Raw genomic sequence first — 106723 nt, 5'->3', positions numbered from 1 at the left:
GCGGGAGTACGGGGCAGTGGGAGACCCCACAGGCGCTTGCGCCGAGGAGGCTCCCAGGCACGCCCGCGGAAAGCGAAGTGCCTGGAGCGCAAATCAACAGACATATCGAATAGTCTATTTATTAATAGTATTATAACAAATTAACGCGGTGAATTATTAAAGAAAATAAACAAAATAAAGGCTGTCGAAACTTTCTCGACAGCCTGACTCGCCAGTGGCGAGTTTTTATTTGTGATCCGTTTTTTTTGAATATTGGTTTTTGCCGGCCTGGCGGTTTTTTTCCCGCATCATGTTTTTTTCGTGACGTAAGGCATTATTGTCTTGCGCTTTTTTATCATTATCAGAAGTGTGCGGCATTATTTCATACTCCTTTCCAATTGCTTTCACTCTAGTGTCTGTCAATTTGAAAAAGACTATGTAACCGTGTGATCAATCTTTCTTTACATATGTCCACAAATCTTCCTGATACACCTTTCCGTCTTTCATCAACTTTCCAAGAGCGCGTTTAAAGGCTGCTTTACTTAAACCAAATCGTTCCTGAATGTCCTCAGGCATGCTTTTGTCGCTGTACGGCATCGCCCCGTTTCGGCTAAGAAGATAGTCATAAATCCTTTCAGCATCAACATCCTGTGCCTCCTGCTTTCTGCCAAGCAAGGATACGTTGATGGTTCCATCTTCCTTAACATCGATAATCCGCCCTTCCACCTTCTCCCCAAGACGCGGCTCTTGGCTGCGCTGGGATTCATGGATAAACCCTTTAAAGCCTTCAATGGTATAAATCCAACTGCCAACCTTGGCTGTGCGGTAAATATGCCCCTGGACGTTTTTGTTGAATTCCTTTCGGGTTGCTTCAACCGAAATGGACTGGATAACCGGATCTGTTGCAAGTTTTGCATACAGCAGATTGCTGCGGTTAACCCTTAAAGTGATATAAAGCAAGTCATCCGGTTTTGGCCAAACGGACCGATGTGCCGGCAGGTCGTCTGCTCCAAGCAAAATATCCTTCGTCAGGCCAATATTTAAAAAGACGCCGATCTCCGGTTTTACATCCGTTACCTTGACCCAGGCATAGCGGTCAACAGACACTTCCGGGATGACCATGGAAGCGGCCGGGCGCCCTTCTGAATCGACAAAGATAAACACCTCTACCTGCTCGTTGTCTTCAAGCTCCCGATTTGCCTCATTTTTATGTAATAAAACATCTTCATTGCCGTCTGATAAAAAATAGCCGAACGGAGCCTTGCGGGCAACCGTTAAGATTGTACTTTGACCAATAAATTCTTTTATAGCCATTTTATTCTCTCCTTTTTGCACTTCGGAGCTGTTATTTTCGAAGTTGTAATGAACTGCTATATTTTACTATAATGGAGGCATGAATGGAAATCTTAGCAAACACCTGTACATATTATTTTTTAAAAATGGAGGGTAAATTATGTCAAAGGATAGTTCATTTGATATTGTGTCCAAAGTTGACTTTTCTGAAGTATCGAATGCCGTAACGCAAACAATGAAGGAAATTGGCACCCGCTACGATTTTAAAGGCAGCAAAAGTGAGGTTACGCTGGAAAAGGAAGAGCTTGTTTTAGTATCTGATGACGAGTACAAGATGGACCAGTTAAAAGACGTTCTGCTTAGCAAGCTGATTAAGCGCGGCGTGCCGGTGCGAAATCTTGATTACAGTAAAATTGAAAAAGCCTCAGGCGGTACTGTCCGCCAGCGGGCCAAGCTTGTTCAAGGCATCGATAAGGAAAATGCAAAAAAAATTAATACCATTATTAAAAACAGCGGTGTAAAGGTAAAGAGCCAGGTCCAGGATGACCAAATCCGTGTTACCGGCAAAAGCCGCGATGACCTGCAAAAAATCATCTCTTTGGTACGTGAAGCCGACCTGACTGTAGATGTGCAGTTTATCAACTATAGATAATGATTTGGCGGAAAGGATGATCCTTTCCGCCTTTTTATTGTTTATTAGTGTTACCCATTAACTACGGTCCCTCCATTGACATGAATCATTTGTCCACTCATGTAGGAGGAATCCTCAGAGGCCAGGAATACATAACTCGGTGCCAGCTCACAAGGCTGGCCTGCCCGCCCCATTTCCGTATCTGACCCAAAAGTTGCGACTTGGTCTGCTGGGAAAGTAGACGGAATGAGCGGAGTCCAGATCGGCCCGGGAGCGACACCGTTTACACGGATGCCTTGCGGTGCCAGAGAGAGAGCCAATGACCGGGTAAAAGTCACAATCGCTCCCTTGGTTGCGGAATAATCCACTAATTGTTCATTTCCTTTGTAGGCAGTGATGGAAGCCGTATTAATTATCGATGCGCCTTTCTCTAAAAATGGCAACGCCATTTTTGTCATATAGAAATAAGAGAAAATATTGGTCCGGAATGTTCTTTCCAGTTGGGCCGATGTTATATTCAGAATGCTTGGCTGTGGGTGTTGCTCGGCAGCATTGTTGACCAGAATATCGAGCCTGCCGAATTGCTCGATTGTTTTATTTACTACTTCTTTGCAAAATTCCTCCTCCCCCACATCGCCCGAAAACAGAAGACATCTACGGCCTTCCGCTTCAATCAAGTTCTTTGTTTCCTCTGCATCCCCATGTTCATCAAGGTACGCAATGGCCACATCTGCCCCTTCTTTGGCAAAATAAACCGCAACAGCCTTGCCAATTCCGCTGTCACCGCCTGTTATAATGGCTGATTTTCCGGCTAATTTTCCGGCTGCCCTATAGTTCGGGGCGACTGAATTTGGCCGTGGGTTCATTTCACTCTCAATTCCAGGTTGATGATTTTGGTGTTGCGGCGGGAATGTTTGCTTTTGCTGAGTTTGGGAACTGCTCATTCTTCTATACCTCCATTAATAAAATCATTTATTAGTGTTAGAAAAATGAGTCAAAATATAATGAAAAAAGCACCGGGTCCGATGCTTTACTGTTTATTCTACAATATTCCTTTTACTTCGCTTAATGATCAGAACCAAGAACACCAGAATCAATAAAACAGATATACCTACTGCTGAAATTAACGGCAGGTTTAGCCCTGTTTTTTCGGCGAGGACATAGATTTCCGAATTATCACGGTCAATGATGATATTATATTGGTCTTTATAAGGGCGGACCACGTCTCCGGTCAGTAAGCCGCGCAGCTCTTTCCCGTCCTCGAGCTGTTCGCTGGTTAGGGTAACCTTTTGTGATTCCCGGGTATTATTAATAGCAATAATCGAGGTTTCGCCTTGATAAATACGCTTATAAACAGCGATTCCCTCTTTGTCGTAGAGCATTTCCATTGTTCCTCTGGTTAAAGAAGGCAGTTTATTCCTTAATTCCCCAAGCTTCGTAATAAAATCCATCAGCTCTTTTTCAGCCCGGAAACTCATCAAGCTACGGTTATCAGGGGTTTCCCCGCCATTTAACGCAATTTCCGTTCCGTAATAAACAACTGGAACACCCGGTGTGGTGTAAAGATAGGTTAACGCTGTCTTCCAGCGCGAACCAGGAAACTGACGTTCATCCACAATATCCTTCGTGAATCTTGAAGTGAATTCATTATCGAAAAAAGTAGTAGTTGCCTGTCCATTTTCCTGATTTGTTTTAAGAGATTCGAATGAACGGCTCGTATTGGCAAAAACCGTCCTAAGATTTTCATTGTGAGCATAATCAAATAAACTGTCAATCCCTGCGGACTCGTATCGTTCTGCCTCTATTTCCTGATTTTCAGCAGGCACCCCAACAAGGAAAAAGTCGGCCTTCTCTTTTTTGACTGCTGCCGAAAACTCTTGCCAAAAGCTGACTGGAACATAATTAACTTGCGGAAGACTGTAGCCGTCGATATCTGTTTTATTGATCCACCATTTTGCAGCCTCAATTAAATAGTCCCGCACCTCTGGGTTGTCCTGATTAAGATCTGGCAGTCCGTCAACCCACGCATTTTCTAACTCCTGTTGACTCTTTTTATGAAACCAATCCTGCTTGCCGGGATCCTTCACCCACTCATGGCTTTCCGCAACATTGTTTGCGACAAAATCAATCAATACCTTCATGTCTCGCTTGTGGGCTTCTTTTACAAGCTGCTTAAATTTCTTCATTGTGCCAAAATGCTCATCCACTTTGTAGAAATCCTCTACCCAATAGCCGTGATAGCCCTTTGGCGCATTATCAAACACTGGCGTCAAACGAATGGCTGTGAAGCCCATATCATGTATGTAGTCCAGTTTGTCAATGATGCCCTGGAAGTCCCCGCCGTTATAGGCTAAAGGGTCATTGGCATTGACATCAACATCATTGCTGGTATCCCCGTTATTAAATCGGTCAACCACCATCGAATATATCGTTTCATCCTGCCAGTTTCGGTCCTTTTTTTCCGCCGCGTCGACAGGAGTAGACAAACATAAAAACACTGCTATCAATATTAGATTTATTTTTCTCATAGAAATGCCTCCTCACAAAAAAAGCGAGGTGGACTTCCTCGCCTATACTCATTTTAATCCAACCTTGTTTATTATTCCAACTTTAATCAATATTTTCCGCCTAAAGCATTATCTGCACATGCCTATTCTTTATAGGCGGATAACGGAACTTTTGTGTCAAACGGCAAGAAACCGAATATCCTTTTAGTAAGGAGAATATTATGTTTTTTCCACACTGGGGATGTTTTTGGCCGTAAGACCCTGCATTGCAATACATAGTTTTTTTAAAATAATGGAGTTATAAAAATCTATGAAGATGTCTAAAAAGAAAAATGAAAGCATCTGCCACGGAGGTTAACGATGAATCGACAGCAACGAATCCACCTATACGATATTCAAAAAAGAGCTTATACAGAAGGTTCTATAGAACATATAAACGATCAATGGATATTTTTTGATGAGGAAACGGAAGAGGCATCGATGCTGGAAGAATACCTACACCAGGAGATCGAAATCTTTCGGATGAACCGTTGGAAAAAAGGAGTTTTACAGGAGCCGGGGAAAATCCGTGTCGGCAACGAAGTCACCATGCTCAGGGACCAGGACCTCGTGAGAATCAGAAAGCATTTGATCTATTCGCTCGAGAGACTCCTTGACGGAATTAATGATGATGCCTTTATTCAGTTTGTCACAACGTTAAATTCATTAAATTTTTCAATCTATGATTGTATCTATTGCTATAACCATTTATCGTTCCTTTCCGATGAGAACCGGAAAGATGGTGTAAACTTTATGGTGTTTGACAATCAAGAACAGATTTGCAGCGTTCAGCATCACTTCTGCTACTTTGAAAAAATCAGCGACCGCTTTGAATTTACCTTAAATACCGGCAAACGTCTGATTATTGAAAAAATGATTAGCTAGTGTAAAAGGCTCGGGAACCTCCCCGAGCCTTTGCTATTTCCTTCAGGTCCCTATATATTTGGCATGCAGCGCTTTTGCTGCAACGATATCATTTGTTCCGTGAATTAAAACCCTCCCGTCCTTGAACACCGTCATGGATATCGCCTCTACAGGTGAAAAGCGGAGCAAATATTCATTCACTGCAACTCTCCCGCTTTTTCCCAAAGCTTCCGAAAGTTTAATTAAATCAAGTTCCTGCCCACTCTGAGGGGTAATTTGAACAGTATCCCGGCCACACAAAGTGGTATAAACAACCTGCCGTTCCGAGGAGCGGTCAAGAAAATCGAATTGGCCGTTAACACATGCCGGACATTGCGGATTTCTTCCTTGTGAGATATCCATCTGCATCGATGTGCCATCCCAAATATCGATTTGTTCCAGGTTTGGTGTTGATTCCCCTGTGCCCACCAATAGCTTAATTGTTTCCATCGCCTGAAAGGACCCGATTATATCCGTTAGTGGGGATAAAACACCGACAGTATCGCAGGTTTCGCCGGTACCTGCGGGGACATGCGGAAACAAGCAGCGATAACATGGCGTGTTTCCCGGCTTAAATACGGCAAACATTCCCCTAGAGCTTACGGCGGCCCCGTGAACCCACGGGATCCCATGTTTAACAGCGACATCATTTATTAAGAACCGGGTCATAAAATTATCGGTACCATCGACAATCACATTAAAACCTTTTAACAAATCTTCGGCATTTTCTAGATTTAAATCAGCAATGACGGCATCCACTTCAACTTCGGAATTAATTTTATTTAAGCGGTATCGTGCAGCAACAGCCTTCGGAAGATTTAGTCGGGCATCGTCTTCATCAAACAGAGTTTGCCGCTGCAAGTTCGATAATTCGACCAAGTCCCGGTCAATTAACCGGATATAGCCTACACCGGACCTGACAAGATGATTGGCAATGACAGTGCCAAGCGCCCCGGCACCAACAATGGCCACCCGGCTCTGAAGTAGCCTTCGTTGACCGTTTTCGCCAATTTTAGCAAATAAAATTTGCCTTGAATACCGATCTAAGCCACTCATACAATACCTCTTTTCCACAGCTGTCTCTTTTATTTACATTTTACCAAATTTAAATGACGAAAGTTTTAATTTTAAAAAAATTATAAAAATGGTATAATTAAAATTGGGTTTAAAGTAATTTAATGTCAAATCTCTTTACTTATAAAATTAAATGTGTAGGAGATTAGTTTAAAAATGAAAGAGGGGAAATGCTTTGAATCTTGGCGGCTTTAAAAACAAAGAAGTAGTAGTTGATTTAACATCGGGAACAATCGATTACAGGTCAATCAATGAAGAGGATGCAAAAAAGTACATCGGCGGCCGTGGCCTTGGGGTTAAGTATGTATTGGATAACGGCCCTGAAGTGGAACCGCTATCGCCTGAAAATCTATTATGCATTATGACCGGTCCAGTAACTGGTTCACGTTCTTCCATGAGCGGACGACTTTGTGTAGTCACAAAATCACCACTGACTGGAACGGTTTCGGATTCACATATGGGCGGATGGACTGCGGCCCGTCTTAAGTGGGCAGGGATTGATAATATCCTTGTAAAAGGAAAAAGCGATAAGCCTGTTTACTTGTACATTGAAAATGGCAACGCCGAGCTCCGTGACGCTTCAAACCTTTGGGGCACTAGCACAAGAGCATTCATTAAGGCTATGAAGGATGAACATGGTGAGCAGGATCTAAGCGTTATGACGATTGGCCAAGCCGGGGAAAACACTGTTCGCTTCGCCTCCTTCATCAACGAGCACGACCGTGCGGCAGGACGCGGTGGCACTGCTGCAGTTGCTGGTTACAAGAAATTAAAAGCCATTGTCATCAAGGCTGCGCAAAAAGGCAATATGCCTGTGGCAAAACTTGAAAACGAATATAAAGAAGCCAACAAAAAGGCAGTCAAAGCGATTCTTGACGGCGGCTTAACAGCGCCTAATAAAGGCGGCCTTTCCGTTTATGGAACTAACGTATTGACAAACTTAATCAATGAAGTTGGTGCCCTTCCAACCAAGAACTCCCAGCTTACCCATTGGGAGCATGCCGAAAAGCACAGCGGCGAATATGTAAATACACACTTGCGCATTGCCAATAACACGTGCCATGCCTGCCCGGTCGGCTGTAAGATCGAGGTGGAAGTGAAGGATGGCAAATACAAAACTCGAGTGGAAAGCATCGAGTTTGAATCGGCTTGGTCCCTTGGCTCAAACTGTTTGCTAAGTGATGCCGAAGCGATTTCCTACCTGATTGACCGCTGTAACGAATATGGCATTGATACAATCGAGCTTGGCCATGCATTCTCGGTAACAATGGAAGCGTACGAAAAAGGGCTTATTTCTGAAGAGTTAATCTGGGGCGATGCGGATTCAATGATTGAATTGACCAGAAAAATTGCCTATCGTGAGGGTTTTGGCGGCGTCCTTGCCGAAGGTCCTGCCCGGGCCACAGCCTCTTGGGGAGCGCCTGAATTGTCCATGTCTGTTAAAGGTCAATCAATTCCTGCTTACGACCCACGCGGTATCCAGGGGATCGGGCTTGGCTACGCGACGAGTAACCGCGGTGCCTGCCACCTTCGCGGCTATACTGTCGCAAGCGAAATTGCCGGCATCCCTGAACCGACTGACCGCTTGAAGCCTGAAGGAAAAGGTGAGTTATTAAAAGTATTCCAAGATATGCTTGCATTCTCCGATTCAATGAATATTTGCAAATTCTCTTCCTTCTCCGAAAACGCGGAGCATTATGCCGAGCAATATAGTGCCATGACGGGTATCCCGATGACTGCCGAAGATGTGATGAAGGCCGGGGAAAGAATTTACAATCTTGAACGCTATTACAATAACCTTGCCGGCTTTAACAAGCGCGAGGATGATTTCCTTCCGAAGCGCTTTACTGAGGAGCCCGCCTCCGGGAATAGTGCCGGATCTGTCAGCCGCATGGATATTATGCTGGAAGAATATTATCAAGTCCGCGGCTGGGAAGATGGGCTTGTACCTGAAGCCAAGCTTCGTGAGTTAGGGATTATTGACCCTGAATTTAAACAAACCGTTTAGTAATTATTAAGGCTCCTGCGGAATTTCCGCGGGAGCCTTATTTAGCTAATAGGAAAGTATAAATTCAACTACGCCTCTGTCTTCGTCCTAACGGACTCGCCAATCGGCGAGTTTCCATTTATCCGCCTATTCTGGTAGTTTTATAACGATAATGTTTGATTGTTTCATTAAGAAGCTTTTCACTGACAGCATAAAACCGTATCTTTATCGAATTTACCTTAAAGCTTTGGGTAAAAGCAATCTCTTTTTCTTCGAGGATTTCCCCTCTCCAACCTTCCGCTTCAAAAACATAGGGAAAAGAATCCCTTTTCTGTTTAGCGCCCAATTCTTCAAAATACATGCCAAGGTGTTCCATTTTGATGCCTCGAAACTCTAACTCTTTATGTATCATATTATCCACCGGCAACGGGCGGAAATAGCGCAAATTGGTCTGTATCGGCTATCTGCGTCTGCAAATCGTCAAGATGAATGATATTCTTGCCATTTACATACACATGAACAAAAGGAAGCAATTTTTTATCTGCTGTAAATAGTTCATCCTTTAAAGCAGGGAACATTTCAACCATTTTGTCCAAAACATCGATGACCCTGTCGCCATCAGGATGAACCTCGACGGTAACCCCGCCGCAAATTTCTCTGAGGTTAGCAAACACCTTAACAATCATTCTCTCCACTCCTCTCACTACTATTAATCTTAAAACCAAAAGCCAGAATTGTCAGCAAATTAATTCCAAAAAAAAGCCGCCAGGAGCACATCCCGACAGCCGTAGTTAAGTCATTAAGGATTCATGATTGACATTGGCAATTGAATAAAGCCCAAATATAAAACCAGTGCCCAGGCAATGACAAACTGAATCCAAAATACTGATGTTCTTCGTTTGCTGGCAACGCGGCCAAGAATCATTTCGAATAGTCCGATGATCCAAAGGCCAACGACGGCTTTAAGTATGTAGAGAACACTAATTTTGGCAAGTGAAAATATCAGCCCGACACCAGTTGCGATAATTAATAAATATAACACCCTTAAAATCATTTTAACAATTTTTGCGCCCTTTTCTTTCCCGCTGGATTGTAAAGCCATGGCAACAAAAAATAGAATTAGCGCCAAAACCCATGCTGTAACATGACCATGAATCATTTATTTGCCTCCTATAACATTATTCGAAACTATCATACCATAGGCTGTCAAAAAACACGAAAATTAGGAAGGCGAAAACAGTAGAAACTATATTATTCCAACAGAAAAGGTGCTAATATTTGGGCGAATGTATCACATTATATTCGCCCACTCATAAGATATTAGGAATCTAATTATAAAGGGTGTTGTTTATGCCGGCAATTGTTGGAGTTGCTCAGGTAATTACCTTGGGAAACAGCTCTGTGTTTCACATTGGGGATGTTTATAAAATTATGCCATTTGCCGCCGCTAAAACATTCTCCGGTGCGGGTTCCTTTAATACGGGCGAGCGGCTTGATGTCCACAACAGTTTAAGCACCACAAATACCTATGATCCAGACATGATTGATCAGGCAAATTCCTTTAATATGTAAGGAATGGTGGTTCCATGAATTTCTATATTCAGCAGAACATTCAAATAAATTTTATTAAAATTGGGGGTATTACCAACTCCTCTGTCCTACAGATTGGCAGTGCCGGCATCATTAAACCGGTTGCCTACTTATCAAATACTGGAGGCTTTACACAGCCCGCTCCAGCCGCAATCAAACCAGGCGAAGTCGCAGCCGAGCTTCCTTCTTCAGAAGCGCTTGCACCTGCTGTGCCGCTGCAAGCACCGGTCCAGTAAGCAAATGAATGGTCACTATAAACTTGCCATCTTGCAAAATATTTAGCAGGAAACATGCATATATTTAGGAAAGTATCTAATTTAGGAGATTGACTGGTGAGGTGATTGTTTATGTACCAGGATTTTTACCAATATCTTCAGTGGCTGCAAAGCTATATCCAATCACAAGAACAGAGAATTGCATCATTAGAAAAAATGGTTGGAAGCATGAAAAATGAATTGAAACAGTTACATGAAAAACAAGCCATTCATGTGGACCGAATTGAATATAAATTTGACCAATTGAAAGTCGAGACTTTGGAGGGAACATTGACCATCGGCTTAAATCCGAATGACATGGCAGGAATCGAGGATTTTGCCGTCCAAAATCAAACATTAAAAACCCCTTTATCTCCGAATGCCCAAATGAAAAGAACGATAAAAATCGAGGAAGCGATTTATCAATATTTAGAAACGGAGCTGCCGCAAATTCTCGAGGAAATTCAGGCAAGATTAGCTATTCCTACTAATGAATCCTACTTATCCTTCATAAAAGACGACATTATCAAACAACTTCCAAACCGGATTGATTTTCATTTAAAATCGTTTCAGCAACAAGCTCAGTCAATCGATCCCAATTCAGTTGATGAGCAAATCATAGAATTAATTAAACAGGAAATACGAAATGGAGTTTCGATATTTTTAAGTCATTTACCTGATCAAGTGAAGGGAATGAAAAAAGAATGATATTTGAAGTTTACAACCGAAATCTCTGTGTAAACAACATCAAAATTACTGGGGTAGCAAGCTCCTCGATGGTCATGATTGGCGATACCGAAACCATACAATTGGCCTCTGCTTTTGACACTCCTCCTGAATCATTAATCATCGGACCGTTTGTGCCGTTAGCACCGGATGTGACACCTGGATATGCTGGAGAGACTATCTAATGTAGACCGGATTGAAGTAATGGTTGCTTCATTTTCTTCCATTCTTCAGCTGGGCGATTCTTGTATCGTTGATAGTTTTTCAAGGGCAATTGCTGTCCAGCGGGAAGCAGAAATATTTTATGGCAATGAAGGGAACCCTCCCTCATTTCCTGTGACGACAAAGCCGATCCCGTTTCTGCCGATTGATGAGGCCCTTTCCTACCGGGTTTATAATAGCAATCCTATTATTAAGGTTCATAACTTGGAAGTGATTGGGTTTTCAAATGCTTCCATCCTGCATGTTGGCAACACAAAGAAGGTTTCCATGGAAGCCAGGGTAAAGCATATCCGACAGCTTTTGCCTTATGGGCACGAACAAGATATGAGTTGACGACATATATTGCTTATTAGTTTACTATAAAGGATGTTTTCGATGCCAGCTATAATCGGTCCCGTACAAATTGTCAACGTCACCGGAGGAATCGTTCATTTTGGTGATACACTGTATATTTCGCCGAAGACCGGTTCCAAAACCGCAGGAGGTGCCGGCGGTTTTAATACTGGCGGATTAGTGTTAACCTACAATGGTCTGAGCGGTACAAATGTGCTCGATACGAAGCTGCTAGACCAGCCGATTGTCGGGAATAATTAAAAAAATGACATACACCATTTAATTGGGTATGTCATTTTTTTTGCTAATCAAGCTTTAATATATGGGCACCGTCAAAGAAGAACAAATATCGCTCATGGACTTTCCGTTTCCAAATTTGTTCAATCGCTCTTGTATATAAATTGATTTGCAACTTATAGCGACTTTCAAGAATCGATTGTGCCTGCACGAATCCACCATTAAATCGATCGGTAATCCCATCAGATTTATAATCAATTAAGGTGAGGCCAATCTGATCCTCGAGGATACAATCTATAATCCCTTGGACGAATACAAATTCCTCCTCTTCTTTCCAATCAGGATAAATGTCATGAGCTGGCAAAGATAGCGTAAACGGTACCTCGCGATGGACCTTTTTTGCTTGGAAATAACGTGAACCCAACGGCGTTTCAAAAAATTGCGAAATAAGCTTGGCATCAATCACTTCGGCTTGCTCTGCCGTTAACAGCTCGTTCATAACCATCGTATCAACTTGTTGAGCAATTGCCATCTCACTAACGGGCTTTGACAAATCCAGGTGCTGCATCACCATATGCATTGCTGTCCCCCGTTCAGCTGGGGTTAACGACTTTTCCTGCATAAACTTTGGCCGCTTTACAATCGACTTTTTAAATCGATGGATCAATTCTGTACCGCTTTGTTCATCAGCGATTTCACGCTGACGTTTGATTTCCGAAACCGATTGTTTCGAGCGATGACTTGCTGCACTTTGATGGGCATATGTCCAAGAAAGTCGTGCTGATACTTCATCCGCAAAATCCGAAGCTGTCGGAACAGTTTGTCCTTTTTCAACCATCTCGATCCAGTGGTCCGGTTCCATTTCCAGGTCGTGGGTTTGGCTTTTTACCTCATCGGCGCTGATGACATAAATTTTCCAAGAAGCAGGATGGGCCGTGATTTCCTCATTCACTAAAGCGTTTGTCTCCGCTCCTTCTCTTAATACGCCCCCATCCTGATGGCGAACCAGCGCTGGACCAATCCAGTCAATATAGCCTGATGCCGATGCCCGCAGATAATCCTTGAGCAGCCAATCCTGATGGTTGGAAACATCCAACCATTGCTCGAATTTTTTCGTTGCATCTTTTAGGGTGGCTGTTAAATACAGCTTTTCCTTGGCCCGAGTCATTGCCACATACAAGACCCGCATTTCTTCTGCAAGCATTTCCATTTTTTTCTTCCGTTTAAACGCAAGCTGTGGCAGTGAAGGATACGATATCCGCTTCTCGGCATTCACATATTTAGCGGCGAACCCGAATTCCTTATCGAGCATAAACGGCTTCCTCAGGTCTGTCAAATTGAAATTTCGCGCCATCCCGGCCATGAAGACAACCGGAAATTCAAGTCCCTTACTGCTATGGATGGTCATGATTCGAACGACATCCTCCTGCTCGCCAAGTGCCCTTGCCGCACCAAGGTCGTCTCCTCGATCGATCATTCGCTCAATAAAACGCAAGAACCGGAACAACCCGCGGAAAGAGGTCTGCTCGTAAGTCCGTGCCCGATCGTATAGCGCTTTTAAGTTTGCCTGACGTTGCTTTCCGCCCGGCAAACCGCCGACGAAATCGTAAAAATGGGTATCGCGGTACAGCTGCCAGATTAATTCAGAAAGCGCCCCATTTCTTGCTAATGAACGCCAGTCTGTCACACTGTTATAAAACTGGCAAACCTTATCGTAAAATGCCTCCGTTATTTCCGCCTCTCTATGGCGACAAAAAGCGGAAACCGCCTCCCAGAAAGAACCACGTTTGTAATGCACACGGATTTTTGCCAACTCTTCTTCATTTAATCCGACAATGGGGGAGCGAAGCACAGCAGCCAGTGGGATGTCCTGGTACGGATTATCGATAACCCGGAGCAGCGACACCATAATCGCCACTTCTGTTGCCTCAAAATAACCCGTCGACAAGTTCGCATAGATGGGGATTCCTTGCTGCTTAAATTCCTCCATAATTTGCGGTGCCCAAGTCATTGATCGCAATAATATCACGATATCCCTGTACATGAGCGAACGAGTTGATTTTGTTTTGGCATTATAGACAGGGGCGCCTTTTTCGATTAGTTCCTTTATTTTTGCAGCAATGACCCTCGCCTCAAGTTGAGAGCTTTCAAGATCTACCGCATCTAATAAGAATGATGGTTCCTCCGTGTCAACTTCAACCGGTGCCTCCACCGTTTCTCTGTTTTGATCGATTAGGATCAGCTCAGCCGGAAATGGCTCGTCTTCCGGATATGGAGCACCGTTTCGCAGCTCAGCTGCTTCATCATATTCAATTTCACCTACCTTTACACCCATAATTTGTTTAAACAAATAGTTTGTCGCATCCAGAACTTCCTTTCGGCTCCGGAAATTCCTGGCCAAGTCGATTCTTAGTCCGCCAGTCCCACCATCCAAAGTAAACCGATTATATTTGGATAAAAATAAATTGGGCTCCGCTAACCGAAACCGATAAATCGATTGTTTAACATCGCCAACCATAAACATATTGCCGTTTGTCTCATCTTCCATTGCTACCAATTTTAAAATGGTTTCCTGAACCATGTTCGTATCCTGATATTCATCAACATACACCTCTTTAAAGTGGCGTCGGTAAGCGAGGGCCGCCTCTGATGGCTGAAACTCCTCCGATGTCGATTCAGTCAGAATGTCAAGGCAATAATGTTCCAGGTCAGCGTAATCAACTAGACCCTTTTCCCGTTTTGCTTTTTCAAACATCACGGAAAATTGTCTTACCAAATAAATCAGCGTCTCAATCATTGGCTGCATCTCGGCCATGTCACGTAAAAAGCTTTCCGGCCTGCGAGAAAAAAGCTCGTCTTTTAAGTCCTGGATTTTTTTCTTAGCCTTATCGCGAAGCTTTTGGGCTTTCTCTGTCAGTTCTTTATCATACTGGTCGCCTTTTACCTGTTTGGCCCTGGAAAATGACCAGGATTGCATTGCCTGATGCAGCGTTTGCCATGAGTCTTGGTTAGCTTGGATTAGTGTATCAATGACCAAAAGATCATCCAAAAAGTTTTCCGCCCTTGGCGCCGGTCCCCCAGGAAGTTTCGTGAGCTCCATTCCCTGTTTGATTAGTTCCTTTGCACCTTCAAGCTGTAACTGTATATCAAATAGGAGTGCCCGAATAAATGGCAACTGTTCAAGATGATCAATTCCTGCAACATCATACATGGAAACAATGGATTGCAAATAGTGCTCCGACGACGGATTTGATCGGGCAAAATCATAGATTGATTGAACAATTTCCATCAGCGCTGCATCACTTCGATCACTGGTAAACGAATCTACCAATCTGAAAAATTGTTCATTATCCGGTTTTCCATATTCCTCTTCAAATAGCTCATCCAAAACTTCATCTCTTATTAATTGGGCTTCTGTAGCATCGGCAATTCTAAAACTCGGGTCGACATCGATTAAGTAATAGTATTTCCGAATCACCTCCATACAAAAGGAGTGAAGTGTTGAAATCGAGGCCTTGTTTAACAAACTAAGCTGTTTTCTTAAATGGCGAGAGCCTGGATGATCATCAATCGCCTTTTCCAATGCCTCGCCAATTCGATGCCGCATTTCTGCCGCTGATGCGTTGGTAAAGGTAACCACTAATAATTCATCCACATTGATGGGGTCTTGTTCGGAAAGAATTTTTCTGATCATCCTCTCGACGAGGACAGCTGTTTTTCCCGACCCTGCCGCAGCAGCGACAAGAATGTCCTTATCCCGGGCCATAATGGCTTTCCATTGGTCCTCAGTCCAGGTTACATCCTCCGGTTTTGGCGGAATAACCACATTACTCATCCTCTCTCAGCTCCTTTCCGATTAACTCCAAAACGGTTTCCTTTGAATGCGGTGTGAGAATTCGGTAACGATTTTGTTCAATGGATTCATCAAATTGACAAACCGATTTAAAGGAACAAAATGTACAAGGTGTTTTATCTTTTAACTTATAGGGGGCAATATCAAGCTTCCCCTCGACAATTGCATTTCCGGTATTTTGGTAAATTTTTCGGACATAACTTTTAAGATTCTCAAACTCTTCGATACTAGCAACCTTTGATTTTTTCGATAACTGTCCATCCTTCTTGATTCCTGCGGCAATTATTTGTGAATCGCCGGATTCAAGCGATTGGTCCATTAAGCGAATGACGTTCTGGTCACTCAGCATTAATCCGTTCATTTTGAATTTTTTCATGATTTCTTTTTCAATTTCGTCCATTGTTAACATTTTCGTGGTATTGACAAAAGGATTATGAACATGAAAATAAAGAACCCCGGCCGGACTTGCTTTCATCTCGACCAATTCCTTTGAATGGGTCATTACAATATCAAGATACGTAAGCATTTGTAGAGCAAGGCCGTAATAAACCTCAGTTAAATTAACATCCTTTTCACTCGATTTATAATCAATGACCCGCAAAAACACATGATTGTCATCGGCTTTTGCTTGGTCAACTCTGTCAATCCTGCCGGCCAGTTCCATCCGTTTGCCATTTTTCAATGAAAATGTTAAGGGCGGCAGCGCGCCGTTTGGACCAAAACCAAGCTCCAGGCCAATGGGCGAAAAGCCACTCACCTTGGCATGGTCACTTAGAACCAAAGAGGCTCTAGTGATGATTTGCTCCAGCTTTCGTTTAATATAATGGTGCCGCTCCGAGCTTAGTAAAATCTCATTTTGCAGTTTCGGGGCTAACATTTTCACAGCTTCCTTCGACAGCTGTTCGCATTGTTGTCTCGAGAGTGCGGCCCAAGATAGTTTCTGTTCGTTAATCATGTCGGCAATTTGTTTCAATGCCGCATGGAACAGTTCTCCGATATCAGGAGCCTCCAGACGAAAGACTTGGCGTTCGCGAAGCTTAAGCCCATGCTGGGCAAAATGAGAAAAAGCACAGGAATTATACAGCTCCATTCGCGATACGCTGGCCTGAATCGAATCCCCGTACAATTCAGCCGCAGTATCTTCAGTAAGTCTGACGGTTCCATTACTGTAAAACAGACTGGAGAATACCTTCTGTGCCTGCTTCTTGTGCGTGCTGTTCATGTAAAAGTTATATACGTCCCACCACAACCCAGAAATAGGATAATTCCGTTTCTTTAGTTGCAGCTGGGCATTCAGATAGGCCAAGGTCGTCGTGATATTGGCCACGAAGCCAAGCTGCTCCGAATCCGTTGCCTGGCCTGGATCGGTATGAAACTCAAGCTGACTCATTTCCGGAAACATATCTTTCAATCTCTTAATATAGGAAGAGGGAATTAACGCTTTTCCTTCCTCATTGGCAAGCGGATAACTGACATAAAGCAAGTCTGACGGCGCCGTAAATGCTTTATAGGCCAAAAAGTTTTCATCAAGCAAGCGTGTCCGGCTGCTTGGCGCCACCTTTATACCAGAGGCAAGCAGCAGTTCTCTGTCCTCATCCTGGAGAATGCCTTCAACAGAGATTTTTGCAGGCAATACCCCTTCATTTACACCGAGCACGAACACAACCTTCATGCCATTTAACCGCGATTTCTCCAAATCGCCAATTAATACCTGGTCAAGTGCCGGCGGAATTAATGAAAAATGCAGCGATTCAAAGCCAGCCTCCAATATCGTAGCAAAAGATTTTATGTCAACAGGTTCATCACCTAAAATCTCAACAAACTGATCCAACAAATCAATGACGGCATTCCATACCTGCTCATGCTCACGAGCCTTTATGAGATTGCCCTTCTCTTCAGCAGCGAACTTCCAGTTTTCCAGCTTCGCGGGTACATCCAATTCCTCAAGGAATAAGTAAACTGCCTCGCAAAGCTTCCGGCCTGTGTCCGCTTTTTTCAGCCGGCGTGAAAGACGTAGAATAGGAGCGGAAATCATCAACTTTAACTCATTTAATTCCTGTTCCAGCGCCTTTTCAGCATCTGTCTGCCCATTTATGTCAGACTCAAGGCCCCGGAAGCGCCGATATATCCAACGATCCTTTTTCGTCCATTTGCTCCCATTTATCCCATAGGCCAGCACATAGTTTTCAAGTCGGTCCATCTTTTCCCGCATTTTGACGGAATTCTCCTGCAGCGGGTACATCAGATCGGTTTTAATCGCCCGAAATACCGGCTCATAGCGCCAAAAGGAGTTGATAACTTCGAGGGTTGAACGGATCAATTCAACCAGCGGATGATTGAGCATCGTCCGTTTTTGGTCAATAAAATACGGCAGCCCATAATCGGTGAAGACGGGTTCAACAATTTCATGATAATCCCCGCCGTTTCGGATTAATAACGCCATATCCCGATAGCGGTACCCTTTCGTGCGGGCAAGCTCACGAATTTCACGGGCAATTCCTTCCACCTCGGCCCGGCGATTCCCGGCCTGGCAAAGATGGATGGCTGTTTCTCCGGCAAACGGGATTGCCGGCCTGGCATCAAATTTTTCTTCCAAATGTTTTAGTGATGAGCTGTTCCATCTGTTTGGCTTGGCCATTATTACCGGTTGTTCAATTTCAACGCCTTCTGTTTTGGCTATTTCATGAATAGAAATAATCGCCTCTTTAGAAGCCCGAAACAAATCCAGCTCGTCCGGCTGAGCATCAAAATGAACATGATCGGTTGTCATCGCAATTGAGACCCTGCGGCATTGCTTCATCAATTCCAAAATAATTTGGTATTCTTGAGGTGAAAAGCTATAAAAGCCATCAATATAGATCTCAGCATCACGCAAATAAGTGGAACTTGCTATTTTTTCAGCAAGCAGGCGAAAATAATCTTCCGAATCGATGTACTTGCCGAAGATTTCCTCTTCAAACTTTTGATAAATGACTTCCAGGTCGGCTAATTTATCACGTAAGGCGATTGCTGCAGTCGAGTGATCGGATGCCATTTGCAGCGACCCCGCTGCTAAATCCTCTGGTCTTAAGCAATATCGCTTGAACTCCGTAATCATTTGCTCTAGTTGTGCAACAAAGCCCGTCTTATCAGAAGCCCGGTTGAAAAGCTTTAGCTGCTCTTTCTTTTCATCAATAATTTTGCGAATTAACATGCTCATGCCGACACTGCTTAAGTGCGAACGGCTAATACCGCCTGTCTCTTGCAGGATTCGCCATGCCAACCGGGAAAAACTGTACACCTGGGCACGAATCATCCCGTTTAGGTTAGGATTCGCTGCCAAGCGGTATTCTGACATGAAGGTCATCTGCTCTGGAACGATATATATAATCGGTGTCCCCTCCGGGTTTTCAATAAGCAAGTCCTCAATTTCTTTAAAAAATAATTCGGTTTTGCCGCCCCCTGAACGCCCGGTTACCATCCTTAATGACATATAGGACCCTCACTTTCCTCGAAGTCTGTATCAATCATTTTAACATATTACAGGCACAAACGTTTGGATTGTGCCGCAAAGGTTACAGCCATAAATGGTAAATCTAAGCTGACTCTATCAACAAAAAACACGACTTTTGCAAGTCATGTTTGATTTAAAAATGAATATCCATTTCGTCTAATGGCCAGTATCGAAAATCAACCTTGCCGACAACCTGATCGACGGAAATAAACCCAAAATGGCGGCTGTCCCAGCTCCCCAGCCGGTTATCGCCAAGGACGAATAATTTCCCCTCCGGGACGGTTTCTTCCCCAGTTAGCTCTTTTAAACTGAAATCTCCTGTCAGTTTGACACCGAGAGCCTTTTCTTTATAGACTTTTAAAAAGCCTTCTTGATACTTATGTCCATTCACAAAAAGCTGATCGTTACGGTATTCAATCTTGTCCCCCGGCAAGCCAATAATACGCTTAACAAAGTCTTCTTTTTCATTGGCATGGAAGACAATGACATCAAATCGGTTCAATTCACCGACATGGTAACCTAGCTTATTGACCACCAGTTTATTCCCATCCTGCAGTGTCGGCATCATGGATTCGCCTTCCACAACGTAATTGGAAAAGAAAAACGTCCGAATAAAAGCGAAAATAATGACGCCAATTACAAAGGCTTTAATCCATTCCAGCCCTTCTTTTCTCCATTCACTTTTCACCAAATCCCCTCCGTTTTTCGTACACATGACTTTTTTCTATTTCTCCATTATAGTCACTTGCTTCCCTCTTATTCAATCTTGCTTCGATTCTTTTTCCAACAAACCAAAGGACAAAGATAATGATTGCAACAATGATTGTCCGATAGGGTTGCGTAATCAATGACTGAATATCGTAACCAATAAAGCTCATTGTAAAAATCATCACCATTTTTCCGATTCCCACTGCCAGCATATATTGAGCCCTGCTTAATTTTGATAAGCCGGCCACAATATTTACGACTGCCGAGGGAGTAAACGGGAAGCAAAGTAATACAAACAGCGGTCCAAAGCCATGTCGCTCAACCCAGTCCATTAATCTCCGAACCTGGCGATGCCTCGGCAAAAAAGCCAACACTCGCTTTTGCCCGTATCTCCTGACGAGCGAAAAAACGAGGAGTGCTCCAATACACGCACCAACCCATGAGTATAAAAATCCCAGCCATAATCCGAAGGCATTTGCATTGGCCATAACAAAAACAAATAACGGGAGAAACGGCAAAAATGCTTCGAGTACTGTTAACAGGATTCCTGGCAAAGGACCCAGGGCTCGATATTCTTGAACAAGTTCCATTATGTTTTCGAGCGTAAACCATGCTCTAATCGATTCAAAATCCATCCGTTTTCTCCTTAATTAGTGCTTTAAGCTTTATTTTATCTGGAAGCAAGCAATTATTTTGTAATAAATTGGTGAAGAGCCTGTTTATTTTTTTCAATATTAATATCCAGGATATCCCCTTCACCTTTTACTTTCGTTTCTTTAAAGGCACCTTCCACCGGAATTCTCAATGTATCTACATTTCCTCTTTTATCAGAAAGGAAATCCTTGGCCATAAATAACATATCAGACTTATCCATATTCGTATTGATATATGGAGTCACAACCCCAATTAATTTTGGTATTTTCGTTATCGTTGTGAAACTGGCTAATTGATCGCCAATAGCCTTGACGGCTTTTTGTTGCCGTTCCACCCGGCCAAAATCCCCTACCCTATCGTGACGGAACCGGACATAGCTCAGCATTTGCTCACCATTTAGCCTTTGCAGCCCAGGCTGGAGCGGCACATCAACATATTCTTCCATCTTTTTTTCGACATCGATTTCAACCCCATTTGGAAAAGCCTCATCAATTAATTGTACAAACCCCTGAAAATCAACAATCGCATAGTATTGCAGGTTAATATCGAAATTCTGTTTTATCGTTTGTCTCATTAATTCGGGACCGCCGCGGGCAAACGCGGAATTGATTTTGTGTTTGCCCCGTCCGGGAATCGGCACATAACTGTCCCTCATAATCGAGGTCAACTTAAATGTCCCTTTGTCCTCGTTATAATGGGCAATGATGATGGTGTCGGCTCGGGATGACTTTTCATTCTCCCGTGCATCGCTGCCCAGCAGCAAAATGTTCGTGTCCCCGTATTGATCCTTTTGCCCCTCAAACTTATAAACAACGTTTGCTTGATTCTGCTCACCATTTAATTTTTCTAATGATTGGTTTACCCCTTTTTGATATTGAAAGTATGAGTACGCTACTCCCGCCCCGATTAACAATAACAATACGAGCAAAACCGTGGGCCATTTTCTCCTCTTCTTCCGAAGATGTCGATCAGATCTCATTTTTATCACCTTTTACTCTGTATTTTTTATCCCCTCTTTAATTGACTGAATAAGAAGCTTTTATGTTTCTTCTTTATTTCATTTTCTCCTATCGGATATCCTTCTATAAATAAAACTTTCTCATGAACACATAAATTATGGCAAATAAAAAAGCTCGCATCATGCGAACTTTGAAGAACGATTCAAAATTGATGTGGTATTGCCTTTTAAAATTATTTTTTGTAGAATAAAATAAGAACACAAGTTCGATTGAGGAGGTGTTAGAGGACTATGACGAGAATTCCGGAAAACGATCGTGACATTATGGAGAAAGCTATTTATCTGCCAATGGTCGTGACCGTTTTAAATCGTGATTTGGCCGTAGTGGAAAAAAGCCCTTTTAAATTAAAAAAGCCTTACTTGGAATTAATTGAGGAGACGTTGAAGGAAATCCAAGCGGAATTGTCTCAGGTAAAACAATATATGAAAAAGAACAAGCTTCAGGTTTTGGAAACAAAACGGGACGATGCCTTTACCATGTACATGTTTATTTATAAAGGGTATGAAGAACATCATAATTACTTTAATCCAAGGATTCGTAATAAGGTCCAAGAAATAATGGAGACCTATTTATTAAAAAAACACCTATCCCGTTAACCGTTAAACCTAAATCTCAGCTAGTTTATTCATATCCATGGGGACTTTCCGAGGCCGTTACCGGCTTTCGATCTTGAATGGGGTAAATCAATTTTTTATTGCCTTCAATTCTTTGCATAAGCTTTGTTTTTAATAATGCGGTGCGAAGCATTTGACCCTCGATTGTACTGAAGGGCACCTGAAAGATGCGAGATTGTTTATTACGGAAAATGACAAGCGTTTGATTTGGTCCAATGCGGCGGTAATTTTCAACATGTTCATGTGCAATCCAAATGCATTCATGGCGGGTCGGTGATGACGTGGGAAAAAAGTAAATGCGGTTTGCCGGCTCAATCGCAATCGGGATTTTTCGATTGTAGCCAATTAATTGACGGGTTCCTTTTTTTCGGCTCTCATAATCAACGCCAAAATAATTGCAGCTTTTCTTGATAAGCTCCAAAGGCGTAAATGGGGAGATATATTCATCTTCGAGTTCGAAAATCTGTGAATATATTTTGCTGCCATAATTCACAGGTTCCAAAAACATGGTGCATGAGTTAACCTCATATTCTTCGATTTGCAGCTTCAACCAAATCACTCCAATCCAAGATAATATCCAACCTATCTTATCATGTTTATCATGAATTTCCTCTACTTTTCTGAATTATTGCTAATTTATTCACAAATATAGATAAAAAATCTTTTAGAAAATTATAAATTGATTGATATTATCGAAAAATCCCCATATAATAGAAAAAAGCGTCGAGGTGATTTTCTTGAAAGAAAAATCCTATACGGAATTAATGAAAATTGCTGCCATGAAACGCAACCGCGTGAAGGAAAACTTCGTCCAGGACCTCTATATCGACATGCTCTTGTCAGAAATCCAGTTAACAGTTGAAAAGGAAAAACTGATGCGTAAAATCGACCTGGCCATTGATCGCCGTGATAAAAAGTCATTTCTTCATTTATCAAGCAAGCTCAAAGAAATCAATAAAAAGTTTGGAACATGAACACGTTAATTGAACCGTCTATGGCGGTTTATTTTTTTTGAAAAATCCAAGGACAGACAAAGCATTGCAACAAAAAGCTGAAGGCAATAAAACCTCCAGCTCCACTCTAGTCTGTTCTTTGCTTTATTTGAAATTCTTCAAGTCTAGAGATTCGGTCCAGCATCGACGGATGGGTATAACGGAAAATTTTAACGAACAGCGGCGGGTTTACCTGGCTCAACCCTGACCGAGCTAACTCCTGGAAGGAGCTGATGGCAGCATCGGGATTATTGGTCATTTCAATCGCATATGTGTCCGCCCGCATTTCCTGATACCGCGAAACAAGATTTGAAAATGGACTTGAGGCAAATAACAGCATGGAAATAATCATAAAAAACAGCGGAAGAGACTTAACGTCCCTAACATCAGTAATTTTCATTTCATTTCCCCAACGGACGACAGCCCAGTTCATCAGCCTGTAGGTTAGATATAAGCCAAGCAATGACAGTGCCAAATAACCGGCAATTCCCCAATATATATGCTTTTCTACATAGTGCGCCATTTCGTGTGCCATGATAAATAAAATCTGGTCATCTGTCAGCTTGTTCAAGGTAGTATCCCACAGAACAATCCGGGCGTTAGAGCCAATTCCAGTCACATAGGCATTCATCGCATTCGTCTCTTCCGCCATGTTTACTTCAAAAACATGTTCTGCCGGAATGTTCGCCTTATCGGCAAGAGCCAAAATTTTTGTTTCCAGTTCCTTATTTTTCAATGGATAAAAATCATTATATAGCGGGTCGATGATAACAGGCTGGAGGAACATCATAAACAACGTAAAAGGCACCGACAGCAGCCAGCCATACAGCCACCAGCGCTTTGGACTTTTCCTCATCAACAAGTATAAAACAGGAACAATGATTAACCACGTTCCATAATTAATCCAAAAATCGATTAACTCATCCTTCATCCAGGATGGAAATGTTTGAATCGAGATATGATACGTTTTTGATAGCTTATAACTGATATAACTCAGCGGAAATGTGACAATATAGGCACACAGCGATAACCAGAATAGATAAATAGGAGTGATCAGCACTTTATATTTGGCTGATTGTTCCGCCCAATTCTTAAATGCCTTGGAAAGACCGGTTAATAAAACAAGAAAATACAACAGCCATTCGAACGGTGTTGACAGGAAAAAAAGCAGGTTTCTAATTTTCGAATATTCTTGACTAAGCATCAATTCTCGTCCATTTAAAAAAGTAGACGGATCGGCCTTCGTACCCTCGTACTCAAATGGCAGCTTCGGGTCGGCGAAATGGAATAAATACCAATAGAAAAACAAGCCATATAAACAATAGGCCAATACAGCGTATACTCCCATTTTTCTCACCATGTTATGTGTCCCCCTTCTTGTACAACCTCTCTATACCTAGTTTAGTTTAAAACTTGGGAAATAGAACTGCTAACTGATTAATAGAAGCCAATACCGATAATGAAGAGTATTTTATTCCCTTTCGTCTGAAAATTTGCTAAAATTTACCTTTGAATAAAGCATCGCAACTGGGGGGATTGAGTTGGCGGATTTGGCATTAGGAAAGGAATCTTCGCCGTTCAGGAGAGGGGTCCAAGCGGGAATCAGTATCGGGATCGGATATTTTCCAATAGCTCTCACATTTGGTCTTCTTGCCAAAACTACAGGATTGACAATCTATGAAACGGTGTTAATGAGCATGATTGTGTTTGCCGGGGCATCCCAATACATATCATTAAGCCTTATTGCTTACGGAACGGGAATTATTGAAATTATCCTGACTACTTTCATTGTGAATATCAGACATTTTTTAATGAGTGCAACCTTGAACGAGAAGGCAGAAGAAGATCGGCTTCCGAACAAGTTGGCTTATTCTTTCATGATTACCGATGAGACGTTTTCGGTGGCAGCCACTCAGGAAGGCAAAATTAGCACAGGCTTTTTGTTCGGTTTAAATTTGGTTGCCTACTCAAGCTGGGTTGTTTTTTCAGGGGTAGGTCACTTGATTGGCGCAAGCCTGCCGCAGACTTTGCAGGAAAGTATGGGAGTGGCGCTGTATGCGATGTTCGTCGGGCTATTGGTGCCTTCTATGAAAAGGAGTATGAAGATCGTTTTTTTGGCGGCACTAGGTGCTGTGTTTAATACCATTTTTACGATGGGAGAGCTTATGGCACAGGGGTGGTCAATTGTGACAGCAACTTTACTTTCAGCAATCTTAGTCGAGGCAGTAGAAGTATTGAAAAACAGACATCGGGGTGTAAGTGATGAAGAGTGAGATTGTGTGGATGATTATCGGCATGGGCTTGGTTACCTATATCCCCCGAATGCTTCCATTTGTTTTGTTTAAAGGGAAGGAACTGCCGCCATTTATTCAAGGTGTGTTGAAAAATGTACCTTACGCGACACTTGGCGCATTAATTTTTCCAGCAATTATTTTCATCCAAAAAGATGATTTATTATATGGTGTTTTAGGGGCTGCTGTCGCTTTTATTGCGGCGTTTTTAGGGGCAAACGTGATTGTCGTTGTGCTTGGGTCAATTGCGGTTTTAACCTTGTATTCTTATTTGATGTGAGCAAGTCTGTGGGGATTTATGGTCACGCCAGGATTTCTGACGTGACCACAAATGACTATTTCCCCTTAAAAACCGGCTTTCTTTTTTCAGCAAATGCAGTAAGTGCCTCGACACGATCCTCTGTCGGCAGTGTGACTTCATAAGCTTTTCGTTCGATTTGCAGTCCCGTGGCCAAATCGGCATTCATCCCTTGCTTAACAGCAAACTTAGCCTGCTGCAGCGCCACCGGTCCATTGGAAAGCAGCACCGAACAAAAGGCAATGCTTTCGTCCAAAAGCTCGCTTCCCTCCACTACCCTTGTTAAAATGCCATAGCCAAACGCTTCTTCCGCCTTTAGCCGGCGTGCTGTCAAAATTAGCTCCAATGCCTTCGCCTGCCCAATTAACCGCGGCAGCCGCTGGGTCCCTCCTGCGCCAGGAATGATCGCAAGACTTGTTTCGGTCAACCCCATTAATGCCCCGGATGCGGCAATCCGAAAGTCACAAGCCAACGCCAGTTCCATCCCGCCGCCAAAGGCAAAACCATTGATGGCCGCAAGCGTGGGCTGCGGCAGCTGATCGATTGCGTTGAACACCTCATTAATTTTAAAAAGATTGCGCTTTACTTGTTCATCGGTTAAATTTTTCCGTTCCTTCAGGTCCGCCCCGACACTAAAAGCCTTCTCGCCTGCACCAGTAAATATGACAGTGCGAATTTCCGGGTTCACCCGAATTTGCTCCACCTTTTCCTCAAGTGCCTGCAACGTTTCATAATGAAAGGCATTCAAGGCCTCTCCTCGATTGATGGTCACAATCGCAATATGATTATTAATTTCAAGTAAAATTGACTCCATTTGTTCCACCCCTTTCATCTATAAATTCGAAAAAGGCAAGCGAAAAGCCTGCCTTTTTACACAAAAAATCCGATAAAATTAGTTGCCCACTGTTTGCGTCACTTGTTGCCTTAGGGCCCGCCTCAGAATTTTACCAGTTGTGTTCTTTGGCAATTCATCCAAGAAAACAATCGCAGAAGGCATTTTATATTTAGCAAGATGTTCTTTACAATAGCTAACCAAGTCTGCCTCCGTTAAGTCGGCCCGTTTGCTGACGACATAGGCATGAACCGCCTCACCCTGATTCGGGTCAGGAACGCCAAGGACAGCGACTTCTACCACATCAGGATGGTCATAGATGACTTCTTCAACCTCACGTGGATACACGTTATATCCACCAACAATGATTAAATCCTTTTTGCGGTCAACAATATAAAAATAGCCTTCCTCATCCATGCGCGCCATATCGCCAGTATACAGCCAGCCATTCTTAATGGCTGCTGCTGTTTCCTCCGGCATTTTATAATATCCCTTCATTACGTTTGGTCCTCGGACAATCAATTCACCAACCTGACCTACAGGCACCTCTTCCCCAAGCTCATCGACTACCTTATTTTCCACGTTAACAATCGAAGGTCCAATTGATCCTGCCTTGCGTGGGCGGTCGAGTGGATTAAAACACGTAACAGGAGATGCCTCCGATAAGCCGTACCCCTCCGAAATCAGAACATTAAACTTCTCTTCAAAATTCTTTAGCAACGCAACCGGCATTGAAGCTCCGCCAGAAACGCACAGACGCAATGTTTTTAAATCTTCAGGATTCCCCTCCGGAGATTGATACAAGAAATTGTACATCGTTGGCACACCGGCAAAAACAGTAGCTTGATAGTCTTTTGCAAGCTGGAAAATATCTTTGGGGCTAAATTTTGGTGCGATTAACAGTGTGGCCCCGTTTATAAGCGGCGCATTCAGGGCGACGGTTAAACAAAAGACATGAAACATTGGCAGAGTCGTTATTACCCGATCATTCCCGTTTATTTTTAAATAAGCGCCGACATCACTGGCGTTGCTATATAAATTCTTGTGGGTCAGCATTGCACCCTTCGGCTTTCCGGTTGTCCCTGAGGTGTAAAGAATGATGGCTGTGTCATCATCATTTAGCTTAGGCCCTTGAAAACTGATATCCCCTGAAGCGACCACATCTGTAAACGATTTCAATTTAGCGTACACAGTAAGGGACTCGACACCAGGCTGTGCCATGCCATTCTTTTCGGTTTCACAGATGACATAATGCTCGACTTTTGGCAGCATCATATGTACTTTCTCCGCCAGCGGTATCATTAAATCCAGTCCTACGACAACCTTTACATCCCCGTTTTTTAGGATGTAACCAATTTCATCTGCGGTATAAATGGGGTTAACCGGAATTACTGTTGCGCCCAACCGCAATGCCCCGTATAGGCTAATCACAAAATGCGGAGAATTCCCCAATAGTAGCCCAACATGGTCCCCTTGTTTTACCCCTAGTTTTTCAAGGCCAGATGCGAATTTGGTAATCGCCGCATCCAATTCGGCATATGTACTCGACTTGCCCATAAAGTAATAGGCAATCTTCCCTGCAGATGCCTTGGCTGTTTCGTGAAGCTGTGATGATAGATTCATATTCTCTTCTCCCCTTTAGATGAATGAATACTCATTCACAAACTTGTAACAATTTTCTAAATATATTATATTGGAAGAAAATTACCTATACAAGTATAATACTTAAAAATTTCTGAAAAAAAAAAAAAAAGGAAGATGTCGAATTGGACACTTCCCCCTTGAATGACATTAGTATATTAAGTTAATAAAGTCTTCCTTTGATACATTCCCAAAATAATAGGTTGTATCAATTTCTTCCAGAGCTGCTTCAATTTCTCCCTTTTCATAGCGAGTTCCCGTTAACTTGGCTTCAATGTCACTAACATCACCGACGCCAAAAAAGTCGCCGTAAATCTTACAATTTTCAATGATTCCTTTATTGACCTCAAGCCGGACATCAATGGAGCCAACCGGAAACCGGTGTGAATGCTGCAGGTTAAATTTCGGTGACCTTCCGTAATTCCACTCCCAATTCTGGTATCTTTCTTTTGACAGCTGGTGAATCCTTTCCCAATCTTCCTCGGTCAGGACATATTCAGGAACTTCCTCCATCCCGTCAAAAATAAATTTTAGCAGCAAGGAACGAAATTCTTCGATGCTGATGTTTTCCGTTAAAAACTCAGAAATATTGGCTACTCGGCTTCGAACCGATTTGATTCCCTTCGATTCGATCTTGTCCTTTTTCACCTTTAAAGCTGATGCGACATTTTCCATTTCAGAATTTAACAGCAGTGTTCCATGGCTGAACATTCTGCCCTTGGTGGAAAACTGAGCGTTCCCGGAGATTTTCCGTCCCTCCACTTCGATGTCATTGCGGCCGCTAAGCTCCGCATTTACCCCCAATTTTCTAAGTGCCTCAATAACCGGCTCGGTAAATTTGCGGAAATTATGAAAGCTCTCCCCATCATCCTTTGTGATGAAGCTAAAATTCAAATTGCCAAGATCATGGTAAACGGCTCCGCCTCCTGATAAACGGCGAACCACTTTAATCCCGTTGTTCTCGACATATTCGGTATTGATTTCCTCAATCGTATTCTGATTCTTGCCAATAATAATCGATGGTCCGTTTATGTAAAATAATAAATACGTCTCATTGATATCAAGATTCTTCAATGCGTATTCTTCAATTGCCAGGTTAATCCTTGGGTCGGTTATTCCTTTATTGTCGATAAATAACATAAAAGCCTGGGGCCTCCCTTAAATTGATATGGTTTGAAATTCCTCTGCAAGCTTTATTATACCAGTAAATTCTTGAGATGCTTCACTAACAAGGTCGGACAAATTACCGTAATGCGGCAAATGAGTCAGGATTAATTGGTTGACAGCAGCATTTTTTGCAAATCGTCCTGCATCGAAACTGTTCATATGCCCTGCTGATTTGCCATTTTGATTTCCGTAAAAATTGCATTCGCATAACAGGACATCAGCGCCTTTGCCAAAATCTATAAACTCGTCTTTAAAGGAACTGTCGCCTGTATAAACCAGCACTTTGCCGTCTGCCTCGAATCGCATCGCATAGCATGGAACTGGATGGTCTGTTTTAATAAATGACACCTTAAATGGTCCCACTTCGAGAACTTGATTCGGATCATAGCGAATCCCTTTGGTAATCTGTTTATACGTCAATTTGCCAAATTCATAGTCATCGAAGATATGACCGTATATTGGCAAATTGGGGCATTGCTTTCCCAGAAACCCCTGAATTAATCTCGCATGCTGTAAGACGCCAATATCGGCAATATGGTCTGGGTGATAGTGCGAGATAATGACAGCATCGAGCTCCTCTGGTTGGACTGCTTCTTGCATCTTGGACAGCACGCCGCTTCCGCAATCGATTAACAGCTTAAATCCATCGTGCTCCAACAAGTAACCAGAGCTTGCACCATTCTTTTTCGGGTAGCCACCCCATAAACCAATAATTGTTAATTTCATTTCCTGCACCTCCAAAAGTCTCTTTCTTTAATATACTCTAAATTCGACAATTACAAAAAACCAGCCGCTATTATAAACGGCCGGTTTTATAAACGTTAAAGTTTTAAATAATCCAAGACAGCCTTGACTGCAGCTTCCCCTTGGTCAATGCAGTCAGGTACCCCAACTCCTCCATATGAGGCACCAGCCAGAAATACACCAGGCAGTTCCCGGTTCATTGCTTCAAGTATTTCCGCCATGCGCTGCTTGTGTCCTACGGTATACTGCGGCATCGCGTTTTTCCAACGCGATACAATGGCAAATTCGGGAGTCATGGTGATATCCATCGTCTTATTTAAATCATCCAAGACAATTTTAATAATTTGGTCATCTGACAGGTCGACAATCGTTTCGTCTCCTGCCCGGCCTACATAACAGCGGAGCAACGCTTTTCCATCTGGCGTGGAATGTTCCCATTTCTTGTGGGTCCAGGTACAGGCGGTAATCGAATAGTCACTGTTTCGTGAAACAACAAAGCCAGTCCCGTCAATATCTTGTTTGATCGCCTCTTTTGGAAAGGCTAATGCTACCGTTGCCACTGATGTCGATGGAACTGATTTTAACGGCTCAAAAAAGCCAAATTTGGAAAACATTGACTGGGTAATCTGGTGCGGTGTGGCAGCAATAATGCCATCCGCCTCCAGTATTTCTCCATTGTTCAGATAAACTTCATACTTACCATTCATTTTGGTAATATTCTCAACCCGGTGTCCTTTTAAAATGGAATGAGCGTCCAGTTTTGCCTCAATGGCTTCGGCAAATGACTGAAGCCCGGTTTTAAAAGTCAGAAACGCGCCTTTATTTGACTTCTCCTTGACAGCAGGTTGCTTTGGCTGAGAAGGGGTGGCTTTCTTCATTCCCAGTATCAGGCTTCTGTGTTTCTGCTCTACTTCATAAAATTGTGGGAATGTCGCCATTAAACTCATTTGGTCAATATCGCCCGCGTAAATACCAGATAACAATGGTTCAATTAAATTTTCAACCACTTCATCGCCCAATCTTCTGCGAAAAAATTTCCCCAACGACTGATCTTTCCCGCTTTCCGAACGAGGAAGGATGAAATCCGCCGCTGCCCTCAGCTTGCCGGGAATGGAGAATAGGCCGGTTGTGATAAACGGACCTACCTGTGTCGGGATACCCATGATGGATCCCCCTGGCATTGGATAAAGTTTTTCGTTTACCAAAACATAAGATTTCCCCGTTGAGTTCGGTACCAACTGGTCATCAATCCCAACTTCCTTTGCCAGCCTAATGATGCTTGTCTTCCTTGCCAAAAATGAATCGGGCCCTCTTTCAATGGTAAAACCGTCCTTGACGACTGTTTGCATTTTACCTCCGAGACGGTGCGATGCTTCAATGAGCTTTATCTCAATTGGGAGATGTTTTTCTTTTATTTCTTTTTGGAGATAGTAGGCAGCCGTCATTCCGGCAGCCCCTCCCCCAATAATGATGACTTTCTGTTTTTCTTGCGCCACTGACGTCACCTGCTCCATTTAAAATCCGATAATTTACTTGTGTATAGCCTTTAAAACAACCGTTGATAAGGCATCAATAAATTCAGGCTGTGAATTCGGCATTGCCGGTCGGTAATAACTGGTCCCAAGTTCTTCTGTAACCGCCTTACATTCATAATCGTTATCGTACAGCACCTCAAGGTGTTCCGAAACAAAGCCGACTGGCACATATACAAATGCCTGATAATGATGGTTATTGTATAAATCTCTGGTTAAATCCTGCACATCCGGCCCGAGCCATGGTTCCGGTGTATTTCCGGCGCTCTGCCAGCCAATGACATAATTTTTCACCCCAGCTTGTTCCGCAATCAAATCGGCCGTTTCCTGAAGCTGTTTTGGATACGGGTCGCCAAATTGCAAAATCTTCTCAGGCAGGCTGTGGGCAGAGACAATCAGCACAGCGTTGTCTGTTTCATTTGCAGGCAGTCTTGAGAATATTTGTTGTACTTTATCGGCCCAATATGTAATAAACTTTGGCTCTTGGTACCAGCTTTCGATTGCAGTAATTTGAGGTCCCCCCAATTTTTCCGCTTCCTCTATTGCTCGGCCATTATAGGATTTTACGCTGAACGTTGAGAAATGCGGCGCCAAGACGATACTGACCGCTTCTTTAATGCCGTCCTCATGCATTTTCTTTACTGCATCTTCAATAAACGGCTCAATATGTTTTAAGCCCAGGTACATTTTAAATTGTATTTCATCTTGGATGTCATTTAAATAGGCTTCCAGCTTTTCCGCTTGTTCAAGGGTGATTTTGGCCAATGGTGAAATACCGCCTATTGCTTCATAGCGACTGCGAAGCTCGTCGATCATTTCGGGGGTCGGCTTTCTGCCGTGCCGAATATGAGTATAATATCTTTCTAAATCATCTAGTGTATATGGGGTACCATAAGCCATTACTAGCAGGCCCATTGTCTTTTTTGTCATGTCTAGCACCTCTTTGAAAGTTTCCCTGTTTCCCCAATTAATGTGGGATAGGGTCATAAGGCGTCAGCAACTAACTTCGCTTCCCCTATGACCCTAAAAAACAGCCTATTATATTGTGCCAAAAATTTAGACTTATTACCAATTAAAACGCTTGAATCTGGGCGATTAACGGCTTAATTTTGTCGCCGAATATTCATGAATGAACGACGTTAACCGTTTCAGGGTTTCTGGATTTACGGAAGGGAATACCCCGTGGCCCAAATTAAAGATATAGCCGCCCTGGTCCATACCTTGATCTAAAATAGCTTTTGCTTTTTCCTCGATCACTTCCCATGGAGCTAACAAGATGGCCGGATCAAGATTTCCTTGTACGGTTTTATGGATGCCCATTGCTCTTGCCTGGCTGATCGGCAGACGCCAATCCAAGCCAACCACATCAAGTGGTAGGTCGTTCCATTCCAATGCCAGGTGACTGGCACCGACACCAAACATAATAAGTGGTACATTTTCTTCCCTTAAAGAAGTGAAGATGCGGTTCATGACCGGTTTTATAAAGTATCGGTAGTCCTCGACATTTAACGCTCCTACCCAGGAATCGAAAATCTGGATCGCCCTGGCGCCCGCCTGAATCTGCGCCTTTACATATGTAATCACCATATCCCCGAGCTTATCCATTAACGCAAACCAAGCCTTTGGCTCGGCATACATGAACGCCTTTGTTTTATTGTAGTTTTTCGATGGGCCCCCCTCAATCATATAACTGGCCAGTGTAAATGGCGCACCGGAAAAACCGATTAATGGGACGTTCAATTGTTCTTGTACTAACAATTTAATAGTATCCAAAACGTATGGAATATCCTCTTGCGGATGAATTTCTTTTAGACGCTCCACATCAGCCATTGACTTAATCGGGTTATCAATAACCGGTCCGACACCGCCCTTAATTTCAACATTCATGCCCATTGCCGGCAGCGGAGTCATGATATCCTTATATAAAATGGCGGCGTCAACATTATATTGTTCCACCGGCAGTCTCGTAACATAGGCACAAAGCTCAGGCTGGTGGGTAATTTCAAATAAGGAGTACTTTTCTTTAATCTCTCTGTATTCCGGCTGAGAACGCCCGGCCTGCCGCATATACCAAACAGGAACATGGTCTGTTTTCTCACCACGGGCTGCTTTTAAAAATGTTTCGCTAATTGGTCTTGTCATTTAATAAGATCCACCTTTCAAAGACATGTCTGCCTATCATTTTAATATATTTAGAATAAAATTAAAAACTTTCCTGTTACATGGCTCTATTCACTATACCGATTATTCCTATTTCTGTATAGCTAACGTTGATAACTGTCAAAAAAAAGTCGTTTTTAGTTTTCATAATTTGTTTAAAATTTATAGGCTGGGGTATTTCGTTAACAATAACAATTGAGGAGGTCCGAACATGAACATTTTTATAACCACAGGCACGTTTGAGTTTTTAAAGAAATTGGAGCACAAGCATCCAGAGGAAAAATTGATCACGATGATCAATGAAAACGGCGCACTATCGTATCATGAAAGCACCGGGGCGATCGTCTTCAAGGAACCAAGGCGTTATCGGGCATTGGAGGCAGTCGGAGATGTTCAAAAGGAAGGCTTTGTCGTGATGAACAATATCCCGGTCACGGATGAAGGCCGTCCTTTGTTCGAGCATCAAATTAAAAATCGCTTGGCCAATGTGGAGAATACCCCTGGATTTAAAGCACTCCGCATTCTCCAGCCTTTATCTTCCAACACCTATGTGATTATGACGGTTTGGAAAAATGAAATTTCTTATCAAAAGTGGAAAAGCTCAGATTCGTTTGACACGGCCCATTTGAACAAGGTTATTGATGGCAAAGGGCCGAAAATCTTTGAGAGTGCGCCTTATATTAGCAGGTACACGATAACGGAATAGACCTTTTGAAATGGGGTCCCAGGCTTTAGCAGTCAGGGACTTTTTTTACGGGGGCAGACCTCGGCGATATCTCATAGGGAAATAATGGATTCTTTTTTACCGTTGGCACCCTTCCTACCCACCTCCCGGGCAAAATAACAGCTTCTTTTTTACCGTTGACCCCCTTCCTCATCACCTCCAGGGCAAAATAACGGTTCATTTTGACCTTAAGAAGTTTTTCTTTCTCCTCCTTTCACCAGAATAAAATCGCTTTCATATTCTGTATTACATCCATTTGGGGCTGATACCCATAATAAATCCCATTGGATAAATGAAAGGAGGAGGTCATTTTTATGCTTGTCGAGCTTACGGCTCTTCATTGGATATATGTTGTCTTTATTTTTCTTATAATCGGATTTATGGTCATGAAACGAGATACAACGATTGTTTGTATCGTTGGGATCTTCCTAATAGCCATCACCGCCACCGGCAGCTTGAGCCATGCCGTAAGCAGTATTTTTAACAGTTTTGGCTATGCCATAACTGAATTGTTATCTACGATTCTTGTGATCTCGATTATCGTTGCAATGAGTCATACGTTAACAACGACGGGAATCAATGATGTCATGATTTCACCGTTCCGCAGGTTGATTCGGAACCCGACCATGGCCTACTGGACAATCGGGATTCTCATGATGGTAATCTCGTGGTTTTTCTGGCCTTCACCCGCAGTCGCCTTGCTTGGTGCCGTACTTCTTCCAGTGGCGGTAAGAGCCGGTTTGCCTGCCCTGGGCGTCGCCATGGCGATGAACCTATTTGGCCACGGTATTGCCCTTTCCGGTGACTTCGTTATTCAGGCTGCACCGAAGCTTACATCTGATGCCGCCGGGATACCAATCCAAGATGTCATTAACGCCAGTATCCCATTGGTCATTGTTATGGGTGTAGTCACGACTGTAGCGGCTTACTTCTTTTTAAGACGTGACATGAAGCGCGGGGTTTTGCAAATAGAGGCTTCAGAAATCGTTCCGGGTACTGCCGCGGAGGAATCCGGGCAACCTAACCTGTTAAGCCTGGCGCAAAAACGTTTCTTTGCTTTACTGGTTCCTGTTTTATTTATCGCTGATGTTGCCGCCATGTCAATCCTTAATCTAACTGGTGGAGACGCCACCGCCCTTATTGGCGGTACCTCGATTTTAATCTTGGTCCTCATTTCGTTAACAAGTTTCAAAAACAAAGGACTTGAAAAAACAACAAGTTTTTTAATAGAAGGTTTTCAATTCGGGTTTAAAGTGTTTGGGCCGGTCATTCCGATTGCCGCATTCTTCTATCTAGGCGATGCCGGGTTCATGAAAATAATCGGGGAATTCTTACCCAAAGCATCGCACGGAATCGTCAACGATTTAGGCCTGGGACTTGCGAGTCTTGTTCCACTTAGTAAGGAAGTTGGAGCGGTTACTTTGACCGTTGTGGGTGCCATTACTGGACTTGACGGTTCAGGTTTTTCCGGGATTTCTCTTGCCGGGTCGGTAGCCGCTTTATTCGCAGTCGCGATTGGGAAGGGTGCAGCAACTCTTACAGCGCTCGGACAAATCGCGGCAATCTGGGTTGGCGGTGGTACCCTTATTCCCTGGGCATTAATCCCGGCTGCCGCCATTTGTAATGTCGACCCATTCGAGCTGGCACGGAGAAATCTCGTTCCGGTTGTCATCGGGTTGGTTGTCACGACGATTGTAGCGATGTTTTTAATATAAATATGTGAACCGGGGCTGAACTAATTTTCAGCCTCGTATTGTTTTATTCCCCATCCCACTATAAAAATGTTAAAATAGTTTGAAAATAACCAAAATTTAAAAGGGGGATTTTACATATGCTAAACAGTCTGTTTGCCAAATTGGAAGGCTATTATGAGGAAATGGTCGCCATCCGCCGCTACCTGCATCAGCATCCTGAGCTTTCTTTTCAGGAAAAAGAAACGGCAAAATTCATTCAATCATTCTATGAAAAACTTGATATTGAAGTAAAAGGCAATGTCGGCGGGAATGGTGTTGTTGCCCGGGTGCATGGGAAAAAGCCCGGAAAAACAGTTGCGCTAAGGGCGGACTTCGATGCCCTCCCAATTCAGGACGAAAAAGACGTCCCCTATAAATCCACTGTTCCTGGCGTCATGCACGCCTGCGGACATGACGGGCATACGGCTACCCTTTTGATGCTCGCCAAAGCTATAAACGAATTAAGGGATGAACTCGAGGGAACCTATGTGTTTATCCACCAGCACGCGGAGGAATATGCGCCAGGTGGAGCCAAATCAATGATTGAAGCCGGCTGTTTGGACGGTGTAGACGTCATTTTTGGTACACATTTATGGGCCGGGGAACCAACAGGGAAAATCCAGTATCGCAGTGGCCCGATCATGGCTGCAGCCGACCGCTTTGAAATCGAAATCCAGGGGAAGGGCGGACATGGCGCTCAGCCTCATAAAACCAAGGATGCGATTGTCACGGCTTCACAGCTTGTCCTAAACCTTCAGCAAATCGTCAGCCGCAAGGTTAACCCGGTAGAATCAGCAGTCGTAACCGTTGCTTCCTTCACCGCGGAAAATGCCTTCAATGTCATTGCTGACAAAGCAAAGCTTGTTGGCACTGTTCGGACTTTTAATGAAGAAATCAGGACGTTTATTGAGGCCGAAATGGAACGGATCACACATGGAACTTGCTATCTATCGGACAGCACATACCAATACAACTATTACCGTGGCTACCCGGCGGTGGTGAACCATGCAAATGAAACAGAGTTCCTAATTTACTGCGCGAAGGATGTGCCGGAGGTCAATATTATAGAAGAATCAGAACCGCAAATGGGCGGGGAAGATTTCGCTTATTATTTGGAAAAGGTACCGGGAACCTTCTTTTTCACAGGCGCCAAACCACTAAACAGTGAAGGCTACCCGCATCACCATCCAAAATTTGATATTGATGAACGAGGTATGTTGATCGCGGCCAAAACACTCGGAACAGCTGCAATCAAGGTCCATCAGCAATAAATGCAAAAAGCCCCTGACTTAAAGTTCAGGGGCTTTTTGCAGCAACCGCAACCGGTAAGCATTCATTGCCGTCTCACCCAAATTTTTCAGGAGATTGTTATTGGCATAGGCACCCACAAATGCCCCAATACCCGGCACCAGTTGCAGCATTTTAACAAAATCAATATAATCTCGGTACTCCTGCTGAAATTTGCGCCAGTCCATTTCCGCTAAAACCTGCTTTCGGCTCTCCCAATTTTCAATTTCGAACAATGTGTTCCGGCGGATCTCATCACTGGAAAAAGCAAGCTGAAAAACATGCAGCATAAACAGACGCTCTTCGTATTGTTTCGTATCAAAGCCATAGATAGCCGCGGCATCAAACAAAAACTTCATTTTTATCGTCAAAAGCAATGGAAAGTCAGCAAGTCCAAGCAAAATTCCACCGGCCCCCGTCCCTGCCCCTTCCACCATCGCAGTTTTCTGATAAGTGGAGATTTTCTTTCGCACTAACTCGTCTTTTCCCTCAAGTGTCAAACCCTCTGCTTGATTTCTATTCGTCGTCATTTGCGAGCCAAATAACGTAGCTTTTACCATAGATTTAATACTTTCGGTCATAATCTCGTGGACTTTTTCCGGTATCACTTCATTGACCTTTGCCTGCGCCTTTTTAGATAGCCTATTCATCATTCCGGACCTTTTTGTGATACGCCGTTTCCATTCCTGAACCTCATCGTATACCTTTAACTCATATTCGTTCACACTGCCCACCCCTTACAACAATTGTATTCTTTCTTACGAAGGGATTGCTCACAAAGTTTCAAAAAGCGGAAGGGACATCTCGCCCTTCCACTTCGTTTAAGCTTGTATACGCTTCTTGCTGTAAAAATAAACGAAAACATAGCTAAACAATAGACCAGCTAGCAGCTCAAACAACGCTAGGACAACTTCACCTTTGATGCCAATAACTGTTGCAAAAATTATCGTTTCAATTGACATAATCACCATTAACAAAAACTGAAAGTCCTTTTGTTTTGATGCTTCAGCAACTGGATACAGGTCAACCCAGAGTTTGTTTTGATGATGCTTCCACAACGGCAGTAATTGAAAGCCTGTTAAATATAGAAATAAAACGCCTAGCAAAATTTGACCCAATCCAAATGAAATAAAATAGATCCCCAATACGCCAATCACGGCCAATCGAATAAACAAACCGAGATAGTCGGACGCCCTTAAAAAAGTACGAGTAAACAAATACAAATAAGTTTTTTCCTGCGCGAATGGAATACTTCTGACAAAGACATCCAGCCATTTTCTTCGGTTAACAGAATCCTTTAGTTTTGGCACATCGGTAAACAAGTTCGCAAGCCGATAAAACGATGCCATCCGTTTTTCTTCCTGGTCAATTAACAAGTCCCATTTTAATCCCATTTTCCTAGTCCGGCTGTAAAAGTACCAAAAATAAAAGGCCATCAGGAAACCAATTACCAATAGAATTGGCCAGTTCGCTTGTTCTAATAATAAATAGGCAAATGTTACATTCATAAAATAACGGACAGCCATGTCCGATCTTCTAACAGATGGCTGAACATAATAGTCCATCTGCCAGCTTGCCGCCAAATTCCAGGCTTTGACTGCCAACAGGACTAATAGGAACGGAAAAAACAAGCTGAATCCTGTATTGTTCACTTTTGCATACATTGGCATAAAGACTGCCAAAACCATTAAAAGTATGTAACCTTGAAATACAAAACTTACGACTCCTGACCGCCAAAAATACCCTTTTAGTCTTTCCTCCAGCGGAATGATAAACACTTTGTCCGCTTCAAACAAAAAGTTGTATACAGGACTATAAGTCAGGAATAAACCAACAAAAACGGCAATAATTAGCTCCGCAGGGAAATCAGCAGGAAGAGTTTGGACCCATTGTTGATAATAAAAAGCTCCAGTACCTATTAGAAATAACAACACAATGACAAGGTGACCGTTGAATATATAGCGGAGGTATCGCCCCAAATCCTTCATCCGGGCGCTCGCACGGTCCCTCCATAACTTCTTATCATCAAACATAATTTTCTTCCTTTGTTAATTGAATATAGATGTCGTCAAGGGATGCAGACGGCATCGAAAATTGCTCCCTTAATTGTTCCAAGGTCCCCTGAGCCCGAATTTTGCCTTCATGTAAAATCACGAACCGGTCGCAATATTTTTCAGCGGTGGCAAGAATATGGGTCGACATTAAGATCCCCGCTCCCGCATCCTTCATTTTTTTCATCAAATCAAGCAACGACTGAATCCCCAACGGATCGAGGCCGACAAACGGCTCATCAACAATATAAAGCGACGGCTGCACCAAAAACGCACACATAATCATCACCTTTTGTTTCATCCCTTTGGAAAAATGGGCCGGGAACCAGTTTAAGCGTTTTTCCATTCTGAATTCTGACAGCAGCGGAGTCACTCGCTGGTTATACTCCGTCTCGGTTAACCCATAGGCCATCGCGGCCAAACGCAAATGCTCCTCAAGCGTCAATTCTTCATATAAAATTGGCGTTTCCGGAACAAAGCTAAACATGCGGCGATAGGTCTCTTTATTTTCAGTGAATGTTTTTCCATTTATTTTTATCACACCATGGTGCGGTTCCATCAATCCAATAATGTGCTTAATGGACGTACTTTTTCCCGCCCCATTCAAACCGATTAAACCAACTAATTCTTTTTCCTTAACCTCAAAGGAAATATCTTTTAACACAGGATTCCTCGTATAACCTCCGACAAGGTTATCGATTGTTAATAAAGCCATTGACAACGCCCTTCCGTAGCATGGTATTTTTCTCTATTTTATCAAATAGGCTGAGCTACTAAAAACTTTAACAGCAATTTTTTGAGTTTATTTTTGTATATAACCTATGCGGGTGGGCATCATAATTTTCGAAGGGGAGTTCACTTGATGAAGAGATTCATCATAAATTGAAATGAGGTGTCTACAAAAGACAATGTCCGTTTCAACCCAGAGAGCTTCTAAAAAACGTTTCAGATAAGGGGATGGTTGTAATGTACAATGTGCAGAGTAACCATTTGGAGTTCAAATAACACCATAGTTTATGGACAATAAACTGTAAATGAGGTGTTTATCGCAGACTATGTCCGTTTTTAAAGGTGAGGATAACCAATAAAAACACTTAGGGGATGGTCAGCTTGAACAAAGATGATTCTTTATAACAACACTCTAATGCCAAATGAGGTGTTTATCAAAGAACACTCCTAATGAACGTCAAAATTGAAGCAGTTTCCCCTTCGAGAAGGCGGGATTCCATGCGAATCCTGCCTTTTTCTTTTTCTGTCCTTGTATGGTAAAATATACAAACAAAACGAAGAAAGGTTGTGGCATGAGTAAATGAGTAATTGTATTTTTTGTAAAATTGTCAATGGGGAAATTCCATCCGCCAAAGTTTTTGAAAATGAACACGTTTTAGCGTTTCTCGACATTAGCCAGGTAACAAAAGGACATACGCTGGTAATCCCGAAAGTACATAAAGAAAACATCTATGAATTGACACCCGAAATCGCCAGGAATCTTTATGAAGTCGTTCCTGCCATCGCCAATGCGTTAAAAACGGAATTTGAACCAGTCGGTTTAAATTCAGTTAATAATAATGGGGAAAAAGCCGGCCAATCGGTGTTCCATTTCCATCTGCATTTAATCCCTCGATACGGGACAGGTGACGGATTCGGGGCAGTTTGGAAAAATAATCAAAGCGACTACACGCCAGAAATGCTCCGGGATATTGCCTCCAACATTTCCAAGCACCTTTCATAAAATAAGGTGCTAATTGTCTGAAAATTATATCTTTATTTATAGGATACTATTATGTTATAATGTTTGTAAATTCTTCGCTGCAGGCAATGAGCGCACTGCGGGAGGGATAAATAGCTTAGAAAAGCAGAGGAGAGATGAGAAATGAATACGAAAAAACTGACTATCTTAGCACTATTAGCGGGAATTGGAGTTGTCCTCCATGCGGTAATGCCGGCTTTCCCGATTAAGCCGGATATGATGCTGGCGATGATGTTTTTGGGAATTATTCTTATTCCTGAAATCAAAAGCGTCATCCTGTTATCGATTGTTACCGGTGTATTAACTGCATTAACAACCGGGTTCCCTGGCGGCCAAATTCCAAATATCATTGATAAGCCTATCACTGCATTGGTCTTTTTCGGTTTGTTTTTGGCACTCAAAAAGTACCGAACTAACATTGTAAGTGTTGGCGTATTGACTGCGATTGGCACACTCGTTTCTGGTACGGTGTTTTTAGGTTCTGCCTACTTAATCGTAGGCTTACCAGGCCCGTTTGCTGCTCTGTTTGGAGTTGCAGTTTTACCGGCTACCGCCATTAATACTGTAGTAATGGTTATTTTGTATCCAATTGCTCAATCTATTTTTAAACGAACAAACTTATCGTCATCAAATGCCGTCATTCAAAAATAATGACGGGATGATCAGACAAAGAAAAGAACCCACCCGGGTTCTTTTCTTAAATTTGCTATTCTATCGAAAGAAAGATAAAAGGAACCCTATCAACAAACAGACCCCTCCACCTGCAGCCAAAGTTCCAGCCCGTTTCTTTAACACCTGCTTCGGTGGATAAACACCAGGTCTTTGCAAGTCCATAAAATATTTACCGGCACCCAAAAACGAAATGGCACATAAAATAAAAAAGATCACAGCAGCACTCTTCATTTTGTTGTCCCCCTGATAGGATTCAATATTTTGAATGATGTTGTAACTAATTATATGTTTTATCGTCCATTCCTATGAGACGGATAGGCTAAACTATTTGAGGAAATCTTTTTATCTATTATTTTTCTAAAAAGTTGCCAATTTCTAGCAGGAATAATGAAAATAAAACCGAATTATATTAAAAATTAAAATATAAGTATTACAATTTCTAAAATTTTGTGAATTTTTTCTTTATTAATTTTTATTTTATTGGCATAATGATAGTAGAGTAATAATAAAGTAGGTGAAAATGGGGATGACAGAGAAAGAATATTCAATGAAGGAAGCGATGCTTTTTAGTCAAAGAATTGCCCAACTTAGTAAAGCGTTATGGAAGTCAATTGAGAAAGACTGGCAGCAATGGATTAAACCGTATGATTTAAATATTAATGAACACCATATTCTTTGGATTGCCTATCATTTAAATGGTGCTTCGATCTCTGATGTTGCAAAATTTGGGGTAATGCACGTCTCAACCGCTTTTAATTTTTCGAAAAAGTTAGAAGAGAGAGGTTTGTTGAAGTTTTCAAAAAAAGAAAATGATAAGCGCAATACTTACATCCAGTTGACTAAGGAAGGCGAGGACCTTCTCCTAAAATCAATGGAAACCTATCACCCGGATGGAAATGCTGCATTCACTGGCGCATTGCCGTTAAGGGCCTTGTATGGCAAGTTTCCGGATATTATTGAAATAATGGCCATCATTCGCAACATTTATGGCGATGATTTCATGGAAATTTTCGAGCGTTCCTTCCATAATATTGAAACCAAATTTATCGAAGAAAATGGCAGGCTTAAAAAAGCGGAAAGCACTGAAGAACATGAACTGGCCTATAGTTGTTAAATGTATTTGGCGAACTCTATAAACAAGGGCCTGTATAAATCTTGATCTAAGCAGGCCTTTACAACCTTACTTGCATCCAGACTTGCCGGCATGGAAAATAATAGCTTTTCGAAAAGCGGATGAAAGTTCACATATCCTTCCGCTTTTTGTTCTGCCATTTTTTTGCTCAACTTATCACATAAAGTATAAAAATTGGTGATTTCAGTTTCGGTTATCCCGGACTCGATCACTAATCGATAAAATGGAAGCTTAGGGTTATCCACCAGCTCCAATAACAACTTTTGATGATATTGGAGTAAATCCACCCTTGCTTTTAGCCGTTCATATTCCTGCATATTGAAATCCTCATTCCATTGTAAATCTTTATATGTTTATTATTCACCCATTTCCGGCAAGGGTAAACCTTTTGTCTGGAATAGCAAAAAATGAAGAATCGAGATGCGCGTGCAAAAAAATAATCTGCCATTCATCCAATCTATATCACTATCTTTTTGAGGCAATTTTTGATATTGTAAAGAGAAAAGCGCAGTATTAACCATAAGGAGGGAATCAGTGATGATCTCCATTTTTATTGTCTTGGCCGTTTTTATCTTATTTTATGTCAATAAAATGACGACCACCCTTTGCATCCAAAAAGAAATACCTGAAGACCGTCAGCACAAAGTTTTTCGGACTATTAACGTACTGGTCACCATTCTGCTGGTTTCTTCGTATGTGGAAATCCTGTATACATAGTAGAACATGCAAAAAAAACAAGCGATGAGTGTATTCTCATCGCTTTTCCTATTGCCTCATTACCAAATCCAAGATGCCCCAACGATAACCAATAGGATGAAAAGAACTACGATTAACGCAAAGCCTGCTCCGTAACCTGCTCCTCCTGACATGCTCTTTACCTCCTTTATTGTCATAACGCATAAATTCAACCAGCCTCATGAACCGTCCTAACGGAATCGTCCATAGCTAGTTTTCATTTATTGCTACGATATACTATTCATTCGATATTCATTTCGACTAGGCCCTTGCCTCATTTTTCGGGAAAGTCTACCCAAGACATGGTGTATATTTCAATTAAGGCAAAAAAATGAATATATTTTTGCAGCCGTTCCCATTTATGTTATAGTAGAGGATGTGGACAAAAGCCCAAAAGAATTTACTGTTTAGGAGAGAAAAATCATGAAAAAATGGATATTAGCCCTCACAATTGCCGGTGGGGTTCTTGGATTAAGTGCATGTAATGGGGCAAGTTCTGAAAAAGTCGCAGAGACTAAAGCAGGTGATGTAAGCCAAGAAGAGCTTTATAATGTCATGAAGGATAAATTCGGGGAGCAAGCACTGCAACAGCTCGTTTATGAAAAGGTTCTGTCCAAAAAATATAAAGTGACAGACAAAGAATTGGACGAAAAAATCGAGCAATTAAAAGCTGACCTTGGTGCGAACTTTGAAATGACACTTCAGCAATATGGCTACAAAAGTGAAGCAGACTTGAAGAAAACAATGAAACTTGGCATGCTTCAAGAAAAAGCTGCGATGGAAAATATTAAGGTGTCTGATAAAGAATTAAAAGATTACTTCGAAAACACCTATAAAAAACAGATCAAAGCCCGCCACATACTTGTTGAAGATGAAGCAACTGCAAACGAAGTGAAAGCAAAGCTGGATGCCGGGGAAAAGTTTGAAGACGTAAGCAATACTTACTCTACGGACCAAGCTGCAAAAGCTGCTGGCGGAGACCTTGGATGGTTTGGCCCTGATGCGCAAATGGATGAGGACTTTCTAAAAGCTGCATTTGCACTGAAAGCTAATGAAATTAGTGCACCAGTGAAAAGCCAATTTGGATACCATATTATTGAAGTCACTGAAACAAGAGAAAATGCTTCTTTTGATAAAGTAAAAAAAGATCTTGAAAAAGAATTTAAATCTACACAACTAACAAGTGAGAAAATCAATGAAGTTATGCAGAAGGAACTGAAAGAAGCGGATGTAAAAATCAAGGACAAAGACTTGAAAGACGCCCTTAATCTCGGAACAGCTGCCCATTAATAAGAAAAGCGGAAGCGCCTTAGGCTTCCGCTCTTCTATTTATTCTGTTGCACTTTGACTGTGTCCCTTTCGTGCTTCCTTTTCCCGCTCCAGGCGCTTCATGTAAATCTCGCCCTCACGCTCGATATCCTCCATTTCCAATTCACGCTCTTCTCTTCCTGTCTTGATGGCCATTAACGCACTGAGGATAATTCCAACCACTACTGCATAAACCCAAATAGGAATAGTCAATTTCGCTTGCTCCTTTCAAAGTGGTTGTCCACTTTTTTACTACATAATTATGCTTACTGGCAAAAAAAAATAACCCGGAACTCGGGTTATTTGTGAAAAACAGGTTTATAGAATGAACGATTATCCAAAGCGAAAACGCGCTCGGTAAATTCGCCAGGCTTGACTCTTTCCAAAGCACGATCGAGCATGTTCATTTTTGCATCTAGATTGTCTATATAATGAAGGATTTCCGCTTCTTTCACAAGCGGTGGTTTTGGGCTGCCCCATTCAGCTTTTCCATGATGGCTAAGGACCAAATGCTGAAGGATTAATACTTCTTCTCCTTTAATTCCCAGCTCATCGGCCGCTTTGCCGATTTCAGTAATCATGATGGTGATATGACCGAGCAAGTTGCCCTCCAGTGTATAGACTGTTGAAATCGGGCCGGACAGCTCCATAACCTTGCCCATATCGTGCAAAATGACTCCCGCATACAACAGGTCCCGATCAAGGCTCGGATAAAGATCGGCAATTGCCTTCGCTAAATCAAGCATGCTGACAACATGATAGGCAAGTCCCGAGACAAATTCATGATGATTTTTAGTAGCTGCCGGATATTCAAGAAACGCTTTTTGGTGTTTTTTGATCAAATGGCGGGTAATCCGCTGGATGTTCGGATTTTTCATATCAAAAATATATTGGGTTATCTTGCTGACCATCTGATCCTGGCTTAATGGCGCAGTCTCAAGGAAATCCTCCAGCTTTACACTATCAGCAGGATTGGTCTTGCGAATCTGGCGGATTTTCAATTGGCTTTTGCCACGATAATTCTGGACATCCCCAAGGATTTTTACAATCGATTGTGGAGCATAATTTTTTTCATCCTCTTCATTTGCATCCCAAAGCTTTGCCTCAATTTCACCGCTTTGGTCCTGTAGGATTAAGGTCAAAAACGGCTTCCCGTTACTGGCAATCCCTTTTGTTGAATTTTTTATTAATAGGAATAATTCTACCTGATCCCCGACTTCATAATGCAAAATTCCTTTTGCCAACCACTCCACGCTCCTTCCCTCTAGCTAAAGTATACCATAATCCACTTTTATTCTATGAAATTATCTGAACAGCACCTTTATCCAATTGAATAATATTTTCCTTAGGAAATAACGGCAGTAAATGCTGATGACAAGTGAAAAATAAAATTTGCTTTTGTCCCAAGCTTTTTAGCAGCTCAATGACCCTTTGCGTTCTGGCAGCATCAAAATTAACGAAGCCATCATCAATGATAATCGGAAACTGATATTTTTCATATAAAGTGATCGCCAAAGCCAATCTAATAGAAACATAAAGTTGTTCTGTAGTGGCCTGGCTTAATTCATTCGCTTCAAATAGGGTATGATCCTTCCTTTCGACTAGGAATCCGATCCCGATTGGATGAGGGTGAATTCTTTGGTAGTTTCCACTTGTAAGAAACTCCAAAAATTCCTCTGCTTTCTCCAACATTCGCGGCAAATGCTCACTCTTGTATTTTTCAACTGTCTCCAAAAGAATATGTTGGGCCAGTGAATAAATAGCCCACTCTTTAGCCATCTCTTCCAGATCGAATTTTTTCTGTTTGTAGAGATGAAGGATTTCGGAATAGGTCCCGCCTTCTTCAAGCAGCCCAATCTCAACTTTGACCTTGGCCTGGGCTTCTTGCAATTCCTTTAATCGAGCTTGTAATTGCCGCGAACGCTGCTGACACTCTTCAATTAAATCATCCCAATTATGAATGTGTAAGTAATGTTCACACTCTTCTTTTGACAGGATGGAGAATTGAAGCCTTCCTTGAAGGCTCTCGAGCTTATCCAAAAGCTCACTCCGTCTTTCCGCTTTTTCGCCAAGTTCATAGAATTCCTGCGAAGTTTCCACATTCGCTTCACCCAACAACTTGATATATTCAGCTTCCAGCTGTTCTTGCTCTTTATTCTTTTGCTGCAGGTCAGATTCCATTTCCAGAAACTTTGCACGTCTTTCTCGAAGCTTAATCCGTTTTTCCTGTTCTTCCTCCAGCTTCTTCTTCAATAAATAGACTGTTTTATGTAAATCCAGGCCTTTTTCAGACAAATAGCGATTTTCATAGTATTTTAGCTCGTCCGTAATCTGCTTTTGTTGCTGATTGATGTTCGCTATTTTTTCAAGGAGCTGATGTTTCTCCCGGCAGATCTCTTTAAACTTTTCGATTTGGCCGAAAGCCTCCAGCAAAAACGAAGCAGCCATATATTCGGGTATTTTCAGCTCGTTACCGATCATCAACAGCGCTTTTCGATGGTCGTTAGACTCCTGCTCCCAGATTTCTAATTTGTCCATCGCTCTTTGAAGTTGGGCTTGCTGCTGCTCGAGCTTTACTTTCATAACTTGCAGCTGCTCGATTCGTAGGTTGTCTCGCTTTAACTTTTCCTCAGCCATTTCTATGTCGAGATTTGCTGCCGACTGGAGTTTCTCGATTATTCTTGTTTCTTGCTTTTTTAAATCCTCCAGCCTTCGATTGGTTTCTTTTTGTTTCGAATTTTTTAGGTTCTGGAACATAAACACAGCAAAAACAACACAGGCCCCGAAGCCCAGAAACATCAAAATCCATTGCTTTGTAAGCGCACCGTAGACGGTTAATCCAATTAGAATTAACTCAATAGTAAAAAATTGCTGCTTTATCCTTGTTCTGGATGCCTGCTCCAATTCCAGTGAATGCTGGTAAAAACCTCGTTTGTCCCTAATGGTCCTTAATTCTTCTTCAAGGCTTCTTTTATCATTTCCCTGTACCTGCTCCTCCAGAAGTGCACGTTCTTGTTTTGGCAGGCACAGACTAGACGTTAGCTGTACTTCCTTTTCCATTAGTTCTAGCGCATTTTTTTCTTCTTGAAGCAAATGATCGTGGTCAGCCTTCGTTTCCAACAGCTTTTGACCGCGTCTAGAAATGTCTTCAACCTGTTTTTTCATATATATATTTGTATTGATTGCTAGAATATCTTCTTCGTTTAACGGCAAATGGAGTTTCTCGTTAATGACGGCAAGCTCTTTTTCCAAGTGTGCCAATTTTTGTTCATACTGACCTTTTTCAAGGGTTAATTGTTCCAATACAGGAATTTGATTAAGCAAATTCACAATGACAGGCTCGTCTTTTGCGAGTGATTCATCAGGTTCAAGCTCAACTAGATCAAGCTTTGCTTTTTTCATTCTTTCTTCCATGCTGACTAGTTCTGCCTTGTGGGGAAGAATGAGTTGATTTAGCTGTTGCAGCCTTTCCAAGCCACGGACAGGAAACTGGATCTGCCCCAGTTCTTCAAGCTCATTTAGCGTCAGCTTTTCTTCCTTTACAAACGATTGGACTCGTTTCCATTCGGTTAATTTCTCCGATTGTTGATGAACATCTGCCAACTCCTGATTGATTTTTTCCGATTCCTGGAGAAACCTTTCTCTTTTTTCAATCAGCGGTTCATATTCCTTCACTTTTGCCGCGGCATTTTTTAATTCCCCATTGATTTCATGAAGCTCATGCAATTTTTCGTTTAATGGAGGCTTTTTCCCGCCAGGCTTAAACCGGGAATCGAGCTCCTTTTGAAGCTCTGCTTCTGCCTTTGCCAGCCGTTCCGTTCCCAAGGTTCCAGCTGAAAACAGAAATCTGCCCAACTCTTCCCCCTTCATTTGATGAATATTTTGCAGCCCATGAATATTGAATGAGTAAATGGCCTGGAACAGTCCTTTATCAAAATTCCCCAACAGGTTTTTTAAAAGCTCTTCGCCGCCAAAAGTGCCATTGTCCAAGTTGACTTTTACATCGCCAGCGGCCTTGCCTTTAACACGTTCAATCACAGCAAACCCAAACTCTTCATGAAAAATTCTGATACTGCCCCCGTACTTCGTGCTGTGCTTTGGCTCATAACGCAGCTCGGCCTGCTGTTTTGTCGGGAACCCGAATAAAACACTGTTAATAAAGGACATAATGGTCGATTTACCAGCTTCGTTCTCGCCAAAAAAAACTTGAAAATCTGCTAAATTATCGATTTGGATATTTTCTAATTGCCCATAACCGTATATATGCATCGAGACAATTTTCAATAGGATTCACTCCCTTCAATCATAAAGATAATGAATTAATAGTTTTTCTGCCCGTTCGATTAACTCGCGCTGTTCGGCCGGTGATAAATGGGATAAATATTTCTTTCCCAGTCGGTGCTCGTACAATGGTGCCAAAGCATTCTCCGTATTGTCAAAATGCTCGATGGTTTCGAACAGCTCTCCGTAAAAATTAGCTTCACGTATTAACACCTCTTTATCGAGAAGCTTTCTTTCTGAAAATGTGATATCGATAATCCAGACAAATGAATCTTCACTTTGTTCTTCATCCAATAGGAGGTCCAAGAGCTCCCCATTCAACGTTCTTTTTTCCCGTTCATCCTCCATGTGGATATTCGTTAGTTTTAATGATAGAAACGTACCTGCGTTATTTTTTCGACAAGAGTGGATGGTGGATTGGCATAAGCCAAGGATATCATTGAAGTTTTCTGCCTTTGCTGCGTCGATCTCGACCTCCTCCCAGACAATATCCGCACAATCCACAAAGGTGAATTCTGTCCCAAGCTCATTAAGCGAAATATGATAAAACCCTTTCAGACCGCTTTCCTTTTTGTTTCTTCCTTGGATATTTCCAGGATAAATAATCGGAGGGGTATCGGATAAAACTGTCCGCTTATGAATGTGACCCAACGCCCAGTAATCAAAGTTTTTTTCTAATAGGTCCTTCACGGTGAATGGAGCATAGTTATCATGCTCGGTTCCGGAACTTTCATTGCCATGGAGTATGCCGATGTGAAAATCAGCTTCTCCGGATTTGCCATAATCATCGATTTTCCGCTCATACACATGACGGGTCGGGTAACTAAAGCCATAAAGATGAACGGTCACGCCACTGTTCGTTACCAGCACCATTCTCTCCACCGTGCTGCCAAACACATGAACATTTTCCGGCAAATCAAGATGAACCCAAGAGCCGTTTAAATGGTCATGGTTGCCGTGAACAATGTACACAGGAATCGAATGCTGGGCAAGTTTTTGCATTTCCGACCGAAACCGTGACTGGGCACGCAGGCTTCGGTCCTCCCCGTCAAACAAATCTCCAGCAAGAATAACAAAATCGACTTTGCGCTCAATTGCCGTCGAGGTAAGTTTTTTTAGTGCCGTAAAGGTGCTCTCTTTTGCCCTCGTAAAAATAGCTTGCGGCAAATGCCTTAACCCCACCATCGGGCTATCCAAGTGCAAATCCGCTCCATGAATAAACGATATTTTTTTCATAATTATTCCTCACTGCTTTTTTCATCATTGTATCATGCGCGAAATGCGAATGCACGTTCTGTATAAAGATAGTTAAAAAGCTTTACCAAAAATGGTAAAGCTCACAGCAACTTATTCGTTTTTCGTCAATTCTAATGCCTGTTTAATATCTTTAAAGGAGTTGGACCTGCCGTACATTAATACGCCGCCCCTGTAGACCCTGGCACCGAATATCGCCAATGCTATAATGGTGGCGACCAGAAGGGCAATCCCCAAGACCGCTTCCCAAACCGGGATAGTCAACATCCCGACACGAAGAAACATAATCATCGGTGTAAAGAAGGGAATATAAGAAGTGGCCGTAATAAACGCGGCATCGGGCTTGCCGAGACCGAACATTGCAATCATAAATCCGCCAACAATCAGCAAGGTCATCGGGGTAATCATCTGCTGCACATCCTCGATCCGGCTGACGAGCGACCCTAAGAACGCAGCTAGCGTGGCATAGAGAAAATAGCCAAGGATAAAGAAAATCACCGCATAGACAATCGTTGCTGTCGGAATGCTGCCGAATCCATAAACCCCAAAGAAACCGTCCTTTAATGAATCCATGTTACTCATAAGAGAGTAATAGCCGACAATCAGGAATACCGCAAATTGTGTCATGCTCAAGAGACCGATGCCGATAATTTTAGCAAACATCTGCTTAATCGGCGAAACACTGGAAATCAATATCTCCATTACCCGCGATGATTTCTCCGTTGCGACCTCCGTTGCAATCATACTGGCGTACATGATAACGGAAAAATAAATCACAAATAACAGTACATAGACAAGGCCTCTGGCCTGATTCAATTCTTCTTCCGTTTTTGCGTCTTTCTCAAGTGCTACCTTATCAAAAGCAACCGGTTCATAAAGCTTTTGCAGCTGTTCCGGGGTTAAGTTAATTTTGGACGCGGCAAGCATCGTTTTCACTTGCTGCAAGCCTATTTGCAGGTCGGCGAACAGGCTGGAATCAGCGATACTCATTGCCTTATAAGTCGCTTCCGGCAGTTGTTCACCATTAAATCTTAACAGGATAAGGCCATTGTATTTGCCTTCTTCCACCGCTTTTTCAGCCTCTTTTTCTGTTCCTTTATATTGTGTAAGTTTGATATCATTGTTAGTAGCCTTCATTTGCTGCTTCAACGGCTCATAAAGCTGCCCTGTTTCATCAAGAACGGCAATACTATCCTTCCCTCCATTTTTATCAAATAAATCGATGATATTTTGAATGTTGGTTAGCCCCAAGACAATGACAACCGTCATCAGCGTTGTGATGATGAACGATTTGCTTTTTAATTTGTTTAAATAAGTGTGAAACAAGATGATCCAGAAGCTATTCATAGGAATCGCCTACTTTCTCAATAAAAATATCATTTAAAGACGGCTCTTCTAGGGCAAATTTACGAATGAACCCCTTCCCGACAATTTCCTTAAGAATGCTTTCTGCCACTCTTTCCCCTTCAATTTGCAATTCGGCACCCTCCGTTGTCGGTTTTGTTTTGACAACACCAGGAAAGTCCTTTAAAAATTCCAATGAGAAATCGGCATGAATGATCAGGTTCTTTTTCCCAAACGCACGTTTAATTTCTTTTAATGCACCGTATACAACCGGTCTGCCTTTATGTAAAATGCATAAATGCTCGCACATTTCCTCAACGTGATGCATTTGATGGCTTGAAAAAACAATCGTGGTCCCATTCTCTTTTAATGCCAGAACAGCCTCTTTTAGCATTTCAACATTGACCGGGTCCAACCCGCTAAAAGGTTCATCCAGAATTAGCAGCTTTGGCTTATGGATGACGGCAGCAATGAATTGGATTTTCTGCTGGTTCCCTTTCGAAAGCTCCTCGACCCGCTTATTTTCGTATTCGGGAACTTTAAACTTCTCCAGCCATATCTTTAGTTCTTTTAATGCGTCAGCTTTTGCCATTCCTCTCAATCTGGCCAAATAGACAATCTGTTCGCGCACCTTGAGTTTGGGATAGAGCCCTCGCTCCTCTGGCAAATAACCGACAAGGTGGCTAGTAGAATAATTCAGCGGGTTTCCGTCCCAAGTAATACTTCCCGCGCTGGCATCAAGAAGGCCTAAAATCATCCTGAACGTTGTGGTTTTTCCGGCCCCGTTTGCACCGAGAAAGCCGAACATTTCTTTTTCCGGAATCGTTAACGACAAATCGTCTACAGCTGTAAATGAACCAAACCGTTTGGTGACATGTTCTAATTTTAATACCATTTTTTCCACTCCTTTCCTTCCGAGACAATTATACCATATTGCGGTTTTGCGTTTTCCTTTTGCACTATTTGAAAAATTATGTAAAAATATCAATAGGGAGAAATTTTAAAAAGGGGTATGGGAATGAAAACGTATAAGTTAACTGCATTTGAAGCAAATGGGGAAAAGATTTTGGATGAAGCCTTCCAGGCCGAAAATGATGAGGCAGCAAAGAAGCAGGGGGAACATCTGTTAGCGGAGAAAAATTTGCTCGAGAAAACACACCGCTGCACATCTCCAGCTGGGAAACTGCTGTTGTTTCATTCATAAAAAAGAAGCCAAAACGGCTTCTCAGGCTGTAGAGAAACTTCTCGACAGCCTTATTAGCCTCTTATGACATGTCTGAAGAAAAAATCAAAAGGAACGGGTTATGAGGGCGCATTTTATAACTTGTTTGTGGAAAAAATCAAAGCGAACGCGTTATAAGAGCGCTTCTTATGACGTGTCTGAGGAAAAAATCAAAGCGAACGCGTTATAAGAGCGCTTCTTATGATGTGTCTGAGGAAAAAATCAAAGGAAACGCGTTATAAGAACGCTTCTTATGACGTGTCTGGGGAAAAAATCAAAGCGAACGCGTTATAAGGACGCCTCTTATGACGTGTCTAAGGAAAAAATCAAAGCGAACGCGTTATAAGGACGCCTCTTATGACGTGTCTAAGGAAAAAATCAAAGCGAACGCGTTATAAGGACGCTTCTTATGACGTGTCTGAGGAAAAAATCAAAGCGAACGCGTTATAAGGACGCCTCTTATGACGTGTCTGAGGAAAAAATCAAAGCGAACGCGTTATAAGGACGCCTCTTATGACGTGTTTGTGGAAAAAATCAAAGCGAACACGTTATAAGAACGCTTCTCATGACGTGTCTGAGGAAAAAATCAAAGCGAACGCGTTATAAGGACGCCTCTTATGACGTGTCTAAGGAAAAAATCGAAGCGAACGCGTTATAAGGACGCCTCTTATGACGTGTCTAAGGAAAAAATCGAAGCGAACGCGTTATAAGAGCGCTTCTTATGACGTGTCTGGAGAAAATGACAAGGCGATTAGCAGGGGCAATTTTAAAATAAAATCGGCAATTCACCGATAAAATAAAAAATTGCCGAGAAAAAGACCCTTTCTCGACAATCTAAGAAGCCAAAACGGCTTCTTTTTTTACTTACCTGTAAAATTTGGCCTTCTTTTTTCGAGAAACGCTTTGATGCCTTCCTTATGGTCTACCGTTTCACGCATTTTTTGCTGGCCAAATTTCTCTAATTCTAGTATTTTTAATAGTTGCGGGCGATTTTTTTCTGCCAAAATCTTTTTCGTCTTGATCATCGCCTGGACTGGCCGATTCAGCCAATCTGTTATTCTTTTATGTACCGCCTCTTGGAGGTCACCATCGGCCACTTCCTGGATTAGACCAATTGCAAGCGCTTCCTCCGCAGTCATCACTTTTCCGTCCCAAATAACCTGCTTCGCCTTTGTTTCACCCAGTCTTTTTTCCAAAAAGAAATGTGCCCCGCCATCAGGAATGAGACCGATTCCGATAAAGTTCATAGCCAGTTTGCTAGATTTGTCAGCGATAATATAGTCAGTGGCCAGGGCCAAACTGAACCCAAGGCCAGCAGCCGCTCCGGAGACTACACTAATGGTAAGCTTAGACAGGCTATAAAGTGTAATAATTAACTCGCTGATGCAGTCCATGACCGGGAAGAAATCTTTCTCATTCATGTTGGAAAGCATTGTTTTAATATCGCCACCCGCGGAAAAAGCCCTACCTTTTCCGGTCAGTACGACAATATCAATCGCATCCGATTCGCTGAGTTCCTTCAGTTTTCCGACAAGTCCTCTAATCATGTCCACATCCATGGCATTGAGCGCTTCAGGCCGGTTCATTTCCAGCGTTGCGACGCGGCCATTTACGGTTAATGCCACCTTATCTGTCATAAAACTTAACGACATCGCTTTCCCCTCCCATATACTTTGTTCAATTCCATTATATAGATAAATTCCGATAAAAAAAGCAAACTCTCTAAATATATTGAATTTTTCCATATAAAAAGGACAAAGGTCAGATTTGCCCCTTGTCCTTTTTGATTTACCCTTTTTGACTGACCTCTTTCTGGACCTGATCGCGAAGTGCCATCTTTAAAAATTTCCCTACTGATGTCTTAGGGATTTCCTCAAAGAATAGAATATCGTCAGGAATCCACCATTTGGCGAATTGCGGAGCCAAAAATTCCAATAAATCATCTTTGCTGACTTTACCTTTGTATGCATCTTTCAACACGACGCAGCCAACAGGGCGTTCCTGCCATTTTTCATGCGGAACGGCTACCACCGCCGCTTCAAACACAGCCTCGTGGGCCATCAGCGCATTTTCCAAATCGACTGACGAAATCCATTCGCCGCCGCTCTTGATTAGGTCTTTTGTGCGGTCAACAATCTTGATAAAGCCCTCTTCGTCAATCGTGACCACGTCACCAGTATGGAGCCAGCCATCGTGGAACGCATCAAGCGTCCGCTCGTCCTTATAATATTCAGAGGCAATCCACGAACCCCTTAAGCACAATTCGCCCATTTCCTTGCCGTCCCAAGCCACTTCGCCATCCTTGCCGACGATCTTCATTTCAAGACCAGGAACGAGTACGCCCTGCTTTGCCCTGATTTCCAGCTTTTCCTCATAATCCAGCTCTTCTTGGTAGCTTTTTAATTTTGAGAACACGGCTAACGGGCTCGTTTCCGTCATGCCATAGGCATGCATAAATGGAACATTATATTTTTGTTCAAACGCCTTTATCATGCCCTTTGGTGCCGCAGAGCCACCGCATAGGATTCCACGGAGGCTGCTCATATTATACGAACCTTCCTCAAGCTCTTTCAACAGTCCCAGCCAAATCGTCGGGACACCGCTGGTGATCGTTACTTTTTCCTGCTGGATTAATTCAGCCAATAGTTTCGGCGTAAAATATGGACCAGGCAGAACCAGTGTGGTGCCAAACCATACGCCGGCGAATGGCATTCCCCAGGCATTGGCATGGAACATGGGAACAACCGTCATGGCAATATCGTTTTCACTGATGGCTGCCGTGTCAGCCAAGCCTAACGCCATGCTGTGCAGGAAAATGCCCCGATGGGAATAAATTACCCCTTTTGGATTTCCTGTTGTGGCGGAGGTATAGCACATTCCAGCAGGGTCGGTTTCGTTAATGTCATTTGAGTATTTGAAATTCGGGTTTGCTTCGGCCAGCAAATCCTCATAGTGATAAACGGGTGCAAGCGTTGTCTCAGGGAGTTCTTTTTTGTCGGTCATGATGATAAAAGCTTTTACAGTCTTCAATTCGGATGCGCATTTTTCAAGCAATGGAAGGATGTCAGAATCCACTAGGAGTATTTTATCTTCGGCGTGATTGATAATATAACTGATATGTTGTGGTGAAAGACGGATGTTGATTGTATGCAGGACCGCACCGATACAAGGGATTCCAAAATAGGCCTCTAGATGGCGGTGGTGATTCCAAGCCAACGTTCCGACCCGGTCCCCTTTTTCAACGCCTAGTTTTGTTAATGCATCAGAAAGCCTCCTGGTCCGTTCGCCAATTTGTTTGTACGTGAGGCGCTGGATCCCGCTCTCCGTTCGTGAAACGACCTGCTTCTTCGGAAAATATCGCTCCGCCCGTTCCAGCATTTGCGTCAAGGTTAAAGGTGTTACCATCATAAAACTAATCCCCTCCTATATTGAAAGCGCTTTAAATTCATAGCATTCTATGAATTGGTTTCCCTTAAATATTCGACATATTCAAAAATAATCCTTTATTAAGAATCGAATATTCTACATAAAAAAAAGCCCCCCGCACTTATTAAGCAGGAGAACCTTTTTCAGCAAATAATTCTTCTAAAATTTTAATTTTTTCCTCTGTATAAGCCTCAAAACTATCGTTATAGGACTTTGGATCCTTTGGATTGGCAAAGTGTGTAATTTTCCCAGTCATTGGATGAATGAACTTGCTAGATGCCCCGCACCCAAGCCCGATAATGGTCTGCTGCTCCTCCATAATCATGATGTTATAAATACTTTCTTGATTTGGCAGTGAGTAGCCGACGTTTTCTAGATTGCCAAGGATATTTTTCTGGCGGTATAGATAATACGGGACATAGCCGTGTTCTGCCGTCCAATTCTGGGCCGACTCCATCATATTTTCAACCTCAGCACGGTCAGCAACCTTGTATTTTTCTTTGTTCTTCGTCATTTCCGAAGCGCGCTTGAACGATAGGGTATGAACCGTTAACGATTCCGGCATCAGCTTTTCTGTTTCTGCCAGAGAATGAGTAAATTCCTCCATCCCTTCCCCCGGAAGGCCGATAATCAAATCCATATTGATATTGTTCATGCCCATTTCACGCGCCAAATGGTATTTTTCGATTGTTTCAGTAACGGTGTGATGGCGGCCAATCGCCTTCAACGTTTCTTGGGTATATGACTGTGGATTAATGCTGATCCGGTCAATCTTCCACTTCTTCAGAACCTCTAATTTTTCAGGCGTAATCGTATCCGGACGACCGGCTTCAACCGTGATTTCTCGAATTTTATTGACATCAGGAAACGATTGGTACATTTCCTCATAGAGCATATCCATTTCTTCCGCGGTAATGCTCGTCGGGGTCCCACCTCCGTAATAAACGGTAGTAATGCGAACACCCTTTTCCTTCAGCCATTGGCCAATTTTCCGCATCTCATAGTGAAGGCCGCCCAAGAAGGAATCAACCGACCCTTGGCGCCCATTAATCGCATAGGCCGGAAACGTGCAATAAGCACATTTGGTCGGGCAGAACGGAATGCCGATATAGATGCTGACTTCCCGCCTTAATGAATAAAGATCGGGGACAACTGCAAGCTGCCGGTCGATGATTTGCTGCATCAGCTTAATTTTTTCATCGGTAATTAAATAATCATCCTTCAATTGCCGATGGGCCGTCACCAAGGGAATACCCTCCTGCAATTTCTTATGAAGCAGCTTGGTTGGCCGAACTCCGGTGAGAATTCCCCATTTTTGTGTCATGCCTGTCCAGTCCTGTAAAACAGTTAAATAAACATGGGAAACGGCATTTTTGATTTGTTTAAACCGCTCTTTCTCTGAATCTGTCGGATTTAATTCCGTTTGGTAATCAGCAGAGACCGCTTTGCCTTCATTGGCCGCTAATTCCGCTGTAACAGAAATCTTTTCTTCAACCTGCAGATCAAATTTTATCAATAAATCAGCATCTATGGCATCAGCCGACAAGATCTGTGATTCTTCAAAAAATAAATTGGCAATCAGCTGGAGCGGCCGATTGAATCTTTCATCCTCTAATCCTAGTATTGAAATTCGCAAGAAAATCACCTTTCAAAATAAACTTCCTTAAGTGTACATAATCAAAAAAATAAGGTCAATATAGTGGAAATTATTCACAAGCAAAAAAGGATACCATTAGCATGTTCTGCTGGTATCCTTTGCAAGTTTAAATTGATATCTTCCTACGTTTATTTTCGAGTTACTGTTTAATAATCTTCATCTTCCGCAGAAATTCAATTGGCTGCTGTTTGCGGAAGTGTTCCTTCACCATATAGGCTACACCGTGCTCGTTTTGTGACCTTGTTACCCAGTCCGAGGCCCGTTTCACCTCAAACGGGGCGTTCCACATTGATACGCCCAGTCCGGCTGCTTCGATCAATGAGATATCGTCAATGCTGTCGCCAATATAGACCATTTCTTGAAGCTTGAATCCCAGTTGACTGCCGAGGTATGCCAAGCCTGTCAGCTTGGAAACGCCTGATGCAACAATATCAATCCGTAACGGATCGAGCCTGATCATATCAATTTCGGTATACATGCCCTCCAGCGCTTTTTTTGCATCCTCCAGATCGTTTTTATTTTCAAAATAAACCTCAATCTTTGGCGGTGTCATAGGATGTTCATGTAAGTATTCGCTGACAGAAGATACAAATTGCTGTGTATAAAACATCGGGTCTCCAGAGGTAAATACGGTTCTAGACAAGACGTTGCTGCGAAGCTTTTGCTTATTTGCCACGGAAAAATCCTCATGCACAAGGCGGATTTGACATGGCAATCCCTCAAGAAACCGGATTGTATCATAGGTGATGTCCTGATTTATCCGGTTAGCATAATTTAGTTTTCCCTCGGCATTTGCAATATACGACCCCTGCTGTGTTACGAGAGGAGCTTTTATGTTCAAGGCCCTGGCCACTTTGCGGGCTGAAGCAAAGCTGCGGGATGTAACAAGCGTAACATATATTCCTTTTTGCCGGACATATTCAATGGCTTCCTTTGAGGATTTATGGATTCTGCCATTTGATTGCAGCAATGTCCCATCAATATTTAACGCCAGTAAGCGATAGATCATCATGTTGCCCCCTGTTCTTGGTGAAATTACCCTTATATAACTTTTATGAGTTTTCAGCCATTTATAGAACAAAGCATGTTAAACTGATGGAAAATTGCCCCCCAAGCCAACCACTTCTTAACCTTCGTCAAAAGAAAAAAGGCCCCGGGGTACGTACCCGAAAGCCTAAAAATACATCTTAAAATTGGCCATAAAGCTCTTCTAATGGTTTCATAATGACCTGGTTTAATTCGCCGATGATCATGCTCATCCGCTGCTCAGCCTGCATAAGGTTCGCAATCTTTGGGTTCTGCTGGACCATACCAACAGTTGCCTGCGCCTGTTGTACCTCTTGCTCAGAAATATTTTGTCCCATCATTTGCTTTTGCTGCAAGTTCAATTGCATTTGCCGAAACTGGTCAAACATTTGCTTGGCCGCGGGGTCGGCATTGACTTCCTGATATGCCTGCTTTAGCTCCCGGTATTCATCACTTTGACGGATGGCGGTTTCAAGCGCATAAGCTGAATCATATAAATTAACTGCCATTTGGGTCCACTCCTTTTGGTCACAATTCCTTACAACTATAACAAACTATTCATCCAAATGCGAGAATGTTCAAATCACCAACGGAATTGCTACTACATAATATACTATACAAATGCCCAGAAAATGAAATAAATGAGGAGTGATTATGGCTTTTTCATTAATTCCTGTAACGGTTGCTGCCAAGAAACCCACAAATACGAAGGACAGCTTCATCCAATTATCGTCTGAATTGCATCAACAACTACAACTGAATCAAACCAAAGTAATAAAACTCATATGTGGAAAAACAGTAGTAACTGCAGATATCCAATTGACTGATATCGCTGGAAACGAAATATTAGTCTCTGAAAATATCTTCATAAAATTTAGCCTTCCGCTTAATAGACATAAGTTTCAAGCAGTCTACAAGCAAGACATTAACACCCTGCAGATCGGTCCAATAATCGGATTAGTGACAGATTTTCCGGAACCCGGGCAGGGACAGCCAAACTTCCGGTCCATCCATGCGTTTTGCGAAGAACTTCACCATGGAATTCAGGAAAGGGGCGGGTTTCTTTATGTGTTTCGGCATGATCGATTTCCGATACATGGTTATTATTTTGAAAATGGGACTTGGCATGAAGCATTACTTCCATTACCCGATGTCATTTATAATCGAATTCATTCCCGCAAACTTGAACACGGCCCTTCATTCAAGAAGTTTCGCAACCAGCTGGAACAACTGGCGATTCCGCTTTTTAATGATCGCTTTCTGTCCAAATGGGATGTTTACCAGCGGCTAAGCGAAGGGAAGCAGCTGCCATCGGCACTCCCGGAGACAAAAATTTTTTCAAAGGAAAACCTTTATGACTTCGTGCAAACCTATGAAACTGTGTTTATAAAACCCGTCCATGGCAGCCAAGGACGAAACATCATAAAAATAACCCGGGTGCAAGATGGCCTATTTTCAATCCAATCTTCCTTACATCATCAGCCAGAAAATTCGGCGAACCATTACCTGCTTTCGGAACTTTATCAAGTGGTCCTTACCTTGCTTAGAAACCGCATTTATATCATTCAGCAAGGGATTCAATTTTTGACCCTTGATACTAAGCCCGTTGATTTTAGAGTCTTGTGCCATAAGAATATTAATCATCGCTGGGTGGTCACGTCCACCATCGCCAGGATTGGAGCGGAGGAAGAATTTGTTGCTAATTTGGCCAGGGGCGGCACGAGCATGAAACCGCTGAGGGCCTTGCGAGCCGTACTAGATAATAAACAAGCGTCTAAAGCACTTGTGCGAATCAAAGAACTTTCACTGACAATTGCTGAGAGTCTCAGCATGACCGGGTCAGGACTCACCGGGGAACTCGGCATCGATATCGGTGTGGATCTTGCCGGGAATCCTTGGCTGATAGAAGTCAACTCGAAACCTTCAAAGCTTTTCGAGGATGAGCCAGGAAAAATCAGGCCATCCGCCACAGCCATTATCGCACTTTGCACCATGCTTGCATTTGATTCGATGACAGAAAAGGAGGATTAAAAATGACAGCCTTTGGAATAATGTCGCTTTCCTTAGAAAGTGAAGCTTCCTATATAACAGAAATCGCGAAGCACGGGGAATCTCTCGGAGTGGAATGCTTCCGCTTTATCCCCTCCGAAATCAACCCGTATACTCTCCAGGTTAAGGGAAAAAGGTTCGATCATCGTTCCCAAGCCTGGTTTGATGCCGAGTTTCCGATACCTAACCTTCTGTATGACCGATGCTTTTACGGAGATGACGAGCACTCGAAACAATGCCTGCCAATTGTCTCATGGCTAAAATCCAAAGAGGATATAACTTTTTTGGGATACGGGCTGCCAAATAAGCTGGAGTTGTATGATGCCTTAAAAGACACCGTATTGTCTGCCTACTTGCCCCCGACACAATCCGTACCTGGGCCGGGAGTGGTTTTAAAAGAACTACATGCAGGCAAAAGAATCATCTTAAAGCCAGTCAACGGCTCACAAGGCTACGGGATTTACTATTTACGGAAAAGCGACAAAACCATTCATGTCAAAACGGAAAAACAACAAAAAATCATTTCGCGAATCTTCCCCAATGAAGCAAAGTTAACTCAATGGCTGCAGTCACTGTTCCGCAAACATCAATACCTTATGCAGCCATACCTGGAATTGTCCAATCAGGACTCGCAACCATTTGATATTCGAATTCTGATGCAAAAAAATGACAAGGGCATTTGGGGAGTGAGGGGCAGAGGAATCCGGGTCGGGACAACCGGCGGAATACTCTCCAACTTAAGTGCCGGGGGATCAGTGAAGACGTATGCTGAATGGGCGGCAGCGATTCCTCCTGCGAAGGGTGAATATATTAAACACGAGCTACAATACATCCTTAGGGAACTGCCGCAGCTACTTGAGAAAAGATTTCTGCCATTATTTGAGATTGGGGTGGATATCGGCATCGCCAAAAATGGCTCGATTTGGATACTCGATATCAATTCAAAGCCTGGCCGGAAGGTCCTGTTGCAAACTCGACCAAATTTGAAAGATATCCTGTTCCGGGCGCCCCTGCTTTACGCAAAACTCCTTTCCCAGACAGATTCAAAAGAAAGGAAGTACGATCATGCGAAAACGTTATCTCATTGAAGTAGCCCCAAACGACCAATTAATTGTTTTTTGCCCTCCTTCATTCCTGGAGGATAAGGTGTTGACCAAAATTGCTTTTGGATCAAAATCAATGAAAGTAGATTTTCGGCCCCACCCTGACAGCCAAAACCGAATTGTCATTAGCAAACCTATCCAAAAAGTTCTCCATTTTCCGAATTTAAGGCAGCCGCTCCATGCATTTATCGAGAATGGGGTGCTCTATATCGGGCCGCTTGTTGGCATTTTCACCGCCGGTTTTACACAGCTTCCCGAACAACCGATTGGGGAACGGACCGCGTTTTTTTCCAAGCTTTTGTCGGTAGGTAAAAATGTCGGGGCCAGTGTGTTTATTTTTGGAGAACAGCATATCGATTGGGAGCAAGGGGTCATCGAGGGAATTTTTTATCATCAGCAAACCTGGCAGAGCATCGAAGTTCCATTTCCGAATGTGATTTATGACCGACTGCCCAACCGCAAAAGTGAAAACAGCCGGAAATTAACCAGGGTCAAGCAGCGGCTGCAGAAGGACTATCTCATTCCATGGTACAATCCTGGATTTTTTAATAAGCTTGACATTTACGAACGACTGTTACAGGACGGGTCAGTCGAGAATTATCTTCCTGAGACTCATCCATTTACTTCTTTTTCGAAAATCGAAACCATGCTCGCCAAATACGGTCATGTTTATATCAAGCCAAAGAATGGCAGTCTTGGGCTCGGAATTCACCAAATTCTTTATGACCGAAATTCGGGATATTACTATTGCCGCTACCAAGATCGGGATGAAGTCAACCGGTTACGTAAGTTTTCAACCTTGGAAAAATTGTTTAAATGGGTATTCCCCAATCAATCGCTTGAAAACATGGTGGTTCAGCAAGGCATTCATCTTATTCGCACCAATCAGCGTGCCGTGGATTTTCGCGTTCACACCAATAAGGACGAGTCGGGAAATTGGCAGGTGTCAGCGATTGCCGCAAAAATCGCCGGACAGGGCTCCGTAACCACGCATAAACGAAACGGCGGAGAAATAAAAACGATTGCGGAAATTTTTCCAAATGATGAATGCGAGCTATACACAAAAAAACTCTCCCAAGCCGCCCTTACCTTAAGCAAGGCGTTAGAACGGAATATTTCCGGAATTATCGGCGAAATTGGCTTTGATTTGGGCATCGACAAGAACGGCGATGTTTGGCTGTTTGAAGCAAACTCCAAACCGGGCAGGTCGATATTCACCCATCCGAAATTGCAACAATTTGATTTTCTTACGCGAAAATTATCGCTCGCCTATGCAGTATTTTTAACTGAACAGTCATTAATGCATCCGGAGGAACTGTTCAAATGAACAGCTCCCTCCCCCATCCGGTCATCGGAATTATGGCAGCACGAAGGTCTGATGGAACAATAACCGGCAACAGCGAATTATTTATTAAGTTGCAAAAGAAGCTTATTTCACTTAATGGAATAAGCTTTGTGTTTACCTATGAGAATGCCGGCAAAGACATGATTGACGGCTATATATTTGATCCTGATCAAAGTCGCTGGATGAAGGAAAGATTTCCCTACCCTGATGTCGTTTATAACCGAATTCCCTTTCGAAAAACAGAGCAACAGGATGAGAGCCAACGTTTTTTTTCTTTATTAAAAGAAAAGAATATCCCGTTTTTCAATCCATGTTTTATTGATAAATTTGAATTATATCAGCTGTTAAAGAAGCATCCGTTCCTGAAGAAGTACCTGCCAGAGTCGCTGTTGGTTACGGAGGATGACGAACTGCACTCATTTTTAACGGGATATAAAAGTATCTATTTGAAACCGGCCCATTCCTCCAAAGGTAAAGGAATCTTCCGCTTAAGGATTGATTCAGACAACAGGCTGACATTGCAAGATAAAAATACATCACAAACGTATCCATCTTTCCAGCATTTTTGGGAGGAATGGCGTGAACTGCTGCTTAAAAAAAATTATTTGGCCCAGCAAGAAATTGAATCGTCACAGTTTGATGGCTTTCGGTACGATTTCCGAATCCTCGCCCATGCTGACAAAGAAAAATATAAAGTGACTGGCATTGCCATCAGGCAATCACAGGAACAGGATATCACCACCCATATCCCCTCGGGAGGCAGAATGCTCCCATATGAGAGAGTGCAAACCTCTGCCCATGATCATTTTATTCACAGCATTGTCTCTCCTATTGGTACTGCTTTATCGGAGCAATTCGGCTATTTCGGTGAATTTTCGATTGATGCCGCTGTAAGCACAACTGGGCACTATTATATTTTTGAAGTAAATTCAAAACCGATGAGCTTTAATGAGCCGGAAATTGAAGCGCGGAAAATTGAGCAACTATGCCAGTTATTCCTCCGGCTTGCAAAAAAACCTATTTAAATCTCCCGCAAAACAGGTTACTCTTAAAGAGTAAACAAGATTGCCGAAGGGAGATTCTGACAATGATCATGCACTTTCAATTTAAGCCATTATTCGAAAACAAAAATATTCCCGGCTGGAATTTTTCCTTTTATCATAAAAAACAAAGGTTTACAGGGGTTTACCACCAAACCGGCAAAATTGAATGGACCTCAAATACTCCCGAACAAGAGGAAATGGAAGCACTGAAGAGTCAGATTCATGAGTTAATGCTTTATCATGTTTATGAGTAAATAGCTGTCCCCTTTTGAATGAAAATTGCTCCTAGTCATAAACTAATTAAGGAAAGATTTTCTGAAAGGATCGATGGGCTTGAACAAGAAAAGCGAAAAAATGACCAATGAAGGTTCCAACTATGAAGGCAGAGACAAAGCATATGTGGATATCGATAGAATGATTAATGAAGGATTGTCTGGTGGTTCCGTACATGCGCGCCACGATGCCACCAATATTGAGCAGGCACGGCAGCTTCCAGAGGAAGAGCCACCCTATCAAGCAGATTAATTCGCCGAGTCAACATGACCCGGCTTTTTTTATGTTTTGTTATAATGAATGATATACAACAGACTGGGGAAATGAATTATGCTAAAAAAGCTATTGTCATTATTTAGTAATTCCGTTATGCTGGCTGAACGTCCAAATCAGGAACCACAGCATCAATACGTATTTTTTGATGAAGCCGCTCACGAGTGGATTGGCATCCCAAAAACAGAAATTAGCGATCAGGAATTACGCGTCCTTAAAACGCTGTACCAATTGATTGACTTTCAAGCGACAGTAGGCAATACCGCCTCTGGAAAATGGCATGAATTTTTATTATTTGACGGACCGCCTCCAAGCAATCCGTCCGATCATGAATATCGCTTCATTCAGTTTCAAATCAACGGTCCTGATATTAACCAGCCTGAAATTGAGGATGCCTTAAAAGGCTTTTTCACCGAGGACACCAACATTATTTGGGAAAGCCGGAAAAACGGGGTCGTCATTGAAGGCAAAAAACAAATCTCCCTTTCAGATGGTGAGTTAATTTCGATGTCGGAAACATTGGAAAGCGATTTTTATGTAAAAATTTCATTCTACGTTGGGAAGCTATATCCTCTTTCCGAAATGCTCCCGAGCATTTATAAGAAGGAACGGGAATACTTTACCTTTGCCGTTAGACATTTGGAAAATAATTCAAGATTGTTTACCTATGAACGCATTTTTCCTGCTTATTTGGCCGCCCATTTGCCGGAGCAATTGACAGGCCAAATACCACACGAGATTTTTGAGCTGTTTACGGGTGACCCAGAACTGTATACCACGATTAAGGTGTTTCTCGAAAATAATTTAAATGCCAGTACGACTGCAAAAAAATTGTACATCCACCGTAATACACTGCAATACCGGCTTGATAAATTCACCGAAAGAACCGGTATTGGCTTAAAAGATTTTTACGGCGCATTCACGGTTTTTCTCGCCTGCCAGCTGTTTGAACATACACAACAATGACAAACTGCCCAATAGAGCGCTTTCATTTTTTGTGCATCCTGTCCATACGAATTTTTCACTATTCCTTGTAAACTGAAGTTGTTAGATAAAACAAGGAGGCTTTCCAAATGGCTGAGTTAAAATTAGATCATATTTATAAAATTTACGATAACAAAGTAACTGCCGTTAAGGACTTTAATTTACACATTGATGATAAAGAGTTTATCGTGTTTGTCGGCCCATCAGGCTGCGGTAAATCGACAACTTTGAGAATGATTGCCGGTCTTGAAGAAATCTCAAAAGGGGATTTCTTTATTGATGGCAAACGCGTAAACGATGTAGCACCAAAAGATCGCGATATCGCGATGGTATTCCAAAACTATGCCTTATATCCGCATATGACTGTTTATGATAACATGGCATTTGGCTTAAAGCTTCGGAAATTCCCTAAAGATGAAATTGACCGCCGCGTAAAAGAAGCAGCGAAAATTCTTGGACTTGAAGCCTATTTAACAAGAAAGCCAAAGGCCCTTTCCGGCGGTCAGCGTCAGCGTGTTGCATTGGGACGTGCGATTGTCCGTGATGCCAAGGTATTCTTAATGGACGAGCCATTATCTAACCTCGATGCCAAGCTTCGTGTGCAAATGCGAGCAGAAATTGCTAAGCTACACCGCCGCTTAAACACAACGACTATCTATGTAACACACGACCAAACAGAAGCGATGACAATGGCAACCCGCCTGGTTGTTATGAAGGACGGTATCATTCAGCAAGTGGGCTCGCCAAAAGAAGTATATGAAAAGCCGGAAAACGTATTTGTCGGCGGCTTTATCGGTTCCCCTGCCATGAACTTCTTTAACGGGAAATTGGAAGATGGCAAATTTATCATTGGTCAAACCGTTGTTTCCGTCCCAGAAGGAAAAATGAAATATCTTCGTGAACAAGGCTATGTCGGTAAAACCATGGTTCTTGGAATCCGCCCTGAGGATATTCATGATGAGCCTGTGTTTATTGATGCTTCTGCCGGAACAAAAGTTAAGGTTAACATCGATGTTGCCGAATTAACTGGTGCCGAATTAATGATTTACTCTAGTCTTGATAACCAAGACTTTGTTGCACGACTTGATTCACGTGCCGATGTAAAGCCAGGCGACACACTGGAGCTTGCCTTTGATTTAAATAAAGCACACTTCTTTGACAGTGAAACTGAACTTCGCGTTCGCCCGCAATCAGATAAATAATTTTACCAAAAAGAGGCTGACAAAATGTCGGCCTCTTATTCTTTAATAAAAATGATATCGTCGTGATGACAGGCCGGACAGCTGTATAGATGCGGACATTTATGCCCTGATTGGGTGTCGGGATAGCCATCCTCAAGTTTCATTAAATCCATTTCCATATACGGACTGTAATCATCAAAATAATCAATTAACCTGCCGCTTTCCATCATCACTCCCCCGCAATTTGTGCACAATAAAAATACTTCCCTCAGGCCGTTGCAAACCGGGCATATTGACATTCTGTTCACCCTTTTGATTATGATTTATCCATAGTTTGCGTTAGTTTCCCTCCCCTATGACAAGGGATAAATTTCCATATAAAAATTCGAATAAGCCTTTGGAATTTAGTCATAATAATGATTAACAACCAAGCAATTACAACTCAAGTTCAACAATTTTCATCGATGGATGAAGCCAGACTAGGGTTCTAACCGGTGCAACTCCGGTTCATCCAACCAACCAATTTTTACTCAGCTATAAACGTGGGTTAGGCCAAGGTGGCTTTCCGATATGGTTCAACTCCATACTAACCCCAAACTAACTAAGAGGAGTGTTATTCAACTATGGCAAGTAACAACAACTCTAACCAACTTTTAGTACCAGGAGTACAACAAGCACTTGATCAAATGAAGTATGAGATTGCTCAAGAATTCGGTGTAAATCTTGGTGCAGACACAACTTCACGCGCTAACGGATCTGTCGGAGGAGAGATCACTAAGCGTCTTGTTGCAATGGCTGAATCTCAACTTGGCGGCGGTTTCCAACGCTAATTTAAAGTAAAACTGATTGAAACAAATTAATAATATGGCTTAAAGCCCCCTCCCTTGTCGGAGGGGGCTTTCCTTGTGGTTATACCATGTTTTCGGGTTTAATCCATTCATCAAATTGGTCTGCTGTCACATACCCGGTTTTAAGCGCCGCTTCTTTTAAGGTGCGATTTTCATTAAAAGCAAGCTTGGCGATTTCCGCCGCTTTTTCGTAGCCAATATAAGGATTTAATGCGGTTACTAGCATTAACGAGCGGTCTACATGCTGCTTGATGACTTCCAAATTCGCCTCTATTCCCACTGCGCATTTTTCATTAAAAGAGTGAATCCCATCCGTCAGTAGGCCAATCGTTTGAATCAAATTGTAAATAATCACCGGCTTAAACACATTTAATTCAAAGTTCCCTTGGCTTGCTGCGAATCCAATCGTCGCATCATTGCCAAATACCTGGCAGGCCACCATCGTTAATGCTTCACTTTGGGTTGGGTTTACTTTTCCCGGCATAATCGAACTGCCCGGTTCATTTGCGGGGATTGTCAATTCCCCAAACCCGCTTCTAGGTCCGCTGGCAAGCCACCGGATATCGTTGGCGATTTTCATCAAGTCGGCCGCCAGCGCCTTTAACGCACCATGGGTAAGCACAATTTCATCGTGGCTCGTCAACGCGTGAAATTTATTTTCCGACGGCCGGAATGGAAAACCGGTCAGTTCAGCAATCTGCTTGGCCGCTTCTATTGCAAATTGTGGACCGGCATTGATTCCTGTTCCAACAGCTGTCCCCCCTATGGCAAGGTCCAGCATGTAATCACTTGCAGCCGATATCATCTTCTCATTTTTCTCAAGCATAAACCTCCAGCCACTAATCTCTTGCCCTAGTGTTAATGGTGTTGCATCCTGAAGGTGAGTTCTTCCGATTTTCACGATTTGTGAAAAATCTTTTTCCTTTTCAAGCAATGTATTCTTTAGCTCCTTAATTGCAGGAAGAAGCTGTTCGGTCATTTTTTTGTATCCGGCAATGTGCATCGCTGTCGGGAATGTATCATTTGAGCTTTGTGACATGTTGACATCATCATTTGGATGAATCCGTTCCATTTGATTTTGTGCAGACAGCCACTCATTTGCCTGATTGGCGATTACCTCATTGACGTTCATATTTGATTGCGTCCCGCTGCCAGTCTGCCAAACAGACAGGGGAAAATGTTGATCATATTTTCCGGATAGTATATCATCACATACTTTTGTGATCGCAATCATTTTTGTTTCGCTTAACTTGTTTAACCGGAAGTTGACCATTGCAGCCGCTTTTTTTATGTACACCAAACCGTAGATCAGCTCTATTGGCATTACTTCACTGCCAATTTTAAAATTCTCCTTGCTCCGCTGCGTTTGTGCCCCCCAAAATTTATCGTGCGGAACACGAATCTCACCAAGCGTGTCTTTTTCAATACGGTAATTCTCCATATGGATACCACCTTCTTGTAGATTATCATTATACCCACATATTACCATACCATAGGAGAAGAAAAAACTGCAGACACCTTGTCTGCAGCTTACGCTTTAATAATGGTATAGCCGATAAAATAGGAAAGAATTAAGATACTGCCGATGATAAGGACTACTGAATAATCAGTCATGGTTTTCCCACCCCATAAAAAAATTTTGGTAAACATTTTTACCATAACACCGCCCTTCTTGTTTCGCAGTGATAAAAATAACACTTCACCCTCAAAGAAGTGAACAATTTATGAACAACAAGAAAAAGAACCCTAGAGTAAGGGTTCCCATTTCGTTTTTTTAACCGGCGAGGCCCTGGCCGCCCTGCTGCAGCTGATACATCTGATAATATTTTCCCTTGGCCGCCATCAATTCATCATGATTTCCCATTTCTACAATACTCCCCCGGTCCAGCACAAGAATTTGGTGTGCATTGCGGATTGTCGATAACCGGTGGGCAATGATAAATGTAGTTCTTCCTTTCATTAACACATCCATCGCTTCTTGAATCAGAGCTTCTGTTTCTGTATCAATGCTTGAGGTCGCTTCATCAAGAATCAGTATAGCCGGATTAAAGGCAAGCGCTCGAGCAAACGAAATCAATTGACGCTGCCCGCTTGATAACGTGCTGCCCTTTTCGATCACTGGTTCATCAAAACCATTTTCCAAATCCTTAAATACTTTCTCCGCACCGACATCCATCAGCGCCTTTTCCACCTTCTCAGGGGTGATCAATGGGTCATCGAGGCTGACATTCGAAGCGATGGTTCCGGAGAACAAATAAGGGTCCTGGAGCACAATCCCCATATGATCGCGAATCGTTTGCCTCGGAAAGCTTTTGATATCCTTGCCATCGATGAGGATTTTTCCTTTTTGGCAATCGTAAAACCGAAATAGCAAATTCATAATTGAGCTTTTCCCGGATCCGGTATGGCCGACTAAGGCTATGGTTTCTCCTGGCTTCGCTTGAAAATTGATATTGTTTAGAACATATTCCCCTTCCTTATAGCCAAACGAGACATTTTCAAACGCCACATTGCCTTTTATTCTTGGTATCCGCTCTTTGCTGACGTCTTCCCCTGCTTCATCCATCAACGTAAATACCCGTTCACCGGCGACCAGGGCCTGCTCAAGGTTGGCTAACTGGTTAACGATGCCCTGCACCGGCTGAAACAAACGGTTAACATAGTCTACAAATGCGTAGAGCATCCCCAGTGAGATCACGTTGGCTGGCAGAAGCGCTTGGGCTCCGAAATACCAGATAAACGCAACAAAGACCAAATTTCTGAGAATTCCTACAAGATTGTGACCAGTTAATGCATTTAAGTTTAACAGTTTATTCTGGTATTTAAAGTGACCATGGTTGAGATTTTCAAACTCTTCCTTTGTTTGTTTTTCACGATTAAAGGCCTGAATAATGCTCATCCCTTGAATTGATTCATTAATCATTGCATTGATATCACTGTTGCGTGAGCGGATGATTCGATTATATTTGGAGGCATATTTTCGGTAAACAATCATCCAGAGATACAGGAGCGGCAACAACAGCAAGCAAATCGCCGCTAATTTGGCATTTAAAATAAACAAAGCTACATAAATACCGGTGATATAAATGACACTGGTAAAAAAGGTTGCCAATACGGTAACATAGAGCTCGCGAATTGCCTCCGTGTCATTGGTAATCCTTGCGACCACCTTTCCGGCCGGCAAATTGTCAAAATACTGGATCGGCAGCCGTTGAATCTGGCCGAATACATCCTCGCGCATTTTCTGAATGATCCGGTTTGCCGATTTTTTCAACACAAATCGTTCGCCAAATTGGAAGATCGCCGAAACCACCAATAAGCCAAAATAGACAGCCAATAATTTGAGAATACGGGGAATTTCTGGCTGATAAAAAGCGAGCAGTTCTGGCCCTTTTAGGATTCGAGCCTTGTATTCTGCTTGTTCCGATCCCTTTTTAATGATCAGCGTTTCATTTCTTATGCTTCGCTTCCCATCAAATTGAATACCTTCATCAATAAACACAAATTTCATTCCTACTTGTTGGATACTGACTTGCTTCCCTTTTTGATCGATCTCTGACAGGTACTTTTCCCGTTTATAATACTTTCCGTTAAAATGCACCGCTTTTTGGCTCTTAGCTGTTTCATACCAGGTCGATTCGATTCCTAATATATGCTGGTCAATCACGCTTTTGGCGATAAACGGTCCAGCCAAATCGGTGACAACAGAGATAGTCAGCATAACCAATGCGGCTATTATCAATTTTTTATAGGCTAATGCGTAGTTTAATAACCGTCTTCCGGTGGTCATGCCGTTACCCCCTCTTTATTTTCTACTTGCTGGCGCAAAAATTGCTCCTGATACCAGCCCCCCTGTTCAAGGAGTTGTTCGTGTGTGCCTTCCTCAACAATCCGGCCGTCATCCAGGACCATGATGTGATCAGCATGTTGAACCGCTGACATTCGGTGGGTAGTTATAATGGTAGTTTTTCCTTTCCGCGCATCTCGGATATTATCGATAATTTGTTTCTCGGTTTTAGCATCCACCGCCGATAAGGAATCATCGAGAATTAGAATTTCCGGATTTTTTATTAAAGCGCGGGCAATGGAAATTCTTTGCTTTTGTCCTCCGGAAAGAGCAACCCCTTTTTCGCCGACAAGCGTTTCAAGCCCTTCCGGAAGCCTTTCCAAGTCTTTGCGAAATGCCGCTAGATCGATAGCTGTTTGCAGATCGCCCTCGGTAGCATCCTCGCAACCAAAGAGAATATTTTCTTTCACACTCCTTGAAAAAAGCACATGGTCCTGCGGGACATAGCCGATCCATCTGCGGACTTGTTCCAGGCTTTGTTGGTCCAGCGAGACATCGGCAATCGACAGTTTCCCTTCCCCAAGTGGGTACTGCCTCAATAATTGCTTAATGAATGTCGTTTTGCCGCATCCTGTCTTGCCGACGATGCCTAGGGTTTCGCCTTGGAGAAGCTTCACATTCACATTTTGCAGATTATCACTTTTCGAGGAGGGATAACGGAAGGTTACCCTTTGAAAGGTAATGTTTTCAGGGGTGAGTACCTGAACTGGCTCTGGAGGGCTCTTCACGTCCGCCTCATACGCCAAGGTTTCATTAACCCGGTCTAATGAAGCGTTCCCACGCTGCATTACATTGATTAATTCTCCGACAGCAAACATCGGCCAAATCAGCATCCCCAGATACACATTAAAGGAAACAAGATTTCCCAAAGTTATCACTTGATGGAACACTAGATAGGCTCCATACCCCAGGCCGATTAGATAACTGATACCGACCAGAATTTTTATAGTCGGATCAAATAAGGAGTCGATTTTTGCAACTTGAATGTTTTTTTGATAAACATCCTCAGTCAGCTGATGGAACCGTTGCATATCTGCTTTCTCCTGAACATAAGCGCGAACCACTCTAACTCCGGCAATCGACTCAAGAACACGGTCATTCAGCTCACCGAATGCATTCTGTGCCTCCATAAAACGGGCGTGAATTTTTTTTCCGTAAATTTGCATTAAAACGGCCATAATCGGCAGTGGGATAATTGCTGCCAGTGTCAACTTCCAACTGATGAGAAACCCCATCGTCAACAGCAATGTCAGCATCCAAACGCTGGAATCCACCAGTGTCAAAATGCCGAAACCTGCCGTCATCGAAATAGCCTTTAAATCGTTGGTGGCACGGGCCATTAAGTCACCAGTTCGATTTTTTTCATAAAAGCCCGGAGTCATTTTTAACAAATGGTTCATGAACCGTGAGCGCAGTTTTCGCTCTATCAGAAACGCGCCGCCAAATAGTTTATATTGCCAAACATAGGTAATCCCATAGGTTGAAACCATGATGCCGAGCAATATGCTCAGGTATTGGAGAATCTTTGATTTGGTCATGCCGCCGGCATGAATATCATCAATCGCCATCCCGATTAATTTTGGCGGGATCACCTCTAGAATTCCAACGAATATTAATAGAAATATGGCAACTGCATAACGCTGCCAATTTTCTTTAAAAAACCAACTTAATTTTTTTAATACTGAAAACATCGATGTCTTCCCCCTTTTGTAAGTCTGCTAGCCGCCTTCGAAATCACCTTCATTGTGTGCGATCCTGATTTCCATAAACGTTAACATTTTCGTTCCTCCTTTTTTGGGACAAAAATAAGGCATACCGCAGTATTGTGCAGTATGCCCCTTTTTAAAAATAGAGACAAAAAAACACAGATCACGAGTCAAAAGATCACGCAACCAGTGTTGTTTGTTTTATTCAACTAAAAAGAAATTATTGCAGGACAGGTTACGTGAGGGTATTTAGTTGTGATAGTAACTGTATTTACCTTAGTCATTTCGTAACCCTCCATTTCCTTTTTTTTCTTCCTTTGTTAGAGTATCACTCGCCAATTTAGATGTCAATTCCCAAATTTCAGAAACTTTAATGATTACTCGGCCCAGACCGCAGTACCATAGGCAATTATTTCAGACGCCCCTTGCATGACCGAGCTTGACTGCAGTCTCATCCCGACAATGGCATTGGCACCTGAATCCCTCGCCTCGTCAACCATACGGTCAATCGCTTTTTGTCTAGCCTCATTTAACATGTCCGTATATTCCCTTATTTCCCCGCCGACAATCGTCTTCAACCCGGCTAATAAATCCTTGCCAATATGCTTTGACTGAACCGTACTTCCCTTCACAAACCCGATTAACTCCTTAATTTCCTTGCCGGGGATGTAATCCGTGGTAACAATAATCATCACGAGCACCTCTCTTCTGGTTAACTACTATTATTTTACTTTTTTACGGGATGGTTTAATATCTTTTATTTTTACAAATGTTAACATAATTTTCATTTATCCAGGGGTTGTTGACCTGAATTTTCTGTAAAATTAAATATAGTAGAAAATAAAGGACGGTGGCTTATGCTTAAAAAATCTCGACAGATACCAAAGGACTTGCGCAAAATGAGGATTTTAAATGCACGGATGAGCCTGTTGGAGCAAGACAAGCGGAACTATTATGCTGCAGAAAAAGGCTATGAAGGTGAAGTAAGATTCGATGAATTAACTGCCAGGATTGAGAATCAATGTTATATCATTAATGGTTTGCTCCTTAAGCTTGGCAGCAAGTATTTCCAAATTGACACGGTGCTTATCTACCAGCGAAAAATCTATCTTATTGATGTAAAGAATTTCGAAGGCGAATATATTTATGAGCCTAAGAAACTAAAGACTATGGCTGGGAAAGAAATAGATGACCCTTTAATCCAGTTGCAACGTTGTGAATCATTGTTTCGCCAGTTACTGCAACAATATGGGTTAAATTTCCACATCGAGGCCATACTAGTTTATATCAACCCCGATTTCACCTTATATCAAGCTCCTCCAAATGATTCTGTTATTCTTCCATCAAAACTTAAAAGCTTTATGAAAAAATTGAATACAGAATTCTCCACATTAACAAAAGGCCATGAGAATCTCGCCAATCTGTTAATTTCGCTTGATTTAGGAGATTACCCTTATTCAAACTATCCTGCTTATACCTATGAGGGGTTACAAAAAGGAATCATTAGTTCTTCGTCTCATAAACTTTCTACTTTTTTGCGTAGCAATAAAATTGTTTGTCGGGATAGCGGTGTGGAGGAATCGGTTGAATCTGCAGTTTTGAGGAGTGTCGAGGAATTGATGTTGCTTTTTCCCGATCTAAAAGTGACTACGAATCTGGTGTTTGAATGGTGTGGGATGATTGTCCCTAAGAAAACAATTAGACAGATTCTGTTAAAAAATTATCAATTAACCGGTTATGGAAGATGGACGTTTTTTACAAAAAAGGAGTAATGCTATAATTGTAGGAATAGCGAAGGGGGAATAGAAGGGGTTGATATAGCTACTACGTGACCAATTTTTCTTTTTTCTTGCCATTTTGGGCACGTAGAAACCCGCTACGTGACCAATTTTTCTTTTTTCTTGCCATTTTGGGCACGTAGAAGCCCGCTACGTGACCAATTTCTCCTTTGTCCAGCCATTTTGGGCACGTAGAAACCCGCTACGTGACCAATTTCTCCTTTGTCCAACCATTTTGGGCACGTAGAAGCCCGCTACGTGACCAATTTCTCCTTTGTCCAGCCATTTTGGGCACGTAGAAACCCGCTACGTGACCAATTTCTCCTTTGTCCAACCATTTTGGGCACGTAGAAACCCGCTACGTGACCAATTTTTCCTTTGCCCAAGCATTTTGGGCATGTAGAAGCCCGCTACGTGACCAATTTCTCCTTTGTCCAGCCATTTTGGGCATGTAGAAACCCGCTACGTGACCAATTTCTCCTTTGTCCAACCATTTTGGGCACGTAGAAACCCGCTACGTGACCAATTTCTCCTTTGTCCAACCATTTTGGGCACGTAGAACACAGCTAAGTGACCAATTTCTCTTTTTCACCGCCTCGGGAACATAGAACTCCTATCAGCACAAATAATCACACCAAAAAGCACAGGGGCTAATTCGCACCCTGTGCCTAAACTACTCAATCCTTATCCTTACCTTTTCCGTTGCCTTTTCCGTTGCCCTTTCCTTTATCCTTCCGCTTCTTTTCCCATTTTTCTTTTTGTTTGTTCCACTTTTCTTCCCATTTGTGGATTTCGTTGTCAAAATTCTTTTGGAAATTCTCATACAACTTTTCTTGTTCGCGTTTTTCAATCAACTCACCGACATGGGGCACTTCAAATTTCTCAACTGGCGTATTTGCCAGTGCTTCCTTCATCGTTTCCCGGAATACGGCAGCGGCACCGGCATCACTGGTTGGTGTTAGAAAATGCGTTGCATCAGTTTTGTCGTAACCAACCCAGATGGCGCCGACCAATTGAGGCGTGAAGCCGACAAACCATTGATCCTTGACGCCATTTACCCCCTTGATCGGGACCTGGGTGGAGCCAGTTTTTCCTGCCGTTTCGCGGCCGGGAATTTGTGCAGCCTTTCCCGTACCGTGTTCGACAACTCCGAGCAGCATCGTCGTCATATTGTCAGTGACCGCTTTTGTTGTGACTCTTTCCTTTTTCGCTTTCCACTCCGAAATAATTTTTCCGTCACGGTCAACGATTTTCGTAATCGCATGTGCTTCAATCCGAACCCCATTGTTCGGAAACACGGAAAACGCCTCGGCCATATCAATGGGGGCAATTCCTTTATGCAAGCCGCCGAGTGCCATCGCCAGGTTTTTATCCTCTTTCGCCAATTGGAATCCAAACCTTTCGACAGAATTGACCCCTTTTCCAAGGCCGATTTCATTTAAAAGCCACACCGCTGAAGTATTTTTCGATTCCATGACCGCCTCATACATCGGCACTTCTCCCTCGTATTGGGAATTATGATTTTTCGGCTGGTAATTACCATACTTCATCTGCTCATCCTTCAGCATATCAGTAAGCTGCCAGCCTTCTTCCAATGCTGGCACATAAACTGCCAATGGCTTAAACGAAGACCCCGGCTGTGTTTTCAATTGAACGGCACGGTTATAGCCCATAAACGTATGGTCTCCCCGGCCGCCGACAAGCGCCCTTACCCCACCCGTTTTCGGATCTACCAGGACACCGCCGCTTTGGACAAGCCGGTCTGCTCCCTTTGGAAATAATGCGTCATTTTGGTACGTCTTCTCCATTGCAGCCTGCATGACCGGATCAAGCTCGGTATAAATTTGGTACCCGCCTGTCAGCAATTCATCCTGGGAAAGCCCGTACTTGTTAATGGCTTCATATAATACCCCATCCACATAATATGGAAATTTTCCACGAAACGGATCGCCGCCTTTATCGTTCAGCACGACTTTTTCCCGTCTTGCCCCTTCGTACTCAGCAGTGGAAATGTACCCATGATTTTTCATTTGCAATAAAACAATGTTGCGCCTGTCTATTGCCTTATTCATATGATGATACGGGTTTAATGCAGAAGGCGCCTTGATTAGCCCGGCTAGCAATGCAGATTCACCAATGGACAGGTCCTGAACGTCCTTCCCGAAATATTTGCTGGCGGCCTGCTTGATCCCCCAGGCCCCGTTTCCGAAGTAAATTTGGTTAACATACATTTGCAGAATTTCCTGTTTGGAATATTCCCGTTCAACGGCCAATGCCAAAAAGACCTCCTGCATTTTTCGCGTCACAGTTTTTTGCGAAGTGAGCAGTGTATTTTTAATTAACTGCTGGGTGATGGTGCTTCCGCCTTCGACCATCGCACCTGCTTTAATATCGCGAACTAGCGCCCGTGATGTGCCAATTACATCAACACCATTATGACGGTAAAAGCGGTGGTCCTCAATGGCAATCACGGCATTTATCATCGAATTGGGGACTTCTTTAATCGGTACCCCTTCATTTTTATTGGCGGACACCTTGCTGGCTATGTTCCCACCCGCATCGTAAAATACAGTCGGCTGCGGCAGTTCATTTTTTAAGCCAGAAATATCGGCGCCCTTGGAAAAATAATGCAAGGCTCCAAAAAACAATAAAATAAGTATTAATCCAGTTAGCAAAATAATCTGAAGCACATGCCATTTTTTCAAATTCTTTAAAAATCCCATCATTCTACCTCCGAAGATGCGTAAATACCAAAAAAGATAGATCGGTAGTTATAACAGGTATAATATTCGGTGACTTCGGCCGTTTTATGACCAAAACGCGCCAAAAATAAAAAGACAGGAACTCGTCCCATCTTTATTTCCTAAACTTCCGTAGTCAATTCCTTAAAGCGGTGTTTGGAAAGTTTCTCATCAAAGCTTGAGAAAATCCGGTAATTTCTTTCATCTAGGATTCGGTAATGCTTACTAAGGACGTTTTGCTGCAGAATAAATCCCTTTTTCCGCTGAATGACCCGCCACCAAATCCGGCCGCCAAGCGTTTTGGTTTTCCGAACATCAATGCCTTCCCGGGCGACAGTTTCCAATACTTCCAATGGTTCGTTCCCAAATAAAAATTGGACGGTTTCCGTTTCGCGGAATAAGGCGCAGATGGAAACGACCGTAGACCAGTTGGCAAGCAATCTTCCTTTTTCAATTTGGACAAGTGTTTTTTTTGATACACCGATGATGTCTGCCATTTTATCCTGCGTGTAACCTGCTTCAGTTCGGATTAATCGGAGTTTTTCCGAAACACTCCTGATAATTTCATCCCTGGTCATCTTAAGCCCTTCCTTCACTAGCTTCTAGTGAAATTTTACACTACCCTCTCTTGATTTAAAAGCAATAACCCTATAAAAATGTAAAAAAACTGCTATCTGGTACAATAGCAGTTTAATCCGTTTTATTTCATTTCAGACGGGATGCCGCACCCACTTGAACATGACTTTTTCAAATCACAGGCAGCGCATTTGCCTTTTTTAGATTTATTGATAAATTTCACCATTGCCCAAGCGGCATAACCAAATATCGCAGTCCCAATCACGATGCTGGCAACCATTTGCCTCCACTCCCTTTACTTTTAGCTTAATCCAAACAACCTTCCGCCCTGATAGATGATCAATGAAAGAACATAAGCAATGGCAAGAGCATAGCCGATTGAAAAGGCCGTCCATTTTTTTGACCCGGTTTCTTTAAAAATCGTTGCAACCGTCGCAAGACATGGAATGTACAGTAAAATAAATACCATAAAGCTGTAGGCTGCTAGCGGCGAGTAATAGTCTGCCAGCAATCCTTGCAGGCTGGCATCATTCGGAACAAAATATATGATGTTCATCGTCGAAATGATTGCTTCCTTTGCAAGGAAACCGGTAATTAACGAAGCGGCTGCCTGCCAGGTGCCAAATCCGATTGGCTCCAATATAGGGGCAATCGCGCCTCCAATTGCCGCTAAAAAGCTGTCATCCATCTCCACTTTTAATCCATTAGGGCCTGCGTAAGACAAAAGCCAGATGAACACAGAGCCGGCAAAAATAAACGTTCCCGCTTTCCGGACGAAGCCTTTTCCTTTATCCCAGGTGCTTCTCCATAGCGACTGGAATTGAGGCAGCCGGTATGGCGGCAGTTCAATCACGAATAACGAAGTTTCTGATTTTACTAAAGTCGAAGAAAAGATTTTTGCCAAGGTAAGCGCAACAACGATGCCCAGCACATACAGGCTGAGAACAATGAAGGCTTTATGGCCGGCAAAAAACGCTCCGACAAACAAAGCATAAACCGGAAGCCGTGCCGAACATGACATGAGCGGTGTCAACAAAATCGTTAACAGCCGTTCCCGCGGTGTTTCAATGGTTCTTGCGGCCATGATCCCCGGTACGTTACAGCCAAAGCCGATCATCATCGGAATGAACGCTTTTCCGTTCAATCCTACAGATTCCATAATTCTGTCCATGACCAGTGCAACCCGGGCCATGTATCCGGAATCCTCCAGCAATGAAATAAAGAAGAAAAGAATAAAGATTTGCGGAACAAACACGAGAACCCCGCCAACTCCTGCTACCAAGCCCTCAAGAACTAACGCTTGAATAAAATCAGACGCGTTGACAGCAGTTAAAGCTGTTTCAAACCAGTTTGTCACTGGTCCGGTCAACAAACCATCCAACAGTCCTGATAAAGGCGTTCCCAGCCAATCAAATGTCAGCATGAACATGAGGTACATGAACAGCAAGAAAATCGGCATACCCAAATATTTATTTGTTACAATGGCATCGACTTTTTCAGACAGTGGAATGACGGCATCCTGTTTGATCGCGACATCAGCAGCAATTTTCTCAATCGCTTCTTTTCTTTTTAAATAAATAAAGTTTGCCATTGATTTTGCATCAAAGCGTTTTAATAACTCATCCGCCAATGTTGCAGCAATTGCTGACAGTTTTTGCTTGTCGGCGATGGATTCCAAGTAATCCTTAACATAGACGTTTCCTTCAAAATACTGAATGGCAAGCCAGCGCTGCGAACGATCGGTTTTTCCGGAAATCTCTCGGGAAAGTTCCGTAATGGCCGACTCCACCTCTTTGCCATAATAAACAAGGTTCTTACTGACAGGTTTAAGCGACTTTGTCGAAATGACATCAACCAACTTGTCGCAACCCTTGCCGCTTCTGGCCACAACCGGAACAACCGGCACGCCAAGAATGTCAGACAACTTGTTCACGTCGATATGAATTCCTCGCTTGTTGGCGACATCCATCATATTCAAGCCGATTAAAACAGGCCGATCGTATTCAAGCAATTGCAGAGTCAAATGCAAATTTCGTTTTAATTGTGACGCATCCAAAATATTAAGCAAACGGTCAACCGGTTCATTTAAAAAGAACAAAGTAACAACGCCTTCATCTCGAGACAGAGGGTTAAGCGTATAAACCCCAGGCAAATCAATCAGATGACCAATATTATTTTTAAAGACCCCGACCTTTTTTTCAACCGTAACTCCGCTCCAGTTGCCGACGTACTCATAGGATCCTGTTAGATTATTAAACAACGATGTCTTCCCGGTATTCGGGTTACCTATAAGAGCGATTTCCATTATACCCTCACCACTTCAATCTGAACCGCTTCCTTGCGGCGAATTCCAACACATTGGCCGCATGATTCAATCATAATTGGGCCGCCAAATGGCATGACACATTTCACACACACCTCAGACCCTTCGGTGATTCCCAAATCCAGTAGTCGTCTTTGGACAAGGTGGCTTACATGAGAAATATCGATAATTTTTCCTTTATCCCCAGCTTTTAATGTACCAAACATGACGTTATCACCCAATCTGTATTAATTGAGAATGATTCTCTTTCTTATATAGTCATTATAACTCTTTTTTTTGAGTTTTGAAGTGGTATTTTTGACAATTGTTCGAAAAAAAAAAGAAAAGCTTTGCAGGCTTTTCTTTTTCCTGAATATTTTACGATTCATGAAGAAACATTTTTTTAGGCATGGCTGAGATTACCAAAATAATGATAATCGAACTAACAATGAAGTTTGGCAGCATATAGGTTCCATTATAGACCAGCGAATATAAAACTACCGGCTGGCCTTCCGGGGCATATTCGCCGAAAAAGACAATTCCGGAGAAAACATGGCATATATAGCGGAACAAGCTGCCAAGAAAGGCACCAAAGGTAACATAGGTCATCCATTTGGTTCTTTCTCCTTTCTCAAAAGACTTTTTAATTTGACCCGCAAAGACACCTGCTAAACCAACTACAGTAAAGGCAATAAAATAATCAATTATTCCTTGAATGATCGTATAAATTTGGGCAAATCCAAGAATAAATTGCAATAACCCTAGCAAAAATCCGGTTAACAAACCGCCTTTTATGCCCCAACGGTAGGCAATCAAGAATACCGGCACCATGGCAATGGAAATCGACCCGCCCTGGGGCCAAATTTTTAACGACATGATATTAGCCGCCAAATCCAATAAATAGGCTAGTGCCGAAAAAACGGCGACCTCCGCGATGAAACGTGTGTTACTTTTCTTGCTGTTCACTTTCAATCTCCCCCTTTGTAAATGGTACTTAGCTACCTGTGTAGCTTCCCGAGCAAGGGGATATTAGTTTTTCCAATAAAAAAAGCAATGCACGACATAGGTTTGTCTGCATTGCTTAAATACTTAGGCAAAACCACATCCCTACGCTAGTATTAACTAACAGGTTCATAGGGTCAGAACTCGAACGTTCACTCTCAGCCGCGCAACTGGCAGCTCCCCCTGTGGAAATATTCACTTATTCCACTTCCGACTATACTATTGTTTCTTCAGTTTGACAAGGAGAAATCACCGATACAAGCTGCTTATGTTTTTAGGATTTTTATAATCTTCTCTGATTTAACTGTCAGCCGGGAACTGATTGCATATGATGTAGTAAAAATTTTACAGGAGCATTGCCCCATGTTTACTTTAAAGGTTGATCATGAAATTGAACTCCAATTGTTTCAACGTCACCATACATTGCAGCTTTATCAATTAGTGGAAGAGAATCGGGACCATTTGCGTAGGTGGTTGCCATGGGTGGACAGTATGACTTCGCCATATCAATTTGAATCGGTCATTCCGCTCTGGCTAAATCAATTTGCGGAAGGCAGTGCCTGTAATCTTGGAATTGTCTATAAAGGCACTCTTGTAGGGTCAATCGGCCTCCATCAAATTGACTGGTACAATAAAATTGCCTCCATCGGCTACTATCTTGCCAAGAACGCGGAAGGACACGGAATCATCACACGTACAGTTAAAGGTTTACTAAATTATGCCTTCTATGATCTAGGATTAAACCGCATTGAAATCCGCTGCGGCGTTGAAAACTATAAAAGCCAGGCCATTCCTGAAAGGCTCGGGTTTCAAAAAGAAGGAACGATCCGAGATGGCGAGCATTTAAATGGCTATTTCCACGACATCATCATCTATAGCAAGCTTGCCCGCGAATGGAATGGCAATCATGCAAAGGCATATTAGTTATATTTTGCTTTCATTTATTATTAGATGGTCCATGCGAATTGTCTGTTAATTTGTGCTCCACAAGGAAATCAACAGGCACGATAGCATGGACAATCAATAAAATTTGTTGTTTAGAACCTGAAAAAGTGAAAAACAAAACAAATCCTTCCTAGAATTTGAAGCTGTCATCAAGACAGCTTTTTTATATTTTATACAAGTAGAATTTGCCCAATAAGGCAATAATGAGAGAAAGAGTAATGTAAGTGAGGTGGCATGCCTTACCATGCTGTAAGGCGACCGATGATTTGGATAAATATTTTAACAATTGTGTTCCTGATTGCTTTTACCGCTTATTTTGTCGCTTCTGAATTTGCAATTGTAAGAGTGCGGGTAACAAGGATCGATCAACTTGTGGCCGAAGGTCATAAAAAAGCGCAGGCGGCAAAGAAGGTTATTTCCAATTTGGATGGCTATTTATCGGCCACACAGGTTGGAATTACGATTACTTCATTAATTTTGGGCTGGCTCGGGGAACCAACCATTCGAACACTGTTAAATCCCGTTTTTGACTGGGTTCATATTCCGGCATCACTAGTGCATATCATCTCAGTGATTTTTTCCTTCATTATAATTACATTTGTTCATGTAGTAATAGGGGAACTTTCCCCAAAAACCTTCGCTATTCAAAAATCGGAGGAAATTATTTTGCTATTCGCCCCGTCATTAATTTGGTTTTACAAGTTGATGTTTCCGTTTATTTGGGCATTAAATCGCTCGGCCCGCTTTGTCACGGGACTATTCGGGATTAAGCCGGTCTCAGAGCAAGATATGGTTATGTCTGAAGAGGAGTTACGGCTGATTCTGTCACAAAGCTATGAAAGCGGGGAAATTAATCAGTCCGAATATCGTTACATGAATCGGATTTTTGAATTTGATGACAGGATTGCCAAAGAAATCATGGTGCCGAGAACCGAAGTGATTACATTCTCCAAAGATGCTGCCCTTGAAGAGATTATCGACACTGTCAGCAAAGAAGGATACACGCGGTATCCGGTTATTGATGGCGACAAAGACAATATTTTAGGGGTAGTCAACATCAAGGAGGTCTTAACCGATTGCATTCGGCAAAAATGCAACGGCGAACAACCGCTCATGCAATACTTGAAACCTGCGATTCATGTCCTCGAGACCATCCCGATACAAGAGTTGTTGTTAAAGCTGCAAAAAAACCGCTCACACCTGGCGATTCTATCCGATGAATATGGCGGGACGGCAGGTATTGTAACTGTTGAAGACATACTTGAAGAGATTGTCGGCGAAATCCGCGATGAGTTTGATACGGACGAGCTTCCGCTCATTCAAAAACTCGGAGAAAACAACTATCTCCTGGATGGTAAGGTTCTGATCAGCGAGGTAAACGATTTATTAGGCACCACGCTAGATGATGAAGATGTTGATACAATCGGCGGCTGGTTTTTGACCCAAAAGTTCGATGTCAAACAAGGGGATTTTATTGAAAAGGATGGTTTTGCATTTAAGATCAACGAAATTGAAGGCCATCATATATTATTTATTGAAGTCAAAAAAATTCATGCGTCGCCTGAATAAGGTGACGTTCTGTCGTGAAATTATTTTCATAATATTTCGAATCAATTTGTTCATATTGTTTATATTTTACCATAAATTGTAGATAAGATTACCTACTCAAACCTAGAACGTTTGACTGTATAGTTTATATTCTTTATAATTATTAGTAATTTATTTATATGTCGAAATTGATTACAGCATTAGAAAAAGTTAACGAGTAATTGGGGTATCCCTGAGTAAGGCATTGATTAAGTCTTTGATAAAGGTTACAAGTTAATTTTTTATTAAACTAGGAGGTGACACCCTGCTCGTCTTATTAGACGGGATAAGGGAATTTATTTGGACATATTTAACTTGGTTTTAATAGCCATTTTAATTGCTTTAACTGCTTTTTTTGTAGCTTCAGAGTTTGCTATTGTCAAAATCCGAAGCTCAAGAATCGATCAGTTAATCGAGGAAGGAAATTCGAGAGCCCTCGCGGCGAAACGGGTAACTTCAAACCTGGATGAGTATCTTTCAGCCTGTCAGTTGGGAATCACGATTACCGCTCTTGGTCTTGGATGGATTGGGGAATCTACCATTGAGCATTTGCTTGGTCCGGTCTTCTTGGCCTTGAGCATCCCTGAAAGTGCTACAAAAATTTTATCGATTTCGATTGCCTTTGCGTCGATAACGTTTTTACATGTAGTGGTTGGAGAACTGGCCCCGAAAACCTTGGCCATTCAAAAGGCCGAATGGATTACCCTCACTTTATCACGACCGTTAATCTTTTTTTACAAGGTGATGTATCCCTTCATATGGGTGCTGAATGGATCGGCCCGGATTGTCTCCAGGATCTTTGGTTTAAAGCCTGTATCCGAAAATGAAATTGCCCATACCGAGGAAGAGCTGCGAATTATCCTTTCGGAAAGCTATAAAAGTGGCGAAATTAACCAATCAGAGTTTAAGTATGTGAATAAAATTTTTGATTTTGATGACCGTATTGCTAAAGAGATTATGGTTCCAAGGACAGAAATTGTCTCGTTATCCAAAGATGAAACACTTGAAAACGTGCTAAAGATTGTCCGGGAGGAAAAGTTCACCAGATATCCGGTCATTGATGGAGATAAGGACCACATTATCGGTCTAGTCAATATTAAAGAAATTATGACAGATTTGATTGGAAATGAAAAAATGTCCAACCAAACCTTAGAAGACTATATTCGCCCGATCATTCGGGTTATTGAAACGATTCCAATCCACGATCTTCTTGTAAAGATGCAAAAAGACCGCCTGCATATGGCGGTATTAATGGACGAATACGGCGGCACTTCAGGGCTGGTAACGGTGGAGGACATACTTGAAGAGATTGTTGGGGAAATACGGGATGAATTTGATAATGATGAAATTTCCGAGATTCGTAAAATCAAAGACTACCACTATATCATTGATTCAAAAGTATTAGTTTCCGAGGTTAATGATTTGTTGGGGGTTGAAATTGACGATGAAGATGTCGATACAATCGGCGGCTGGATATTGACCGAAAATTATGAGGCCAAAGAAGGCGACGTAATGATTCATGAGTCGTTTGCCTTTAAAATCATTGAAATGGAAGAGCACCACATTAAATATATTGAAGTGACCAAACTAGCCAAGGACGGCGAGGCAAACATCCAGCAAATTGCCCTTTCGAAATCCGAGGTGCTGTACTAGAAAAGCGGAAGCGCCTCGGTCAGCCCCGACAAGCTTAAGACGTAACCCGCAGGACGGGCCTGCCCTCCGGAGGGGGACGGCTTAAGACCTCGAGGGGCTAGGCGCTGGAGCTAGACATCCTAAACAAACCTGTAGCGGGTTTGTTTTTTTTGCCCCAAAAATGGGACAGTTGAACTATACATCGGACAACCGTCCTTCATATGTTGCTATTAAGGAGGGGATAAAAAATGAATCAAACAGCTGTTTTATTTTTAGCTTGTATTTTAGCAGGGTTTGCCCTTGTTAAAATGCCAGCCATCTCATTTCTAGCCGGACTGTCATCATTCTTTCATGTTATTGGCGCTCTCGCAATTCTGATCTTTGCATTGGCCATACTTTATTACGGCGTTAAAGCATTAATCAAAAGCAAGTAAGCGCTTTCCAATAAAAATAAAAAGATTAGGATTCTTTTCCTAATCTTTTTATTCTTATTTTGATTTTAACATAAGTATTTCTTCTTCCACTTTTGCAATTTTAACAAGGTGAGTATCCAAGCGGCGATTTAAATGATGGATGTCACTTCCCTGTTTGCTTTCGATACGTTCCAAAGATTCCTTAATATCGGATAAATCAATCTGGTTGACTGCCACCCTATGCTCGATGCTATCCACTTTTTCCAATCTAGCCAGTCTTTTTTCGATATGGTCCAGAGTATTATTAAAAGTTTTGATTAAACTTTTTATATCATTAACATTTTCGGATAACTTTTCAAACTCGTTTTCCATTTGCCATAACCCCTTTCTGATTACACCTATCATACCACCGTATTTACCTTATAGATGTTACAATAACAGTAACAATTATATGGTTATTATCAGTCCAAACTTTGAAAATAATGAACATTTTTTAACACTTCATCCATTTGAGTAAAACAGTGAACATTATCATAGGCACTAACGTGAAAAAGTTATACGCTTTAACCAGGTAATCTTTTATCTGAACTTTCTTTGCAAAATAAACCACATTAACAAAAGGTTGGTGCTAAAAATATGTTCATTACAATTGATGAAAAAGCTGTAAATTGGTTCGAAAAAGAATTTGAATTTAATAACCCTTTTAGCATTCGGATGTACCCGCAATATGCTGGATTTGGTGAAAAACATAAGGGTTACAGCCTTGCCTTTTCAATTGAAACACCAGCAAATGCAGCATTTACGAAACAAGTGAATGGGATTGCCTTTTACATTGAAGAAAATGATATGTGGTTCTTTGAGGATACTGAAACTTATTTGTCTGTGGATCAGCTTTTAAATGAACTCCAAGTGACCTATAAAGAGTTTGGAAACGTTCATTAAGGAAAAATAAAAACAAGCCGGGATCTTCATCTCGGCTTGTTCATTATAATAGATTAATTTACTTGATTGCCCAGGCTTGGCGGGAACATTTTTTCTGCCTCATAAACTTTGCCAAGCGCTTCTTCCGCTTTTGTATAAGTGGCTTCAGCAGCTTCAAAGTTTGGTGCATCCTTTTTTAATTCATCTGCTTTTGCTTGATAAGCGGCGGCATATTCTTTTACAGCTGCTTCAAGGTCGGCCTGATGGTCTTTTAACTCCACTGGAATTTGCGTGCTATTTAACTCTGCTGCCACAGCTGCAGCAGATTCACTTGCCTTAGCTCTGTCTTCAGCAGTCGGCAAATCTTCCGGTTTAGGATCTTTCTTTGCCGCTTTAGCTTCATACGCATTTAAATCGCCATCTTTAGCGTTGATCTTTTCAGCAAGCCCATTATAAAACTTGACTAAATCTTTTTTAACATCATTTTTTGGAGCTGCTGCTTCCTCGGTTTTTTTCGTATCCTTTTCTTCCGTTTTGCTTTCATCATTGCTTGAGCAAGCAGCAAGACCGAGAAATAGCGCTAAGGCCGCAAGTGATACTAGAAATTTCTTCATGGTTTCTCCCCCATTTTCTCTAAATTTACCAACTTGATTATTGTACAACATAATATAAGACGATTAAAAGCAAAAAGGGTTGCAGTGAAAAGGTTTTTTTTCTAAAAAAGGTGTCTAATATTAAAATTTTCAACTGTGCCATGTTTACTACCATTAAAAGCATGGCTACATTTTATATTCTGAAAATTAGGAATAAATTGTGAACTATCATACAATAATAATCTTTTCTGTTATACTATAGATGCGAACTTCACTTCTTCTGTTCCTCATCATGTTAGTTCCCTACCTGGTTATGAAAGGGGGTGGACATCATGGAACACGCCAAACCTCAAGTTGAGTGGATGAACTTAACGTTTGACTTGTCAATCATTCTGACAACCACTGTTGCAGCCATCATTGTTTTTCTTATTGCCTATTTATTTACACGAAATCCCGATACATACATACCAAACAAGTGGCAAAATTTTATGGAGTGGCTTCTCGAGTTTGTAGAAGACATAATGAATAATTCAATGGGAAAAACCAACAATTTATTTATCTTATCTACTGGTGTTTCTCTATTAATGTATTTATTCATTGCAAATTTAATGGGGGTCCCCTTTTCTATCATGACGGCAGAAGAAAATCCAGTTACCTGGTGGAAATCTCCAACTGCAGATGCCCATGTAACTATGACACTGGCAATCATGATTATCGTATATACCCATTTTATCGATATTCATGAAAACGGATTCAAACATTATTTTGTAAGCTTTTTTAAGCCGTTCAAATTTTTGTTTCCAATTAATGTTATTGAGCAATTTGCCACAACATTAACCTTAGGGCTTCGTTTATTCGGAAATATTTACGCCGGCGAGGTCATGCTCGCCTTACTGGCGGCGGCAGTAACGAAAGGTTTTGTTATTGCCTCGCTTGCGGCCGTCCCGATGATTATTTGGCAGGCGTTCTGCATTTTTATTGGGGCAATCCAGGCTTATATTTTTGTTACATTAACTATGGTTTACATTGCTCACCGTTTAACATAATCTATAGAAAGGGGAGAAAAGGAATTGGGGGACATTACATTATTGGGATTGCCTATATCGTTGGGGACGATGATTTACCAGGCTTTAATTTTTACCGTACTTGTATTAATTTTGAAAAAGCTTGTATTTAAAAAGCTCGTTGGTATTCTTGAGAATCGAAAACACCAGATTCAAAACCAATTGCAATTAACTGAGCAATATAAGCATGAAGCTGAAAATAATCTGCAAATTAGCGAACAAATCCTAAAGCAGGCTAAGATTGATGCAAGAGAAATCAGAAAGCGATCCGAAGGTGAAGCGAAGCTTATCATCCAATCAGCTAAAGAGGAGGCGAGACAAATCCTAAAAGAGGCAAAAACTGAAGCATTCCCCGCTCACAGCCTATCCTTTTCACATACAGAACAAATTAAGGGGGCGTAATGATGAAGCACAAGTTTACTAAATACTTGGGCCGAGTAACAGAGAATCTCGAATTAGGATTTGAAGAAAAATGGATTTATGTCCATTACACGAAGGGCTCCATTGAAAAAACAGCTTGCCTGCTAAAAAATGAAGATAAATCGGAAAAAGAGTATTTGGAAGGGTTTTTTAAAGAGAATAATGTTTCTGAAGAAATGATAATAGAAGTTAGAAGATTTTTCGAAAAGGGAAAAAACAAGAATGACGAACATTGGAATGAATTTACGAACTTTCTTATGAAAACCCTTTCTTTAAATATGGTGTTTGGCATCACAATTGCTCTTTGTGTATTTGGCGGTTATAAACTGGGCAGTTTTCTCGATGGAAGATTCGGGAAAGATCCCGTATTCACCTTGATCGGGACATTTTTAGGAATTGGCCTTGGTGGCATAACCGTTTATTCCATGGTGCAGAAATATTTTAAAACTCCACTCCAACAAGGGAAGCAGGAGGAGCAAAACTCTGCTAAAAAGGCAGCAGTCGACACCGGTAAATATCCAATCATTGACGTTTCGATTGAGGAGGTGCGAAAAGCAGTCAGGGAATTTTCCGATAACCTCCCAAAAGGAGTCTATCGAACCATCCTTGTTAATGATGATAACAGTATCGACTTTACCCAATTGGCCCATTTACTAGGCGGGATTCCTTCAAAAAGCTTTTATATGTCAAAAGAAACGTATGATCTATTTGAAGAACATGAAAAAGATATTCCGGTCGAAATGGATATGGTTCAAAAGGCCGTAGACATTTACGTCAAGGAGCAGAAAAAATACCCGATGCTGCAATTTGACCCGCTTCATAAGGTGAATTATTATCAGCTGCAACAGGAGAAATATCTAAAATTCGAGCCAAAAACTCAGTTTTATATAACTGATTTAGATGGGCTCATCACCCATATAAAACCACAAAAGAAAAGCTCCTCTCTAAACTGAGAGGAGTTTTTCACATATTGAGATGCTTTTTAAGAGGTTTTTTTTGCTTTTTATAAAGATTTATTGAGATAATAGCATCAAATGTTATTTTTCATCTAATAAACGAGGGGTACAAAGATGACAGGAACAAAAGGAAATTCAAAACATTTGGCGACTATTTCGCTAATTGTAATGGCAGTCGGATTTCTAGCAACCATTCCACTTCCGCCATCCATTTGGAAAACAATTTTCCAGGGCGGCTTTGAAGCGGGGCTAGTTGGCGGGCTTGCGGACTGGTTTGCGGTTACTGCCCTGTTTCGGCATCCGCTGGGAGTTCCAATTCCCCATACTGCACTGCTGCCTAAGAACCGTGAAAAAATCATTGCCAAAATCATTGCCATGCTGGAGAATGATTGGCTTACAAAGGAAAGTATCCGTGAGAAAATTGGGGGGTTCCGATTTACAGATAAAATATTTGCTGTTGTAAATCAAGAAATCCATTCGGATGCTGTTAAACAAAGCCTAACCGGACTTACAAAGCATTTGATTCGAATGATTAATGTAAACAAACTGGCTCCAATCGTTGAAAAGGAATTGAAAACGCAGCTAAACTCTTTGGATATCAAGGATTACATCCCATTATTAATTGATCAAATCTCCCTAAGGAAATACGACGAAAAAGCGCTGGATTTAATCATTGAAGAAGTTGACGAATGGGCTAAGAAAGATAGTACAAAATACCGTCTTGGCGGCATGGCTGTAGACATGATTGAAAATATAAAAGTGGATGGGTTTATGCAGATTGCGTTGCGTTCCTTTAGCAATCTAATCAACGAAGAAAAATTGGGGAGCATGATCCAAAACCTGATTCTTAAAGGAATTGACAGTTTCCGAGACCCGTTTAATCAAAACCGGCAAACATTGTTAATCCATATCCATCAAAAGCTGGAAAGCATTAAATCTGATGAAAAAGTATATCAAGAGCTGAACCAATTCAAGTCCCAATTAATTGAAAGCTGGCAGGCAGAAGAAAAAATCATTGAGCTGCTAAGCCAAATCAGGCAAAAAGCATTGGAGTTTGTCGAAGAACCAGGCTTTTATGAAGAGTATGTCCTGCCGTTTATCAAGGATTGTTTAAGCGACCTCATTTCCGATAAGGATAAAATGAATCAATTAGAATCCTGGATTAAATCGCAAATTACTGGATTTATTGATAAAAATCATGCCAAGGTTGGGCAGCTTGTGAAAGAAAATCTCGATAAGCTCGATACAAAAACGCTGGTGACCATGATTGAAACCAATGTCGGCAAAGATTTACAATGGATTCGCGTCAATGGAGCAGTTTGCGGCTTTTTAATTGGGCTTGTTCTAGTCGGGATTAAAGCAATCTTTTAATCATCATAAAAGCACCTTTCATCAAAAGGTGTTTTTTGTTCACTGCCAGACCTTTTTCCCCCAATAAAATTATTTCTCGTCCGACAAAATGACTGTTCTACTTTAAAAGTATCCTACATATTTACTACTGTAGTCATTATTTTTATAGGGGGAGTTAAATTGGGTGTAAAGTTTATTAAGATTTCCGTGTGCTACTTTGTTATTGGGGTTTGCATTGGGATGTACATGTCGATGACGGAAAACTTCAACTTCACTCCAGTTCATGTCCATATCAACTTACTAGGATGGACGGCTATGACACTAGCCGGTCTAATTTATGTAGCGTTTCCAAGTGCAGCTGACACTACATTGGCAAAAGTTCATTTTTGGATTCATAATATCGCATTGCCCATCATGATGATTGGGCTTGCCCTTTTGATTTCAGGTGTCGGCTCCGCTGGTCCTGCAGTTGCGGCAGGAGGGACCTTAATGGTCTTGGGTGTGATCATCTTTGCCATCAATATTCTTAAAAATGTAAGAAGCTAAGCAGTTTTTCAATAAAATATCAAACGCTGCAGTCAGTTGGCTGCAGCGTTTGATATTTTAAGGCTCTAAGCCCTCTAGGCTGGCCTTTCTAACTTTGCTAATTTCTTGTGGAGATTTGCTAAAGTCATATTGATAAATCGCCGCTTCCCAATCCCCATACATCGGGTTGGGAAACACAATCAGTTTATTGCCATAATCGTTCCTGTCCTGCTCCACCCTGTTTATTCTTTTAGAAGCTGACAGTTGGTCAAATTCTTTAAAATCGTTTAGGTTGTCCCCGAAGAGCAAAACAATCTCATGGGTCTTTGCTACATGCTGGCGGCGGGACTCTTTCCCCAGCTCTCCATCCTGTTGTAAAAGAACATGCTCCGCGTCCGCTTGCGGTGCACCCACCTGCTGTAAATTTTTTATGGTTGCTTCCTTATGTGCTTCCTTTCGATTAGATATATAGAAGATTGCTACCCCTTTGGAATCAGCATACTTAAGGAAATCGAGGGCCCCAGGCAGCGGTTTCGCCTCTGCACGGTTGAACCACTCGCTCCAGTCCAACAGATTCCCTTTGCCTGTTTGGACCATCCAGGCATGATATGGACTGTTATCCAACACTGTCTCGTCTATATCCAGCACAATGGCATGGTTTTTGCCTTTTCTCTTTTGATTTTTCTTCAGGATTTCATCCAACCGCAGTTTCCCCATATTATAGCCTTGATAATAGAGGGCTTTCGCCTCTCCAGATTTTTGAAACCAAAGAACGGACATCGTATTTTGCTCAAGCAATTGGTCCTTCATGCTTGTTCTAGTTATGGCAAAGGCAAGTTCTGAAGTCACTGTCATTGACAGCACTACAGCAAAAAAACACACCACCAGTTTTTTCATCTTGATTATCCCCTTTCAGCTTTACGATTAGTATGTGAAGAATTCAACTATTCAATCTGAAATTTTTGCCAGGTAATTTTGTAGAAATGCATGAACTTCTTCTGTATTTTTTGTAAAATTAAACAAGAGGATGCAAGCGTTAACAAAGATTTTTCTATAAACTTATGGGGGCAAATCTCTTTGAATACTAGATATGATCCATTTAAGACATCATTTGATAGTTTAGATGAATTCGCCGACTTGATTAGCCAGGTGTTACAATGCCCGGTTACCATTGAGGATGCCAATCACCGGCTTCTTGCCTATAGCACGCATGATGAACGAACTGACCCTGCCAGAGTCTCCACGATTATTGGGCGCAGGGTACCGGAAAAGGTGATAAACCAGCTTTGGAAGGAAGGCACGATTCCAGCCCTGCTTAAAACGAAAGAGCCAATACGGGTAAAAAACATGGATGAAATCGGGCTCAGCCATCGGGTGGCGATTTCGATTTGGAAGCATGATGAAGTTCTCGGCTTTATCTGGGCATTGGAAATCGATCGAACGTTAACAGATGAGGATTTTACGCTATTAAAAAAAGCGGCAGACGCTGTAAAAAATAAACTGCTGCAGCTGCAGACAAGAAAGAATAAAAAAGAAGAGCGATTTCAAGAATTCTTTTGGAAATTATTAACCGGGCACTTGAATAATCCAGCGGAAATCAGTGAGCACTTCTATAGCTTGCAAATCACACCGCCATCCTCTTTCGCCGTTCTTGTCTTTCAGTTTCAGGAGAACATCACGAGTCAGGATGAACAATCCATCTCGTACCTTCTAAAAACAAACCAGCGGTTAAAAATTATCCTTTATACAATTGACTGTAATCAGTTAATTGTGCTGGTATCCACAGACAACTTCGATAATGTGTTTTGGGAATTAGAACAGTTTTCACTATTGTTTACAGGAAAAATGGCAGACCGCTACGGGATCTATAATCTTATTCCAGTGTACAGCGGCATCTATCATGATTATCAAAAAATCACGAATGCGTATGAAGAAACGCTGGCTGTCTTATCGATAAAAGCTAAGTTTCCACGCGAAACAAAAAATATCTATAACTATCACAAACTGGGTATCTATCAACTTTTTGACCTTCTTTTAGAAAAGAGAAAAACGGAAGGGTACGAAAATTATTCTTTAAGAAGACTCCATCAGTATGACCAAAAGCATAATAGCAACCTCGTTGAAACATTAGAGGTCTTTCTAAACTGCGACAATAATATAAATGATGCGGCAAAAGCATTAAATGTCCATGCAAACACGTTAAATTACCGATTAAAACGAATTTCCGAAATTGGGGAGGTTAACTTCAAGGATCCAAATCAGAAAATGATGCTTTTTCTCGATTTAAAACTGGAAAAGTACAAGGGGATATAACCTTTTTGTGAAAATCCCCAAAAAATTCCTCCATTTTTCTTCAATAGCAACAAAGAATTTCCCTGCTAAACAATTTATACTCTAAACAAAGGGATTTCTTATAGTTAAACATAGGAGGAATTGGGAGATGTATATTGGTGTACCTAAAGAAATTAAGAACAACGAAAACCGGGTAGCGCTTACCCCTGCTGGTGTCAGTTCATTCGTTACAGCCGGTCATCATGTTTTTATTGAAAAGGACGCTGGAATTGGAAGCGGTTTCAATAATGAAACTTACGAGAAAGCCGGTGCTGAAATTCTCGAAACTGCCGAAAAGGTCTGGACTAAAGCAGACATGATTATGAAGGTAAAAGAACCGCTCCCTAGCGAATATCAATACTTCCGCCAAGGATTGGTGTTATTCACTTATTTACACCTTGCTGCCGAACCTGAGCTGGCACAAGCACTTAAAGATAAAGGCGTTATTGCCATTGCCTATGAAACGGTTTCTGTAAACAGGACACTTCCTCTGCTGACACCAATGAGCGAAGTGGCCGGCCGTATGGCAGCGCAAATCGGTGCTTCCTTCTTGCAAAAAAATAATGGCGGCCAAGGAATCCTTCTTGCCGGAGTCCCAGGAGTAAATCGTGGCAAGGTGACAATTATCGGCGGCGGCATTGTCGGAACAAATGCGGCAAAAATGGCGATCGGACTCGGTGCTGATGTCACGATCATCGATCTAAGTGCTGACCGTCTGCGCCAAGTAGATGATATTTTTGGAAATCAAATTAAAACATTAATGTCTAATCCTTATAATATCGCCGAGGCTGTTGCTGAGGCAGATCTATTAATCGGCGCCGTCCTTATTCCTGGGGCAAAAGCTCCTAAACTTGTTACCGAAAAAATGGTCAAAACAATGAAGCCTGGAGCGGTGATTGTGGACGTAGCGATTGACCAGGGCGGAATTGTGGAAACGATTGATCATGTGACCACACACGATAACCCAACGTTTGAAAAACATGGAGTCATCCATTACTCTGTTGCCAATATGCCAGGGGCGGTACCAAGAACCTCAACGATTGCGTTAACGAATGTGACCGTTCCTTACGGATTACAGATTGCGAGCAAAGGTGTCTTTAAAGCAATCGTCGGGAATCCTGCTTTAAAGCTTGGTGTGAACGTGGCAAACGGAGAAATTACCTATGAAGCAGTGGCAAAAGACCTCGGCTACAAATACGTTCCTGTAGAAAAAGCGCTAGAAAAAGAACTTTCAGCTATCTAAAAAACAAAGGACTCCACAAATTGCGGGAGTCCTTTGTTTTATTTCTGCGTTTTAATTATTTTTACACCAGTTCATAACCATTGGCTGTTTGATAAACCGCAGCTAATGTGTATGCATTGGGAGAATGTTGGAATGGATCCGTTTGAGTTTGCTAGAAATAGGATTGAAGCCGCGAAGGAAGCATGTCTTTTCTAGAGTTAAAAACAGGTAAATGCCCTCGGTAAAATGACCATGCCATTAATATCTTAAAGAATAATATGAATAGCAAGTACACATTAAGGGGGGAAGTATAAATGAGTTCAAGAGGATTTAATAATCGGAATCGGGAAAACATCAATATAGATACTGATGTTGACAATGAAATCAGAAGCAATAATGAATCAGAAGCAGAGGCAGATGTTAGAAATACCGACAAAAATACTAATATCGCACGTGCATCTATCAATAATTCGGGAAATGCTCGGGTTAACGTAAGGTTAAATAGCCGAAGTAACGCCCGCGTAAGATCCGACCAAGAGCAAGATAATGACCAGGATCAAAATACTGATATTGATTTAGATTTTTAAGAATGTAGGCATGTAATGAACTGATTAATTATGAGTTAACAAGGAGGAACTTTAAATGCAAAGAAGAAGAAGAAAAAGAAGAAATATTCAACGTACTGGGATGAACCGTCGAAATAATACAAATGTAAACGTTGATGTTGATACCGACCTTGAAAATGTGGTACGAAATAGAAATGAGTCAGAGGCTGAGGCAGATGTACGGAACGTTGATCGAAATACTAACGTTGCCCGTGCAACAATCACAAACTCAGGAAATTCTAGAGTAGATGTTACATTAAATAGCCGAAGCAATGCGCGTGTTAGATCTGATCAAGAACAAGATAATGACCAAGACCAAAATACTGATGTTGATATTGAATTCTAATTATTACTCTGGAGATGGGATTTAACACCCCCATCTCCTTAAAGGAATGAGCGTATGGATAAAAGTAGACAACGAAGAGTGAATAATATCGCTCAGCAAAGGAATAATTTTGAAAACCGTACTACCCAAAGGCAATTAAGTGAAAACAATAACAGGGCTTTATCACGTGTATTTGATCAGGACAAAATTAGCAATGAAATCTTAAATTCAATTAATAAAAGTGGGAACTCTGATGTAGACGTACGGGTAGATGTGCATGTTGATACTACGCCAATAGCTTTTGCTATTTTGTGCTCCTTGCTGGCTACAAAACAGATGAACAATGATGAATTTGAAGAGGCAGTGGAAAGGCTTCGAAACCTAAACTTAACAGAAGACTATACCACGAATAATGTATATAATCCTATAAAAATGTATAAACGGACTAGAAAGAAAGTGGATTAAGTTGTACCACTTTCTTTTTATTTGTTTCGAAGTGGTAAATTTAAAGATTCCATACTTATCCTCATCCCTTTTTTAGTTATGGGCAGCAGGACAATAGTTTTAGTAAGTTTATAGGCATAAGTATTTATAATTCTTATAAATACGGGGAATTTCCCTATTGCAGAACTAACTGCTGAGAATAAACTGTCGTGAATCAAAAAATGGAATGGAGAGGTATTGCGTGAAAAACAAAAAAAAGAAATTCAAAAAATAAAAATTTAACTGGATTCACAAACAGAAACACCAGCAAATTTAATATTGATGACCATTCAGCTGATGAGTTTGAAATGGATTTTAATAATGATGATTTCAATATGGAATTTGAGGACGAAAGCACCATCAATGGGGAATCCTCTGATAGTCAAGAAGATATGGAAATAGTATTAATGCAACTATTTTAAACCGACGTACTCAGTCACCACTTGCTCTTCCGTTTGCACTTTCCTTTGAAAATAATAAAAACGGAAGGACTCTTAACTTAGGAGAAACGGTTATTCTCCAAAGAGAAATAAATTCTTTCCTATCAGCATTAAGAAGCAGGGGAATTACAGAAGGAGTACAGTTTCACCTAGGTTAAGACCATCATTTTCAAAAGACAACATGAATGGAAGTGCTAATGGAGAACGAGTACGACGACCTAAAATATTTGCTTGAATATCTCGAAGGCGCATAATCGTCCAAGGAGCCGCTGAAATAACTTCACCACCGATAATATCTGCAAGTCTTTGACAAGTAGACATATTTTCCCCTCCTTTCGTTATTTTCTCACTATAACTTATGAAGAAAATAGAAGGCTTGTCTGGGTTTATCAAATAAAGACCTTAATTAAATTTTCTAATATAAAATAAGTAAAGTGCTTTGCTAGTTATACAAGCGGAAGTACCCTTTTTTCACATACATTGTAAAAGGATGAAGTTAAAAAACTCCATCCCCTTATAAAAAGTTAAAAACTTTCATCAAATTCTCTACGTCTACGTCTACGTCTCTCTTCTTCAACTTCAATATCAATATCAAAATTTTGATCCTGGTCGTTTTCTTGTTCTTGGTCAGATCTAACCTTCGCATTACTCCTGCTGTTTAAACAAACATCTACTCTTGCATTACCTGAGTTCGTTATTGTTGCACGAGCCACATTGGTATTTTTATCGGTATTTCTGACATCTGCTTCAGCCTCTGATTCAGATCGATTTCTTAATCGATTGTCAATATCTGTATCGACATCAACATTTGTATTATTTCTTCGTCTATTTTCCATTCAGAATTCCTCCTTATTGTTTTTCAAAATTATTATATTCTTTATGTATAATATGGCTTGGTCACATGTACTAGTTCAACTACCTATTTAAAGTGAAAACGAAATAATAGTGTATTATTTTTGTGTTGAGTTGTTTTTTTATGGTTAGACAAAAATAAAAGCCCCATTTCAGGTTAACCGGTTCCGATTCCTATCGCAAAACAGTAAATTACAACTGAAAATGTAAGGTGAAATGCATATCAAAAAACACCGCAATCATCTGCGGTGTTTTTTGTTGTAAAGTAAAATGGCCAGTCTGATATCGTTGGGGGAGTTCATTTTCTATATACTTTATAAATATTTCCGGTGGACGCCTTTCCCATCATACGAGAACAACATCGCCCGATCTTCAATTGTGGTTTCCATATGAACCGGCCGACCCCAAAGCTGATGAATGTATGGGAGCACCTTTTCCAAATACTTAACATCGAGCTCCACCCCTTCAAACCAGTGCTTTAAGTATAGCTCGCCATTTTTCATATAGTCGCCGTCATTGACCGTAATGTATGGGAACCCGCCGTTAACCCGCATATTGACCAACTGGTCACGCACATGCTCCCATTGCTTATCGACAATTTTATAGTCCCGTCCCTGTTTTTGGAACAGGTACATATCTTCCCTCATGACCAAATCTTTTGTTAGATAATTTCGCAGGAAGGAAATATCCGATTCAATTTCGCGAACCTCGAACATCTTCTCGCGGCCGGACCCTGGCTTTACGCCTCTACGCTTCATCTCATCTGTCGGGTTATCATATCTTTCTTCAATGTCCTCAAGTATCTTTAAGCCCAGATAATAAGGATTGATTCCGGTTTTTGATGGCTGGACGACACCTGCATTTAATTTGGCAAATTCAATCGCCTCACCGCTTGTCAAGTTCATTTCCCGGAGGATCCGCTGATGCCAATACGATGCCCAGCCTTCGTTCATGATTTTGGTTTCAAGCTGTGGCCAGAAATACAGCATTTCTTCCCGCATCATCGTTAAAATATCACGCTGCCAATCCTCCAGCTCGCGGCTGTAGGATTCAATGAACAGCAACAAATCCTTCTCCGGCCTTGGCGGAAATTTCTTTTTGCGCTTTGGTTTTTCCTCCATCTTCCCCTTATCATCCAGTTTCCATAGATCATCATATGGAGACGCTGTAGGACTGACATCGTCTTCTTCATCCTCATCCTCGATTGACCAGGCGAGCTTTGGCCGCATTAACGACGGGTCAATATGTTCATCAATCGACAGCACGGCATCAAGGAATTTCTCGACTTCTCTTTTTCCATATTGAATTTCATATTGATGAATCCGTTCTGCGGTTGCGGCCATACTTTCGACCATATCACGTTTCGTATTTTGGAACCGGACATTATTCTTAAAGAAATCACAATGAGCTAATACATGGGCAACGATGAGCTTGTTTTGGATTAAGGAATTGGAATCCAGTAAAAATGCATAGCAAGGATCAGAATTAATAACCAGTTCATAAATCTTGCTTAATCCCAAATCATAGTGCAGCTTCATTTTATGGAATTGCTTCCCGAAACTCCAGTGTGAAAATCGGGTTGGCATTCCATAAGCTCCAAACGTATAAATAATTTCAGCTGGGCAAATTTCATATCGCATCGGATAAAAGTCCAAACCAAAGCCGGTTGCAATTTCGGTTATTTCACCAATGGCATATTCCAGTGCTTTCCTATCTGCCTCATTCATCAGCCACTCCCCCTTTTCCTCTTACCACAATGTATGAAGGGAATCGGGGATTGATGAAATAAATGTCAATACCTGAATGGGAAGTCCATCGAAAATCAGTGAGGGAGTTTTCTTGCTTCCTTTGCCAGCTTTAGTCCAACCTGCCTGTTTCGCTTCCACTCAGATTGCAGCATGGAAATTGGCGGATTTGTTTCCCCGACCAGGGGGCAAATCTCAATGGTCAGCGCCGGACGCCGATAGCGGGTTATAAACCAATCAGTAAATCCCCCTCCTATCGCATCCTCAGGGGGTTTCGCCAATTTATAGCCTGTCAAAGCACCAATTTTTCTTGCCAATAAATGATCACGATTGCGATATTGTCCATTTTGATAACTCCAGAATATTTCCTGTCCTGCGGTATGATAAGCAACAGCAATCGAGGGCTGGGTGTCATTGATCAATTTTTTTATTGCAATGACTTCCTTTGCTTCAAAAGGCTTTTTTCCTTTATATAACTTATAATAGGGTGCACGCGGCCCTTGATTGAGTTTATTCCAGCCGGCAGGATACTGACGGTTTAAATCAATTCCAATGCCATTAGCCTTCCAACTTTCAAAGTTCTCTACCCCATCGTTCATGATAATCAATTGCTGAAGTTCGAGCGGGGGAAATCCTTCAAGCTGATTCTGCTGGATCATAACACCGTCCGGATTGAGCATAGGGATAAACCAAATCGATACTTCATCCAAAAGCGTAGTTGTTATGGGATCTATTCGGTATAAATCACCATACGCATCGACCATCTTCATCAACAGCAGGCTTGTTAACCATTCCCGTCCATGGTGAGCGCCTATCATCACAATATTTTTTTCGGCTTTTCCAAGCTTCAGCGCCCAAATATTTCGGCCATAATGAGTTGTTCCAATGCTTTTCACTTCAATATCTTTACCAAATTTCGTGTTTATTTGCATGAGGTCCTGTTCAAATGCTTCGTAAGTATACGGCGCATTCGCATCTGCAATATTTGCCTGCGCTTCGTCACATAACACAAGAAATACCAATAAAAAACATAAAGATCTCGTCATAATCACTCACATTTCTTATTTTTATACAGGTAAAAGTTGAAAACCTTGTGAACAGTGGGTGTCAACATTTTCTGCGGGTGTTCTCTTTTAAATGTCATACAATAAGCTTAACTCCTAAATAAGGAGGAGACATATCAAATGAATAAAATGGATTATGACCGGGCGTTATACTATACGCACCGATCTGAATGGGATAATTTGTTGATATTAATGGTTCGAACTACGGATCAATTTTTATCAAAGAAAATCGAACATTTCCTGCATGCCTACAATTTTGAACGTGACTATTCTGTCATTGAAAAGAAGCTATATAGCCTGCTGCGTTACATCGACCATGCAAATGAAACTGTTGAACACGACACGAATGAGGTACCGATGTATAGTCTTTCCTGAAAAAACAAAGGGAAAACACTTTTTGTTGAGGAACATTTTAACAACCGGCCATTAGAATTTAGAATTCCACCAAAAAACACGGCTTTCACCTTAGGAAAGCCGTGTTAAACTTGATTTCAATTTTTTACAACCCCATTTCGCACCGCAAAAAGTGCCGCTTGGGTACGATCGGCAACCTCAAGCTTAGCTAAAATGCTGGAAACATGAGTTTTAACGGTTTTTTCGGTAATATATAAGGTTGCCGCAATTTCTTTATTGCTTTTGCCGCTGGCTATTTCCTTTAATACTTCGATTTCCCGTTTTGTCAATTCATCTAACGGCTTTTGTTCTTCATTTTTTAACGTATAGCGGGAAAGTAAATGGGTGGCCGCTTTTGGATGCAGCTGATTCTCCCCTTGCATTAGCTGTCTGATTGACTTGACCAGTTCCTCCGGCTCAATATCTTTCAGTTGGTAACCGGAAGCTCCCGCCTCGATTGCCGGGATGACATGGTTTTGATCCGAAAAACTGGTAAGTATCATTATTTTTTGATGAGGCTGTGTTTCAATAATTCTCCTCGTGGCCTCAATCCCATCCATTACGGGCATGGCCAAATCCATCAGGATCAAATCAGGCTTTAGTTTCCCAGCCATCTCGACGGCTTCCTGCCCATTCTTTGCTTCCCCGATAATTTCGATGTTTTCCTGTGTTCGCAGAAAAAAGACCAAACCCCGTCTGACTACGTGATGGTCATCGGCGATTAATATGCGTATTCCCATGTTTTTTCTCTCCCTAAAACGGTATTTTTACTTGCACCGTTGTCCCCTTGCCAGGGTTGCTTTTTAATTTAAAAGAACCCGCTAAGGATTTTGTCCGATTCTTCATGCTCTTTAGCCCGAGAGATGGCAACTCTTTCGTATCGTCATAAATAAAACCGCTGCCTTTATCTTTAAATATAAGCATAATATAGGTTTCCGAGGCCTCAATGGATAGGTCGACTATAGACTGTCCCGAATGTTTTTTGCAATTGGCCAATGCCTCCTGACCAATCCGCCAAATCCCCTCTTCAATAGCGCATGGCAGATGGATGACACCATTTACCTTAATATTCACCGTTAAACCAAGCATTTCCCCATAACTGCATAACGCGCTCACAATGCCCTTTTCTAATCCCCTTGGCCGCAGCTGCCAAATTAGCGCCCTCATTTCATTTAACGCTTCCTGAGCCAAATCCTGAATATAACCAAATGTCTCTTTAACTTCCCTTTTATCGGTCATTTCTTTGCCGCCGGAAGCAGTCAGACTTAAGGAAAACAGCAATTGATTGACAGAATCATGCAGGTCCCTGGCCAGTCTATTCCGCTCTGCCGCTAAAGCGATTTCCTGGTCTTTGTGGGTCAATTTTATTCGTTTTAGTGCCGTACCGATTTGTAATGCCACTGATTCCAACAACGCCAATTCTCCGTTAGTAAAATGCTTTTTAAAAGGAGAACCCACATTTAGGATGCCAAATTTTTCATCGCCCGCTTTAAGCGGTACGGTGGCATGGTGGGTTAATCCCCTTGTATCGCCCGTTTTCCGTTCAATCGCATCTTCCAGGCGTTTGCATTCAATGATGTTGGTAGCCTTATCCAACCGCCCATCGCTATAGCGGTCGATACACCAGCAATCGCCGCTGCACATGGGAGTATAGTTGCTTTGAGATAAGGCTGGCGGCAAATTTTCCTTAGCGGCCAGTTCGAGTCTCCCAGAATCATCAATTAAAAAAATCCACCCCGTTTGTAATCCTGTTACATGCAGCAGCTTCTTTAAAACCTCTGAAAGGACGATATACGGATCTGTCCCTCGATTTAAAAGTTCTGCAATTTCCTTTAAAATTTGCAAATCCGATAGATGGTTCTCTCCCATTATCTTTATCCCCCAAATTTTACGGCCTTTTTCCTCATTATACCAAGAATTCCTAATAACTCCTTAGAAAAAAGTATCGCTTTTTCTAAGACTAAAGTCGTAACTTAAAAACAAAAACCCCGAAAGGCCATGCCTTTCGGGTCTTAACATCGGACTCTCCTTTTTAGGATTGAGCCTGTTTGATTTTTTGGTCGACAACTGACATAAAGTCCTGTTCAATTTGCAGCAATTTTGCTTTGCTTTCTGCAAGGCTTGAACTGTTTACGCCAAAATAAAATTTTACTTTTGGCTCTGTACCCGATGGGCGCAAGCAGACCCATGTTCCATCCTCAAAGGTATATTTAAGGACATTGGACTTCGGCAGGTCGATTTTTTCTTCACCAGTGGATGTCATTCTTTTTCCAATTAAGTAATCTTCGGTTACAGCCGTTTTTAATGATCCTAGGCCAGTAAGAGGTTCCTTGCGGAAGGACGTTAATATCCGTTGAATCAATTCTGCACCCTCTTTGCCTTTTAAGGTCAATGAACGCAGGCCTTCCTGAAAATATCCGTATTTTTCAAAAACGCACATCAAGCCTTCGTAAAGAGACATGCCCTTCTTTTTATAATGGGCACAAACCTCGGTTGCAAGCAAAGCGGCCTGAACCGCATCTTTATCACGGGCAAAGTCACCAATCAGATAGCCATATGATTCCTCATAACCAAATAAAAAGGTGTGTTCACCGGTTTCTTCATATTGTTTAATTTTCTCGGCAATGAATTTAAAACCAGTTAAGACGTCTTCTGTCTCTAACCCATAAGCAGAGGCAATTTTACGGCCAATCTCCGAGGTTACAATCGTTTTAAATACAATTCCATTCTTGGGAAGCGTGCCTTTTTGCTTTTTCTGGGATAATAAATAATCCAGCAATAAGGCTCCAGTTTGGTTACCTGTCAGGACAACGTACTCGCCTTCGTGATTCCGAACGGCAATTCCCAAGCGGTCTGCATCCGGGTCTGTACCGATTAACAGATCGGCGCCAACCCGTTTCCCTTCACGGATTGCCAATTCAAAAGCGGCGTGTTCTTCCGGGTTAGGGCTTTTAACCGTTGAAAATTCCGGATCCGGGAGCTCCTGTTCTTTTACAACCGTCACATTTTTATATCCCAAGGCTGCAAGTGCGGCCCTAACAGGCTTATTGGCTGTGCCATGTAACGGAGTAAAAACAATTTTGATGTCTGTTTCATTGGCAAGCCCCTGATTTTCGGAGATGGTTTTAAGTTTTTCTATGTAGGCCTGATCAATGTCTGCTCCGATCGTTTTGATTAAACCGGTCGCACGCAGCGTGTCTTCACTGTCAACCTTCATCAGTAATTCATTGTTGATTTCATTCACCTTGGCAATGACCTCATCTGCCGGTGCCAGCGGAAGCTGCCCGCCATCAGGACCGTAAACCTTGTAGCCGTTATATTCCGGGGGATTATGGCTTGCGGTAATGACAATGCCGGAAAATGCATTTAATTGCCTCAAGGCAAACGATAGTTCCGGGGTTGGCCGTAGTTCGTCAAACACATAGGTTTGAATACCTCTTGTCGCCAGTGTTCTGGCCGCTTCCATGGCAAATTCCGGTGATTTATGACGGGAATCATAGGCAATGACCACTCCGCGCCGTTTTGCCTCATGACCGTGATCCTCTATGTATGCAGCCAAACCAGCAGAAGCTTTGCGGACAGTGTAAAGATTCATCCGATTAGTGCCGACGCCAATCTCACCCCGCATCCCGCCAGTGCCAAACTCCAAATTTTTATAAAATGCTTCTTCCAGCAGTTTCTCATCCTGCCAAAGAGCTTTCAACTGTTTTTTTAGCTCAGAATCCAAATCTTTGAATTCCAGCCAACTTTTCGCAGTCGCTTTCCAGTCCATCCTTAGGAACCCTCCTTCGAGTTGCTATTCAATAATATTGTTTCTTGTCGCCAGGGTGTAACTCCTTTAAAAATTGCCAACATTTACCCGACAATTTTTGCATTCTCCTATGTATACAGCAATCCCTTTCTATAATACCTTAACCATAAAAAAAGAAAAAGCCTAGACGGCTTTTTCTTAGACCAGTAATTCATTGTCCGCTTTTGTATACATACTCAGAATTGTATTTTTCATATTTTTCGCTTCAACAAATTGTACGTAGGCAAACGGAAATGCCAGGCCAAACTCCTCAAGAGTTGCCACATTTTTATTAAACAACCCCTCATATTGATCATCAAGCAACGGGGATTCAAGGATGGAGATCAAAGTTTGGATACTAGCCATCACTTGAAAGGCATCCCTCAATGTACCAAATTCCTGCAGCTGCTGTTCGGAGGTATGCAATATTTTCAATTGTTGGAACTGATCGATATCATCATCAGAAAAATAAAGCGGAAAAATATTTGAATATATATACCTCACTAGCTTACATATTTCTTCTTCCTGACCCGGAGTCGAGGCAAAAACAATCTTCACTACCAACCCACCTTTGCCATCGCTGTTTTCTGTCGTATTATATATGATAAGAATACCATATCTAATCCTACCTTTTCGGTGGT

112 protein-coding genes and 1 riboswitch are annotated in these 106723 nt (G+C 42.0%); of the genes, 50 read left to right on the top strand and 62 right to left on the bottom strand.

Translation table 11 applies throughout. The features are described 5' to 3' along the window. Positions 1-225 precede the first annotated feature (225 nt). Together M3234_RS21115 and M3234_RS21110 are read right to left on the bottom strand one after the other, a co-directional pair. Positions 226-357, bottom strand: a complete 132-nt coding sequence (locus M3234_RS21115; protein ID WP_081810752.1) for a DUF3941 domain-containing protein — start codon at positions 355-357, stop codon at positions 226-228. A 72-nt stretch (positions 358-429) separates the two neighbouring features. Continuing rightward, complete coding sequence (locus tag M3234_RS21110; RefSeq protein ID WP_262306599.1) at positions 430-1293, bottom strand: CvfB family protein; 864 nt, start codon at positions 1291-1293, stop codon at positions 430-432. Positions 1294-1432: 139 nt separating this feature from the next. Between M3234_RS21110 and M3234_RS21105 the strand changes: the two genes are divergently transcribed. Then, positions 1433-1924, top strand: a complete 492-nt coding sequence (locus tag M3234_RS21105; protein ID WP_066317196.1) for a YajQ family cyclic di-GMP-binding protein — start codon at positions 1433-1435, stop codon at positions 1922-1924. Between the two features lie 50 nt (positions 1925-1974). Here M3234_RS21105 and M3234_RS21100 read toward each other — a convergent pair whose 3' ends face one another. Next, entirely contained in the window at positions 1975-2847 is an 873-nt protein-coding gene (locus M3234_RS21100; protein ID WP_262306598.1) for an SDR family oxidoreductase, read from the bottom strand. Between the two features lie 93 nt (positions 2848-2940). Beyond that, a complete protein-coding gene (locus M3234_RS21095) occupies positions 2941-4431 on the bottom strand; it encodes an alpha-amylase family glycosyl hydrolase (RefSeq protein ID WP_262306597.1) in 1491 nt (496 codons plus the stop codon). Between the two features lie 339 nt (positions 4432-4770). Here M3234_RS21095 and M3234_RS21090 point away from each other — a divergent pair, with 339 nt between their 5' ends. Further along, entirely contained in the window at positions 4771-5334 is a 564-nt protein-coding gene (locus tag M3234_RS21090; protein ID WP_262306596.1) for a DUF2777 domain-containing protein, read from the top strand. Between the two features lie 42 nt (positions 5335-5376). Here M3234_RS21090 and M3234_RS21085 read toward each other — a convergent pair whose 3' ends face one another. Continuing rightward, positions 5377-6408, bottom strand: a complete 1032-nt coding sequence (locus tag M3234_RS21085) for a ThiF family adenylyltransferase (RefSeq protein ID WP_262306595.1) — start codon at positions 6406-6408, stop codon at positions 5377-5379. Between the two features lie 193 nt (positions 6409-6601). On the opposite strand from M3234_RS21085, the gene M3234_RS21080 reads away from it, so the two are divergent. Further along, on the top strand, positions 6602-8434 hold the full coding sequence (locus tag M3234_RS21080) for an aldehyde ferredoxin oxidoreductase family protein (protein WP_262306594.1): 1833 nt from the start codon (positions 6602-6604) through the stop codon (positions 8432-8434). Positions 8435-8552: 118 nt separating this feature from the next. On the opposite strand, the gene M3234_RS21075 is transcribed toward M3234_RS21080, so the two are convergent. From M3234_RS21075 to M3234_RS21065, 3 genes are all read right to left on the bottom strand, one after another. Beyond that, on the bottom strand, positions 8553-8825 hold the full coding sequence (locus M3234_RS21075) for a MoaD-like domain-containing protein (protein WP_464514976.1): 273 nt from the start codon (positions 8823-8825) through the stop codon (positions 8553-8555). Between the two features lies 1 nt (position 8826). Continuing rightward, positions 8827-9099 (bottom strand): ubiquitin-like small modifier protein 1, encoded by a 273-nt coding sequence (locus tag M3234_RS21070; RefSeq protein WP_262306592.1) that lies wholly within the window; start codon positions 9097-9099, stop codon positions 8827-8829. A 113-nt stretch (positions 9100-9212) separates the two neighbouring features. After that, entirely contained in the window at positions 9213-9572 is a 360-nt protein-coding gene (locus M3234_RS21065; protein ID WP_262306591.1) for a YisL family protein, read from the bottom strand. A gap of 191 nt (positions 9573-9763) precedes the next feature. Here M3234_RS21065 and M3234_RS21060 point away from each other — a divergent pair, with 191 nt between their 5' ends. The 6 genes from M3234_RS21060 (at position 9764) to M3234_RS21035 (ending at position 11799) form a co-directional block, all read left to right on the top strand. Beyond that, the gene (locus M3234_RS21060) at positions 9764-9985 is read left to right on the top strand and encodes a spore germination protein (RefSeq protein ID WP_262306590.1); all 222 of its coding nucleotides are present in this window, start codon (positions 9764-9766) and stop codon (positions 9983-9985) included. A 14-nt stretch (positions 9986-9999) separates the two neighbouring features. Then, complete coding sequence (locus tag M3234_RS21055; protein ID WP_262306589.1) at positions 10000-10239, top strand: spore germination protein GerPB; 240 nt, start codon at positions 10000-10002, stop codon at positions 10237-10239. Between the two features lie 111 nt (positions 10240-10350). After that, a complete protein-coding gene (gerPC, locus tag M3234_RS21050) occupies positions 10351-10965 on the top strand; it encodes a spore germination protein GerPC (RefSeq protein WP_262306588.1) in 615 nt (204 codons plus the stop codon). Next, positions 10962-11168: a spore gernimation protein GerPD gene (locus M3234_RS21045; protein WP_262306587.1), complete on the top strand. Its 207-nt coding sequence runs from the start codon at positions 10962-10964 to the stop codon at positions 11166-11168. Before gerPC ends, M3234_RS21045 begins: the two co-directional genes overlap by 4 nt. Then, positions 11149-11538, top strand: coding sequence for a spore germination protein GerPE (locus M3234_RS21040; RefSeq protein WP_262306586.1), 390 nt, complete (start codon positions 11149-11151; stop codon positions 11536-11538). Before M3234_RS21045 ends, M3234_RS21040 begins: the two co-directional genes overlap by 20 nt. 42 nt (positions 11539-11580) lie before the next feature. Further along, positions 11581-11799 (top strand): spore germination protein, encoded by a 219-nt coding sequence (locus M3234_RS21035; protein ID WP_262306585.1) that lies wholly within the window; start codon positions 11581-11583, stop codon positions 11797-11799. 43 nt (positions 11800-11842) lie between these two features. On the opposite strand, the gene addA is transcribed toward M3234_RS21035, so the two are convergent. The 5 genes from addA to M3234_RS21010 all read right to left on the bottom strand — a co-directional run bounded on the left by addA (position 11843) and on the right by M3234_RS21010 (position 21462). Further along, a complete protein-coding gene (gene addA, locus M3234_RS21030) occupies positions 11843-15610 on the bottom strand; it encodes a helicase-exonuclease AddAB subunit AddA (protein WP_262306584.1) in 3768 nt (1255 codons plus the stop codon). Beyond that, the gene (addB, locus tag M3234_RS21025; RefSeq protein ID WP_262306583.1) at positions 15603-19100 is read right to left on the bottom strand and encodes a helicase-exonuclease AddAB subunit AddB; all 3498 of its coding nucleotides are present in this window, start codon (positions 19098-19100) and stop codon (positions 15603-15605) included. Before addB ends, addA begins: the two co-directional genes overlap by 8 nt. Positions 19101-19254: 154 nt before the next feature. Beyond that, positions 19255-19809, bottom strand: a complete 555-nt coding sequence (gene lepB, locus M3234_RS21020; protein WP_262306582.1) for a signal peptidase I — start codon at positions 19807-19809, stop codon at positions 19255-19257. After that, positions 19799-20464 (bottom strand): TVP38/TMEM64 family protein, encoded by a 666-nt coding sequence (locus M3234_RS21015; protein WP_262306581.1) that lies wholly within the window; start codon positions 20462-20464, stop codon positions 19799-19801. Before M3234_RS21015 ends, lepB begins: the two co-directional genes overlap by 11 nt. A 53-nt stretch (positions 20465-20517) precedes the next feature. Further along, the gene (locus tag M3234_RS21010) at positions 20518-21462 is read right to left on the bottom strand and encodes an LCP family protein (RefSeq protein WP_262306580.1); all 945 of its coding nucleotides are present in this window, start codon (positions 21460-21462) and stop codon (positions 20518-20520) included. A 270-nt stretch (positions 21463-21732) separates the two neighbouring features. Between M3234_RS21010 and M3234_RS21005 the strand changes: the two genes are divergently transcribed. Further along, the gene (locus tag M3234_RS21005) at positions 21733-22098 is read left to right on the top strand and encodes a YhjD family protein (RefSeq protein ID WP_066317124.1); all 366 of its coding nucleotides are present in this window, start codon (positions 21733-21735) and stop codon (positions 22096-22098) included. A 25-nt stretch (positions 22099-22123) separates the two neighbouring features. On the opposite strand, the gene M3234_RS21000 is transcribed toward M3234_RS21005, so the two are convergent. Then, complete coding sequence (locus M3234_RS21000) at positions 22124-22666, bottom strand: competence protein ComK (RefSeq protein WP_262306579.1); 543 nt, start codon at positions 22664-22666, stop codon at positions 22124-22126. A gap of 187 nt (positions 22667-22853) precedes the next feature. Here M3234_RS21000 and M3234_RS20995 point away from each other — a divergent pair, with 187 nt between their 5' ends. After that, positions 22854-23090 carry an IDEAL domain-containing protein gene (locus M3234_RS20995; protein ID WP_262306578.1) on the top strand — a complete coding sequence of 79 codons (237 nt, stop codon included), beginning with the start codon at positions 22854-22856 and terminating at the stop codon, positions 23088-23090. A 106-nt stretch (positions 23091-23196) separates the two neighbouring features. Here M3234_RS20995 and M3234_RS20990 read toward each other — a convergent pair whose 3' ends face one another. Beyond that, positions 23197-24468, bottom strand: coding sequence for a M48 family metallopeptidase (locus tag M3234_RS20990; RefSeq protein ID WP_262306577.1), 1272 nt, complete (start codon positions 24466-24468; stop codon positions 23197-23199). Positions 24469-24649: 181 nt separating this feature from the next. Here M3234_RS20990 and M3234_RS20985 point away from each other — a divergent pair, with 181 nt between their 5' ends. Both M3234_RS20985 and M3234_RS20980 read left to right on the top strand, forming a co-directional pair. Further along, a complete protein-coding gene (locus M3234_RS20985; protein WP_262306576.1) occupies positions 24650-25381 on the top strand; it encodes an AzlC family ABC transporter permease in 732 nt (243 codons plus the stop codon). Next, the gene (locus M3234_RS20980; RefSeq protein ID WP_066317103.1) at positions 25371-25679 is read left to right on the top strand and encodes an AzlD domain-containing protein; all 309 of its coding nucleotides are present in this window, start codon (positions 25371-25373) and stop codon (positions 25677-25679) included. Before M3234_RS20985 ends, M3234_RS20980 begins: the two co-directional genes overlap by 11 nt. Positions 25680-25734: 55 nt before the next feature. Here the strand turns inward: M3234_RS20980 and M3234_RS20975 are convergent, their stop codons facing one another. The 7 genes from M3234_RS20975 to hemE form a co-directional block, all read right to left on the bottom strand. Continuing rightward, complete coding sequence (locus M3234_RS20975) at positions 25735-26511, bottom strand: enoyl-CoA hydratase-related protein (RefSeq protein ID WP_262306575.1); 777 nt, start codon at positions 26509-26511, stop codon at positions 25735-25737. Between the two features lie 78 nt (positions 26512-26589). After that, positions 26590-28152 carry a fatty acid--CoA ligase family protein gene (locus M3234_RS20970; RefSeq protein ID WP_262306574.1) on the bottom strand — a complete coding sequence of 521 codons (1563 nt, stop codon included), beginning with the start codon at positions 28150-28152 and terminating at the stop codon, positions 26590-26592. A gap of 168 nt (positions 28153-28320) precedes the next feature. Next, positions 28321-29310, bottom strand: coding sequence for a lipoate--protein ligase (locus M3234_RS20965; RefSeq protein WP_262306573.1), 990 nt, complete (start codon positions 29308-29310; stop codon positions 28321-28323). 18 nt (positions 29311-29328) lie between these two features. Continuing rightward, complete coding sequence (locus tag M3234_RS20960; protein WP_262306572.1) at positions 29329-30063, bottom strand: MBL fold metallo-hydrolase; 735 nt, start codon at positions 30061-30063, stop codon at positions 29329-29331. Between the two features lie 95 nt (positions 30064-30158). Further along, positions 30159-31577, bottom strand: a complete 1419-nt coding sequence (hemY, locus tag M3234_RS20955; protein ID WP_262306571.1) for a protoporphyrinogen oxidase — start codon at positions 31575-31577, stop codon at positions 30159-30161. 33 nt (positions 31578-31610) lie between these two features. Further along, on the bottom strand, positions 31611-32543 hold the full coding sequence (gene hemH, locus M3234_RS20950; RefSeq protein WP_262306570.1) for a ferrochelatase: 933 nt from the start codon (positions 32541-32543) through the stop codon (positions 31611-31613). Positions 32544-32708: 165 nt separating this feature from the next. Beyond that, positions 32709-33755: a uroporphyrinogen decarboxylase gene (gene hemE / locus M3234_RS20945; protein WP_262306569.1), complete on the bottom strand. Its 1047-nt coding sequence runs from the start codon at positions 33753-33755 to the stop codon at positions 32709-32711. 229 nt (positions 33756-33984) lie between these two features. Between hemE and M3234_RS20940 the strand changes: the two genes are divergently transcribed. From M3234_RS20940 to M3234_RS20930, 3 genes are all read left to right on the top strand, one after another. Continuing rightward, a complete protein-coding gene (locus tag M3234_RS20940) occupies positions 33985-34479 on the top strand; it encodes an antibiotic biosynthesis monooxygenase family protein (RefSeq protein ID WP_262306568.1) in 495 nt (164 codons plus the stop codon). Between the two features lie 332 nt (positions 34480-34811). Further along, positions 34812-36212 (top strand): hypothetical protein, encoded by a 1401-nt coding sequence (locus M3234_RS20935; protein WP_262306567.1) that lies wholly within the window; start codon positions 34812-34814, stop codon positions 36210-36212. 116 nt (positions 36213-36328) lie between these two features. Then, positions 36329-37501, top strand: a complete 1173-nt coding sequence (locus M3234_RS20930) for a M20 family metallopeptidase (protein WP_262306566.1) — start codon at positions 36329-36331, stop codon at positions 37499-37501. An 18-nt stretch (positions 37502-37519) separates the two neighbouring features. On the opposite strand, the gene M3234_RS20925 is transcribed toward M3234_RS20930, so the two are convergent. From M3234_RS20925 to M3234_RS20915, 3 genes are all read right to left on the bottom strand, one after another. After that, complete coding sequence (locus M3234_RS20925) at positions 37520-38242, bottom strand: EcsC family protein (protein WP_262306565.1); 723 nt, start codon at positions 38240-38242, stop codon at positions 37520-37522. Positions 38243-38338: 96 nt separating this feature from the next. Then, positions 38339-39550: an ABC transporter permease gene (locus M3234_RS20920; RefSeq protein ID WP_262306564.1), complete on the bottom strand. Its 1212-nt coding sequence runs from the start codon at positions 39548-39550 to the stop codon at positions 38339-38341. Further along, positions 39543-40283: an ABC transporter ATP-binding protein gene (locus M3234_RS20915; RefSeq protein WP_262306563.1), complete on the bottom strand. Its 741-nt coding sequence runs from the start codon at positions 40281-40283 to the stop codon at positions 39543-39545. Before M3234_RS20915 ends, M3234_RS20920 begins: the two co-directional genes overlap by 8 nt. Positions 40284-40877: 594 nt before the next feature. On the opposite strand from M3234_RS20915, the gene M3234_RS20910 reads away from it, so the two are divergent. Both M3234_RS20910 and M3234_RS20905 read left to right on the top strand, forming a co-directional pair. After that, a complete protein-coding gene (locus tag M3234_RS20910) occupies positions 40878-41300 on the top strand; it encodes an HIT family protein (protein WP_262306562.1) in 423 nt (140 codons plus the stop codon). A gap of 141 nt (positions 41301-41441) precedes the next feature. Continuing rightward, positions 41442-41969 carry a tryptophan transporter gene (locus M3234_RS20905; RefSeq protein WP_066316795.1) on the top strand — a complete coding sequence of 176 codons (528 nt, stop codon included), beginning with the start codon at positions 41442-41444 and terminating at the stop codon, positions 41967-41969. Between the two features lie 60 nt (positions 41970-42029). Here M3234_RS20905 and M3234_RS20900 read toward each other — a convergent pair whose 3' ends face one another. Further along, positions 42030-42221: a hypothetical protein gene (locus tag M3234_RS20900; protein WP_262306561.1), complete on the bottom strand. Its 192-nt coding sequence runs from the start codon at positions 42219-42221 to the stop codon at positions 42030-42032. 289 nt (positions 42222-42510) lie between these two features. On the opposite strand from M3234_RS20900, the gene M3234_RS20895 reads away from it, so the two are divergent. Beyond that, positions 42511-43104 (top strand): HTH-type transcriptional regulator Hpr, encoded by a 594-nt coding sequence (locus M3234_RS20895; protein WP_262306560.1) that lies wholly within the window; start codon positions 42511-42513, stop codon positions 43102-43104. Here the strand turns inward: M3234_RS20895 and M3234_RS20890 are convergent. Next, positions 43101-43439, bottom strand: a complete 339-nt coding sequence (locus M3234_RS20890; RefSeq protein ID WP_262306559.1) for a YhaI family protein — start codon at positions 43437-43439, stop codon at positions 43101-43103. The two genes, M3234_RS20895 and M3234_RS20890, sit on opposite strands and share 4 nt — an antisense overlap. Before the next feature lie 220 nt (positions 43440-43659). Here M3234_RS20890 and M3234_RS20885 point away from each other — a divergent pair, with 220 nt between their 5' ends. Continuing rightward, entirely contained in the window at positions 43660-43839 is a 180-nt protein-coding gene (locus M3234_RS20885; protein WP_262306609.1) for a hypothetical protein, read from the top strand. 59 nt (positions 43840-43898) lie between these two features. Here M3234_RS20885 and M3234_RS20880 read toward each other — a convergent pair whose 3' ends face one another. Continuing rightward, positions 43899-43991, bottom strand: coding sequence for a YjcZ family sporulation protein (locus M3234_RS20880; RefSeq protein ID WP_262306558.1), 93 nt, complete (start codon positions 43989-43991; stop codon positions 43899-43901). Between the two features lie 289 nt (positions 43992-44280). On the opposite strand from M3234_RS20880, the gene M3234_RS20875 reads away from it, so the two are divergent. Next, the gene (locus tag M3234_RS20875; RefSeq protein WP_262306557.1) at positions 44281-45147 is read left to right on the top strand and encodes a peptidylprolyl isomerase; all 867 of its coding nucleotides are present in this window, start codon (positions 44281-44283) and stop codon (positions 45145-45147) included. 39 nt (positions 45148-45186) lie between these two features. On the opposite strand, the gene M3234_RS20870 is transcribed toward M3234_RS20875, so the two are convergent. From M3234_RS20870 to M3234_RS20845, 6 genes are all read right to left on the bottom strand, one after another. Then, the gene (locus M3234_RS20870) at positions 45187-45378 is read right to left on the bottom strand and encodes a sporulation YhaL family protein (RefSeq protein ID WP_262306556.1); all 192 of its coding nucleotides are present in this window, start codon (positions 45376-45378) and stop codon (positions 45187-45189) included. Positions 45379-45464: 86 nt separating this feature from the next. Next, complete coding sequence (gene yhaM, locus M3234_RS20865) at positions 45465-46409, bottom strand: 3'-5' exoribonuclease YhaM (protein ID WP_262306555.1); 945 nt, start codon at positions 46407-46409, stop codon at positions 45465-45467. Positions 46410-46461: 52 nt separating this feature from the next. Then, positions 46462-49449 carry an AAA family ATPase gene (locus M3234_RS20860; RefSeq protein WP_262306554.1) on the bottom strand — a complete coding sequence of 996 codons (2988 nt, stop codon included), beginning with the start codon at positions 49447-49449 and terminating at the stop codon, positions 46462-46464. A 15-nt stretch (positions 49450-49464) separates the two neighbouring features. Continuing rightward, positions 49465-50682: a metallophosphoesterase family protein gene (locus M3234_RS20855; RefSeq protein ID WP_262306553.1), complete on the bottom strand. Its 1218-nt coding sequence runs from the start codon at positions 50680-50682 to the stop codon at positions 49465-49467. Positions 50683-50793: 111 nt separating this feature from the next. After that, positions 50794-52047, bottom strand: a complete 1254-nt coding sequence (locus tag M3234_RS20850) for an ABC transporter permease (protein WP_262306552.1) — start codon at positions 52045-52047, stop codon at positions 50794-50796. Then, positions 52040-52939, bottom strand: coding sequence for an ABC transporter ATP-binding protein (locus M3234_RS20845; RefSeq protein WP_262306551.1), 900 nt, complete (start codon positions 52937-52939; stop codon positions 52040-52042). Before M3234_RS20845 ends, M3234_RS20850 begins: the two co-directional genes overlap by 8 nt. A 123-nt stretch (positions 52940-53062) precedes the next feature. Between M3234_RS20845 and M3234_RS20840 the strand changes: the two genes are divergently transcribed. After that, positions 53063-53248: a YhzD family protein gene (locus tag M3234_RS20840; RefSeq protein WP_262306550.1), complete on the top strand. Its 186-nt coding sequence runs from the start codon at positions 53063-53065 to the stop codon at positions 53246-53248. A gap of 878 nt (positions 53249-54126) precedes the next feature. On the opposite strand, the gene M3234_RS20835 is transcribed toward M3234_RS20840, so the two are convergent. From M3234_RS20835 to M3234_RS20815, 5 genes are all read right to left on the bottom strand, one after another. Then, positions 54127-54918, bottom strand: coding sequence for an enoyl-CoA hydratase (locus tag M3234_RS20835; protein WP_262306549.1), 792 nt, complete (start codon positions 54916-54918; stop codon positions 54127-54129). Between the two features lie 136 nt (positions 54919-55054). Beyond that, complete coding sequence (locus M3234_RS20830) at positions 55055-56674, bottom strand: long-chain fatty acid--CoA ligase (protein WP_262306548.1); 1620 nt, start codon at positions 56672-56674, stop codon at positions 55055-55057. A 142-nt stretch (positions 56675-56816) separates the two neighbouring features. Continuing rightward, the gene (locus M3234_RS20825) at positions 56817-58328 is read right to left on the bottom strand and encodes a coproporphyrinogen III oxidase (protein ID WP_262306547.1); all 1512 of its coding nucleotides are present in this window, start codon (positions 58326-58328) and stop codon (positions 56817-56819) included. Positions 58329-58488: 160 nt separating this feature from the next. Beyond that, on the bottom strand, positions 58489-59358 hold the full coding sequence (locus M3234_RS20820) for a Cof-type HAD-IIB family hydrolase (RefSeq protein WP_262306608.1): 870 nt from the start codon (positions 59356-59358) through the stop codon (positions 58489-58491). Positions 59359-59536: 178 nt separating this feature from the next. Then, a complete protein-coding gene (locus tag M3234_RS20815; protein ID WP_262306546.1) occupies positions 59537-59884 on the bottom strand; it encodes a YlbF/YmcA family competence regulator in 348 nt (115 codons plus the stop codon). Between the two features lie 145 nt (positions 59885-60029). Here M3234_RS20815 and M3234_RS20810 point away from each other — a divergent pair, with 145 nt between their 5' ends. The 8 genes from M3234_RS20810 (at position 60030) to M3234_RS20775 (ending at position 67647) form a co-directional block, all read left to right on the top strand. After that, the gene (locus tag M3234_RS20810) at positions 60030-61406 is read left to right on the top strand and encodes a YheC/YheD family endospore coat-associated protein (RefSeq protein ID WP_262306545.1); all 1377 of its coding nucleotides are present in this window, start codon (positions 60030-60032) and stop codon (positions 61404-61406) included. Between the two features lie 2 nt (positions 61407-61408). Then, positions 61409-62512, top strand: a complete 1104-nt coding sequence (locus M3234_RS20805) for a YheC/YheD family endospore coat-associated protein (RefSeq protein ID WP_262306544.1) — start codon at positions 61409-61411, stop codon at positions 62510-62512. After that, positions 62490-63854, top strand: coding sequence for a YheC/YheD family endospore coat-associated protein (locus tag M3234_RS20800; protein WP_262306543.1), 1365 nt, complete (start codon positions 62490-62492; stop codon positions 63852-63854). The genes M3234_RS20805 and M3234_RS20800 overlap by 23 nt, the downstream gene beginning before the upstream one ends. Next, positions 63851-64897 carry a YheC/YheD family endospore coat-associated protein gene (locus M3234_RS20795; RefSeq protein ID WP_262306542.1) on the top strand — a complete coding sequence of 349 codons (1047 nt, stop codon included), beginning with the start codon at positions 63851-63853 and terminating at the stop codon, positions 64895-64897. Before M3234_RS20800 ends, M3234_RS20795 begins: the two co-directional genes overlap by 4 nt. A 62-nt stretch (positions 64898-64959) precedes the next feature. Continuing rightward, a complete protein-coding gene (locus M3234_RS20790) occupies positions 64960-65169 on the top strand; it encodes a YheE family protein (protein ID WP_262306541.1) in 210 nt (69 codons plus the stop codon). 73 nt (positions 65170-65242) lie between these two features. Continuing rightward, positions 65243-65440 carry a hypothetical protein gene (locus tag M3234_RS20785; RefSeq protein WP_262306540.1) on the top strand — a complete coding sequence of 66 codons (198 nt, stop codon included), beginning with the start codon at positions 65243-65245 and terminating at the stop codon, positions 65438-65440. 78 nt (positions 65441-65518) lie between these two features. Next, positions 65519-66427, top strand: coding sequence for a PucR family transcriptional regulator (locus tag M3234_RS20780; RefSeq protein WP_262306539.1), 909 nt, complete (start codon positions 65519-65521; stop codon positions 66425-66427). A gap of 107 nt (positions 66428-66534) precedes the next feature. Then, positions 66535-67647 (top strand): ABC transporter ATP-binding protein, encoded by a 1113-nt coding sequence (locus tag M3234_RS20775; RefSeq protein ID WP_262306538.1) that lies wholly within the window; start codon positions 66535-66537, stop codon positions 67645-67647. Positions 67648-67682: 35 nt separating this feature from the next. Here M3234_RS20775 and M3234_RS20770 read toward each other — a convergent pair whose 3' ends face one another. Then, the gene (locus tag M3234_RS20770; RefSeq protein WP_262306537.1) at positions 67683-67925 is read right to left on the bottom strand and encodes a hypothetical protein; all 243 of its coding nucleotides are present in this window, start codon (positions 67923-67925) and stop codon (positions 67683-67685) included. Positions 67926-68249: 324 nt separating this feature from the next. Between M3234_RS20770 and M3234_RS20765 the strand changes: the two genes are divergently transcribed. Further along, positions 68250-68456, top strand: coding sequence for an alpha/beta-type small acid-soluble spore protein (locus M3234_RS20765; RefSeq protein ID WP_066316702.1), 207 nt, complete (start codon positions 68250-68252; stop codon positions 68454-68456). 79 nt (positions 68457-68535) lie between these two features. Here M3234_RS20765 and fumC read toward each other — a convergent pair whose 3' ends face one another. The 5 genes from fumC to M3234_RS20745 form a co-directional block, all read right to left on the bottom strand. After that, on the bottom strand, positions 68536-69915 hold the full coding sequence (fumC, locus tag M3234_RS20760; RefSeq protein ID WP_262306536.1) for a class II fumarate hydratase: 1380 nt from the start codon (positions 69913-69915) through the stop codon (positions 68536-68538). An 89-nt stretch (positions 69916-70004) separates the two neighbouring features. After that, entirely contained in the window at positions 70005-70133 is a 129-nt protein-coding gene (locus M3234_RS29365) for a hypothetical protein (protein WP_285858569.1), read from the bottom strand. Between the two features lie 115 nt (positions 70134-70248). Further along, a complete protein-coding gene (locus M3234_RS20755; RefSeq protein ID WP_262306535.1) occupies positions 70249-72264 on the bottom strand; it encodes an ABC transporter ATP-binding protein in 2016 nt (671 codons plus the stop codon). Beyond that, the gene (locus M3234_RS20750; RefSeq protein ID WP_262306534.1) at positions 72261-74012 is read right to left on the bottom strand and encodes an ABC transporter ATP-binding protein; all 1752 of its coding nucleotides are present in this window, start codon (positions 74010-74012) and stop codon (positions 72261-72263) included. Before M3234_RS20750 ends, M3234_RS20755 begins: the two co-directional genes overlap by 4 nt. A 392-nt stretch (positions 74013-74404) precedes the next feature. Further along, positions 74405-74719, bottom strand: coding sequence for a YbjQ family protein (locus M3234_RS20745; protein WP_066316687.1), 315 nt, complete (start codon positions 74717-74719; stop codon positions 74405-74407). Between the two features lie 165 nt (positions 74720-74884). On the opposite strand from M3234_RS20745, the gene M3234_RS20740 reads away from it, so the two are divergent. Then, positions 74885-75799, top strand: coding sequence for a nuclease-related domain-containing protein (locus M3234_RS20740; RefSeq protein WP_262306533.1), 915 nt, complete (start codon positions 74885-74887; stop codon positions 75797-75799). Between the two features lie 683 nt (positions 75800-76482). Here M3234_RS20740 and M3234_RS20735 read toward each other — a convergent pair. The 6 genes from M3234_RS20735 to thiT all read right to left on the bottom strand — a co-directional run bounded on the left by M3234_RS20735 (position 76483) and on the right by thiT (position 82390). Beyond that, a complete protein-coding gene (locus M3234_RS20735; RefSeq protein ID WP_262306532.1) occupies positions 76483-78531 on the bottom strand; it encodes a transglycosylase domain-containing protein in 2049 nt (682 codons plus the stop codon). 137 nt (positions 78532-78668) lie between these two features. Further along, positions 78669-79124 carry a helix-turn-helix transcriptional regulator gene (locus tag M3234_RS20730; RefSeq protein ID WP_262306531.1) on the bottom strand — a complete coding sequence of 152 codons (456 nt, stop codon included), beginning with the start codon at positions 79122-79124 and terminating at the stop codon, positions 78669-78671. 122 nt (positions 79125-79246) lie between these two features. Continuing rightward, positions 79247-79402 carry a FeoB-associated Cys-rich membrane protein gene (locus tag M3234_RS20725; protein ID WP_262306530.1) on the bottom strand — a complete coding sequence of 52 codons (156 nt, stop codon included), beginning with the start codon at positions 79400-79402 and terminating at the stop codon, positions 79247-79249. Positions 79403-79423: 21 nt separating this feature from the next. After that, on the bottom strand, positions 79424-81427 hold the full coding sequence (feoB, locus tag M3234_RS20720) for a ferrous iron transport protein B (protein ID WP_262306529.1): 2004 nt from the start codon (positions 81425-81427) through the stop codon (positions 79424-79426). Further along, entirely contained in the window at positions 81427-81651 is a 225-nt protein-coding gene (locus M3234_RS20715; RefSeq protein WP_066316654.1) for a FeoA family protein, read from the bottom strand. The genes feoB and M3234_RS20715 overlap by 1 nt, the downstream gene beginning before the upstream one ends. Before the next feature lie 151 nt (positions 81652-81802). Then, on the bottom strand, positions 81803-82390 hold the full coding sequence (thiT, locus tag M3234_RS20710; protein WP_262306528.1) for an energy-coupled thiamine transporter ThiT: 588 nt from the start codon (positions 82388-82390) through the stop codon (positions 81803-81805). A 121-nt stretch (positions 82391-82511) separates the two neighbouring features. Continuing rightward, a riboswitch (TPP riboswitch) is annotated at positions 82512-82620 on the bottom strand. 169 nt (positions 82621-82789) lie between these two features. Between thiT and M3234_RS20705 the strand changes: the two genes are divergently transcribed. The 4 genes from M3234_RS20705 (at position 82790) to M3234_RS20690 (ending at position 87024) form a co-directional block, all read left to right on the top strand. Beyond that, complete coding sequence (locus M3234_RS20705; RefSeq protein WP_262306527.1) at positions 82790-83350, top strand: GNAT family N-acetyltransferase; 561 nt, start codon at positions 82790-82792, stop codon at positions 83348-83350. Between the two features lie 282 nt (positions 83351-83632). Next, a complete protein-coding gene (locus M3234_RS20700) occupies positions 83633-84940 on the top strand; it encodes a hemolysin family protein (RefSeq protein WP_262306526.1) in 1308 nt (435 codons plus the stop codon). 318 nt (positions 84941-85258) lie between these two features. Then, positions 85259-86611 (top strand): hemolysin family protein, encoded by a 1353-nt coding sequence (locus M3234_RS20695; RefSeq protein ID WP_262306525.1) that lies wholly within the window; start codon positions 85259-85261, stop codon positions 86609-86611. A 227-nt stretch (positions 86612-86838) separates the two neighbouring features. After that, positions 86839-87024, top strand: coding sequence for a hypothetical protein (locus M3234_RS20690; protein WP_066316636.1), 186 nt, complete (start codon positions 86839-86841; stop codon positions 87022-87024). Positions 87025-87078: 54 nt separating this feature from the next. Here the strand turns inward: M3234_RS20690 and M3234_RS20685 are convergent, their stop codons facing one another. After that, positions 87079-87375, bottom strand: coding sequence for a hypothetical protein (locus M3234_RS20685; RefSeq protein ID WP_262306524.1), 297 nt, complete (start codon positions 87373-87375; stop codon positions 87079-87081). Positions 87376-87639: 264 nt separating this feature from the next. Here M3234_RS20685 and M3234_RS20680 point away from each other — a divergent pair, with 264 nt between their 5' ends. Continuing rightward, positions 87640-87945: a HesB/YadR/YfhF family protein gene (locus M3234_RS20680; RefSeq protein ID WP_262306523.1), complete on the top strand. Its 306-nt coding sequence runs from the start codon at positions 87640-87642 to the stop codon at positions 87943-87945. 53 nt (positions 87946-87998) lie between these two features. On the opposite strand, the gene M3234_RS20675 is transcribed toward M3234_RS20680, so the two are convergent. Beyond that, positions 87999-88538, bottom strand: coding sequence for a hypothetical protein (locus M3234_RS20675; RefSeq protein WP_262306522.1), 540 nt, complete (start codon positions 88536-88538; stop codon positions 87999-88001). A gap of 311 nt (positions 88539-88849) precedes the next feature. On the opposite strand from M3234_RS20675, the gene atpB reads away from it, so the two are divergent. From atpB to M3234_RS20650, 5 genes are all read left to right on the top strand, one after another. Beyond that, entirely contained in the window at positions 88850-89563 is a 714-nt protein-coding gene (gene atpB, locus M3234_RS20670) for a F0F1 ATP synthase subunit A (RefSeq protein ID WP_262306521.1), read from the top strand. 24 nt (positions 89564-89587) lie between these two features. Next, positions 89588-89983 carry an ATP synthase F0 subunit B gene (locus M3234_RS20665; RefSeq protein ID WP_262306520.1) on the top strand — a complete coding sequence of 132 codons (396 nt, stop codon included), beginning with the start codon at positions 89588-89590 and terminating at the stop codon, positions 89981-89983. Beyond that, positions 89983-90954 carry an AtpZ/AtpI family protein gene (locus M3234_RS20660; protein ID WP_262306519.1) on the top strand — a complete coding sequence of 324 codons (972 nt, stop codon included), beginning with the start codon at positions 89983-89985 and terminating at the stop codon, positions 90952-90954. Before M3234_RS20665 ends, M3234_RS20660 begins: the two co-directional genes overlap by 1 nt. A 117-nt stretch (positions 90955-91071) precedes the next feature. Further along, the gene (locus tag M3234_RS20655) at positions 91072-92328 is read left to right on the top strand and encodes a DUF445 domain-containing protein (RefSeq protein ID WP_262306518.1); all 1257 of its coding nucleotides are present in this window, start codon (positions 91072-91074) and stop codon (positions 92326-92328) included. Positions 92329-92487: 159 nt separating this feature from the next. Beyond that, complete coding sequence (locus M3234_RS20650) at positions 92488-92853, top strand: cytochrome-c oxidase (protein ID WP_262306517.1); 366 nt, start codon at positions 92488-92490, stop codon at positions 92851-92853. A gap of 57 nt (positions 92854-92910) precedes the next feature. Here the strand turns inward: M3234_RS20650 and M3234_RS20645 are convergent, their stop codons facing one another. Continuing rightward, positions 92911-93735 carry a 5'-nucleotidase, lipoprotein e(P4) family gene (locus M3234_RS20645; RefSeq protein ID WP_396953974.1) on the bottom strand — a complete coding sequence of 275 codons (825 nt, stop codon included), beginning with the start codon at positions 93733-93735 and terminating at the stop codon, positions 92911-92913. Between the two features lie 174 nt (positions 93736-93909). Between M3234_RS20645 and M3234_RS20640 the strand changes: the two genes are divergently transcribed. The 7 genes from M3234_RS20640 (at position 93910) to M3234_RS20610 (ending at position 98396) form a co-directional block, all read left to right on the top strand. After that, entirely contained in the window at positions 93910-95145 is a 1236-nt protein-coding gene (locus M3234_RS20640; protein WP_262306515.1) for a PucR family transcriptional regulator, read from the top strand. 127 nt (positions 95146-95272) lie between these two features. Further along, the gene (gene ald / locus M3234_RS20635; RefSeq protein ID WP_262306514.1) at positions 95273-96406 is read left to right on the top strand and encodes an alanine dehydrogenase; all 1134 of its coding nucleotides are present in this window, start codon (positions 95273-95275) and stop codon (positions 96404-96406) included. A gap of 33 nt (positions 96407-96439) precedes the next feature. Then, positions 96440-96601, top strand: a complete 162-nt coding sequence (locus M3234_RS29360) for a DUF1259 domain-containing protein (protein ID WP_285858567.1) — start codon at positions 96440-96442, stop codon at positions 96599-96601. 98 nt (positions 96602-96699) lie between these two features. Beyond that, positions 96700-96972, top strand: coding sequence for a hypothetical protein (locus M3234_RS20625; protein ID WP_262306513.1), 273 nt, complete (start codon positions 96700-96702; stop codon positions 96970-96972). A 55-nt stretch (positions 96973-97027) separates the two neighbouring features. Further along, positions 97028-97336 carry a hypothetical protein gene (locus M3234_RS20620; protein WP_262306512.1) on the top strand — a complete coding sequence of 103 codons (309 nt, stop codon included), beginning with the start codon at positions 97028-97030 and terminating at the stop codon, positions 97334-97336. A 54-nt stretch (positions 97337-97390) separates the two neighbouring features. After that, positions 97391-97780 (top strand): hypothetical protein, encoded by a 390-nt coding sequence (locus tag M3234_RS20615; RefSeq protein ID WP_262306511.1) that lies wholly within the window; start codon positions 97391-97393, stop codon positions 97778-97780. 421 nt (positions 97781-98201) lie between these two features. Beyond that, positions 98202-98396 (top strand): DUF1259 domain-containing protein, encoded by a 195-nt coding sequence (locus M3234_RS20610; RefSeq protein WP_311315674.1) that lies wholly within the window; start codon positions 98202-98204, stop codon positions 98394-98396. On the opposite strand, the gene M3234_RS20605 is transcribed toward M3234_RS20610, so the two are convergent. From M3234_RS20605 to M3234_RS20590, 4 genes are all read right to left on the bottom strand, one after another. Continuing rightward, positions 98365-98559, bottom strand: coding sequence for a hypothetical protein (locus tag M3234_RS20605; protein WP_262306510.1), 195 nt, complete (start codon positions 98557-98559; stop codon positions 98365-98367). The two genes, M3234_RS20610 and M3234_RS20605, sit on opposite strands and share 32 nt — an antisense overlap. Before the next feature lie 203 nt (positions 98560-98762). Next, on the bottom strand, positions 98763-99074 hold the full coding sequence (locus M3234_RS20600) for a hypothetical protein (RefSeq protein ID WP_262306509.1): 312 nt from the start codon (positions 99072-99074) through the stop codon (positions 98763-98765). A gap of 330 nt (positions 99075-99404) precedes the next feature. Continuing rightward, positions 99405-100817, bottom strand: coding sequence for a SpoVR family protein (locus M3234_RS20595; protein WP_262306508.1), 1413 nt, complete (start codon positions 100815-100817; stop codon positions 99405-99407). A 95-nt stretch (positions 100818-100912) separates the two neighbouring features. Then, positions 100913-101881 carry a M14 family zinc carboxypeptidase gene (locus M3234_RS20590; protein WP_262306507.1) on the bottom strand — a complete coding sequence of 323 codons (969 nt, stop codon included), beginning with the start codon at positions 101879-101881 and terminating at the stop codon, positions 100913-100915. Positions 101882-102019: 138 nt separating this feature from the next. Between M3234_RS20590 and M3234_RS20585 the strand changes: the two genes are divergently transcribed. Next, a complete protein-coding gene (locus M3234_RS20585; RefSeq protein ID WP_066316600.1) occupies positions 102020-102274 on the top strand; it encodes a YhdB family protein in 255 nt (84 codons plus the stop codon). 116 nt (positions 102275-102390) lie between these two features. Here the strand turns inward: M3234_RS20585 and M3234_RS20580 are convergent, their stop codons facing one another. From M3234_RS20580 to M3234_RS20565, 4 genes are all read right to left on the bottom strand, one after another. Continuing rightward, a complete protein-coding gene (locus M3234_RS20580; RefSeq protein ID WP_262306506.1) occupies positions 102391-103032 on the bottom strand; it encodes a response regulator in 642 nt (213 codons plus the stop codon). A gap of 13 nt (positions 103033-103045) precedes the next feature. Beyond that, on the bottom strand, positions 103046-104161 hold the full coding sequence (locus M3234_RS20575) for a GAF domain-containing sensor histidine kinase (protein ID WP_262306505.1): 1116 nt from the start codon (positions 104159-104161) through the stop codon (positions 103046-103048). Between the two features lie 163 nt (positions 104162-104324). Next, positions 104325-106064: a phospho-sugar mutase gene (locus tag M3234_RS20570; RefSeq protein ID WP_262306504.1), complete on the bottom strand. Its 1740-nt coding sequence runs from the start codon at positions 106062-106064 to the stop codon at positions 104325-104327. Between the two features lie 177 nt (positions 106065-106241). Continuing rightward, positions 106242-106640, bottom strand: a complete 399-nt coding sequence (locus tag M3234_RS20565; protein WP_262306503.1) for a YhcU family protein — start codon at positions 106638-106640, stop codon at positions 106242-106244. Positions 106641-106723: the final 83 nt, after the last annotated feature.

Origin of the sequence: Neobacillus niacini (genome assembly GCF_023715785.1) — a bacterium.
GTDB classification, from domain to species: Bacteria; Bacillota; Bacilli; order Bacillales; family Cytobacillaceae; genus Neobacillus; species Neobacillus niacini_E.
Note: the sequence above shows the minus strand (reverse complement) of the source record. Positions and strands in the feature narration are given on the sequence as shown.

Excerpts from the sequence above, each read along its gene's own strand:
- M3234_RS21115 (WP_081810752.1), bottom strand. The coding sequence starts at position 357 with ATGCCGCACACTTCTGATAATGATAAAAAAGCGCAAGACAATAATGCC.
- M3234_RS21110 (WP_262306599.1), bottom strand. The coding sequence starts at position 1,293 with ATGGCTATAAAAGAATTTATTGGTCAAAGTACAATCTTAACGGTTGCC.
- M3234_RS21105 (WP_066317196.1), top strand. The coding sequence starts at position 1,433 with ATGTCAAAGGATAGTTCATTTGATATTGTGTCCAAAGTTGACTTTTCT.
- M3234_RS21100 (WP_262306598.1), bottom strand. The coding sequence starts at position 2,847 with ATGAGCAGTTCCCAAACTCAGCAAAAGCAAACATTCCCGCCGCAACAC.
- M3234_RS21095 (WP_262306597.1), bottom strand. The coding sequence starts at position 4,431 with ATGAGAAAAATAAATCTAATATTGATAGCAGTGTTTTTATGTTTGTCT.
- M3234_RS21090 (WP_262306596.1), top strand. The coding sequence starts at position 4,771 with ATGAATCGACAGCAACGAATCCACCTATACGATATTCAAAAAAGAGCT.
- M3234_RS21085 (WP_262306595.1), bottom strand. The coding sequence starts at position 6,408 with ATGAGTGGCTTAGATCGGTATTCAAGGCAAATTTTATTTGCTAAAATT.
- M3234_RS21075 (WP_464514976.1), bottom strand. The coding sequence starts at position 8,825 with ATGATACATAAAGAGTTAGAGTTTCGAGGCATCAAAATGGAACACCTT.
- M3234_RS21070 (WP_262306592.1), bottom strand. The coding sequence starts at position 9,099 with ATGATTGTTAAGGTGTTTGCTAACCTCAGAGAAATTTGCGGCGGGGTT.
- M3234_RS21065 (WP_262306591.1), bottom strand. The coding sequence starts at position 9,572 with ATGATTCATGGTCATGTTACAGCATGGGTTTTGGCGCTAATTCTATTT.
- M3234_RS21060 (WP_262306590.1), top strand. The coding sequence starts at position 9,764 with ATGCCGGCAATTGTTGGAGTTGCTCAGGTAATTACCTTGGGAAACAGC.
- M3234_RS21055 (WP_262306589.1), top strand. The coding sequence starts at position 10,000 with ATGAATTTCTATATTCAGCAGAACATTCAAATAAATTTTATTAAAATT.
- gerPC (WP_262306588.1), top strand. The coding sequence starts at position 10,351 with ATGTACCAGGATTTTTACCAATATCTTCAGTGGCTGCAAAGCTATATC.
- M3234_RS21045 (WP_262306587.1), top strand. The coding sequence starts at position 10,962 with ATGATATTTGAAGTTTACAACCGAAATCTCTGTGTAAACAACATCAAA.
- M3234_RS21040 (WP_262306586.1), top strand. The coding sequence starts at position 11,149 with ATGCTGGAGAGACTATCTAATGTAGACCGGATTGAAGTAATGGTTGCT.
- M3234_RS21035 (WP_262306585.1), top strand. The coding sequence starts at position 11,581 with ATGCCAGCTATAATCGGTCCCGTACAAATTGTCAACGTCACCGGAGGA.
- addA (WP_262306584.1), bottom strand. The coding sequence starts at position 15,610 with ATGAGTAATGTGGTTATTCCGCCAAAACCGGAGGATGTAACCTGGACT.
- addB (WP_262306583.1), bottom strand. The coding sequence starts at position 19,100 with ATGTCATTAAGGATGGTAACCGGGCGTTCAGGGGGCGGCAAAACCGAA.
- M3234_RS21015 (WP_262306581.1), bottom strand. The coding sequence starts at position 20,464 with ATGGATTTTGAATCGATTAGAGCATGGTTTACGCTCGAAAACATAATG.
- M3234_RS21010 (WP_262306580.1), bottom strand. The coding sequence starts at position 21,462 with ATGAGATCTGATCGACATCTTCGGAAGAAGAGGAGAAAATGGCCCACG.
- M3234_RS21005 (WP_066317124.1), top strand. The coding sequence starts at position 21,733 with ATGACGAGAATTCCGGAAAACGATCGTGACATTATGGAGAAAGCTATT.
- M3234_RS20990 (WP_262306577.1), bottom strand. The coding sequence starts at position 24,468 with ATGGTGAGAAAAATGGGAGTATACGCTGTATTGGCCTATTGTTTATAT.
- M3234_RS20980 (WP_066317103.1), top strand. The coding sequence starts at position 25,371 with ATGAAGAGTGAGATTGTGTGGATGATTATCGGCATGGGCTTGGTTACC.
- M3234_RS20975 (WP_262306575.1), bottom strand. The coding sequence starts at position 26,511 with ATGGAGTCAATTTTACTTGAAATTAATAATCATATTGCGATTGTGACC.
- M3234_RS20970 (WP_262306574.1), bottom strand. The coding sequence starts at position 28,152 with ATGAATCTATCATCACAGCTTCACGAAACAGCCAAGGCATCTGCAGGG.
- M3234_RS20965 (WP_262306573.1), bottom strand. The coding sequence starts at position 29,310 with ATGTTATTTATCGACAATAAAGGAATAACCGACCCAAGGATTAACCTG.
- M3234_RS20960 (WP_262306572.1), bottom strand. The coding sequence starts at position 30,063 with ATGAAATTAACAATTATTGGTTTATGGGGTGGCTACCCGAAAAAGAAT.
- hemH (WP_262306570.1), bottom strand. The coding sequence starts at position 32,543 with ATGACAAAAAAGACAATGGGCCTGCTAGTAATGGCTTATGGTACCCCA.
- hemE (WP_262306569.1), bottom strand. The coding sequence starts at position 33,755 with ATGACAAGACCAATTAGCGAAACATTTTTAAAAGCAGCCCGTGGTGAG.
- M3234_RS20940 (WP_262306568.1), top strand. The coding sequence starts at position 33,985 with ATGAACATTTTTATAACCACAGGCACGTTTGAGTTTTTAAAGAAATTG.
- M3234_RS20935 (WP_262306567.1), top strand. The coding sequence starts at position 34,812 with ATGCTTGTCGAGCTTACGGCTCTTCATTGGATATATGTTGTCTTTATT.
- M3234_RS20930 (WP_262306566.1), top strand. The coding sequence starts at position 36,329 with ATGCTAAACAGTCTGTTTGCCAAATTGGAAGGCTATTATGAGGAAATG.
- M3234_RS20920 (WP_262306564.1), bottom strand. The coding sequence starts at position 39,550 with ATGTTTGATGATAAGAAGTTATGGAGGGACCGTGCGAGCGCCCGGATG.
- M3234_RS20915 (WP_262306563.1), bottom strand. The coding sequence starts at position 40,283 with ATGGCTTTATTAACAATCGATAACCTTGTCGGAGGTTATACGAGGAAT.
- M3234_RS20910 (WP_262306562.1), top strand. The coding sequence starts at position 40,878 with ATGAGTAATTGTATTTTTTGTAAAATTGTCAATGGGGAAATTCCATCC.
- M3234_RS20905 (WP_066316795.1), top strand. The coding sequence starts at position 41,442 with ATGAATACGAAAAAACTGACTATCTTAGCACTATTAGCGGGAATTGGA.
- M3234_RS20900 (WP_262306561.1), bottom strand. The coding sequence starts at position 42,221 with ATGAAGAGTGCTGCTGTGATCTTTTTTATTTTATGTGCCATTTCGTTT.
- M3234_RS20895 (WP_262306560.1), top strand. The coding sequence starts at position 42,511 with ATGGGGATGACAGAGAAAGAATATTCAATGAAGGAAGCGATGCTTTTT.
- M3234_RS20890 (WP_262306559.1), bottom strand. The coding sequence starts at position 43,439 with ATGCAGGAATATGAACGGCTAAAAGCAAGGGTGGATTTACTCCAATAT.
- M3234_RS20885 (WP_262306609.1), top strand. The coding sequence starts at position 43,660 with ATGATCTCCATTTTTATTGTCTTGGCCGTTTTTATCTTATTTTATGTC.
- M3234_RS20880 (WP_262306558.1), bottom strand. The coding sequence starts at position 43,991 with ATGTCAGGAGGAGCAGGTTACGGAGCAGGCTTTGCGTTAATCGTAGTT.
- M3234_RS20875 (WP_262306557.1), top strand. The coding sequence starts at position 44,281 with ATGAAAAAATGGATATTAGCCCTCACAATTGCCGGTGGGGTTCTTGGA.
- M3234_RS20855 (WP_262306553.1), bottom strand. The coding sequence starts at position 50,682 with ATGAAAAAAATATCGTTTATTCATGGAGCGGATTTGCACTTGGATAGC.
- M3234_RS20850 (WP_262306552.1), bottom strand. The coding sequence starts at position 52,047 with ATGAATAGCTTCTGGATCATCTTGTTTCACACTTATTTAAACAAATTA.
- M3234_RS20845 (WP_262306551.1), bottom strand. The coding sequence starts at position 52,939 with ATGGTATTAAAATTAGAACATGTCACCAAACGGTTTGGTTCATTTACA.
- M3234_RS20840 (WP_262306550.1), top strand. The coding sequence starts at position 53,063 with ATGAAAACGTATAAGTTAACTGCATTTGAAGCAAATGGGGAAAAGATT.
- M3234_RS20835 (WP_262306549.1), bottom strand. The coding sequence starts at position 54,918 with ATGTCGTTAAGTTTTATGACAGATAAGGTGGCATTAACCGTAAATGGC.
- M3234_RS20830 (WP_262306548.1), bottom strand. The coding sequence starts at position 56,674 with ATGATGGTAACACCTTTAACCTTGACGCAAATGCTGGAACGGGCGGAG.
- M3234_RS20820 (WP_262306608.1), bottom strand. The coding sequence starts at position 59,358 with ATGATCTATCGCTTACTGGCGTTAAATATTGATGGGACATTGCTGCAA.
- M3234_RS20815 (WP_262306546.1), bottom strand. The coding sequence starts at position 59,884 with ATGGCAGTTAATTTATATGATTCAGCTTATGCGCTTGAAACCGCCATC.
- M3234_RS20810 (WP_262306545.1), top strand. The coding sequence starts at position 60,030 with ATGGCTTTTTCATTAATTCCTGTAACGGTTGCTGCCAAGAAACCCACA.
- M3234_RS20805 (WP_262306544.1), top strand. The coding sequence starts at position 61,409 with ATGACAGCCTTTGGAATAATGTCGCTTTCCTTAGAAAGTGAAGCTTCC.
- M3234_RS20800 (WP_262306543.1), top strand. The coding sequence starts at position 62,490 with ATGCGAAAACGTTATCTCATTGAAGTAGCCCCAAACGACCAATTAATT.
- M3234_RS20795 (WP_262306542.1), top strand. The coding sequence starts at position 63,851 with ATGAACAGCTCCCTCCCCCATCCGGTCATCGGAATTATGGCAGCACGA.
- M3234_RS20790 (WP_262306541.1), top strand. The coding sequence starts at position 64,960 with ATGATCATGCACTTTCAATTTAAGCCATTATTCGAAAACAAAAATATT.
- M3234_RS20785 (WP_262306540.1), top strand. The coding sequence starts at position 65,243 with ATGGGCTTGAACAAGAAAAGCGAAAAAATGACCAATGAAGGTTCCAAC.
- M3234_RS20780 (WP_262306539.1), top strand. The coding sequence starts at position 65,519 with ATGCTAAAAAAGCTATTGTCATTATTTAGTAATTCCGTTATGCTGGCT.
- M3234_RS20775 (WP_262306538.1), top strand. The coding sequence starts at position 66,535 with ATGGCTGAGTTAAAATTAGATCATATTTATAAAATTTACGATAACAAA.
- M3234_RS20770 (WP_262306537.1), bottom strand. The coding sequence starts at position 67,925 with ATGTCAATATGCCCGGTTTGCAACGGCCTGAGGGAAGTATTTTTATTG.
- M3234_RS20765 (WP_066316702.1), top strand. The coding sequence starts at position 68,250 with ATGGCAAGTAACAACAACTCTAACCAACTTTTAGTACCAGGAGTACAA.
- fumC (WP_262306536.1), bottom strand. The coding sequence starts at position 69,915 with ATGGAGAATTACCGTATTGAAAAAGACACGCTTGGTGAGATTCGTGTT.
- M3234_RS29365 (WP_285858569.1), bottom strand. The coding sequence starts at position 70,133 with ATGGTAAAAATGTTTACCAAAATTTTTTTATGGGGTGGGAAAACCATG.
- M3234_RS20755 (WP_262306535.1), bottom strand. The coding sequence starts at position 72,264 with ATGACCACCGGAAGACGGTTATTAAACTACGCATTAGCCTATAAAAAA.
- M3234_RS20750 (WP_262306534.1), bottom strand. The coding sequence starts at position 74,012 with ATGTTTTCAGTATTAAAAAAATTAAGTTGGTTTTTTAAAGAAAATTGG.
- M3234_RS20745 (WP_066316687.1), bottom strand. The coding sequence starts at position 74,719 with ATGATTATTGTTACCACGGATTACATCCCCGGCAAGGAAATTAAGGAG.
- M3234_RS20740 (WP_262306533.1), top strand. The coding sequence starts at position 74,885 with ATGCTTAAAAAATCTCGACAGATACCAAAGGACTTGCGCAAAATGAGG.
- M3234_RS20735 (WP_262306532.1), bottom strand. The coding sequence starts at position 78,531 with ATGATGGGATTTTTAAAGAATTTGAAAAAATGGCATGTGCTTCAGATT.
- M3234_RS20730 (WP_262306531.1), bottom strand. The coding sequence starts at position 79,124 with ATGACCAGGGATGAAATTATCAGGAGTGTTTCGGAAAAACTCCGATTA.
- M3234_RS20725 (WP_262306530.1), bottom strand. The coding sequence starts at position 79,402 with ATGGTTGCCAGCATCGTGATTGGGACTGCGATATTTGGTTATGCCGCT.
- feoB (WP_262306529.1), bottom strand. The coding sequence starts at position 81,427 with ATGGAAATCGCTCTTATAGGTAACCCGAATACCGGGAAGACATCGTTG.
- M3234_RS20715 (WP_066316654.1), bottom strand. The coding sequence starts at position 81,651 with ATGTTTGGTACATTAAAAGCTGGGGATAAAGGAAAAATTATCGATATT.
- M3234_RS20705 (WP_262306527.1), top strand. The coding sequence starts at position 82,790 with ATGTTTACTTTAAAGGTTGATCATGAAATTGAACTCCAATTGTTTCAA.
- M3234_RS20700 (WP_262306526.1), top strand. The coding sequence starts at position 83,633 with ATGATTTGGATAAATATTTTAACAATTGTGTTCCTGATTGCTTTTACC.
- M3234_RS20690 (WP_066316636.1), top strand. The coding sequence starts at position 86,839 with ATGAATCAAACAGCTGTTTTATTTTTAGCTTGTATTTTAGCAGGGTTT.
- M3234_RS20685 (WP_262306524.1), bottom strand. The coding sequence starts at position 87,375 with ATGGAAAACGAGTTTGAAAAGTTATCCGAAAATGTTAATGATATAAAA.
- M3234_RS20680 (WP_262306523.1), top strand. The coding sequence starts at position 87,640 with ATGTTCATTACAATTGATGAAAAAGCTGTAAATTGGTTCGAAAAAGAA.
- M3234_RS20675 (WP_262306522.1), bottom strand. The coding sequence starts at position 88,538 with ATGAAGAAATTTCTAGTATCACTTGCGGCCTTAGCGCTATTTCTCGGT.
- atpB (WP_262306521.1), top strand. The coding sequence starts at position 88,850 with ATGGAACACGCCAAACCTCAAGTTGAGTGGATGAACTTAACGTTTGAC.
- M3234_RS20660 (WP_262306519.1), top strand. The coding sequence starts at position 89,983 with ATGATGAAGCACAAGTTTACTAAATACTTGGGCCGAGTAACAGAGAAT.
- M3234_RS20655 (WP_262306518.1), top strand. The coding sequence starts at position 91,072 with ATGACAGGAACAAAAGGAAATTCAAAACATTTGGCGACTATTTCGCTA.
- ald (WP_262306514.1), top strand. The coding sequence starts at position 95,273 with ATGTATATTGGTGTACCTAAAGAAATTAAGAACAACGAAAACCGGGTA.
- M3234_RS20625 (WP_262306513.1), top strand. The coding sequence starts at position 96,700 with ATGAGTTCAAGAGGATTTAATAATCGGAATCGGGAAAACATCAATATA.
- M3234_RS20620 (WP_262306512.1), top strand. The coding sequence starts at position 97,028 with ATGCAAAGAAGAAGAAGAAAAAGAAGAAATATTCAACGTACTGGGATG.
- M3234_RS20615 (WP_262306511.1), top strand. The coding sequence starts at position 97,391 with ATGGATAAAAGTAGACAACGAAGAGTGAATAATATCGCTCAGCAAAGG.
- M3234_RS20605 (WP_262306510.1), bottom strand. The coding sequence starts at position 98,559 with ATGTCTACTTGTCAAAGACTTGCAGATATTATCGGTGGTGAAGTTATT.
- M3234_RS20600 (WP_262306509.1), bottom strand. The coding sequence starts at position 99,074 with ATGGAAAATAGACGAAGAAATAATACAAATGTTGATGTCGATACAGAT.
- M3234_RS20595 (WP_262306508.1), bottom strand. The coding sequence starts at position 100,817 with ATGAATGAGGCAGATAGGAAAGCACTGGAATATGCCATTGGTGAAATA.
- M3234_RS20590 (WP_262306507.1), bottom strand. The coding sequence starts at position 101,881 with ATGACGAGATCTTTATGTTTTTTATTGGTATTTCTTGTGTTATGTGAC.
- M3234_RS20585 (WP_066316600.1), top strand. The coding sequence starts at position 102,020 with ATGAATAAAATGGATTATGACCGGGCGTTATACTATACGCACCGATCT.
- M3234_RS20580 (WP_262306506.1), bottom strand. The coding sequence starts at position 103,032 with ATGGGAATACGCATATTAATCGCCGATGACCATCACGTAGTCAGACGG.
- M3234_RS20575 (WP_262306505.1), bottom strand. The coding sequence starts at position 104,161 with ATGGGAGAGAACCATCTATCGGATTTGCAAATTTTAAAGGAAATTGCA.
- M3234_RS20570 (WP_262306504.1), bottom strand. The coding sequence starts at position 106,064 with ATGGACTGGAAAGCGACTGCGAAAAGTTGGCTGGAATTCAAAGATTTG.